The organism is Leucobacter albus (assembly GCF_039528015.1).
Lineage (GTDB): Bacteria > Actinomycetota > Actinomycetes > Actinomycetales > Microbacteriaceae > Leucobacter > Leucobacter albus.
Genome location: NZ_BAAAKZ010000010.1, coordinates 199,471 through 313,640, shown reverse-complemented (window position 1 = coordinate 313,640; position 114,170 = coordinate 199,471). Strand labels below are relative to the sequence as shown.

106 protein-coding genes and 1 tRNA gene (1 of these 107 running past the window's edge) are annotated in these 114,170 nt (G+C 67.3%); 73 read left to right on the top strand and 34 right to left on the bottom strand.

The genetic code is table 11. The features are described from left to right. Nucleotides 1-289 carry the 5' end (the start) of a TetR/AcrR family transcriptional regulator gene (locus ABD115_RS12520; protein ID WP_343961315.1) on the bottom strand. Its footprint begins 326 nt before the window's first position, so only the first 289 of its 615 coding nucleotides appear in the window; it begins with the start codon at nt 287-289; the stop codon falls past the left edge of the window. Between the two features lie 170 nt (nt 290-459). On the opposite strand from ABD115_RS12520, the gene rraA reads away from it, so the two are divergent. Then, a complete protein-coding gene (gene rraA, locus ABD115_RS12515) occupies nt 460-930 on the top strand; it encodes a ribonuclease E activity regulator RraA (protein WP_343961312.1) in 471 nt (156 codons plus the stop codon). A 166-nt stretch (nt 931-1,096) separates the two neighbouring features. Here the strand turns inward: rraA and ABD115_RS12510 are convergent, their stop codons facing one another. The 5 genes from ABD115_RS12510 to ABD115_RS12490 form a co-directional block, all read right to left on the bottom strand. After that, on the bottom strand, nt 1,097-2,542 hold the full coding sequence (locus ABD115_RS12510; protein WP_343961310.1) for an aldehyde dehydrogenase family protein: 1,446 nt from the start codon (nt 2,540-2,542) through the stop codon (nt 1,097-1,099). Between the two features lie 46 nt (nt 2,543-2,588). After that, nucleotides 2,589-3,584 carry a hydroxyacid dehydrogenase gene (locus ABD115_RS12505; RefSeq protein WP_343961308.1) on the bottom strand — a complete coding sequence of 332 codons (996 nt, stop codon included), beginning with the start codon at nt 3,582-3,584 and terminating at the stop codon, nt 2,589-2,591. Nucleotides 3,585-3,604: 20 nt separating this feature from the next. After that, complete coding sequence (locus tag ABD115_RS12500; RefSeq protein ID WP_343961306.1) at nt 3,605-4,882, bottom strand: TRAP transporter large permease; 1,278 nt, start codon at nt 4,880-4,882, stop codon at nt 3,605-3,607. 3 nt (nt 4,883-4,885) lie between these two features. Then, nucleotides 4,886-5,488, bottom strand: coding sequence for a TRAP transporter small permease (locus ABD115_RS12495; protein WP_343961304.1), 603 nt, complete (start codon nt 5,486-5,488; stop codon nt 4,886-4,888). Nucleotides 5,489-5,610: 122 nt separating this feature from the next. Further along, on the bottom strand, nt 5,611-6,081 hold the full coding sequence (locus ABD115_RS12490; protein ID WP_343961302.1) for an Lrp/AsnC family transcriptional regulator: 471 nt from the start codon (nt 6,079-6,081) through the stop codon (nt 5,611-5,613). A gap of 108 nt (nt 6,082-6,189) precedes the next feature. Between ABD115_RS12490 and ABD115_RS12485 the strand changes: the two genes are divergently transcribed. The 5 genes from ABD115_RS12485 to ABD115_RS12465 all read left to right on the top strand — a co-directional run bounded on the left by ABD115_RS12485 (nt 6,190) and on the right by ABD115_RS12465 (nt 14,482). Beyond that, complete coding sequence (locus ABD115_RS12485) at nt 6,190-9,069, top strand: aminotransferase (RefSeq protein WP_343961300.1); 2,880 nt, start codon at nt 6,190-6,192, stop codon at nt 9,067-9,069. A 129-nt stretch (nt 9,070-9,198) separates the two neighbouring features. Further along, complete coding sequence (dctP, locus tag ABD115_RS12480) at nt 9,199-10,209, top strand: TRAP transporter substrate-binding protein DctP (RefSeq protein ID WP_343961298.1); 1,011 nt, start codon at nt 9,199-9,201, stop codon at nt 10,207-10,209. 89 nt (nt 10,210-10,298) lie between these two features. Further along, on the top strand, nt 10,299-11,696 hold the full coding sequence (locus ABD115_RS12475; RefSeq protein ID WP_343961296.1) for an NAD(P)/FAD-dependent oxidoreductase: 1,398 nt from the start codon (nt 10,299-10,301) through the stop codon (nt 11,694-11,696). Between the two features lie 18 nt (nt 11,697-11,714). Beyond that, entirely contained in the window at nt 11,715-12,752 is a 1,038-nt protein-coding gene (locus ABD115_RS12470) for a 2-hydroxyacid dehydrogenase (protein WP_343961294.1), read from the top strand. 20 nt (nt 12,753-12,772) lie between these two features. Continuing rightward, nucleotides 12,773-14,482, top strand: a complete 1,710-nt coding sequence (locus ABD115_RS12465) for a thiamine pyrophosphate-dependent enzyme (RefSeq protein ID WP_343961292.1) — start codon at nt 12,773-12,775, stop codon at nt 14,480-14,482. A gap of 321 nt (nt 14,483-14,803) precedes the next feature. On the opposite strand, the gene ABD115_RS12460 is transcribed toward ABD115_RS12465, so the two are convergent. Together ABD115_RS12460 and ABD115_RS12455 are read right to left on the bottom strand one after the other, a co-directional pair. Beyond that, the gene (locus tag ABD115_RS12460) at nt 14,804-15,700 is read right to left on the bottom strand and encodes an NUDIX domain-containing protein (protein WP_343961290.1); all 897 of its coding nucleotides are present in this window, start codon (nt 15,698-15,700) and stop codon (nt 14,804-14,806) included. 29 nt (nt 15,701-15,729) lie between these two features. Next, complete coding sequence (locus ABD115_RS12455) at nt 15,730-16,194, bottom strand: SRPBCC family protein (protein ID WP_343961288.1); 465 nt, start codon at nt 16,192-16,194, stop codon at nt 15,730-15,732. 154 nt (nt 16,195-16,348) lie between these two features. On the opposite strand from ABD115_RS12455, the gene ABD115_RS12450 reads away from it, so the two are divergent. After that, nucleotides 16,349-17,740 carry a winged helix DNA-binding domain-containing protein gene (locus tag ABD115_RS12450; protein ID WP_343961286.1) on the top strand — a complete coding sequence of 464 codons (1,392 nt, stop codon included), beginning with the start codon at nt 16,349-16,351 and terminating at the stop codon, nt 17,738-17,740. Between the two features lie 65 nt (nt 17,741-17,805). Further along, nucleotides 17,806-18,228: an alternative ribosome rescue aminoacyl-tRNA hydrolase ArfB gene (gene arfB / locus ABD115_RS12445; RefSeq protein WP_343961284.1), complete on the top strand. Its 423-nt coding sequence runs from the start codon at nt 17,806-17,808 to the stop codon at nt 18,226-18,228. A 203-nt stretch (nt 18,229-18,431) separates the two neighbouring features. On the opposite strand, the gene ABD115_RS12440 is transcribed toward arfB, so the two are convergent. Continuing rightward, on the bottom strand, nt 18,432-18,803 hold the full coding sequence (locus ABD115_RS12440; RefSeq protein ID WP_343961282.1) for a DUF2200 domain-containing protein: 372 nt from the start codon (nt 18,801-18,803) through the stop codon (nt 18,432-18,434). 152 nt (nt 18,804-18,955) lie between these two features. Here ABD115_RS12440 and ABD115_RS12435 point away from each other — a divergent pair, with 152 nt between their 5' ends. The 10 genes from ABD115_RS12435 (at nt 18,956) to ABD115_RS12390 (ending at nt 27,901) form a co-directional block, all read left to right on the top strand. After that, on the top strand, nt 18,956-20,563 hold the full coding sequence (locus ABD115_RS12435) for an AMP-binding protein (protein ID WP_343961280.1): 1,608 nt from the start codon (nt 18,956-18,958) through the stop codon (nt 20,561-20,563). Between the two features lie 83 nt (nt 20,564-20,646). Further along, nucleotides 20,647-21,870, top strand: coding sequence for a beta-ketoacyl-[acyl-carrier-protein] synthase family protein (locus tag ABD115_RS12430; RefSeq protein WP_382388976.1), 1,224 nt, complete (start codon nt 20,647-20,649; stop codon nt 21,868-21,870). A 421-nt stretch (nt 21,871-22,291) separates the two neighbouring features. Beyond that, nucleotides 22,292-22,747 carry a hypothetical protein gene (locus ABD115_RS12425; protein ID WP_343961276.1) on the top strand — a complete coding sequence of 152 codons (456 nt, stop codon included), beginning with the start codon at nt 22,292-22,294 and terminating at the stop codon, nt 22,745-22,747. Continuing rightward, complete coding sequence (locus tag ABD115_RS12420) at nt 22,729-23,046, top strand: hypothetical protein (protein WP_343961274.1); 318 nt, start codon at nt 22,729-22,731, stop codon at nt 23,044-23,046. The genes ABD115_RS12425 and ABD115_RS12420 overlap by 19 nt, the downstream gene beginning before the upstream one ends. A gap of 4 nt (nt 23,047-23,050) precedes the next feature. Then, the gene (locus ABD115_RS12415; protein WP_343961271.1) at nt 23,051-24,166 is read left to right on the top strand and encodes a hypothetical protein; all 1,116 of its coding nucleotides are present in this window, start codon (nt 23,051-23,053) and stop codon (nt 24,164-24,166) included. Then, complete coding sequence (locus ABD115_RS12410) at nt 24,156-24,548, top strand: DUF7674 family protein (RefSeq protein WP_343961269.1); 393 nt, start codon at nt 24,156-24,158, stop codon at nt 24,546-24,548. The genes ABD115_RS12415 and ABD115_RS12410 overlap by 11 nt, the downstream gene beginning before the upstream one ends. A gap of 215 nt (nt 24,549-24,763) precedes the next feature. After that, nucleotides 24,764-25,966, top strand: coding sequence for an acyl-CoA dehydrogenase family protein (locus ABD115_RS12405; RefSeq protein WP_343961267.1), 1,203 nt, complete (start codon nt 24,764-24,766; stop codon nt 25,964-25,966). 235 nt (nt 25,967-26,201) lie between these two features. Continuing rightward, nucleotides 26,202-26,278 (top strand) — tRNA-Pro (locus ABD115_RS12400). Between the two features lie 179 nt (nt 26,279-26,457). Beyond that, complete coding sequence (locus ABD115_RS12395; protein WP_343961265.1) at nt 26,458-26,733, top strand: helix-turn-helix transcriptional regulator; 276 nt, start codon at nt 26,458-26,460, stop codon at nt 26,731-26,733. Continuing rightward, a protein-coding gene (locus ABD115_RS12390; RefSeq protein WP_343961263.1) for an IS3 family transposase occupies nt 26,730-27,901 on the top strand; the annotation gives its coding sequence in 2 pieces (ribosomal slippage) (nt 26,730-27,006 and nt 27,006-27,901; 1,173 coding nt in all). The genes ABD115_RS12395 and ABD115_RS12390 overlap by 4 nt, the downstream gene beginning before the upstream one ends. 680 nt (nt 27,902-28,581) lie before the next feature. Here the strand turns inward: ABD115_RS12390 and ABD115_RS12385 are convergent. Then, the gene (locus ABD115_RS12385; RefSeq protein ID WP_343961261.1) at nt 28,582-29,211 is read right to left on the bottom strand and encodes an ATP-binding protein; all 630 of its coding nucleotides are present in this window, start codon (nt 29,209-29,211) and stop codon (nt 28,582-28,584) included. A 601-nt stretch (nt 29,212-29,812) separates the two neighbouring features. On the opposite strand from ABD115_RS12385, the gene ABD115_RS12380 reads away from it, so the two are divergent. Continuing rightward, a complete protein-coding gene (locus tag ABD115_RS12380; protein ID WP_343961259.1) occupies nt 29,813-31,465 on the top strand; it encodes a hypothetical protein in 1,653 nt (550 codons plus the stop codon). 804 nt (nt 31,466-32,269) lie between these two features. Here ABD115_RS12380 and ABD115_RS12375 read toward each other — a convergent pair. Further along, a complete protein-coding gene (locus ABD115_RS12375) occupies nt 32,270-32,545 on the bottom strand; it encodes a DUF3892 domain-containing protein (protein ID WP_343961257.1) in 276 nt (91 codons plus the stop codon). A 337-nt stretch (nt 32,546-32,882) separates the two neighbouring features. Here ABD115_RS12375 and ABD115_RS12370 point away from each other — a divergent pair, with 337 nt between their 5' ends. Beyond that, nucleotides 32,883-36,554 carry a phosphodiester glycosidase family protein gene (locus ABD115_RS12370; RefSeq protein ID WP_343961255.1) on the top strand — a complete coding sequence of 1,224 codons (3,672 nt, stop codon included), beginning with the start codon at nt 32,883-32,885 and terminating at the stop codon, nt 36,552-36,554. A 126-nt stretch (nt 36,555-36,680) separates the two neighbouring features. Here the strand turns inward: ABD115_RS12370 and ABD115_RS12365 are convergent, their stop codons facing one another. Continuing rightward, nucleotides 36,681-36,803, bottom strand: coding sequence for a hypothetical protein (locus tag ABD115_RS12365; RefSeq protein WP_343961253.1), 123 nt, complete (start codon nt 36,801-36,803; stop codon nt 36,681-36,683). Nucleotides 36,804-37,125: 322 nt separating this feature from the next. Here ABD115_RS12365 and ABD115_RS12360 point away from each other — a divergent pair, with 322 nt between their 5' ends. After that, nucleotides 37,126-37,602 (top strand): hypothetical protein, encoded by a 477-nt coding sequence (locus tag ABD115_RS12360; RefSeq protein ID WP_343961251.1) that lies wholly within the window; start codon nt 37,126-37,128, stop codon nt 37,600-37,602. On the opposite strand, the gene ABD115_RS12355 is transcribed toward ABD115_RS12360, so the two are convergent. The 8 genes from ABD115_RS12355 to ehuB all read right to left on the bottom strand — a co-directional run bounded on the left by ABD115_RS12355 (nt 37,599) and on the right by ehuB (nt 43,059). Continuing rightward, entirely contained in the window at nt 37,599-37,841 is a 243-nt protein-coding gene (locus tag ABD115_RS12355; protein ID WP_343961249.1) for a hypothetical protein, read from the bottom strand. The genes ABD115_RS12360 and ABD115_RS12355 overlap by 4 nt on opposite strands. A gap of 148 nt (nt 37,842-37,989) precedes the next feature. Beyond that, nucleotides 37,990-38,490, bottom strand: coding sequence for a WYL domain-containing protein (locus ABD115_RS12350; RefSeq protein ID WP_343961247.1), 501 nt, complete (start codon nt 38,488-38,490; stop codon nt 37,990-37,992). Nucleotides 38,491-38,835: 345 nt separating this feature from the next. After that, nucleotides 38,836-39,318: a PIN domain-containing protein gene (locus ABD115_RS12345; RefSeq protein ID WP_343961245.1), complete on the bottom strand. Its 483-nt coding sequence runs from the start codon at nt 39,316-39,318 to the stop codon at nt 38,836-38,838. Further along, the gene (locus ABD115_RS12340; protein WP_343961242.1) at nt 39,318-39,569 is read right to left on the bottom strand and encodes a ribbon-helix-helix domain-containing protein; all 252 of its coding nucleotides are present in this window, start codon (nt 39,567-39,569) and stop codon (nt 39,318-39,320) included. Before ABD115_RS12340 ends, ABD115_RS12345 begins: the two co-directional genes overlap by 1 nt. A gap of 154 nt (nt 39,570-39,723) precedes the next feature. After that, entirely contained in the window at nt 39,724-40,506 is a 783-nt protein-coding gene (ehuA, locus tag ABD115_RS12335) for an ectoine/hydroxyectoine ABC transporter ATP-binding protein EhuA (RefSeq protein ID WP_343961399.1), read from the bottom strand. A gap of 142 nt (nt 40,507-40,648) precedes the next feature. Continuing rightward, entirely contained in the window at nt 40,649-41,305 is a 657-nt protein-coding gene (gene ehuD, locus ABD115_RS12330) for an ectoine/hydroxyectoine ABC transporter permease subunit EhuD (RefSeq protein ID WP_343961240.1), read from the bottom strand. Next, the gene (gene ehuC / locus ABD115_RS12325) at nt 41,302-42,117 is read right to left on the bottom strand and encodes an ectoine/hydroxyectoine ABC transporter permease subunit EhuC (RefSeq protein ID WP_343961238.1); all 816 of its coding nucleotides are present in this window, start codon (nt 42,115-42,117) and stop codon (nt 41,302-41,304) included. The genes ehuD and ehuC overlap by 4 nt, the downstream gene beginning before the upstream one ends. Before the next feature lie 15 nt (nt 42,118-42,132). Further along, complete coding sequence (gene ehuB / locus ABD115_RS12320) at nt 42,133-43,059, bottom strand: ectoine/hydroxyectoine ABC transporter substrate-binding protein EhuB (protein ID WP_343961236.1); 927 nt, start codon at nt 43,057-43,059, stop codon at nt 42,133-42,135. Between the two features lie 206 nt (nt 43,060-43,265). Here ehuB and ABD115_RS12315 point away from each other — a divergent pair, with 206 nt between their 5' ends. Beyond that, the gene (locus tag ABD115_RS12315; protein ID WP_343961234.1) at nt 43,266-43,982 is read left to right on the top strand and encodes a GntR family transcriptional regulator; all 717 of its coding nucleotides are present in this window, start codon (nt 43,266-43,268) and stop codon (nt 43,980-43,982) included. Nucleotides 43,983-44,002: 20 nt separating this feature from the next. Here ABD115_RS12315 and ABD115_RS12310 read toward each other — a convergent pair whose 3' ends face one another. Continuing rightward, nucleotides 44,003-45,241, bottom strand: coding sequence for an aminotransferase class III-fold pyridoxal phosphate-dependent enzyme (locus ABD115_RS12310; RefSeq protein WP_343961232.1), 1,239 nt, complete (start codon nt 45,239-45,241; stop codon nt 44,003-44,005). 60 nt (nt 45,242-45,301) lie between these two features. Further along, on the bottom strand, nt 45,302-46,207 hold the full coding sequence (locus ABD115_RS12305; RefSeq protein WP_343961230.1) for a LysR family transcriptional regulator: 906 nt from the start codon (nt 46,205-46,207) through the stop codon (nt 45,302-45,304). 174 nt (nt 46,208-46,381) lie between these two features. Here ABD115_RS12305 and ABD115_RS12300 point away from each other — a divergent pair, with 174 nt between their 5' ends. Beyond that, on the top strand, nt 46,382-47,338 hold the full coding sequence (locus ABD115_RS12300; RefSeq protein WP_343961229.1) for a DUF6206 family protein: 957 nt from the start codon (nt 46,382-46,384) through the stop codon (nt 47,336-47,338). On the opposite strand, the gene ABD115_RS12295 is transcribed toward ABD115_RS12300, so the two are convergent. After that, on the bottom strand, nt 47,335-48,291 hold the full coding sequence (locus ABD115_RS12295) for an NAD(P)/FAD-dependent oxidoreductase (RefSeq protein ID WP_343961227.1): 957 nt from the start codon (nt 48,289-48,291) through the stop codon (nt 47,335-47,337). The two genes, ABD115_RS12300 and ABD115_RS12295, sit on opposite strands and share 4 nt — an antisense overlap. 414 nt (nt 48,292-48,705) lie before the next feature. Between ABD115_RS12295 and ABD115_RS12290 the strand changes: the two genes are divergently transcribed. From ABD115_RS12290 to ABD115_RS12275, 4 genes are read left to right on the top strand one after another with little or no spacing between them, the layout of a single operon-like run. Further along, nucleotides 48,706-49,434: a GNAT family N-acetyltransferase gene (locus tag ABD115_RS12290; RefSeq protein WP_343961225.1), complete on the top strand. Its 729-nt coding sequence runs from the start codon at nt 48,706-48,708 to the stop codon at nt 49,432-49,434. Continuing rightward, complete coding sequence (locus tag ABD115_RS12285; protein WP_343961224.1) at nt 49,434-50,000, top strand: GNAT family N-acetyltransferase; 567 nt, start codon at nt 49,434-49,436, stop codon at nt 49,998-50,000. Before ABD115_RS12290 ends, ABD115_RS12285 begins: the two co-directional genes overlap by 1 nt. Nucleotides 50,001-50,037: 37 nt before the next feature. Next, nucleotides 50,038-50,556 (top strand): GNAT family N-acetyltransferase, encoded by a 519-nt coding sequence (locus ABD115_RS12280; RefSeq protein ID WP_343961222.1) that lies wholly within the window; start codon nt 50,038-50,040, stop codon nt 50,554-50,556. A 7-nt stretch (nt 50,557-50,563) separates the two neighbouring features. Further along, the gene (locus ABD115_RS12275; RefSeq protein ID WP_343961220.1) at nt 50,564-52,255 is read left to right on the top strand and encodes a serine hydrolase domain-containing protein; all 1,692 of its coding nucleotides are present in this window, start codon (nt 50,564-50,566) and stop codon (nt 52,253-52,255) included. Between the two features lie 32 nt (nt 52,256-52,287). Here the strand turns inward: ABD115_RS12275 and ABD115_RS12270 are convergent, their stop codons facing one another. Beyond that, entirely contained in the window at nt 52,288-52,443 is a 156-nt protein-coding gene (locus tag ABD115_RS12270) for a hypothetical protein (protein WP_343961217.1), read from the bottom strand. After that, complete coding sequence (locus tag ABD115_RS12265) at nt 52,428-52,625, bottom strand: type 1 glutamine amidotransferase family protein (RefSeq protein WP_343961215.1); 198 nt, start codon at nt 52,623-52,625, stop codon at nt 52,428-52,430. Before ABD115_RS12265 ends, ABD115_RS12270 begins: the two co-directional genes overlap by 16 nt. Before the next feature lie 328 nt (nt 52,626-52,953). On the opposite strand from ABD115_RS12265, the gene ABD115_RS12260 reads away from it, so the two are divergent. The 7 genes from ABD115_RS12260 to ABD115_RS12230 all read left to right on the top strand — a co-directional run bounded on the left by ABD115_RS12260 (nt 52,954) and on the right by ABD115_RS12230 (nt 62,283). Next, on the top strand, nt 52,954-53,757 hold the full coding sequence (locus tag ABD115_RS12260) for a DUF2690 domain-containing protein (RefSeq protein ID WP_343961213.1): 804 nt from the start codon (nt 52,954-52,956) through the stop codon (nt 53,755-53,757). Beyond that, the gene (locus ABD115_RS12255) at nt 53,757-54,602 is read left to right on the top strand and encodes a hypothetical protein (RefSeq protein ID WP_343961210.1); all 846 of its coding nucleotides are present in this window, start codon (nt 53,757-53,759) and stop codon (nt 54,600-54,602) included. Before ABD115_RS12260 ends, ABD115_RS12255 begins: the two co-directional genes overlap by 1 nt. Nucleotides 54,603-54,752: 150 nt before the next feature. Then, entirely contained in the window at nt 54,753-57,011 is a 2,259-nt protein-coding gene (locus ABD115_RS12250; RefSeq protein ID WP_343961208.1) for a hypothetical protein, read from the top strand. Between the two features lie 17 nt (nt 57,012-57,028). Further along, nucleotides 57,029-58,159, top strand: a complete 1,131-nt coding sequence (locus ABD115_RS12245) for a variant leucine-rich repeat-containing protein (protein ID WP_343961206.1) — start codon at nt 57,029-57,031, stop codon at nt 58,157-58,159. A gap of 251 nt (nt 58,160-58,410) precedes the next feature. After that, a complete protein-coding gene (locus ABD115_RS12240) occupies nt 58,411-59,787 on the top strand; it encodes an NAD-dependent succinate-semialdehyde dehydrogenase (RefSeq protein WP_343961204.1) in 1,377 nt (458 codons plus the stop codon). Nucleotides 59,788-60,289: 502 nt separating this feature from the next. Continuing rightward, the gene (locus tag ABD115_RS12235; RefSeq protein ID WP_343961202.1) at nt 60,290-61,537 is read left to right on the top strand and encodes an MFS transporter; all 1,248 of its coding nucleotides are present in this window, start codon (nt 60,290-60,292) and stop codon (nt 61,535-61,537) included. A gap of 8 nt (nt 61,538-61,545) precedes the next feature. Continuing rightward, nucleotides 61,546-62,283 (top strand): TetR/AcrR family transcriptional regulator, encoded by a 738-nt coding sequence (locus ABD115_RS12230; protein ID WP_343961200.1) that lies wholly within the window; start codon nt 61,546-61,548, stop codon nt 62,281-62,283. Nucleotides 62,284-62,364: 81 nt separating this feature from the next. On the opposite strand, the gene ABD115_RS12225 is transcribed toward ABD115_RS12230, so the two are convergent. The 3 genes from ABD115_RS12225 to ABD115_RS12215 form a co-directional block, all read right to left on the bottom strand. Then, the gene (locus ABD115_RS12225) at nt 62,365-62,859 is read right to left on the bottom strand and encodes a VanZ family protein (protein WP_343961198.1); all 495 of its coding nucleotides are present in this window, start codon (nt 62,857-62,859) and stop codon (nt 62,365-62,367) included. 89 nt (nt 62,860-62,948) lie between these two features. Further along, entirely contained in the window at nt 62,949-64,241 is a 1,293-nt protein-coding gene (locus ABD115_RS12220) for an MFS transporter (RefSeq protein ID WP_343961195.1), read from the bottom strand. Between the two features lie 37 nt (nt 64,242-64,278). Beyond that, nucleotides 64,279-65,259 (bottom strand): AraC family transcriptional regulator ligand-binding domain-containing protein, encoded by a 981-nt coding sequence (locus tag ABD115_RS12215; protein ID WP_343961193.1) that lies wholly within the window; start codon nt 65,257-65,259, stop codon nt 64,279-64,281. Between the two features lie 121 nt (nt 65,260-65,380). Between ABD115_RS12215 and ABD115_RS12210 the strand changes: the two genes are divergently transcribed. From ABD115_RS12210 to ABD115_RS12180, 7 genes are all read left to right on the top strand, one after another. After that, complete coding sequence (locus ABD115_RS12210) at nt 65,381-67,678, top strand: SDR family NAD(P)-dependent oxidoreductase (RefSeq protein WP_343961191.1); 2,298 nt, start codon at nt 65,381-65,383, stop codon at nt 67,676-67,678. 187 nt (nt 67,679-67,865) lie between these two features. Beyond that, the gene (locus ABD115_RS12205) at nt 67,866-69,224 is read left to right on the top strand and encodes an LCP family protein (RefSeq protein WP_343961189.1); all 1,359 of its coding nucleotides are present in this window, start codon (nt 67,866-67,868) and stop codon (nt 69,222-69,224) included. A 67-nt stretch (nt 69,225-69,291) separates the two neighbouring features. Beyond that, nucleotides 69,292-70,500, top strand: coding sequence for an FtsW/RodA/SpoVE family cell cycle protein (locus tag ABD115_RS12200; protein WP_343961187.1), 1,209 nt, complete (start codon nt 69,292-69,294; stop codon nt 70,498-70,500). A 17-nt stretch (nt 70,501-70,517) separates the two neighbouring features. Beyond that, nucleotides 70,518-71,621 (top strand): sensor histidine kinase, encoded by a 1,104-nt coding sequence (locus ABD115_RS12195; protein ID WP_343961185.1) that lies wholly within the window; start codon nt 70,518-70,520, stop codon nt 71,619-71,621. Next, nucleotides 71,621-72,277 carry a response regulator transcription factor gene (locus ABD115_RS12190; RefSeq protein WP_343961184.1) on the top strand — a complete coding sequence of 219 codons (657 nt, stop codon included), beginning with the start codon at nt 71,621-71,623 and terminating at the stop codon, nt 72,275-72,277. Before ABD115_RS12195 ends, ABD115_RS12190 begins: the two co-directional genes overlap by 1 nt. 102 nt (nt 72,278-72,379) lie before the next feature. Next, nucleotides 72,380-73,111 (top strand): hypothetical protein, encoded by a 732-nt coding sequence (locus tag ABD115_RS12185; RefSeq protein WP_343961183.1) that lies wholly within the window; start codon nt 72,380-72,382, stop codon nt 73,109-73,111. Next, nucleotides 73,108-73,743 carry an RES family NAD+ phosphorylase gene (locus tag ABD115_RS12180; RefSeq protein ID WP_343961181.1) on the top strand — a complete coding sequence of 212 codons (636 nt, stop codon included), beginning with the start codon at nt 73,108-73,110 and terminating at the stop codon, nt 73,741-73,743. Before ABD115_RS12185 ends, ABD115_RS12180 begins: the two co-directional genes overlap by 4 nt. 158 nt (nt 73,744-73,901) lie before the next feature. Here ABD115_RS12180 and ABD115_RS12175 read toward each other — a convergent pair whose 3' ends face one another. Both ABD115_RS12175 and ABD115_RS12170 read right to left on the bottom strand, forming a co-directional pair. Beyond that, complete coding sequence (locus ABD115_RS12175) at nt 73,902-75,374, bottom strand: peptide MFS transporter (protein WP_343961179.1); 1,473 nt, start codon at nt 75,372-75,374, stop codon at nt 73,902-73,904. Next, nucleotides 75,374-76,414 carry an aminopeptidase gene (locus ABD115_RS12170; RefSeq protein ID WP_343961177.1) on the bottom strand — a complete coding sequence of 347 codons (1,041 nt, stop codon included), beginning with the start codon at nt 76,412-76,414 and terminating at the stop codon, nt 75,374-75,376. Before ABD115_RS12170 ends, ABD115_RS12175 begins: the two co-directional genes overlap by 1 nt. Before the next feature lie 208 nt (nt 76,415-76,622). Between ABD115_RS12170 and ABD115_RS12165 the strand changes: the two genes are divergently transcribed. Together ABD115_RS12165 and ABD115_RS12160 are read left to right on the top strand one after the other, a co-directional pair. Next, nucleotides 76,623-77,231: a helix-turn-helix domain-containing protein gene (locus ABD115_RS12165; RefSeq protein WP_343961176.1), complete on the top strand. Its 609-nt coding sequence runs from the start codon at nt 76,623-76,625 to the stop codon at nt 77,229-77,231. A gap of 75 nt (nt 77,232-77,306) precedes the next feature. Further along, complete coding sequence (locus ABD115_RS12160) at nt 77,307-78,038, top strand: SDR family NAD(P)-dependent oxidoreductase (protein ID WP_343961174.1); 732 nt, start codon at nt 77,307-77,309, stop codon at nt 78,036-78,038. A 42-nt stretch (nt 78,039-78,080) separates the two neighbouring features. Here ABD115_RS12160 and ABD115_RS12155 read toward each other — a convergent pair whose 3' ends face one another. Both ABD115_RS12155 and ABD115_RS12150 read right to left on the bottom strand, forming a co-directional pair. Beyond that, nucleotides 78,081-79,046 (bottom strand): carbon-nitrogen hydrolase family protein, encoded by a 966-nt coding sequence (locus ABD115_RS12155; protein ID WP_343961172.1) that lies wholly within the window; start codon nt 79,044-79,046, stop codon nt 78,081-78,083. A gap of 105 nt (nt 79,047-79,151) precedes the next feature. Next, the gene (locus tag ABD115_RS12150; RefSeq protein ID WP_343961168.1) at nt 79,152-80,576 is read right to left on the bottom strand and encodes a purine-cytosine permease family protein; all 1,425 of its coding nucleotides are present in this window, start codon (nt 80,574-80,576) and stop codon (nt 79,152-79,154) included. Nucleotides 80,577-80,666: 90 nt separating this feature from the next. On the opposite strand from ABD115_RS12150, the gene ABD115_RS12145 reads away from it, so the two are divergent. The 17 genes from ABD115_RS12145 to ABD115_RS12065 all read left to right on the top strand — a co-directional run bounded on the left by ABD115_RS12145 (nt 80,667) and on the right by ABD115_RS12065 (nt 97,224). Continuing rightward, the gene (locus ABD115_RS12145; protein ID WP_343961166.1) at nt 80,667-81,251 is read left to right on the top strand and encodes a TetR/AcrR family transcriptional regulator; all 585 of its coding nucleotides are present in this window, start codon (nt 80,667-80,669) and stop codon (nt 81,249-81,251) included. Nucleotides 81,252-81,363: 112 nt separating this feature from the next. Continuing rightward, nucleotides 81,364-81,867 carry a hypothetical protein gene (locus ABD115_RS12140; RefSeq protein ID WP_343961164.1) on the top strand — a complete coding sequence of 168 codons (504 nt, stop codon included), beginning with the start codon at nt 81,364-81,366 and terminating at the stop codon, nt 81,865-81,867. Nucleotides 81,868-81,919: 52 nt separating this feature from the next. Continuing rightward, nucleotides 81,920-82,909 (top strand): pseudouridine synthase, encoded by a 990-nt coding sequence (locus ABD115_RS12135; RefSeq protein ID WP_343961162.1) that lies wholly within the window; start codon nt 81,920-81,922, stop codon nt 82,907-82,909. Between the two features lie 159 nt (nt 82,910-83,068). Next, nucleotides 83,069-83,584 (top strand): Asp23/Gls24 family envelope stress response protein, encoded by a 516-nt coding sequence (locus ABD115_RS12130; protein WP_343961160.1) that lies wholly within the window; start codon nt 83,069-83,071, stop codon nt 83,582-83,584. Then, nucleotides 83,581-83,772 carry a DUF2273 domain-containing protein gene (locus ABD115_RS12125; RefSeq protein WP_343961158.1) on the top strand — a complete coding sequence of 64 codons (192 nt, stop codon included), beginning with the start codon at nt 83,581-83,583 and terminating at the stop codon, nt 83,770-83,772. Before ABD115_RS12130 ends, ABD115_RS12125 begins: the two co-directional genes overlap by 4 nt. Next, the gene (locus tag ABD115_RS12120; RefSeq protein ID WP_343961156.1) at nt 83,769-84,155 is read left to right on the top strand and encodes an NTP pyrophosphohydrolase; all 387 of its coding nucleotides are present in this window, start codon (nt 83,769-83,771) and stop codon (nt 84,153-84,155) included. The genes ABD115_RS12125 and ABD115_RS12120 overlap by 4 nt, the downstream gene beginning before the upstream one ends. After that, nucleotides 84,156-84,740 (top strand): DNA/RNA endonuclease G, encoded by a 585-nt coding sequence (locus tag ABD115_RS12115; RefSeq protein ID WP_343961154.1) that lies wholly within the window; start codon nt 84,156-84,158, stop codon nt 84,738-84,740. It abuts the gene before it with no gap. Beyond that, nucleotides 84,737-85,354: a hypothetical protein gene (locus ABD115_RS12110; protein WP_343961152.1), complete on the top strand. Its 618-nt coding sequence runs from the start codon at nt 84,737-84,739 to the stop codon at nt 85,352-85,354. Before ABD115_RS12115 ends, ABD115_RS12110 begins: the two co-directional genes overlap by 4 nt. Before the next feature lie 174 nt (nt 85,355-85,528). Further along, complete coding sequence (locus ABD115_RS12105; protein WP_343961149.1) at nt 85,529-86,095, top strand: RNA polymerase sigma factor; 567 nt, start codon at nt 85,529-85,531, stop codon at nt 86,093-86,095. Beyond that, complete coding sequence (locus ABD115_RS12100; RefSeq protein WP_343961146.1) at nt 86,092-86,706, top strand: hypothetical protein; 615 nt, start codon at nt 86,092-86,094, stop codon at nt 86,704-86,706. The genes ABD115_RS12105 and ABD115_RS12100 overlap by 4 nt, the downstream gene beginning before the upstream one ends. Next, nucleotides 86,703-87,044, top strand: a complete 342-nt coding sequence (locus tag ABD115_RS12095) for a hypothetical protein (RefSeq protein ID WP_343961144.1) — start codon at nt 86,703-86,705, stop codon at nt 87,042-87,044. The genes ABD115_RS12100 and ABD115_RS12095 overlap by 4 nt, the downstream gene beginning before the upstream one ends. Before the next feature lie 77 nt (nt 87,045-87,121). Further along, nucleotides 87,122-88,651 carry an SDR family NAD(P)-dependent oxidoreductase gene (locus ABD115_RS12090; protein ID WP_343961142.1) on the top strand — a complete coding sequence of 510 codons (1,530 nt, stop codon included), beginning with the start codon at nt 87,122-87,124 and terminating at the stop codon, nt 88,649-88,651. Nucleotides 88,652-88,902: 251 nt separating this feature from the next. Continuing rightward, entirely contained in the window at nt 88,903-92,199 is a 3,297-nt protein-coding gene (locus ABD115_RS12085) for a M20/M25/M40 family metallo-hydrolase (RefSeq protein ID WP_343961140.1), read from the top strand. Nucleotides 92,200-92,400: 201 nt separating this feature from the next. Then, on the top strand, nt 92,401-93,051 hold the full coding sequence (locus tag ABD115_RS12080; RefSeq protein ID WP_343961138.1) for a hypothetical protein: 651 nt from the start codon (nt 92,401-92,403) through the stop codon (nt 93,049-93,051). Nucleotides 93,052-93,173: 122 nt separating this feature from the next. Continuing rightward, nucleotides 93,174-93,797 (top strand): copper chaperone PCu(A)C, encoded by a 624-nt coding sequence (locus tag ABD115_RS12075; protein WP_343961136.1) that lies wholly within the window; start codon nt 93,174-93,176, stop codon nt 93,795-93,797. A 101-nt stretch (nt 93,798-93,898) separates the two neighbouring features. Further along, on the top strand, nt 93,899-95,275 hold the full coding sequence (locus tag ABD115_RS12070; protein WP_382388973.1) for a PepSY-associated TM helix domain-containing protein: 1,377 nt from the start codon (nt 93,899-93,901) through the stop codon (nt 95,273-95,275). 170 nt (nt 95,276-95,445) lie between these two features. Beyond that, complete coding sequence (locus tag ABD115_RS12065) at nt 95,446-97,224, top strand: hypothetical protein (RefSeq protein WP_343961132.1); 1,779 nt, start codon at nt 95,446-95,448, stop codon at nt 97,222-97,224. Between the two features lie 124 nt (nt 97,225-97,348). Here the strand turns inward: ABD115_RS12065 and ABD115_RS12060 are convergent, their stop codons facing one another. Beyond that, on the bottom strand, nt 97,349-97,822 hold the full coding sequence (locus tag ABD115_RS12060; RefSeq protein WP_343961130.1) for a small multi-drug export protein: 474 nt from the start codon (nt 97,820-97,822) through the stop codon (nt 97,349-97,351). 226 nt (nt 97,823-98,048) lie between these two features. Here ABD115_RS12060 and ABD115_RS12055 point away from each other — a divergent pair, with 226 nt between their 5' ends. The 8 genes from ABD115_RS12055 (at nt 98,049) to aceE (ending at nt 107,029) form a co-directional block, all read left to right on the top strand. Beyond that, a complete protein-coding gene (locus tag ABD115_RS12055) occupies nt 98,049-99,347 on the top strand; it encodes a sensor histidine kinase (RefSeq protein WP_343961129.1) in 1,299 nt (432 codons plus the stop codon). Continuing rightward, the gene (locus ABD115_RS12050) at nt 99,344-99,994 is read left to right on the top strand and encodes a response regulator (RefSeq protein WP_343961127.1); all 651 of its coding nucleotides are present in this window, start codon (nt 99,344-99,346) and stop codon (nt 99,992-99,994) included. Before ABD115_RS12055 ends, ABD115_RS12050 begins: the two co-directional genes overlap by 4 nt. A 136-nt stretch (nt 99,995-100,130) precedes the next feature. Beyond that, nucleotides 100,131-100,607, top strand: a complete 477-nt coding sequence (locus ABD115_RS12045) for a peroxiredoxin (protein WP_343961125.1) — start codon at nt 100,131-100,133, stop codon at nt 100,605-100,607. A 185-nt stretch (nt 100,608-100,792) separates the two neighbouring features. Continuing rightward, a complete protein-coding gene (gene uraD / locus ABD115_RS12040) occupies nt 100,793-101,287 on the top strand; it encodes a 2-oxo-4-hydroxy-4-carboxy-5-ureidoimidazoline decarboxylase (protein WP_343961123.1) in 495 nt (164 codons plus the stop codon). Further along, entirely contained in the window at nt 101,284-101,610 is a 327-nt protein-coding gene (gene uraH / locus ABD115_RS12035; RefSeq protein WP_343961122.1) for a hydroxyisourate hydrolase, read from the top strand. Before uraD ends, uraH begins: the two co-directional genes overlap by 4 nt. A 6-nt stretch (nt 101,611-101,616) precedes the next feature. Beyond that, a complete protein-coding gene (gene pucL / locus ABD115_RS12030; RefSeq protein WP_343961120.1) occupies nt 101,617-102,522 on the top strand; it encodes a factor-independent urate hydroxylase in 906 nt (301 codons plus the stop codon). Between the two features lie 88 nt (nt 102,523-102,610). Further along, complete coding sequence (locus tag ABD115_RS12025; RefSeq protein ID WP_343961118.1) at nt 102,611-104,179, top strand: nucleobase:cation symporter-2 family protein; 1,569 nt, start codon at nt 102,611-102,613, stop codon at nt 104,177-104,179. A 120-nt stretch (nt 104,180-104,299) separates the two neighbouring features. Next, nucleotides 104,300-107,029: a pyruvate dehydrogenase (acetyl-transferring), homodimeric type gene (aceE, locus tag ABD115_RS12020; RefSeq protein WP_343961397.1), complete on the top strand. Its 2,730-nt coding sequence runs from the start codon at nt 104,300-104,302 to the stop codon at nt 107,027-107,029. A 95-nt stretch (nt 107,030-107,124) separates the two neighbouring features. Here the strand turns inward: aceE and ABD115_RS12015 are convergent, their stop codons facing one another. Continuing rightward, nucleotides 107,125-107,877, bottom strand: a complete 753-nt coding sequence (locus tag ABD115_RS12015) for an IclR family transcriptional regulator (RefSeq protein ID WP_343961116.1) — start codon at nt 107,875-107,877, stop codon at nt 107,125-107,127. Nucleotides 107,878-108,119: 242 nt separating this feature from the next. On the opposite strand from ABD115_RS12015, the gene ABD115_RS12010 reads away from it, so the two are divergent. The 5 genes from ABD115_RS12010 to ABD115_RS11990 form a co-directional block, all read left to right on the top strand. Next, nucleotides 108,120-109,526, top strand: a complete 1,407-nt coding sequence (locus tag ABD115_RS12010; RefSeq protein WP_343961114.1) for an NAD-dependent malic enzyme — start codon at nt 108,120-108,122, stop codon at nt 109,524-109,526. A 14-nt stretch (nt 109,527-109,540) separates the two neighbouring features. Beyond that, a complete protein-coding gene (gene aceB / locus ABD115_RS12005; RefSeq protein WP_343961112.1) occupies nt 109,541-111,151 on the top strand; it encodes a malate synthase A in 1,611 nt (536 codons plus the stop codon). Then, complete coding sequence (locus ABD115_RS12000) at nt 111,144-112,463, top strand: DUF6986 family protein (protein ID WP_343961110.1); 1,320 nt, start codon at nt 111,144-111,146, stop codon at nt 112,461-112,463. The genes aceB and ABD115_RS12000 overlap by 8 nt, the downstream gene beginning before the upstream one ends. After that, complete coding sequence (locus tag ABD115_RS11995) at nt 112,460-113,275, top strand: bifunctional allantoicase/(S)-ureidoglycine aminohydrolase (protein ID WP_343961109.1); 816 nt, start codon at nt 112,460-112,462, stop codon at nt 113,273-113,275. The genes ABD115_RS12000 and ABD115_RS11995 overlap by 4 nt, the downstream gene beginning before the upstream one ends. Before the next feature lie 264 nt (nt 113,276-113,539). Continuing rightward, nucleotides 113,540-114,170 (top strand): hydroxypyruvate isomerase family protein (locus ABD115_RS11990; protein WP_343961107.1); only part of this gene is annotated, 631 nt, incomplete at its 3' end.

The following is a 114,170-nucleotide window of genomic DNA, read 5'->3' as shown; positions in this document are numbered from 1 at the left end:
CGATCACGCCAGCCGGGTCGGCGAGCATGGTGGGCAGGTGCGGCGCGAACGAGGCGAGCGAGGCGTCGACCTCTTCTGCCAGCACCACGAAGGCGGCCTCGCGGAGTTCGTCGATCGACGCGAAATACTGCGTGGTGGATCCGAGGGCTACCCCAGCCTGGCTCGCCACGGCGCGGTGGGTGAGTGCGCCCGGCCCGCGGGTCACGATGATCTCTGCCGCGGCGCGCAAGATCGCCAGGCGGCGCGCCTCTGGGTCGCGTTTGCCGGGGGCGAGGGGCTCGGTGGTCATCGCGGCCTCCGTTTCTGTACTTATGTACATGTACATTTGTACATTACATTGCCGTAGCGACGCAACTCCGCGTCGCGGTAGCGTGGGGGTCGGCGGCGATGTCGCCGCAACCGGCTGTGCGCGTCTCTTCGGGCGGCCGGGCTCACTACCGAGGAATGAGGCCAGGCCAGATGGATACCATCAGCACCGCAGATCTCTACGACGAGCGGGGCTCCGAGCTCCAGTCGGTTTCGCTGCAGTTCAAAGACTGCGGCGGCGACACCAGCTTCAGCGGCACCGTGCGCACGGTGAAGTGCTTCCAAGACAACGCGCTGCTGAAAAGCATGCTGTCGACACCGGGCGAAGGCGCCGTGCTCGTCATCGACGGCGGCGGCTCGCTCGAGACCGCGCTCGTCGGCGACATCATCGCCGGCCTCGGGGCCGACAACGGCTGGGCCGGGCTCATCGTGCACGGCGCGATTCGCGACCGCGTTGCGATCGGCACGCTGCCGCTCGGGGTGAAGGCGCTCGGGTCGAACCCCGCGAAGTCTACGAAAACCGGGGCCGGCGAGGCCGACGTGCCCGTGACCTTCGGCGGGGTCACGTTTACCCCGGGCGCGACCGTGTGGTGCGACGCCGACGGGATCCTCGTCGAGCGGTAGGGTGGGCCCCGGCCGGCAGGGGCCGCTCGGCCGAGCAGGTTGCGCCCCTGGCCGATCTGCAGAACCGAGGGTGATCTGCACAAGACCGCAAGGATTTTGGGGTTGCTGACCTATCTCGTGCAGTTTGCCGGGTGGGGGCAGGGCCTCCGGCGCGCGCCGTGTCTACTTACTCGCCGAATGACACGAAGTGCGTGCTCGTCGTGGTGTAGAAATCGAACGCGCGGGTGCCCTGCTCGCGCGGCCCGTAACTCGACGCGCCGACACCGCCGAACGGGGCGTGCAGCTCAGACACCGCGGGCGATGCGTTGACCGAGACGAGCCCGGCGCGCACCCCGGCCTGAAACCGCTCGCTCACGGCCAGCGAGCGCGTGACGATGCCGGCGGAGAGCCCGTAGGGTACGTCGTTCGCGACCGCGATCGCCTCGTCGAGGTCGCCGGCCTCGATGACGCAGGCGACCGGGCCAAAGATCTCGTCTTGGTTCAGGCGCATCGCGCTCGTGCCGCCGGCGAACAGCGTCGGTTCGAGGTAGTACCCGCGGGTGTCGCGCTCGAGCTGCGCGCCGCCGGTGACGAGCGTCGCCCCCTCGGTGAGCCCGAGCTCGATCGCGGCGAGATCGGTGTCGAGCTGCGCTCGGGTCGCGACGGGCCCCATCTGCGTCTCGGGGGCGAGGGCGTGCCCCACCCGCAGCGCGGCGGTGGCGGCCGCCATGCTGGCCACGAACTCGTCGTGTACCGCGCGGTCGACGATGATGCGGCTGCTGGCGGTGCAGCGCTGCCCGGTTGCGCCGAAGCACGAATCGACGGCGACCCGCACCGCGAGCTCGATGTCGGCGTCGGCCGCGACGATGAGAGGGTTCTTGCCGCCCATCTCGGCCTGAATGCGCTTGGAGCCCGCCGCGTGAGCCGTGGCAAGCAGGTGCCTGCCAACCTTTGTTGACCCGGTGAAGCTCACCGCCGCGACGTCGGGGTGAGTCGCGAAGCGCTCGCCGACAACGCTGCCGCGCCCGGTCACGAGGTTGAAGACGCCGGCCGGTGCCCCCGCGTTCGCGATGATCTCGGCGAGCGACCAGGCCGAGGCCGGCACGGCTTCGGCCGGTTTGAAGACAACCGTGTTGCCAGCGGCGAGGGCGGGGGCGATCTTCCAGCTCGGCACGGCGAGCGGAAAATTCCAGGGCGCGATCACGCCGACGACGCCGACGGGCTTCAGCCGGGTGTGAATCGCGGTGTCTGCCCGTCGCGACGCGAGCACCTCGCCCTGCGGGGTGAACAGGTGGTTCGCGTAGTAACGGAAGGTCTGCGCTGCGCGGGTGACCTCGCCGATGCCCTCGGCGCGGGTCTTGCCCTCTTCGCTCGCGAGCTGCGCGCCGAGTTCTTCGCGCCTGGCGAGCAGCTCAGACGCGACCGCCTCGAGCACGTCGGCCCGCGCGGCAGGGCTCGTGCGGGCCCAGCCCGGCGCCGCCGCCGCTGCCGCGTGAACTGCCGCGTCGGTCTGCTCGAGCGAGGCCATCGCGTACTCTCCGAGCGGGGAGTCGAGGTCGCTGGGGTTTTCGTTGAGCGTGACGTCGGCGCCTGAAACCCAGGCGCCGTCGATGAGCAGGGGGCGAGCTGACACGGTGCGGTCTCCTCTAGTTCGTAGCTGGTCGGTGGGGTACGGCGGGCTAGGAGCCAGCGGCGGCGGCGCCAGCGGCCGCGGGGCCAGCGGCGGGGCCCGCGCTAAGCGCCTCGAGCGTGAACCGCGCGACGTCGACGGCCATGCGCTCGAGCGCCTCGGCGGTCATCGCCGCCATGTGCGGGGTGAGCATGAGGTTGGGGGCTGAGAACAGCGGGGCCTCGGGGTCGGGCGGCTCGGGCGAGAACACGTCGACGGCGGCGCCTGCGAGCCTGCCCTCGGTGAGCGCGCTGGCGAGGGCCGCTTCGTCGACGAGCCCGCCGCGCGCCGCGTTCACGAGCACCGCGTCGGGGCGCAGCAGCGCGAACTCGCGCTCACCGATGAGCGGCCCGCGCTCCGGGTCGCCCGGTACGTGCAGGCTGAGGGCATCGACCGTTGGCAGCAGCGTCTCGAGGTCGGCAACCGGGGTGATGCCGAGGGAGCGCAGTGCCTCGGGATCCGCCCACGGATCCACCGCCGACACCCGCATGCCGAGCGCGAGCGCCCGCCGCGCGACCGATTGACCGATCGCGCCGGCGCCAACTAGCCCGAGGTGCGCGCCAGCGAGCTCGCGGCCGATCAGCCCGAGCCTGTCGACCTGGCCGGGCAGCGACCCGCCGGCGGCGGTGAAGCTGCCGCCGCGTAGGGCCCGCTCGACCTCGGCGAAGCGCTTGAACAGCTGCATGATCGCCGCGATCGTGTATTCGCCGACCGACTCGGTGTTGCTGCGCGGGGTGTTGACGATGCGAATGCCGCGCGCCTCGGCCAGCTGCCTGTCGATGTTGTCGGTGCCGGCGCCGTGGCGGCCGATGACGCGAAGACCGGGGCCGTGGTCGAGAATTGCGGCGCCGATCTGGGTGCTGCGCACGATGATCGCGTCGGAATCTGCGAGCGCGGCGGCGAGCCCCGGGTCGTCGGGGCCGGTGAGCTGACGAAGCTCGCAGGCCTCGCTGAGCGCAGCGACACCGGCGGGGTGAATGGACTCGAGCAGGGTGATGATAGGCACGGAATCTCCGGGTTGCGTGGTTACAGAATGCTGGGAAGGAACGTCGTCACGGCCGGCACGTAGCTCACGAGCAGCAGCACGATGATGAGCGCGAGGAAGAACGGCATGAAGGCGCGCGTGATTTCGCCGATCTTCGCTCCGGTGATCGCGCTCACCGTGAAGAGCGTGCTGCCGACCGGGGGAGTGATCGAGCCGATCGTGACGTTGAGCACGACCATCACGCCGAACTGCACGGGGTCGATGCCGAGGCCGGCTGCCAGCGGGGCGAGCATTGGCGTCATGATGATCATCAGGCTCATCGCGTCGATGACCGCGCCGAGCAGCAGCAGAATGACGTTCACGAGCAGCAGGAAGAGGATCGGGTTGTCGCCGACAACACCGAGCAACTCGCTCAGCTGCTGCGGCACGCGCTCGTAGGCGACGACAATGCTGAACACGGCGGCCGCCGCGATGATGAGCATGAGCATCGCGCTGGTGAGCGCGGCGTCTTTGAGCACCTTCGGAATGTCGCGCCAGGTCATCTGCTTGTACACGAAGATCGACACGAGCAGCGCGTAGATCACGGCGATCGCGCTGAGCTCGGTCGGGGTGAAGACGCCGATGCGGAGCCCAACGAGCAGCAACACGGGCATGAGCAGCGCCGAGAACGAGGCGCGGAAACCGCGCATGATCTCGCGGAACGACGCGCGGGTGTCGCGGGCGCGCGGGTGGTTCAGGCGCTCGGCGAGAATGCGCACGGCAACGCTGAGCACGACCGCGATGAGGAGCGCCGGGAGCACGCCGCCCATGAACAGGGCCCCGACCGAGACATCGGCGAGCACGCCGTAGAGAATCAGGCCGATCGACGGAGGCAGAATGGGTGAGATCGAGCTCGAGGCCGCGGTGAGCGCCGAGGCGTAGGCGTTGCTGTAGCCCTCGCGGCGCATGATAGGCACGAGCACCTTCGAATCGATCGCCGCGTCTGCCTGCGCCGAGCCGCTCATGCCGCCGATCATCAGGCTGTTGAGCACGTTGACCTGCGCGAGCCCGCCCTTGAAGTGGCCGACGAGGGTGCCGGCGAAGCTCATGAGCCGCTCGGCGAGCCCGCCGCCGGCCATGATGCTGCCGGCGAGCACGAAAAGGGGCACGGCGACGAGCGGGAACGACTCGAGCCCGCTCGTGAGGCGCTGCACCACGAGCGACATCGCGCGCCCATCGACGAAGACGTAGATGAGCGAGACGCTGAGTAGCGACAGGTAGACGGGAACGCGCAGCGCAAGCAGCGCGAGTAACACGACGAAGAGAATGAGAAGCAGCATTGACTAGCCCTGCTTTCCGGTGAGCTCGTCGCTGACGACGTTGACGAAGCGGGTGTCGAAGTCGTCGAGTTCGACCTCTTCGACCGGAATATTGACCCGCTCGTAGGCGGGGTTGCGCAGGCCGGCGACTGCGCGGGTTGCGTGCACGGCGGAGTGGATCACCATGAGGCCGAGCCCGACGAGGGCCGCGACGGTGATGTACTTCTTTGAGACGCCGATGCCCGGCATGATGAGGAAGCGCGCCTTCTCGAGGTAGATGACCGTCGCGACGCAGATGGTGCCGAGCACGAAGAGCGTCACGGCCTCGACGAAGAGGTCGATGAGGGCGCGGCCGCGGTGACCGAGCTTGCCAGAGAGAAAGTCGAGGCAGATGTGCGCGCCGCGGCGGCTGATCGCGGCCGAACCGAGGTAGACCATCCACACCATGCAGAACATCGAGAGCGGGCCGGCCCACGCGAGCGGGTGGTTGAAGACGTATCGCATGATGACGTCGGCGGTGATGGCGACTGCCATGACGCCCATGAGGGCGGCCGGAACCCACTCTTCAACGGTGGTGAGGGTGCCCCTGAGCCAGCGGGGCGCCGGTCTTGCGGCTACTGTTTGCACGGATGCTCCTTTGCACTCGGCAGGTCGCACTGATGCGACACCGATACGTCAGGCACCCATCTTAGTCACAATTCATCACTCTGCGGGCGATGTTCTGTAACGAATAAGCATTTTGCCCCGTCTTAGAGGGCGCCCCAGCCGAAGCGGTGCGTGCGAATCGAGTAGTACGGGAAGGTTTCGAGCCTGAGCACCCCGGGAACCTTGCGCACCTGGTGGTTGATCGCCTCAAACATCGCGGCCTGATCTTCTGCGATCACCTCGACGAGCAGGTCGTACTGACCGGCGGCGATGACCACGTAGACGACGTTTTGCAGGTCGTTGAGCGCGGCGGCGATCTCCTCGACATCGCCCTGGGCGACGATGCCAACCATTGCCATGCTGCGGTAGCCGAGCTTCAGCGGGTCGGTGACGCCAACGATCTGAATGATGCCGCGCTCCTCGAGCCGCATGACCCGGCGGCGCGCACCCCCGGCGGTGAGGCCGACGAGCTCGCCGAGCTCGGCGTAGCCGCAGCGGCCATCGCGCTGCAGCGCGGAGAGCAGCTTCCGGTCAATGTCATCGATGTCGTTGGGCTCGGGGTTTACGTCGATCACGCTCTATCGCCTTGCTGTGATGAAAAATGACTATTTTGGATAATTTTGTGATGTAGGGTGATTTCTCAGAGGCTTTGAGTGTTCCACGCGACATCGAATGGGGTTGTAATGACTGAGAGTATCAGCCGAGCTTGGCTTTTGGCGCGCCCGGGAGTGACCGAGGGGGCCGCCGGCGAAATCGCCGAGCGCTGCTTCGGTGTTCGCGGCCACGCGATCGAGGTCGGGAGCCAGCAGGACCGCAATTTCGCGGTGCGCGGCGAGACCGGCGACGGCATTCTGCTGAAAATCGACAACGCCGCAACCGACGACGCGACGCGTGAGTTTCAGGCGCTCGTCGGTGGGGCCATCGCCGCGGCGGGGGTCGCGACGCCCGCCGCTGTCGCCTCGCTCGATGGGGCAGACACCCGCGTGGTGACCGCCGCCGAGACCGTCGTCGCGCGCGCCTTTCAGTGGATCGAGGGGCGCCCGCTCGCCGACGAGATGCGCCTCAGCGGCTTCCGCGCCGAGCAGCTCGGAACGCTCGCCGGCCGGGCCGCGACGGGGCTGCGCGGCATCGAACACCCCGCGGCCGATCGCGATATTCAGTGGGAGCTTGGCCGGGCCAACGCGGTGATCGAGGAGCTGGCTGGCGCGCTTCCCGAGGAACGCCGGGCCGAGTGCCTCGCCGCAGCGCGCCGCGCCGACGCCGCGGTGAGCGCGCTGTCGCACAAGCTCCTGCGGCAGGTTATTCACGGCGACATCACCGCCGACAACGTGCTGTGCGACGCCGCCGGAACGCTGTGGGTCGTCGATCTCGGCGACGCGGCGATGTCGTGGCGCGTCGCCGAGCTTGCCGTCACCGCCGCCGACGTGCTCGGCCGCACCGGCAGCATCGCGCAGGTGGGTCGCGTGGTGCGCGGGTTCTGCGCCGAGGCCGAGCTGAGCGAGCCAGAGCTCGCCGCGCTCTGGCCCCTCATCGTGCTGCGCGGCGCCGTGCTCGCGGTGAGTGGCTGGAGCCAGCTCGACATCGACCCGGGCAACGACTACGCCAGGGAGCGGCTCGAACACGAGTGGGAGGTGTTCGCCAGGGCTGCGGCAATCGACCCGGCAGAGGCCGAGGCGCAGCTGCGGCTCGCCGCGGGCCTGCCGCACCGCTCAGGCACCCAGTACGCGCCGCTCGCGGGCGCGTCACCGCAGCCACTCGACCTCGGCGTTGCGAGCGAGCTGCTCGATCGCGGAGCCTGGCTCGAGCCGGGCATCGAGCAGCGCCTCGCGGAACAGGCGCTCGCGGCCGCGCCGGTCGTCGCCGCGCCCTTCGGGCAGGCGCGGCTCAGCCGGGTGTCGCCACGGGCAGATGCACCGGCCGCGGCCCGCTCCCGCGCGATCGAGCTGTGGGCCGCGCCCGGCACCGAGCTCGTCGCCCCCTTCGCCGGCGAGCTCGGCGGCGACGACGAAGCGCTCGAACTCGCCGATCTCGGCGTCGTGCTGCGCCTGAGCGGCGCAGCCAGGCTCGCCGCCAACGGCCGGGTGCGCGCGGGTCAGGTGATCGCGCGGGTGCCAGCCGGTCTGCCGGTGCTGGTCTCGCGGCGCTGGCGCGATGCGGCCCCCGACCCGACGTTTGCGGCATTCGATGGGGAGTACGAGACTGACGGTGCGCTCGACCCCTCGCTGATCGTTGGGGTCTGCGCAGTCGCGGATCCTGAACTCGAACTGCGCGGCGAGCGCACCAGGCGCGACGCCGCGATGGGCGGCGCGAGCGAGCGTTACTACGCCGAGCCCCCGCGCATCGAGCGCGGCTGGGGCGCGCTGCTCATCGAGACTCGCGGCCGGGCCTACCTCGACATGGTGAACAATGTCACCGCGATTGGCCACTCGCACCCGCGGCTCGCAGACAGCGTTGCCAGGCAGCTCAACCTGCTGAACACGAACTCGCGCTTTCTGTACGGGCTCTACGCCGACTTCACGTCGCGGCTGCTCGAACACTCACCCGACCCGGCACTCGACGTCGTCATTCCCGTGAGCTCTGGCTCCGAGGCGAACGACCTCGCGCTGCGGCTCGCGCAGGTGGCGACCGGGCGCAAGATGATCGTCGCCGCACGCGAGGGGTATCACGGCTGGACGATGGCCTCAGACGCCGTGAGCACCTCGGCGTTTGACAACCCGCACGCCGCCGACTCCCGGCCCGACTGGGTCGACATCGTGAGCGCACCGAACGAGTATCGCGGGCGGTTTCGGGGTGAGGGTGCCGCCGAGCGCTACGTCGCCGAGCTGCGTGAGCGCCTCGCCGAGCTGGCGGCGGCCGGCCGCGCGCCAGCCGCGTTTATCTCGGAGCCCGTGCTCGGCAACGCCGGCGGAGTGATTCCGCCGGCGGGCTACCTCGCCGGGGCGTACGCTGCCATTCGCGAGGCCGGCGGCGTTGCGATCGCCGACGAGGTGCAGGTGGGCTATGGCAGGCTCGGGAGCCACTTCTGGGGCTCTGAGCTCGCGGGCGCTGTGCCCGACATCATCACCGTCGCGAAGGCGGCAGGCAACGCCTTCCCGCTCGGGGCCGTGATTACGAAGCGTGAGATCGTCGACGCGCTGCGCGAGGAGGGAATGTTCTTCTCGTCGTCGGGCGGGGCGCCCGCGAGCATGGCAGCAGGCCTCGCGGTGCTCGACGTGATTCGCGACGAGGGGCTGCAAGAGAACGCCCGCGTGGTGGGGGAGCACCTCATCGAGAAGCTGCGGCGGCTCGGCGAGCGCCACCCGATGCTCGGTGAGGTGCACGGCTCAGGGCTCTACCTCGGCGTCGAGCTCGTGCGCGACCGCGCGACGCTCGAGCCAGCAACCGAGGCGACGCGCGAGGTGTGCGAGCGGCTGCTCGCCCACGGCGTCATCATGCAGGCGACCTCCGAGCGGCAGAACGTGCTGAAGGTGAAGCCGCCCATGACGCTGACGATCGCGCAGGCCGACGTGTTCGTGGCGGCGCTCGACCGTGTGATGAGCGAAGTGGAATCGCTGAACTTGTGACGAATTGTGATAAATCATCACCAAAAAGTGTTGTATGGTGATTGTGCGCCAGTTCGAAAAGGTATTTCGATGATGAAAATGAATTTCCCACGGCGCCAATTCTGTGGAGACAGACCGGAGGTATCAAAGGTGATCAAACGTAAAATTGCCGCGGCGGGCATTGCCGCCGTTGTGGGGCTCGCGCTCGCTGGCTGCTCGACGAATGCGGGCGGCGACGCGGGTGACTCGGGGGCGGTGACCACCATCTCGGTGTCGCACGTCGAGGCCTCGTCGAGCATCACGCACAAGACGCTCGAGGCAGTTGCCGAGCGCATCAAGGAGCGCTCGGGCGGCTCGCTCGAGCTCGAAATCTACCCCGACGGCCAGCTGGGCACCTCGGCAGACACGCTGCAGCAGTCGGCGTCGGGCGAGCCGCTCATCGGCTACACCGACGCGGCAGAGCTCTCAGCGCTCGCACCCAACAGCAACCTCGATATTCTCGCGGGCCCGTTCCTGTTCGAAAACACCGACCAGGCGCAGACCTTCCACGAGTCTGACGAGTTCGCCAAGATGAACGACGCGCTCGCCGAAGAGGGCGGCGTGCGCGTGCTCGCGCTGAACTACTTCCTCGGCACCCGAAACATTCTCGGCAAGGCGGCCTACCCCGAGCCGGCAGACCTCGGGGGAGTGAAGCTGCGCGTGCCGCCCATCGACTCGTTCACCCGCACGACCGAGCTGCTCGGCGCTGTGCCGACAACGGTCGACTACACCGAGGTCTACAGCGCCCTGCAGCAGGGCGTCGTCGACGCGGCCGAGAACGACATCAACTCGATGCTCGACCAGAAGTGGGGCGAGGCAGCGAACCAGCTGACCATGACCCACCACTTCCAGCTGTTCCTCGGCTTCGCTATGGGCACCGCGGCGTTTGACGCACTCACCGAAGAGCAGCAGCAGATTCTCGTTGAGGAGTTCGCCCAGGGCGGCATCGACTCGACCGCCGAGAACGCCTCGATCGAGAGCGACACGCTCCAGGCCCTCGAAGACGCCGGGGTGACCATCACCGAGGCGAACCTCAAGGCCTACCGCGAGCAGACCAAGTCGTACTACGACAGCTACCCAGCGGGTCTCCTCGACAGCGTGCGCAGCGCAGCAGGCATGTAAACCGGCTGGGGCGGCGGGCGAGCGCCCGCCGCACCCGGCACCCCGGTGCCTGGCCCACGGGCCAGCGCCGAACAGAAAGCAGGAATTTGATGAGTGTCACCGCCGCAGTCAATGGTGAGGTGTCGTACTGGTTCTCGCAGGTTCCACCGCGGGCGCCGCGGGAGCGGCTCGAGCGCGATCTCACCGTCGACGTCGCACTCGTCGGGGCTGGCTACACGAACCTCTGGGTCGCCTACTACCTCAAGCAGGCGAGGCCCGACCTCGACATCGCGATCATCGAGCGCGAGGTCGCCGGGTTCGGTGCCTCGAGCCGCAACGGCGGGTGGATCTCGTACGGCCTGCCAGGCCAGCACAGCCGCTACGCCAAAGCGCACGGTGTGCAAGCGGTGCGCGAGTTTCAGCGCGAGCTCTTCGACACCATCGGCGAGATCGTCGACGTCGCAGCGCGCGAGGGCATTGACGCCGATATCGCCCACGAGGGCGAGGTCGCGATCGCACGCAACCCCGCCCAGCTCGCCAGGCTTCGCGAGGAGTTCGAGGGGGGCGCGAAGTGGGGCTTCGGCCCCGACGACCTCGTGATGCTCGACCGCGACGGCGCGAACGAACACGCGAAGCTGTCGAACGCCGTCGGCGGGCTGTTCTCGCCGCACTGCGCCAGGGTGCAGCCGGCGAAACTCGCGGCGGGGCTCGCCGAAACCGTCGAGCGCATGGGCGTGCGCATCTTTGAGCACACGTCGGTGGCAGAGATTCTGCCGCACACGGCCGTCACCGAGCGCGGCCACAGGGTCACCGCTGAGTTCGTGGTGCGCGGCACCGAGGGCTACACAAACTCGGTGAAGGGGCACGCGCGCGACTGGCTGCCGAAGCTGTCGAGCATGCTCGTCACCGCGCCGCTCACTCCCGAGCAGCACGCCGCGATCGGGTGGGACACGAACGTCATGGTGCGCGACGCCGGCCACTTCTTCAGCTACATTCACCGCACCGCAGACGACCGAATCGCCCTCGGCGGGCCAGGCGTACCGTACCTGTGGGGGTCTGGCTGGGACGACCGCGGTGCCACGCTGGCCGCCTCCGAGCGCGCGCTCGTCGAGGCGCTGCACAAACTCTTCCCGATGCTCGCAGAGCACCCCATCGACCACACCTGGACGGGCATTCTCGGTATTCCGCGCAACTGGTCGGCGACCGTGACGCTCGACCGGGCCAGCGGCCTCGCCGTCGCCGGTGGCTACGTCGGCGACGGGGTGACGAGCACGAACCTCGCGGGCCGCACGATGCGCGACCTCATTCTCGGCGAAGACACGGCGCTCACTCGCATGCCCTGGGTCGGGGGCCAGATTCGCAAGTGGGAGCCAGAACCGCTCCGGTGGGTGGCGCTCCGCGGCATGTACAGCGTCTACAACCTCGCCGACAGGCTCGAAGATCGCTCCGGCAGCGCGAAGACCTCGATTCTCGCGCGGGCGGCGAACGTCATCGCCGGGCGCAGCTAGTCGGGCTAGGTTCGCAGTATGACTTCGACAACTGACGCCGCTTCGCAGGGCCAGGCCAATGGGTTGCGGACTGAGGGCACCGTGTCGCTGGCGCACGCCGCCGCCCGCCCCGCCGGCGACCTGCTCATCGTGATTCCCGACGCAGAGAGCGAGGCAGACGCCGCGGCGTTTCGCCGCTGCTTCGCCGACCAGGCGCCCGCCGGTATCGCGTTGCGCGTGCACGTCGGCGAGCCGGGCACGCCCGCGGCCTGGGCCGAGCTCGTCGCCGACGCCGACGCGATTATCTTGAACTGGAAGCTACCTGACCACGCGCTCGACGCGGCGGGTCGGCTGCGCGTCGTGTCGTTTCTCGGCACCGGCGCCGCCGACCACCTCGATCTTGCCCTCGCCGAGGAGCGCGGCATCGACGTGCGCACGGTCTCTGGCTACTCCAACGACGCCGTCGCCGAGCACACGCTCGGGCTGCTGCTCGCCCTCGCTCGCGGCACCGTCGCGCGCAACCGCGAGCTGCGAGCCGGCAATTGGCAGCCCGAAACGGGCATGCAGCTGGCAGGAAAGCGACTTGGCCTCATCGGGTACGGCGGCATTGGCCAGCGCGTCGCCGAGCTCGGCACCGCGTTCGGCATGGAGGTGCTCGCGTGGACCCGCAGCGGCCGGGTTTCGGGCCCAGCGCGCAGCGCCGAGCTCGTAGAGGTGCTCGAAACGAGCGACGTCGTGAGCCTGCACCTCGCGCTCACCCCCGAAACGACAGGGTTCATCGACGCGGCCGCGCTCGCGAAGCTGCGCCCCGGCGCGCTGCTCGTGAACACCGCCAGGGGCGCCCTCGTCGACGAGGCCGCGGTACTCGCTGCGCTCGAGAGCGGAGCGCTCGGCGGCTATGCGACCGATGTGTTCGCGGTTGAGCCGGTCGCCCCAGAACACGCCATCGTTGCCCACCCGCGCGTCGTCGCAACCCCGCACATCGGCTACGCCACTGCCGACGCCGAGGCCGAGTTGCTGCGGCGCGGAGTCGCGAACGCCATCGCCGGGCTCGACGCATCACCCACCACGCCATGAGCTCCAACGAAGGGACCACCATGACATCGCAGACCCCCCGCAGCGGCGGCGAACTCCTCGTCGACACCCTCGCAGAGCAGGGTGTCACCCGCGTGAGCTGCGTGCCGGGAGAGAGCTACCTGCCCGTGCTCGACGCGCTGCGCGAGGCTCCGATTGAGGTCGACGTCTGCCGGCACGAGGCCGGGGCAGGCAACATGGCCGTCGCCGTCGGCAAGCTCACCGGCCGCGCCGGCGTTGCGATGGTGACCCGCGGGCCGGGCGCGATGCACGCGGCGATTGCGGTGCACACCGCCGAGCAAGACGCAGTGCCGATGCTGCTGCTCATCGGACAGGTCGCGCTGCGCGACCGCGAGCGCGGTGGGTTTCAAGAGATGAATTACCACGAGGTGTTCGGTTCGGTCGCGAAGTGGGTGGTGTCGCTCGACACCGTCGAGCGCATCCCCGAGACCATGGCGCGCGCGTTCCGCATCGCCGAGGGCGGGCGCCCGGGCCCCGTTGTGATCGAGATGCCCGAAGATGTGCTCGCCGAGGTCGCCAGCGTGCCTGACGTGCCGCGCATCGAGCAGCTCAGTGCCGCGCCGACGCCCGCCGCTGTCGCCGCGATTCGCGACAGGCTGGCCGCCGCCGAGCGCCCGCTCGTGCTGCTCGGGCGCAGCACCTGGTCGCAGGAGACCGCCGACGCGGCCCGTGCCTTCGCGGAGCAGTACGAACTGCCGACCCTCGCGGCCTTCCGCTGCCAGGATTACATCGACAACACCGCCGCCGTGTACTGCGGCCACGTCGGGCTCGGCACCGACGCGACGCTCGCCGCCAGGCTCGAGCAGGCCGACGTGATTCTCGCCGTCGGCGGGCACATCGGCGATGCCGAAACGAAGGGATACGAGATTCTCGGGCCGCGCCCGGGCCGCACGCTGCTGCACGTCGCCGCGAGCGAGATGGATGTGGATCGCTACCTGCAGGCGAGCGTTGCCGTGCAGGCGACCCCCATCGAGTTTTTCCGGGCGATGCTGGGGGCTGGCTCCGCTCCCGAGGGCGATCCCGCCGTACCCGCAGCCGGCGCTGCGGCTGGCGACACCGCTGCCTCAGACCCGGCCGCGCGCCGCGCCTGGCTCACCGCGCTGCGCGCCGAGGAGGTTGCCCGTGCGACCCCGCCGCAGCAGGCCGACGACGTGCTCTCGGCCATCATGACCGAGCTCGCAGACGAGCTGCCGGCCGACACGATCGTGGCCAACGGCGCGGGCAACTACGCGGTGTGGGTGCACCAGTTCGTGAAGTACCGCCGCTACGGCACGCAGCTCGCGCCGGCGAGCGGCGCGATGGGATTCGGCCTGCCGGCTGGCATCGCGGGCGGCCTCGTGCACCCCGAGCGCCCCGTCGTCGTGTTCGCTGGCGACGGCTGCTTCAGCATGGCCATGACTGAGATGGGCGTGCTCAAGAGCTCGGGGGTGCCCGCGATCGTCGTGATCGTGAACAACGGCATCTACGGCACCATCAGGCTGCACCAGGAGCGGCGCTACCCCGGCCGGGTGAGCGCAACGTCGTTCGAGAACCCCGATTTCGTGCTGCTCGCGCAGGCCTTCGGGTTCACCGCCGAGCGCGTGACCGATGCCGAGGAGTTCATGCGGGTGTACCGCGAGGCGAGCGCGCGCGGTGAGGCTGCGGTGATCGAGGTCATGGTGGATCCGCAGCGCTCGACGCCCTCCGTGCGCCTCGACGAGCTCCAGGGTTAGGGGGCTAGCGGCTCGGGGGTGGGGGCCCAGCCCGCCCTGCCCTCCCTGCGATCTGCAGAAGCCTGGGTGATCTGCACGAGACCGCAAGGAATTTGGGGTTTCTGCCCTATCTTGTGCTGTTTGCCTGTCTTGTGCAGGCCGCTGGCGGGCAGGGGCTGCTTGGCCCGGCGGGCTGCGCCCCGGCGCAATCTGCAGAAGCCGGGGTGATCTGCACAAGATCGCAAGGAATTTGGGGTTTCTGCCCTATCTTGTGCTGTTTGCCGAGCGGGTGCAGGCCCCAGCAACCACAGCCCCAAACCCCAAGGCCCAGGGGCCCAACCCCTACTGCTCCCCGCGCTCCAGCAGCTCGAGCAGCTTCTTCGACCCGCGCGCGGCGTCGACGCCAACAGCGGCGCAGCGCACCCGCAGCTCGGCATCGCTCGTGACGACGACGCAGAGCCCACCGCTGGCGGCTAGGGCCTGCGCCTCGGCAACGATCGCATCGTCGCCGGAGTGCTCCGCATCGACGACCCGCACATTGCCCGTCGGGCTGATGCCGCGGGCGGTGCTCTCGGTGATGAACACCCAGTCTGGGAACACGAGCCCGCCGTGCAGCTCAGCGGGCATGCGCATGAACGCCGGCCGCACCCCGATGCCAGACAGCGCGTGCGCCTCGATGCGGTCGCGCAGCCTCTCGGTCGAGCCCTTGCGGTCTTTCCACCACCCGTCTGGCACGGTGCCAACGACATTCGCGGCGTCGACGATGATCGTCGGCCTGCGCCGCACGATCGAGCGCAGCAGCTCCCACGAGGTTGCAAAGGCCGGGTGCAGGGGCTTCTCGGTCACGGCGTCGACGGGCACCCACTCGAGCGCGTGGCTCTCGGGGTCGGTGATTTCGGGCGTAAACGGGGCCTGGACCTCGGCTATGACGGTGGTGTAGGTCCAGCCGCCGCGATCCAACACGTGCGTGTAGCGCGGAATTACCGCGTCGTCGGGCACCCCGGCCTCCTCTTGCGACTCGCGAATCGCCCCCGCGATCGCCGCCTCGCCCTGGTTCAGCGCCCCGCCGGGAATGCCCCACGTGTTGCCGTGGTCGCTCCAGCTGACGCGGTGCTGCATGAGAATCGCGTCGAGCCCGCGGTCGTAGGCGAGCAACCCGGCCGCGCCGAACCTGCCCCAGTAGCGGTTGCCGTCGGCGGCCGTCACCCATGCGTCACCGGGGTCTCGAAGGTCGCTCATATCTCCCAGACTATCGCGCCGGGCACGCGCTACCGCGTGAGGTTTCGCTCGAGGCCCGCGAGGGTGCGCTCGATGCCCGTCGCGTTGCGGCTGGGGTAGCGCAGCAGCTTGATGAGCGCCGGGATGCGCGCGCCGCGGTAATCGAAGGTCTCGGTGACGCGGGTCGCGTCGGAGCCCACGGGTGCGAGCTCCCACCGCCACCTTTGCCCCATCGGGAGCCGCCACTCGAGCACGCGGCCCGGCTGCACCTCGGTGACGGTGCTCGTCATGCTGTAGCGAACCGGCCCGAGGTGCATGCGCACGGTGAACCTGTCGCCGAGCTGCAGCTGCGTCGGCCCGACGACTGTCGCCGAGACAGTGCCCGAGCCGTCGAGTTCGTGGTGACGGTGCGGGTCTGAGAGCACCTCGTACAGCGCCTCGGGTGCCACGCGCACGACTCGGCGGCGGGCGACGCGGCCCTGCCCAAGATCGACAGTTTCGGTCTCGTGCTGCATGGGCGCGCTCGCTTTCTCTGTGGTTCGCGTGGGGCACGCGCCCCATCACCCCATCGTAGGCAGGGCAGCCTGTGCTGCGCCGGGGAGCTCGGGCGCGGTGCGGGGCGCGGTGCGAGGCGCGCGGCAGGCGGCGCGGCCGGGCTATGATTCGGGCATGCGCGAGCAACCCACGAGACAGCAGCTGATCGGGTTTCGGCTGCGCGGCCACGGGCTCCAAGGGCCGCGGCTGGCCGGCATTGCTGGCGGATCCGCGACCGCGGTCAACCCCAGCCAAGCGCGCGAGCACGCGGCTGCTGCCGGGCCAGCCGCGGTGGGCGAGCACGCCGCCAGCCAAGCGAGCGAGCACGCGGCTGCTGCCGGGCCGACCGCGGCGGGCGAGCACGCCGCCCTGATCGCGGCAGCGGCCCGCTGCGGGGTTCAGAACAGCCCGCCGGGCTCAGCGATTCTCGCGCTGCACGCGCGCGCCGGCGGCGTCACCCGCGAGGCCTTCACGGCAGCGATCACAGACGAGCACACCCTGCTGCAAACCTGGAGCCTGCGCGGGGCGCCCTACATCTTTCCGACGGCAGACGCGGCGCTCTACACCGCGGGCGTGCTGCCGCCGACCGAGGCCGCGGGTCGTCGATTCTTGCCCGGGGTGGTGCCGGCGCTCGACGCGCTCGGGCTGACCCTCGAGGCGGCGAGCGACCTCGTGCAGGCCGAGATCGCCGATGTGCTGGCCGGGCGCGCGCTCGACATCCACGAGCTCGGGCACGAGATTGCGCCGCTCATCGCCGCGCGCCTCACCGACACTCAGCGCGCGCACTGGAACAGCGAGGGCCCGCACGCCCCAGGCCAATCGATTGGCGAGGCGGTCGTGCACTTCTGCATGCGCATCGTGACGCTGCGCGGCGTCGCGTGCATCGCGCCCCGCGAGGAGCGGCGGGCGCGCTTCGTGCTCGTGAGCGAGTTTCTTGGGGATGCGCTGCCCGGTTGGCCCGCCGGGCCCGCCGGGCCCGCCGAGGCTGCGCGCGCCGAGCTGCTGCGCCGCTACCTGCGGTGCTACGGCCCGGCCACCCGCGCAAGCTTCGCGGCGTGGCTTGGCGTCGGGGCCGGCGACGCCTCGGCCTGGTGGGATCTGCTCGAAGACGAACTTGCGCCCGTTGAGCTCCCGGCGGGAGGCAACGCGGGCGAGGCCTGGCTACTCGCGGCCGATCTGCCCGCGCTCGCCGCAGCGGATCTGCCCCAGCGCAGCGCAGCACAGCCCGACATGCGGCTGCTGCCGCCAGGCGACCCCTACCTGCGGGCGTGGGATCGCGACACGATCGTCGCCCCTGCCGAGCAGGGCGCGCTGTGGCGCAACGTCGGTGGCCCCGGGGCGCTGCTCATCGACGGCGAGGTGCGCGGCACCTGGCGCCCGAGCAAGCGCGGCAGCACGCTCACCGTGAAGGTCACGCCGTTCGCCGCGCTCTCGGTCGCGCAGCGCGAGGCGGTGGCGGCCGAGGTCGAGCTGATCGCGCCGCTTCGCGGGGCTACCCGCAGCGACACGGTGTTTCAACCGGCGTAGTCGCGGGCGGCGGCCCCGCGCCCGGCCCCGCGCCTGGCCCCAGCAGCCTGTGGCATTCTTGTGGGGTGGATATCGAGGTGACGCGCAAGCTCACCATCCCGGCAGCGGAGCTGGGGTGGCGCTTCTCGCGATCCTCGGGCCCGGGCGGGCAGCACGTGAACACCTCTGATAGCAGGGTCGAGCTCAGCTGGGACGTCGCGGCGTCGAGGGTGCTTAGCGACGAGCAGCGCTCGCGGATCCTGAACAAACTCGCGCACCGCATCGTCGCCGGCACGCTCACCCTCGCCGTGTCGGAGCAGCGCTCGCAGCTGCGCAACCGCGAAACCGCCCGCGAGAAGCTCGGCGATCTCGTGGCGGGCGCGCTCGCCCCCGACGGGCCCAAGCGTCGCGCGACGAAGCCGACCCGGGGCTCGCAGCAGCGCCGCCTGCAGACGAAGGGCAAACGCTCAGAGGTGAAGCGCAACCGGCAGCGGCCGGGCCTCGACTAGCGGCGTGCTCGCGCTGGGCCGCAGTTGCCGGCCGCCCCACCGGAGCACACGAAGTTCATCAAAGCACACGATAATGGTGCGAAATAACGTGTGCTCCGGTGAACTTCGTGTGCTTTCGTGAGTCTGGCCCGGGCCAGTGCCAGCGCCCGTGCCAGCGCCAGCGCCCGCACCCCGCGCCGCACGCAAGCAGCGAGACAGGCGCGCTACACCGAGGCGGGCAGGGTGCGCAGAATCTTCTCCATCGCCTTGCCCTTTGCGAGCTCATCGACGAGCTTGTCGAGGTAGCGAATCTCGAGCATCAGCGGGTCTTCAATCTCAGCGAGCTTCACGCCGCACACCGACCCGGTGATCGCCGAGCGCGCGATGTTCATCTTCGGGGCATCGCGGAAGAACTCCTCGAGGTTCACCGGGTTGCCGGGCTCGATGAGCTCGTCAAGCTGCGCCTGCGAGTAACCGGTGAGCCAGCAGATAACCTCGTCGAGCTCTGCCTTCGTGCGCTCTTTGCGCTCGACCTTGTGAATGTAGTTCGGGTACAGATCTGAGAACGCGAGCTTGTAGATGCGGTGTCCGGCCATGGGAACAGGATACGTCGGTTTTGCTGAGATGCGGCTCTCCGTTCGCAGGGCGCATGCTAGCTGTTCCCTGGCTGCGAACCACCCGGGTCCGGGTGAGCGCAGGAGCGTATGCTGGACGGAGTCCATCTAAGTCGAGCGCGAGGAGTCGCCGGATGCCGATCACGCAGACGATACTCGAGGTCGCGGGGAGCGACCCCGATCGGCTCGCGATCGCCGGTGAGGCCGAGGGCGACCGGCTCAGCTACGCCGAGCTCGTCGAAGACTCGCGCCGCGTGTTCGCCGTCGTCGACGCACTGCACCGCGCGCAGGTCGCCCCGCCCGCACCAGCTCCCGAGACGCGCGGCATTCCGATCACCGCGGTGAGCCTCGACTCGGCATTTCACACCTCGCGCATCGTCGCGGGCCTCGCCGGGTACCGGGCGGTGTCGGCGACGATCGACCCGCGCTGGCCGCTCGAGCACCGCACAAACGTGATTCTCGCGACCGGCATCGGGGTCGTCGTGAGCGACGCGGCAGACCTCGCCCCGGCGCTCGCGGAGCGCGGCTGGGGCGGCACGATCGTCTCGCTCGCAGATTTTCGCGCTGCGGAGCTTCGCGCGGGTGAGCGGGGCGGGGTGAGTGGCGTGGCGGATCCGCAACGCACCACACCCCAGCCACCCGCGCCGACCGTGCGCGACGGCGACGAGCCGTTCCTGCTGCTGTTTTCGTCTGGCACGACGAGCGCACCGAAGGGCTTTCTGAAGACCCGCGCCCAGTACCGGGCGAACGTTGCCGTGTCGAGCGCGCACCTCGAACCGCTGCCCGGTGTGCACACGCTCGCGCCGGGGCCGGTGTCGTACAGCCTCACCCTCTACGCGCTTATCGAGTGCCTCGCGACCGGGGGAGCGGCGCACATGGCCGATGCGTTCGATGCGATCGAAATGGCTCGCCGCGTGGACGGGGAGCGGATCACCCGGGTTGTCGCCGTGCCCGCGCTCGTGCAGTCGCTCAGCGACGCCGCCCGCCGCGAGGCTGCCCGCGGCGAGACCGGGCGGTTCGCGTCGCTCGAGCTTGTCGTGACCGGGGGAGCGAACCTCTCGGCGTCGCTTCGCGAGGGGCTTGGCGCGGTGCTGCCTGGGGTGCGGCTCATCAGCTACTACGGGGCCGCCGAGATCGGGTTCATCGGCGACAGCCGTGGCGGCGACGGCACGCTCATTGAGGTGTACGAGGGGATCGGGTTCGAGACCCGCTCCGAATTGGGCGAGCGGGTGCCCGACGGCGAGTTCGGCACGCTCTGGATCGATGCCGCAGCCTGCTCCGACGGCTACCTCGCGGGCACCACCGACGCCGTGCTGCGCGGGGCCGACGGCTGGGCGACCGTGCACGACCAGGGGCGCATCGTCGGCGGCAAACTGCAGCTCGCCGGGCGTGCCGGAGACATCGTCGTGACGGGTGGGCACAAGGTGGCGCTGCCCGAGGTCGAACGGGCCTTCGACGGGATGCCTGGGCTCGGGGCCGTGTGCGCGATCGCGCTGCCGCACCCGCGGCTCGGGAGCGTTGTTGGGCTCGTTGTTGAAGGCGTGGCAGAGGGTGGGGCTGGCGGGGCCGTTCCCCTTCCCGGCAAGGACGAGCTGCGTGACTGGGCGCGCGAGCGCCTCGCCCCGCAGTTCGTGCCGCGCCAGTGGTACCGCGTCGATGCGCTGCCGCGCACCGTCGGTGGGAAGATTCGCCGGGCCGAGACGGTTGCACTCATCGAATCAGGCGGAGGGGAGCGACTGTGAGCGAAGCAACCAGCAGCGGGGGCGCACGGGGCGGCTCTCCCGCGCCGCGGGGAGTTAGCACCCCGGGCGGGCGACGCGTCGTCATCACCGGGCTCGGCGCCGTCACCCCGAGCGGCATCGGCGTGCCCGAGCTGTGGAACGCGGTCGCTATGGGGCGGAGCGCGATCACGCGGCTCGAGGGCCCCGAGTTCGACGGCCTCGCCGTGCGCATCGGCGGGCAGGTGCGCGGCTTCGACGTGTCGACCGTGCTCGAGCGGAGCCTCGCAAAGCGGCTGAGCCCCGTGCAGCACTGGGCGATCGCGGCGGCCGACGAGGCGCTCGCGCAGGCCGGGGTGCGCGATGCCGAACTGCCGTGGGGCGCGGAGCGGGTCGCCGTGATCGCGGCGACCGGGTCCGGGCCGATCGACGCGATGCAGTCGGCAACCCGGGTGCTCGACGAGCGCGGCCCGCGCGCGGTGCCGCTCACGCTGTCGATCCACGGCGCCCCCGACTCAGCGGCGGCGCTCCTCAGCCAGCGGTACGGGCTCCGCGGGCCCGCCCAGGGCGTCTCCGCGACGTGCGCGAGCGGCGCGGTCGGGCTGGGTGATGGGCTCAGGCGGATCCGCCACGGCTACGCCGACGCGGTGCTCGTCGTCGGCATGGAGGACTGCCTGAACGGCGTCAACCTCTCCTCGAACGCGAACATGCGGGCGCTCGCCGCAGGCTACGAAGATGCGCCGGAGACCGCGTCGCGGCCGTTCGACCGGGCCCGCTCGGGGTTTGTGATGTCGCAGGGGGCTGCGGCGATCCTCATCGAATCGGAGGAGCACGCGCTCGCGCGCGGTGCCGACGTGCTCGCGGTGCTCGCCGGGTTCGGCTCGGCGAGCGACGCCCACCACGCGACGGCGCCGCACCCCGAGGGCCGCGGCGCAGCACAGGCCGTGCGCGAGTGCCTCGCCGACGCGGGCGTCGGGCCCGAGGCAGTCGACCACATTAACGCGCACGGCACCGGCACCCCCGCGGGCGACGCCGCCGAGCTCCTCGCCCTCGAAGCGGCGCTCGGCGAGCACGCGCGCCGCACCCCGATCACCGCGACGAAGTCGAGCACCGGGCACCTGCTCGGCGCGGGAGGCGTCGTCGAGGCGATCATCTCGGTGATGGCGCTGCGCCAACGACGCTTGCCACCGACACTGAACCTCGACGACCCGGAGTTCGACGGCTGGGACTTCGTCGCCGGGGAGGCCCGCGCGGCCGAGGTTTCGAGCCTGCTGTCGACCTCGTTCGGGTTTGGTGGGCACAACGGGGCCGTGCTCATCGAGCGGGCGTAGGGCCTCCGGGGAGCGCTTTGAGCCCGCTAGCACGGAGGCCGAAGGTGGCGACCGAGCTGTCGCCACCAGTGATTGCTCCTCCAACGGAGCATCCAGGTTGTTGGTCATCATGCTGAGAAGCGGTCGGTCAGTGATCCCCAAAGGGGTTCGGCCGCGCACGTCAGACATTGGTTCGTTCGTTCGCTTGCAATGCACAGTTCGGGCAGCCTGGCTCAATTTAGCCTTCACGAATGAGCTTGGACCTGGAATCGGCCTGACTAGAAACGCGATTGCTCTTCCAATCAGCGACGCAGTGACGCTGTGAGTAGTCGCAAGATAATGTACTTAGATATCACTGTATGTGCACGCAACCGGGAGCCATGGATGCACGGACCGGAATGGGCTCGAGCTAGCTCATTCCACGAAGGGTTACAGTGCCCGAATGGGATCATCGGAAGAAGCTGAAGAGGTGTTGGAGCGAATCCATGCCGATATTCGGCTAGCGAAACAACGTGCGCAGGCGTTGGGCGAGCTTGCCGAGACTCAAGCCACAGTGCAAGGAAAAGCCATGTCTGAGCTGCACGACGTGGTGGTGACAGTGGATGCAGCAGGTCAGATGATTGATCTGCAGATTGCAGCCAAGGCCTTGCAACGCGGAGGCCTCCGTCTATCAGCGGAGATTGTGACTCTCGTTGCCAAAGCCAAACTAGATGCCCAAGCACAGACGCACCGAGCCGCTCTGAAAGTGCTAGGCGCAGACGATCCTATTCTTTGGGGCTATTCGGCAACGTTGTTAGACGCGGACAGTCCCGCCATAGACCCTACGCGGCGGCGGATGGGCTATGTGCCTCTCACTGACACACCAGCGGGTGAAGCGACATGGAATGGCTCGCGCTAGATCTCGAGATGCTCGAAGACCAGGCGAGAAGACTGGGTCAACTCGCAACGGAAGTCTTGTCGGCCGCTGAAATGGCTACAGATGCCGAATCGATTGGTCTGGCGTTTGGGAACATGGGGCGTTTCGTCATTGCTGATATCTCGGTGGTCGCTGCAACTGTCTCCACTGCTGCGTACTCTGCTCAAGAAGCGCTAACAGGGACGGCGCAGCAACTACGAAGCGTCGTGCGGGAGACTCAAGCAATCGAAGAAGAAATAGCTCACACGTTGCGCTCCCTGGAGCTCGAGATCGAAGACTAGACCGATGACCTTAGCAGCCTTCACGGAAACCTTGACGATAGCTGCACGGGTGAAGTCGGGTGAATGGATACAGGGCGGCTCGGAAGCATTCCCAGTTCCTTCGGGGATCGGAACGCACATTTCAGGTCTACTCGGGAGCCTCGCGGATACAGGTTTAGGATGGGCAGTCGGGCTAATGGGCCCACTCATCGGGTGGAGTGATGACCTAAGGAATGATGCTGAGAGCGCATTCGAATTCGCGGACTCCTGGAAACAGTCGGCATCAGTGTTGCAGAGCGTGGCGGTGCAATACCGGCGTCGAGTGTTCGACCTCTCAGAAATGTCTGGGCAAACGATCAGCGCGTACAGAAATAATGCGGCTCAGCTCGTGCACGGGTTTCGAATACAGGGCGAAGCCGTGTCGGCCGTCAGCTTTGCTATCAGGGCGGCGGCCACTCTAGTAAAAAACGTTCACGGGACAGTGCAGGACGCGATAGCTGAGGTTGCTAGTAGTGCGGTACGTTCTCATGCGAGGTCTTTGACGTCTGGTGCCAGTATCGGCGGAGTGGCTTCTCCAGCTGTCATTTCTCAGATATCCATGGATGTGGCAGCGGCCACCGCGCGAGTTGGTCCGATGGTGGCGGGCGCGGTGGCTACGTTGGCGTTTCTTGGCGCGTTGCTCCGGGCTTTGATTGAAGGAATAAAGGCTCTCGGCAAATGGATGAGTAGGCAGGGGACGAAAGCACCGACGAGAGGTGCTGGGAAACCCCAGAAGCGCACGAAGCCGGACACGAACAACGGTGTAAGAGGGAGGAAACGCCCGCTGCAGTCGGGTAGCCGAACCCCAATTGCCAAACCTCCAAGAGTCGCCAACCCTAAGCTTCAAAATATCCTTAATAGCGCCTATCTGCGGACCGGTGACATACCCCTTGTTGGTGGGAATGGATCGTTGGTCAGCGCCATCAAGTTCGAGCTGCGAACCGGTATCAAGGTGGGCGGGAAGGATCACGTCTTGAAGGGAAGAAACACAAGGAATGCTCTGCGCAATTGGCTGAGGTTGAATAAGGCAGCTGATCCGACTGATATCCAAACTGCGCAGAAACTGTTGAACGAAATTGAGGTTGCACTGAATGGACTCTGAGTACGCGGACATCGATCGAGCCGACGAGGCATATTGTCGGGACCTTGTTAAGAGAGTTCCCGCTCTCAGGCCACTTTTGGAAGAGCATTTGGTTGATCAGGGCGGAGAACTTCTGGGCTACATCTTTCTCAGCGATGTCGCCAGGTGGGCGGAAGCAAACGTTGTCGCTGAGAAAGCTGCCGTGGTGGTGCTCATCAATGAGCTCAACCGGGGTCTTGCTGAAGGGCCATTGGAAGTCCCTAATCTGATAGCCGTTGGATTTGGCGAATCACTCTCTCGCGAGACCTCGTTGCTGCCAATTTTGCAGGGAGACCTCAGAGCATGGTACGAATTTGACGTTGGAGATTCTGATCACCAGCCTCACTTGAGGAGCGGAGAATAGCTGCGGGACCGGTTCGCATAGCCATTCGGTAGAACTGTTTGGGCAGAGCAGGGTGGTACTGAGACCGGCCGGAATGGTTGGCGGGAGCCCTATGACCCTGCGCGCTCCCAACCAATGGCACTTTCCCCGCGTGCGCGTCCGGTCGCTCGGCAACTGCAACAGGTAGCCTGAAGGCAGTTGGCTGGTGTAACACCAAGGTGAGGAATCGAGAGAGAATGAGCGACCGAGAGACGCGGCATCAGGAGCTTGCCGAGCGCTACCTGCCCGAGGAACTGCTTGAGCGGTTCCGCGAGCGGGCCGCGGTGTACGACCGCGAGAACAGCTTCTTTCACGAGGACCTCGCAGAGCTTCGCGAGCAGGGTTACCTGACGCTCTTCGTGCCGGCGGAATTCGGCGGGCCCGGCCTCACCCTCAACGAGGTCTCGCGGCTGCAGCAGCGGCTCGCGACCGCGGCCCCCGGCACGGCGCTCGCGATCAACATGCACCTTATGTGCACGGGCGTCATCAGGGCGATGTTCGAGCGTGGCGACCGCTCCCTCGGGTACGTGTTCGAGGAAGCGATGGCCGGCGAGATCTTCGCGTTCGGCATCAGCGAGCCCGCGAACGACTGGGTGCTTCAGGGCTCGAAGTCGAAGGCTGAGCCGCAGGAAGACGGCGGCTACTTGCTCTCGGGCGTGAAGATTTTCACGTCGCTGTCGCCCGTGTGGACGCGGCTCATCGTGCACGGTCTCGACACCGCGACAGCGGGCACCGACGCCGAGACCCTCGTCTACGGGTTCCTCGAGCGCACCGCCGAGGAGGCCGCGGCGTGGGGCGGCGAAGGCATCACCGTGTCGGATCAGTGGGACGTGCTCGGCATGCGCGCCTCGCACAGCCGCGCAACCATCCTCGACGGCGCGCGCATCAGGCCTGAGCGGGTTGCCCGCAAGATCCCGGCGGGCCGCCACCCCGATCTGCTCACGTTCGCAATCACCGCGAACTTCCAGCTGCTCATCGGCTCCGTGTACGCGGGTGTCGCGCGCCGGGCTCTCGACCTCGCTGCCGCTGGCATGAAGAAGCGGCGCTCGGCAAAGGCGGGCACGTCGCACGCCGAGGTGCCAGAGGCGCGCGTGCGGCTCGCCGACGCCCACATGGAGTTCATGGCGGTGCCCGCTCAGCTCGATGCGTACACCCGCGACTTCGACGAGCTCGTCGACTACGGTGCTGAGTGGCCGCTGCGCCTCGTCTCGGCCCGCCTGAACGCCTCGACGGCCGCGCGCCGCAACGCCGAGACTGCGCTCATCTGCGCGGGCGGATCGGGCTTCGACAACGGTAGCGAGCTTAGTCGCGTCTACCGCGACGCGACCGCGGGCCTCTTCCACCCGCCGAGCGCCGACGCGGCGCGCCCGATGTACGCGGCGGCGCTGCTCGACGAGTAGGGGCGGGGGGAGTGGGCTGGGCGGTGCCTCTTCCGGTTAGGCGTCGGGTTTGGCGTCCCTTCTGGCCGCTCCCCACGGGCCGACCTGCTGCCGACGGGGAGGTATTTCGGTCAGAGACAACTGTCGAATCTTCGGCAAACACCTCGCCGCGTTTTTCGCCCCGCAAAAGTATGGATAAGATAGAGAGGTTGCTTCGGCGGCGAACCGGCTCTGGCCGAATCGCTTGAAGAAACAACGGGCTGTGGCGCAGCTTGGTAGCGCACTTGACTGGGGGTCAAGGGGTCGCAGGTTCAAATCCTGTCAGCCCGACCAAAAAGTCCCGGAAACTCAAGGGTTTCCGGGACTTTTCTCGTTTGGGGATTATGACCCCGTCATCGAAAACCTACCCAATACCATCACTTTCGGGCGATTTTCGGGCCGCCGATCCGGCTGGCCCGAGTGCGTGCCGGACGCCTCCTGGTAGTTCGGGAACACCGGCGCACCTTTCCGGTATGAATCCTTCAACTCATACCCCCGCCCATCTCTGGAATCTCGAACCGCTGCTCAGTGCCGGCGAGGTCTCCGACTATCTCGGCATCCCCGTCTCGACGCTGTACGACTGGCGCACCCGCGACCTCGGACCCCGCGCACACCGCATCGGCAAACACCTGAAGTACGCCGTCTCCGACGTGTGCGATTGGGTTACCGAAGCGGGTCTGCTGAGGGTTTGGTTGACTCTTGTCCACTCGCGTGAGCGGGTGAGGATGAGTGAGAATGATCAGCAATGAAGTACTCAGAAGAATTCAAACGAGACGCGGTCGCGTTGGTCCGGCAAGGGGCTACGCAACGCGAGGTCGGTCGTGATCTGGGCATCTCGAAGTCAGCACTCTCGAAATGGGTCGCGGATGCCGAACGGCGTGACGCTGGCCTGCCGTCTGCTAAGGATGTCACTCCTGCCGAGGATGCGCAGATTCGTGAGCTCATGCGACGGAACCGTCTCCTTGAACAAGAGAACGAGGTGCTCAGGCGTGCGGCAGCGTATTTGTCGCAGATTCATATCACGCCCCCAAAATGATCTTCCCGCTCGTCCAAGAAATGGCTGCCGCGGCTGCCCCGGTCAGGGTGCCCGTAGCGGTGGCGTGTCGGGTACTCGGGTTCTCGAAACAGGCGTACTACCAGTGGCAGAAGCAACCCGTCTCGGCACGTGAGGCAGACGCGGAACGGTTCATCACGCTCTTGCGAGGTCTCCACGAGGACGACCCCGAGGGCGGATATCGGGTGCTGGCTGATGATCTCCATGATCTTGGCTACGAGATCTCGGAGCGCAGGGTGTGGCGACTGTGCAAAATCGCTGGCCTGCAGTCAGTCTTCTCAAAGCGTAAACGCCGGTATGTGAAAGCGGGTGCGCCGGTGGGTGATGATCTCGTGGAGCGTGACTTCACTGCCGATGGGTTGGACGAGAAATGGCTTGTGGACATTACTGAGCACTGGACGGGTGAGGGGAAGCTGTACCTGTGCGCGTTCAAGGATGTGTGTTCGAACCGGATTGTGGGGTACTCGATCGATTCCCGTATGAAAGCATCGCTTGCCGTTCGGGCGCTAGAGAACGCGCTGACGCTACGGGGTGCGCCTGTGGGAGTGATTGTGCATTCTGACCGGGGTAGCCAATTTCGGAGCCGGAAGTTTCAGCGTGCGTTGAAACAGCATCGGCTTCGTGGGTCGATGGGGCGTGTGGGTGCGTGTGGGGATAACGCGGCTATGGAATCGTTCTTCTCGTTGTTGCAGAAGACTGTGCTCGATCGGAGGTCTTGGGCGACGCGTGAGGAACTCAGGCTCGCGATTGTGTCTTGGATCGAGGGGAGGTATCACCGGAAACGGAAGCAGCGGGGGTTGGGGAAGCTGACTCCGGTGGAGTTCGAGACTATATTGAGAAGCGCGGTCGACTTGGCTGCCTAGAAAAGGAAACCCGAGTCAACCAAACCCTCAGCAGACCCTCTCGATTGCCATCAGAAACGAAGATTAACCCAAAATCTTTCCTGACTGCCTTTACATTTACGCGCGATCCGACTCGCGATCGCGTCCAATATCTACCAAACTTCGACTTGATTACTGATCCCGTGGACATGAAGAGCCTTCTAGAAGCGGCAAGTGATTATCGTTCTATTCCATCGGACTCGGCTGGCATTGAACGTCTCTTCCGGCAGTTCATCAGCTTTGCTGTCAAGGAACTCGAGACGGACGTTGGAGGCACTTCGTAAGTGGTGTCATTGCGCAGCGTGGAGTCGTGATCGTGCACCGGTCGGTGTGCGCGGGAAAATAACACAACGCTGCTCCGATGTGCGACCGCTCTTGGCTCACGCTCCCTTGGCTGAAAGAATCGTGAGTCAATCATCATCGAGCTTTCACCGTGGGGTGTTGAGCCGAGGCTTCGGGAAGCGCTGATGTAATGATCGGAAAGTGCGAGCGCGCGTACCTGGAAGCGGCCGCGCGCTCGCACTCCTCGCTCATTCCGCTTCTGTAGCTGCGAGGTGGCGGTGCATGTTCGGCCCGTCGAGCTGCACGAGCTCCGCGTTCGACACGATCCGGTTCAGAATCGATTCAGCGATCACCGCATCATGCAACGACTTGTACCAGTGCTACGGGTCGAACTGTGACGTCACGACCGTCGACCCCCGGCCCTCACGCGCAGCGAGGATATTGAGAAGGTCTGCCGTGGCCTCACCAGTGATCGGCGTCGTCAAGAAATCGTCCAGTATCAACACGTCACACGAGTGCAGATACTCAAGGAACCTGAGCCTTGACGGGTCGGCGTGCTGGTAAACGGCGAGCTGGTTCGCGAGATCGTCAAGCCGATAGTACGCGGCCGTGCAATCACGTCGACAGGCTGCGTTCACGAGTGCTTGCGCGAGATATGACTTCCCCACGCTCGACGATCCGAGAATGAGGAGGTTCGTGGTCCGTTCTACCCATTTACATGCCGCGAGCCTCGCAACCACTTCACGATTCAACGAGCGGCCATCGCGGTAGTGAATATCCTCGACACAGGCGGCAGGGTTCGGGGTGCGCGACGCTTTCAACAGTTTCAACATGCGGCGCTCGCCCCGAGCCTCGGTCTCCTGATCGAGGGCGTGCCTGATCTTCTGCGAGAACGACCACTCATCAAACGAGGGATCATTCGCGATACCGATGACCGTTACCCCGAACGCGGTCAGCCGGAGCTTCGTTAATAAGGGCATGTCGTCCTCGGTGAGGTGCTGATCAAGCATCGGCCCCCTCCGATCCTGTCGGGGTGTCTGTGAGGGCTTCGAGGCTGAATACCTGGGGGCCTGCCAAATGCGCGCCACTCGTGTCGCGCACAGCGGGCCGACGCGGGTGAGTGGGTTCAAGTCTGGTTGTTCTTGCTGCTGTACTTATGGCCTGCGGCCGTTGGTCTTGTTCGGCCCGAACCACAGCCAGCACGTGCTTCACAGCGGTGTATCTGATCTGCCGATGCGCATTACTGTCGGTGAGCTGCCGACACGCTTGCTCTAATAGTTGCCGACTGCTCCGCTTCCCCAGATCAAGGATGTTCATGCATGACCGGAAGCCTTGCGCTTCGATCTTCTTCCCATCGAGCAGCCTCGTGAGCGCGGCAACGGTTCCTGGCCCCACTTTCGTGGCCTGCCTGCGGTAAGCGCGGAGACGTTCGGGGCGCTCGTCGCGGAGCTCCGACGTGCAGAGGCCAGCGGGCACCCGGTCGATACGCTCATGCCGAGGCTTGTGCGGGCGCGTGGCTTCACGGACGCCGACGACATCGCCTCTGTGCTGCACTTCGAACTAGATTCCGGGTGATGAGCCACCGTCAGCGGAAGATGCGAGGATGTGTAGGTGGCTGCTCAACTCGACGACCTGACCGTGCTCGCGCGTTTCGTGATCCGCGCACGTCGGGTAGAAGCTCATTCTCTCGTGCAAGACGAAAAGACCTTGTTGGGCTATGCAAAGGGCACGTTCAAAGTCACGCTTGGCTTTGATGGAGCGGCGATTATCAGGCGACCACTCCCAGAGAACGAGGAAGAGTTCGAATCCTTGGTCGCGAGGATCAGACCGCTGACGCTGAAATCTGAACCAATTTATTACGCCAAGGTGCTTGGAGCTCTGGAACGAGTGTTGGAGCAGTGCGCCCCAAGTGCAGAGGTTTTGTCTGAGTACCAAGCGTTGAAAGTTTCTTGGGAGGCCACCGATCTTCAGGGAACCCAAGTACAGGGATACTCAGTGCAGCGCTCACGTCTTGATGGTTCGGAAGCAACCAAGCATGTCTCCGATACGCAATTCGCTGCCGCGTGGGTATACGCAGACCTTGTTCATGCCGATGCTCAAGGCCCCAAAGCCGAGGCGCTTGCTTTCGATCTTGTCGAACGGTACGCAGCCGCAGTGCTCGTCTTCTGCGGTGCGGCCGTGCGGGTGGTAAGGACACTTCGCCTGATCGAGCATCTGAGAGCCGCAAACTTACTCGACCTTGCTGATGAACTCTGGTCTCAAAAGGTTACGGTCGACGCTACCGAGATCGTCGAGGAAGCGGAGGTGTTCATGGCTCCTGTAGGCGCACCGATGCCAAATCTCATGTCCTCGGTCGAAATGGGAGAAGACTGGAAATCAATCTCGGTGACTGAGATGCTCAGGCTTGAGACAGCAAACCGAGTAACAGTCCTCCTGCGTGACGACGATCGCGACATTGAGACCAGCGACGCGGCGGTCATAAGACGAGAAGAAGGCGAGGAGTCGATGACCTGGGAAGCCCTCATTGCTGAGAGCGCCCTCTGTCGTTTGGTCTTTGAAGCCGAGTCAGGCGAGATTCGGTCGATTCGGTCGATGGAACTTCAGTTCCTAGATCACACTCATTCACTCAGACTCTCCGCCTATGAATTCAAGCTGAAGATGTTCCAAGCGAAGACGCTAACGCTCCAGGTTGGAGACCAAAACTGGGTGACTCTGCGAATTCCAGAGGCCTCAGAGGAAGAGCTACTCCAGCAGCAAGTTCTCTTTGAAATGACAAGAGACATTGTTCTGATCGAGCAGATCGCGAACAGAAGGTTCACAACAAGTAGCGAGCCCTTCACGAATGACGATCGCATGGCGTTGAGAGTCGCGCGGTTGACCTGGGAGGGCAAGATCACCCGTTGGATTCAAGGGCCGATACAGGTCACTACCGAAAACGGGCTGCCACCCTCTCAAATTCAAATACCCGCTCAGACCCTCTCAATCGGTGGCGTGGAGATCCCCACCCCTGAAATACGCTTGCGTCACCCAGGCATGGACATTACCGAACTGCAGCCTGAGTCGCCGCTCAAACCAGGAGTGAAACTGTATGAGCTCCGGCCCCCTGGGCAAGCATTCTTCCGGGTTTGGGCACCAGGGCAGGTGCAGGTTTCAAGTGACGCTGATCTCGCTTCGCCTGTTCCCTGGGGCCTGCCGGGGATACAGGAGGCCGAGCCTCTGGAAACGGATGCTGCGTTGGTCGAGCCAGACCAGCAGAAGCAATGAACTGCGCGCAAAACGAGGTTACCCAGTTCGTTGATCCTGGGAGGGCTGTCGAGTTCGAGAGGCCCTGAAACGCCTTGCTTCGCGGAATCTCGCTTTGGCGAGGTAAGGAGGCTGATCGGTCCCCATACGTGTTTAGCAGAGTCATTTAAGAGCACTTGTGGGTCGATGGTCAGGCGCAAGATTAAGCTACGCAGCGCTACCAGGCACACCCGCCCGCGCTTCGGTTCGACCCACACGCTCTACCGAAAGCGACTGCTAAACAAACACGGCACTCGCTCAAAACGTTTTTGGGTAGTGGGAGGTGGGCCTCTCTCAGACAGGTTGAAGGCAAGCAGTTTACCCACCCAATTCACCCGTGACAGCCCGCAGTTGCCGGGCTACACTCGGAATCAGTAAACCACCCTGTTTCCTGCCACTTCCAGGGAACTCGCGAGTGTCTGGGATAACTGGTGATTTTGGGAAAAATCCCTGATCAGCCAAGGGGTCGCAGGTTCAAATCCTGTCAGCCCGACCAAAAAGTCCCGGAAGCTCAACGGCTTCCGGGACATTTCCCGTTTGGGGAATTATTACCTTGTCATCGAATACTTTTCCAGCGCCAGAACTTTCACGCGGTTATGGGGCCTCCGATCCGGCTGGCCCGAGTGCGTGCCGGACACCTCGGATCTACTGAGAAGTCAGTCGAGTGCGGGGTTTCTGCTGCCAGACCAACAGCATTCATCATCATGGCCTCGAAGGCGACCCATGCTTGCGGCAGCGATGCGATCCCTAAATCTAGGCTTGGGCTTCCGTTCTCGGCATCGAGGGCTAGAAGGTCGGAAGATTCAGCAAGTTGTTAGTCCACTTGCCATCCGCATAGGTTCGCAGATACGGTCGACCGGACTGCGGATGGACAACGCCGACAGTCACGCGGCTGGAGCCGCTGCCAACGTAGGCAATCCCGTTCTTGTTGTCGATCCAGTCCACTAACGTCGCCTTGTCATGATCGCCGGTGCCTGTGTCGCTCTTCCACTTGTACTGGACGATCTGATCCTCGGTCCTAACCGTGCTCCCGAAACGAACGTGTGTGATCTCAATAGCCATGGTGCTCGGCCTTCCCGCGACACCACCGTGGTGTCGTCAGGTCAATGGTTGCAGCAACCACCGACGTTGGTGACGTTCTTGGCGCCGCAGCGCTGGTATTGGAGTGGTTCTTTGCAGTTCCAGAGCTCCCGTTCGGGTAACTGCGAAAAGCATGCTCCGGGCGCTTGCCCGGCCCGTCGGGCATTTCGCGGTCGGTTGCGTGAGCCTCGCCGCCACCAGCCCGTAACCTTGACGCCACCTTATTTCCCTACGCTGACCTGAGCGTCCGGCGGTCATTCAATTATCTCTGAGCTGCCGCACGCGCATTCCAAAACTCAAGAAAGGTCTGCGGCAACTCGTGGCTTGGTTTAGACGAACTCCCCTGAAAACAACGCTCGCAGCCGGGCTTTGCCTCGGCATCGCCGTGAGCGGCATCGCCCTCGCGCCCCAGTCCACGCTGACCGCAAGCTTTGCGGTGCCCGACACAGGCGGCCTCGACCTCGGCGGCCGCGATTCGAGCCTGCTCCGGGCCGACACCCGGCAGCTCGCCCCCGGCCTGAAGGCCACGAGCTTTGACAGGCTGCAGGGTGAGGGTTGGGTCACCGGCGACGTGCTCGTCGCAGATCTCTCCACCCCGACGCTGTCGATGGACGTGCGCGATTCGGGCAGCCTCACGCGGCCCGCCCCCGTCACTGAGCACACCCTCGGCGACCACGCCGTGGCCGCGGTCAACGGCTCATTCTTCGACATCAACAACTCGGGCGTCGCCCAGGGCACGAACGTGTCGTCGAGCGAGGGTGTGAAGACCACGAGCGGGTCGCCCGTCGAGAGCTTCACCGTCAGCGAAGGCCTCGCGGCGATCCAGGCGCTCGCTTCCGCCGCGACCCTCGACGTCGCGGGCAACACCCACCATGTCAGCACCGTCAACAACATTGGCATCCCAGCCGACGGCATCGGCTACTTCACCCCCATGTGGGGCGAGTACCCCATCGCACGCGCGATCGGCGGCCCGTCGAACATCGACCCGAAGTTCCTGCGCGTTGAGATCGCCAACGGGGTCGTGACCCGCACATCTGCCGATCTCGCCGAGATCACGGGGCCGACCGCAATCGCTGCGGGAACGGGCGTCGTGCTCGCGCGCGGAGCGGCCGTCGATCTCTTCGACGGCGTCAAGCCGGGCGACCCGATTCCGGTCACGGTCGCGGCAAGCTCCGACGTCGATCTCGCCATCTCCGGTAACCAGCGGTTGGTCGCTGACGGTGCCGTCGTTGGCGCTCCAGACAAGGGCGAACCGCGCACAGCGGTCGGCGTGAGCGAAGACGGCAGCGAAGTCATCGTGGTCTCCCTCGACGGCCGCCAGAGCCACTCCCGAGGCATGGCGCTCGATGAGCTTGGCGAGTTCATGGTCGAGCTCGGCGCACACAACGCGGTCAATCTCGATGGTGGTGGGTCAAGTACGCTCCTCATGCGCGAACCCGGCACGAGCGAGCTGAGCGTCGGCAACGCCCCGTCAGACGGTCACCTGCGTAGCGTGCCGAACAGCCTCGTGTTCTCGTCGACCGCGCCAGATACCGGGCTCGCTGACGTGATGGTGGCTCCCGAATCCAAGCTTGGCGACGCAGACGCGATCTTCCCAGGCTTCTCGCGCACAGTCTCGGGCATTGGGCTCGACGCGAATCGCGGCGCGCTCACGACCGCGGGTGAATTCGCAGTGGCCGGCGAGAACGCGACGCTCACCCCAGTTGATGCCGACACCGCGAAGGTCACTGGGGTCGCCCCGGGCACGGTGCCCGTCACGTTCACCGCGGAGGGAAAGTCTGCGACGAGCGAACTGCGCGTGCTTGGCGGTCTCGACAGGCTTCGCGCGAGCCAGAGCGTCATCGCTCTGGTCGACGAGAGCGGCAGCGAGACGGTGACCATCACCGGCCTTGATAAAGACGGCTTCGCCGCACCCATCGAAGCCGCAGATCTCACGGTCTCCGCCGGCGCAGATGTTGCCGTCGAATCGCTCGACGGCAACACGTTCACGATCACCCCGCGCGCGGCTTCGGGCGCAGCAACGGTGTCGTTCTCGGCGGGCGACCGCCGTGTCGACGTCGCAGTGACGATCGGCCTTGAAGAGGAGCCTGTCTCAGACCTCGCGAACGCGAAGGACTGGACGTTCCGCTCAGACCGTGCAACCGGTGCTCTCGAGCAAGCGACCGGGCCGAACGGCGAGACCGGGCTGAAGCTCACCTACGACTTCGCCTCGTCCACGGGCACGCGCGGCGCCTACGCCGTCGCGCCCGAGCCCATCGAGATCGCTGGGCAGCCGAAGGCGATCAAGATGTGGGTGCACGGCGACGGCAACAGCACCTGGCCCCGGCTCCAGATGAAGACCGGCGCCGGCACGACGATGAACATCGACGGCCCGCACACAAGCTGGAAGGGCTGGCAGGAGCTCACGTTCAACGTGCCCGTCGGAACCGCATACCCGCTCAAGCTCGAGCGGGTGCGCATGATGGAAACCTCGGCCGCGAAGCAGTACCAGGGCGAGACCATGTTCGCTGGCATCCGCGCAGTCGTCGCCCCCGAGGTCGCACAGCCGCAGGCGCCTGTCGTGCACGACTCGCTCGTTGTGACGAACGGCACCGTCGATCAGCGCGCGCAGCGCATCGCGGTGATGAGCGACGCCCAGTTCGTCGCCCGCAACCCCGAGGGCCCCAACGTGCACGGTGCCCGCCAAACTCTGCGCGAGATCCTCGCCGCGAAGCCAGAGATGTTTGTCATCACCGGCGACTTCGTCGACGAGGCCGCGCCAGAGGATTTTGCCCTCGCGCGCAAGATTCTCGACGAGGAGATCGGAGACAAGCTGCCCTGGGTTTACGTGCCTGGCAACCACGAGGTGATGGGCGGCCCGATCGAGAACTTCGTCGCCGAGTTCGGCCCGACGAAGACCAAGCAGCAGGTTGGCAGCACGCTTGTCATCACGCTGAACACCGCGAACGGCTCGTTCAACGGTTCTGACAAGCAGCAGATGCGCTTCCTGGAAGACGCGCTTGCCGAGGCTGAAAAAGACTCGACAATCACGGGCGTGCTCGTGTTCGCGCACCACCCGGTCGACGACCCGAAGAGCAGCAAAGACAGCCAGATCTCTGATCGCATCGAGGCGAAGCGGTACCAAGATCGCCTCGCGGAGTTCCGCGCAGATACGGGGAAGTCGATCGCCTCGATCAACGGCCACGCCGGCGTCTTCCACGCGACGAGCCACGAGGGCGTCTCAACGTTCCTCAGCGGCAACAGCGGCAAGGGGCCGTCGAGCTCGCCCGACAAGGGCGGGTTCACGGGGTGGGCGATGCTCGGAATCAACCCGAACTCGGGCGTTGTAGGTCATGACCCTGCCCCCGTCACGAGCCGCACGAACTGGCTCCGGGCCGAGGTGAAGCCGCGCGTAGACGAGGTCACGCTCGGCGCGACGGCGGCAATTCCCGCTGCAATGACCGTCGGCGACTCGGTGACCGTTGACGCGACCATCTCCCAAGACGGCGGGCGCATCGTGCCCGTGCAGTGGCCGATGAGCGCGGTCTGGGGCGGCGACGCGGTCGTCGTCGATGATGGATCCGTGGAGACCAACAAGCGCGGCGCCGCAGTGAGCGCGAGCGCGAGCGAGGCTGCGGCCGAAAGCGTCGTCAGGTTTAACCCCTCGACGGGTGCGCTGACCGCGACCGCCGCGGGGGAGGCGACCCTGAGGGTGACAGTGAACGGCGTAACCACCGCGCACACGGTCACGGTCTCCGACGCGACAACGGGCCCGGGGGAGCCCGGAACCGGCGGTGACAACGGTTCCGGAAACGGTACCGACGGCAAGCCCGGTTCAGTGACCGGCGGTGGAGATTCGGCGGCCAGTGCCGGCGGGGATAGGGGGCTCGCCGCCACTGGCGGGTCAGCGTTCCAGTGGCCGTGGGCGCTCACGCTCACGGGTGCGCTCGTCGCCGCAGGCGGCTTGCTCGTGTTCTGGCGCCGCCGTTCAGCCGAGCGCCCCACGCTGTAGCGTCGTTCGGTGCAGCCTCCGCAGCAAGGAGGCATGACGGGCGCTGGCCCGGTTCGTTTCGCCGTGTGGATCGCGGTGAGCTCGAACCGGGCCAGACAATCGCTACGCCACAGGGACTGGCCGCTCCTACGCGGCGCGGACTGCGCCGAGCGCGGCCTCGAAGGTAGCACCGCTCTGGCCCTGCACGGTTGCGACGAACTGCGTAGCGGCCGCGGTGAGGTCGGCGCTCAGTGCCTGGCCTTCACGCACGCGGGTGCCGCTCGCCCGGCTGAGCTCGATGAGGCCGTCAGCCTCGAGCGCGGCGTAGGCGCGCCCGACTGTGCCGGGCGCGATGGAGATGTTTCCGTTCCCGGTGAGTGGAGATTCGAGGGCTGTACGAAAGGCGCGATATTCGAGCTTTCAAACGCTTTGGGTGAGGGCGTTGCACTGGACGCCGAGAAAGGCTCCGTGTACGTTGACAAAGGCCAAAATGTTCTCGACACGTCAATTGCCTTATCTGAGGCTTTCTGATTCGTGCCGGGGCCTACGAAACCCTGGGAGCAGCAAGCCGAGAATTTCAAGAAGGTGATCGTTGAACACGGTAGATAGCCGAGACAAACGCCCATCGTTGATGAACCCCGCGTTTATTCTGCTCTATGGGGTCTTCATCACCGCCGCACCCGTGGTCGGGCAATTCGCCATCATGGCGGCCCAGTCAAACGGTCGATTCTTTTGGGGAATGGGGTCTGGGATGCTGATTTGGGGCTGCATCTTGCTCGGCTTCGTGCTCAGCCTGGTGTGTCTCGGGTTTTGGATGGCCGGGCGGTCTGCTGCGAATTCTGGCGGGGCCTACGCAAGAGCATCTATCGTAGGTGCGGTTGTTGGAGTGCTCGGAGCATATCCGGTCGGCTTTCTGACATTCTCAACTACGTTGGTGAACAACCTGGGGCTGGGGAGACCAGTGGGTGTTCTCCTGACTGGCATCTATCTGGCCTTGATGTTTGGCGGTTACATGTTGTTGTGGGAGCGACATGAGGCCCGGCGTCGCAGAGGGAACGAGCGCAGCTAGACCTCCGGGCTGGCCTCACGCCGCTCCCACCACAGCACGAACGCCCCGAATACCAGGCAAGGGCCGAGAATGAAGAAGAAGCCCCACCCGAACGCGGCCAAAACCCCGTAACGGTTCGTGGAACCCAAGTAGATGAGCTGTAGCGCCGCGGGCAGCCCCGCAGCGATTGCCCCGAAGAGCGCGAGCCAGAGCCCGGGTGCACCAAAGGAGCGTCGCGTCTGGTGGTTTCTCGCGTTCATTGACGGCCTCGGTTCAAATACGGGTGCGAATGACGGGTGACGGGCAACCGATCCACGCGCGGCGTCGTCTAATCGAGACGGGCGCCGTGCTCAATCACCTTTAGCGTAGCTAAAGTTGATTTGGCGATCCGAGCGCTGACGCTAGGGCTCACCCAGCGCCAGCCGAATACCGCGCCGTCAGCGCAGCGCCGATGCGAGCCAGGTGGTCGCGCACGCTCTTCGGGCTGATGATTTCGAGCCATTCGACGAGCCCCGCGAGGTGACCGGCGATGCCGTACTCGCTCGGCGCGTGGATCACGACGGGGATGCGGCCGTCGCCATGCGCCGGCCCGATCTCAAGGTTGTCGCCCATCGCGGTCTGCAAGAAGCCGAGCCCTTCGGGGGCGCAGATCGCGTGCACCTCGATGGTGGTGCGGCCCCGCCCAGCTTCGGCGGTGAGCTCCCGCCAGCTTGCGGCGAGATCGAAGTTTTCGGCCCGGCGAACGGGCTCGTCGCTCGGGGTGACCGCCGTCACGCGGTCGAGGCGAAAGGTGCGTTGGCCGGTTTCGGTGTGGGTGACGAGGTACCACTGTGGCCCCTTCGGCACGAGGCCGAGCGGGTCGACAACGCGCTCTGACTCACGGCCTGCGAGGCTGCGCTCGCGCCCCACGGTTGCGGATCCACAATCAGCGAAGAAGCCGCGGCCTCTGCACGGGTGCGAAACGTCTCTGGGAGAGCTCGCACGAGCTTGCGAAGGGCAGCTTTCAATGCAGGGTCAGCGGCTGCCGCGGTTGCCGCCGGCCCGGCGACAAGGAACGTCGCGATGGCCTGAGGGCCTCGCCGCGCCGACGGCGGCGCTGCTCCTCGTGGCAGTGCTGCTCACCGAAGCTCTTCCCAAGGAGGTTGCGTTTCGCGGCCGCCTCGTGCCCGGGGTCACCGGCTCGGTGTGGTCGGCGGTAGGTGAGCGAGCCCGGCTACCGCTGACGGGCGGCAGGGGGCCAGTAGGATGGTCTCGCTACATGGCCTGATGCACGAAGTCGCGCGGTGGCAGTATGAGGCGCCCGTGCCACGCGGGGCCGAGCCGCAGTAGATCGGCGTCGCGAGACACGATGACGTCGGCATTCACCGCGGCATCGCGGGCGAGGGCAATGATGTGGGAATCCTCGAAATCGCCAATGCCAGCGTCGGTGACAGTCGGGTCGACGACCGCGCCGCCCGAGAACTCGCACATGTCGACGATGAGGCGAACGAATTCGTCTGCAACCCTGCGCCCGTTACCGGCAGCGAGCATCTTCTCGTGAACGTTGCGGAGAATATGTGGCGAGGCAAACAGGCGAAACCGGTCTGCGAACGCGAGGGCAATCGCGTCGGCAGACGCGTTTCCCGTCGTCGGAGGCGGTGGGGTGGGCACCGAAGGCCACCCGCCGTCGTCACCGAGAATGTAGTCGAGGTAGACGTTGATGTCGAACACGACCGCAGTGCCGGGGCGAATTGCCATCACTCACTCGCGGTTGGCGCGTTGATGAGCTCCATAACCTCTGGCGCCGAAAGCACCTTCCCACCTCGTTCGGCGCGGGCCTCGGCGCGGAGCCCGTGGAGGCGTTCGACTCGAAGCCTCGCCTGGTACTCTCGCACGGCAACGCGAAGAAACTCGCTCCGGTTTCCGTGACCGAAGTGTTCGACGACCTCGTCGAGGGCGGGCCGCATCTCCGGGCCCACCGCGAAGCCCACGGTCTGCGATGTTCTCATGGCGCACCTCCGTTGCATTCCCGTATGCAACCAGAATAGCTTGGAACCTACCGAGACGCCAGACGCAGCGCCCCGCTGCCCAGCAACTCGGCAACTCGGCAACCCGCGCAACTCTCACCCCACGACATGCCCTTGGGGCCAGCCCCCGCCACCACTACAGCACCGCCGACAGAAACTCCTTCGTGCGCTCCTCCTGCGGGCTCGCGAACAGCTCCTCGGGCGGGCCCTCCTCGACGATCGCCCCGCCGTCGAACATGAGCACCCGGTTCGACACCTCGCGGGCGAACTGCAGCTCGTGCGTCACGATAAGCATCGTCACGTCGGTGTCGCGGGCGATGTCGGTGAGAATGCCGAGCACCTCGCCGACAACCTCGGGGTCGAGCGCGCTCGTCACCTCGTCGAGCAGCAGAATCTCCGGGTCCATCGCGAGCGCCCGCGCGATTGCGACGCGTTGCTGCTGCCCGCCAGAGAGCTGCGACGGGTGGGCGTCGGCCTTGTCTGGCAGCCCCACCTTGGCGAGCAACTCGTGGGCCTTCGCGCGGGCCGCGGCCTTGGGCACGCCGAGCACGTGCACGGGCGCCTCGATGATGTTTTCGAGCACCGTCATGTTGGGAAACAGGTTGAACTGCTGAAACACCATGCCGATGCGCTTGCGCATCTCGCCGCGGTGCTTCTCTTTCAGCGCGACCCGCTTGCCGCCGACCTCGTGGTGGGTGAGCGGCTTGCCGTCAATATAGATGTAGCCGCCGTTCGCCTCTTCGAGCGTCATCACGAGCCGCAGAATGGTGGTCTTGCCCGAGCCCGACGGCCCGATGAGGGTCACCCGGTCGCCCTTGCGCACCGAGAAGTCGAGGCCGCGCAGCACGGTCGTGTCGCCGAAGCGCTTGTCGACGCCGGCGAAGTGGATCGCGGGAGTTTCGTCGCGCAAGATCTCGATCGCGCCGGTGTGCGTTGCCGCAGAGAGCTCGAAGGCCGAAGGCGCGTCGGAGGCCGCCGGCTCGCTGCACGCGGCGGCAGGTGAGCCGGAGGCGGCCGGCTCGCTGCGCGCTGCAGCGGGGGAGCCGGGGGCGGCGTGGGGGTTAAACACTGTAGACAAGTCGTTTCTCCAGTCGTCGAATGAGCAGCGAGGTCGGGTAGCTCGCGAGCAAGAAGATGACGCCCGCGATGGTGATCGCCTCGATGTAGCGGAAGTGCTGGCCGCCGAACAGCTGCGCCGCGCGCACGAGCTCGGTGACGGTGATTGCCATGAGAAAGGGGGTGTCTTTGAACATCGCGACCACGTAGTTGCCGAGCGATGGCAGGGTGCTGCGCAGCGCCTGCGGAATGATCACCGCCCACCAGGTGCGCCCGCGCGACATGCTCAGCGCGGTCGTCGCCTCCCACTGCCCGGCCGGCACGCCCTCGATGCCCGCCCGGTAGCTTTCTGCCATGTAGGTCGCGTAGTGCACGCCGAACACGATCACCCCGATGGTGATGGGCGAGACGCTCGAGAACGCGTAGTACACGAACAGCAGCTGCACGACGATCGGCGTCATGCGCACGAAGTTCACGAAGAAGCCGAGCACGAGCGCTACGGGCCGGGGCGCGCTGCGCCTGGCGACCGCGATGACGAGGCCGAGCACGGCGGCGATCGCGCTGCCGAGCACGGTGACGAGCAGCGTCACCCGCACGAAGGCCCCGAGCAGCACGGGCAGGGCGTCGAGGGCGTAGCCCCAGTTCCAAAGGTCGCCGGTCACGAGCGCCTCACCCCGCTTTCGGTCGCGGGCGCCGCGCTCGCGGGCGGTGCATTCGCGGCCCGTGCGCTCGCGGGTGCGGCCGGTGCGGTGGCGGATCCCTGGGCCGAGTCGACCTTCGCCGTCGAATGGCGCAGCAGCTCGGCGAACGGGGTGCTCCGCCCGAGCCTGCGATTCGCGCGCGCCTCGAGCCAGAGCATCGCGAGGCTGAGCAGCCACGCGAGCGCGAAGTAGAGCAGCAGGCCGACCGTGTACGCGAAGAACACGTTCGTGTCGATGCGCAGCTTGTTGATCGACGCGGTGAGGTCGAACATCGTGATGAAGCTCACGATCGCGGTGCCCTTGAGTAGCAGCACGAGCAGGTTGCTCAGTGAGGGCAGCATAATGGCCCACGCCTGCGGCAGAATGACGCGGCGCAGCCGCCCCGCGCGCGACATGCTCAGCGCCGTCGTGGCCTCCCACTGCCCGGTCGGCACGGCATTGATGGAGCCGCGCACGACCTCGGCGCCGTAGGCGCCGTAGTTCAGCCCGAGCCCGAGCACGCCGACGAAGATCGGCGACAGCTCGACGCCAAACAGCGGCAGCACGAAGAAGAGGAAGAAGAGCTGCACGACGAGCGACGTGCCGCGAAAGAACTCGATGATCACGCGGGCGGTGCCGCGCACGAGTGCCCGATCCGCCCCCGCCATGAGCCCGAGCGCCCCCGCGACAACGAACGCGAGTAGCGCGCCCCCAACCGTGAGCGTGACTGTGATGCCGAGGCCCTCCATGATGCGCGGCCACGACCGCGCGAGCGCGTCGAAGTGTTCACCCACTGGTGCGTCGCCCCGCTACTGCGAGTCGCCCGAGCAGAGCTGCTCGGTGGTGAGGCTCGCCGGCGGCAGGTTCTCTGCCGTGAACCCGAACTCTTCGACGAGCGACAGGTAGGTCGCCTCGTCGCCGGTGATCTTCGCGAGCTGCTCGTTGTAGGCCTCGAGCAGGTCGGTGTCGGCCTTGCGGAACACGGTGCCGCCGGCGCCCACCTGCTCGACGCCGTCGAGGCGCTGCACGAAGGCCTGCGTGGTTTCGATGTCGCTCTGGTTCTCGGCCATCCAATTGAGCGAGACCGAGGTGAGGGTGAACGCGTCGGCGCGCCCGTTCTGCACCGCCTCGATGCCGGCCTGGGCGTTGTCGACCTGCAGCGTGTTCGCGATGCCGAGCTGGGTCGCGTAGTCTGCCTCGACCGCGCCGCCGAGCACCGCGAGGGTGACGTCGCCGCCGCGCTCGGCGACGGAGTCGAGGTCGCTGAGCTTCTCGGGGTTGCCCTTGGGCACCGCGAGCGCGGTGGTGTACATGATCTCGGGGTCGCTGAACGCCGCCTGCGCGCAGCGGTCGGGGAGAATCGACATGCCGGCGCTGATCGCATCGAACCGCCCGGCGTTGAGCCCGGGAATGAGCGAGTTCCAGTCGACCTCGACGACCTCAACGTTGTCGATGCCGAGCCCCTTGAAAATCTCGCGGTGCATGGCAATGGTTGCGCCCGTCGCCTCGCCGCTCTCGTCGACCCACGAGTAGGGGCGTTCGTCGGCGATGGCGAGGGTGATGGTGCCGGCTTCTTGCAGCCGCTCGAGGGTGTTGCCCTCGGCCTCGGGGGTCGTGCCGCCGCTGCAGGCGGCGAGTAGTAGCGCCGCGCCTGCCGCTCCGACTGCGGCCAGCGTGCCGCGTGCTGTGCTGCGTGCTGTGCCGCGCGTCTTCGAGCCGGTGGTGATTCTCGTCATTGTTCCTCGTTTCGCTTCGAAAGGCCCCGCCGGGCCCGGATCAGTGATCGATCCCTGCGATCCTATGAATTTTCCCGACACGAAGATATTTATTCAGTAGGATTGTCTACAATGTGAGGGAATCGTTGCGGGGTCCGTGCCCGCTCCGGGAGTCGAGATTGGAGCCCCTCGTGCAAGGCCACCAGCACCGCGGTTCGCCGCGTCAAATGTCACCGCTCACCCGCAGCTCGACGGTCGACCTCATCGCCCTCGAGCTGCGCCAGGCGATCTTCACAGGCGGCCTGCCCGTCGGCTCGCCCGTGCGCGAGGTCGAGATCTCGACCCAGCTCGGCGTGAGCCGCGCTCCGTTTCGCGAGGCCGCCCAGCGGCTCGTGCAAGAGGGGCTGCTCACGGCATTTCCCGGGCGCGGGCTGCGCGTCACCCGCATCACGGGCGACGCGATCGACGACGTCTACGACGCCAGGCTCGCGGTCGAGGCGCGCGCCGTGCAGGCAATCGCCGAGCTGCGCAACAGCGAGGTGACGGGAGCGCTGCGCGGCTCCTACGAGGCATTTGCGCAGGTCACCGAGCGCGGCGACGACGCCTTCGCCATCGGCGACGCCGACCTCGCCTTTCACCAGTTGCTCGTCGACTTCTCGGGCAGCTACCGGCTCTCACGCATGATGTCGACGCTCGTGATCGAGACGCGCATCGCGAGCCTGAGCGCCGACGAGGGCTTTGCGGTGCGGCTCTCGGTGTCGCCGACCTACGAGGCGCTGCTCACGGGGCTCGAACTCGGCAACACGCAGACCGCGATCAGCGCGCTCGAGGTGCAATTTCGCGACGCGATCGCGCGGCTGCGCGGCGAAAACGACTTCCCGACGATGGAGACCGAGCTCGACGCCTCGCAGCACGAGTTCAGCCCCATCGACCCCGTGTCGTAGCGGCGGCTACAGCGCGGCGTCTACAGCGCGGCGTCGAGTTCGGCGCACGCGAGCGCCATGCGAGCGAGCACCTCGTCTGCGTCTTGCAGGCTCAGCAGCAGACCGGGCTTGAACTGCAGCATGGAGCTGTCGAAGCCCGCAAAGATCGCCCAGATGCCGTGGCGGTAGAGGGTGCTCATCGCGCGAATAGCGCCATCGAGGCCCGCAAATCGCAGCCCGATCACGAGCCCGCGCTGGTGCACCTGGTCGAGGCTCGGGTGCGCCAGCTGGAGCGCGGCAAGGCCGGCCGCGAAGTGCTCGCTCAGCACGCGAACGTGCGCGAGCGTTTCCGGTGCGGTCGATCGCTGCAGCGCGGCGAGCCCGACAACCGCCCCGAGCTCTGAGCCGCCCGTCGTCGATACGTGACCCCAGCCGTTCTCTGCGAGCCAGCCGCCGGCTCGCTCGCTCAGCACCACCGCGCTCACCGGGTAGAGCCCACCGCCGAGCCCCTTGCCGGTGACGAGCATGTCGGGCACGACCCCGAAACTATCGACCGCCCAAATCTCGCCCGTTCTACCGAGCCCCGTCTGTACCTCGTCGGCGATGAAGAGCGCGCCGTGGGTGTCGCACAGCTGCCGAACGGCGTCGTGGTAGCCCTGCGGAACGGTGGGAAACCCCATGGTCGCGGGAATGGTCTCGAGGAGCACGGCCGCGATCGCGTCGCTCGCGAACGCCGCCTCGAGAGCGGCGACGTCGCCCCACGGAACCTGAAGAAAGTCATCGGGCAACGCGCTGTGAAAGTAGTCGGCATTGTTGCGGTCGCCAGCCGCACCCGAGAGCCCGGTGCGGCCGTGAAACCCCGAGTCGATGGTGACGATGCGTCTGCGGCCCGTGGCCCATCTGGCCGAGCGGATGGCCACATCGACGGCCTCGCCGCCGCCCGACGTGAACACCGTGAAGGGCAGCGACTGCTGCGGCGACACCTCGAAGAGTTTTTCGGCGAAGGTCGCTCGGGCGGGGGAGGGGAAATGATGGTTGCCCATGTCGAACTCGTCGAGCGCGCCCCGCAGCGTCGCGACGAGCTCGGGGGCGCGGTGGCCGAGGTTGTAGGTGCCACCGTTGAGGTGCAGGTCGAAGAACTCGCGGCCGTCTAGATCCCAGATCTTGTACATCTCGCGGCGGCCAATGACCAGGTCGATGCCCGCTCTGCCGAAGGTGTGAATGCGGCCGGGAATGAGGTGACGCTGCGAGAGTTCGAGGGTCTGAGCCTTGGAGATCATTTCATCATTCTCCAAAGCCCGGGCTGCGCGTGGAAACAGGCGTTCCGCTGCCCGTAACAACTAGCCGTTGTGAACGCGGGCGGCACCGCTCACGTGCCTGGCCGCGGCGACAAACTCCCCGATAGCGCCGATGGCGGTGCCTCGCCGCCAGGCGATCGCTACGACGGAGGGCGCAATGTCTGTGATCGGAACAAACCGCACGCCGGGCCTGCTGGCATAGCGCTCGACCGACGCCGCGGTGATCGTCAAGAAGCCCTGCGTTGCGACGAGCAGAAGCTCTTCGTCGACCGAATCGACAATACGGGAGGTTGCTGGCGCGGTACCGCCCCTGGCATCGGCGGCGAGCCAAAAGCCGTTCCACTCCTGACAGTCGCTGCGCACGGTCAGCAGCGGCTCGTCGGCGATCTCCGAGAGCGAAATCTCAGAGCGGTCTGCGAGCCGGTGGTGTGCAGGCACGACGAGCACCCGTGGCTCCGAGAACAGCTCGGCATACTCGAATTCGGCACCGGTCAGCGGCAACCGCACGAGCCCAACATCGGAGCGCTGCTGGCCGAGCCCGGCGGTTGGGTCACGGAACGGCGCCTCGTGCAAATCGACGGCAACCTCGGGGCAGCGCGCGCCAAACTCGGCGAGAATTGCGTTGGTCATCTCGGCCGCGGCGCCGACGGTGAACCCGACGTTGAGCCGCGCGGGTGCGGCCTCTGCAGCGACGCGAATGGCGCGCTCGGCTTGGTCGATCGTGTCGATGATGTGCTGGGCAGCCGGCACAAGGGCGTGCCCCGCAGCGGTGAGCTTCACCGAGTGCGTCGTGCGAGCAAACAGCGTTGCTCCGGTGGCCCGCTCGAGGCGGCGAATCTGCGCGCTGAGCGCCTGCTGGCTCAGAAACAACCGCTCGGCGGCACGCGTGAAATTCAGCTCCTCCGCCACCGAAAGAAACGATCGCAATACCCGCGTCTCTACGTCCATAGTTGCGTCAGCCTAACATCGCCGAGGCCACCACATTCCGCGCACTGGCGGTAACAACCGACGGTTGTGAACCTCGTGGCGTTCGGTGTTTCCGCTTCGAACATGCGCGCTCCAAGCTTGCTATTGCGACGGCATTGCCTGTGCAGTTGCTCTCTTCGACGAGGAAGTTGGACAGTGATTCAGAACACCGAGGCATTGGTGACCAGTGCACACCGCAGCATCGAGCGCGCCATGCTCAGCGGCACGCTCGACGGGCTGCGCATCTTGGGGTTTGGTGAGATCACCGTCGCTGTCGCCTGGCCGGCCGAGGCGCCCGCCATTGTCGTGAAGCGATTGCCGCCCTTCCCCTCTGCGTCAGCCGTGAGCGAGTACCGCGCGGTGCTCGACGCCTGGAGTGCAGAACTCGAGCACCGCGGTGTCGCGCTTGTGCCGACGGCGCTCCACACACGCGTGAGCGACACCTGGGGCACCGTTGGGTACATCGTGCAACCGGTGGTGAACGCCGACGACCTGCTCCATACGCGCTGTCGCGACGCGGGCGAGGCCGAGCGGCAGCGGCTTTTGGAGCAGGTCGTGGCCGCGCTCGCAACCGCCGTCACCGCCGACATCGCCGTAGACGCGCAGCTACCGAACTGGGTGGTGCGCGACGACGGCACGATCGCGCTGCTCGACGTTTCAACCCCGCTCATTCGTGACTCTTTCGGCAGAGATCGCCTCCCCGCCTGGCTCTTCGTGCAGGGGTACCCGGCGGCGCTTCGGGCGCCGCTGAGCCGCTGGGCCGTTCCGAAAATCATCGCCGAGTACCACGACCCTCAGACCGCGCTACTCGACGTCGCCGCAAACATGCGGCGAGTGGGGTTGGGGGCGTATATCGATGACCTGCTCCTCGCCGCGAACGCGAGCCTACGGACCAGCGTGACCCCCGCCATGGTGCGGCACCACTTCCGAGGGAACACTCGCATGTGGGCTCTCATGCAGCGACTCCGCTTGTGGGAGCAGGGCTGGCAGCGCCGGTGGCGAAAGCGGCCATACCCGATGCTCCTGCCGCCTGCCTACCGCACCCGCTCCAACTACGGCACCGCTGACGGAGAGCCGGCCGCCACGGCATCTGGCGGCCGGCCAGTCGGTTAGCGAACGTACCAGGAGGCGGGCTCGCCGTTCACCGCTCGACCGAGATCGTGCTCGAGCAGGTAACCCGCCATATCGATCGCAGCCGCCGACCCTTCGCCAGCCGCGGTGATGACCTGGGCGCGCGGGTTCGCGAGATTGCCTGCGACCCAGACACCGCCGACCGAGGTGCGCCCGGTTGGCCCGGCCTCGATCCACGGGCTCTCGCCTACGCGCGCAAGCCCCAGGCCCTCGAACGCCTCGCTTCGCGGGCTGAACAGCGGCGCGACGAAGGCGCAGTCGTGCTCCGAGGAGTCGCTGCCGCCGTGCGCGATGGCGAGCGCGCCCGCATCGGTGCGCGCGACCGCCGAGACCTGCCCGTCGACGATCGCGACGCCGATCGCGTCGAGCTGCGCGCGCTCGTGGTCGGCGAGCTCGATGCCGTTGAGATAGAACGTGATCGCGTCGGAGTACCGGCGCATGAGGCCAGCCTGGTGCACCGACATCGGCCGGTTCGCGCCGCCGATCACGGCGATGCGCTGGCCGGCAACCTCGCGGCCGTGGCAGTGCGGGCAGTGGTGCACGAGGCCGCCCCAGAGCTCGCTCACGCCGGGAATACCCGGGAGCTCGTCGCGCAGGCCCGTGGCGAGCAGGATCGCCGGGGCAGAAAGCTCGCTGCCCTCTTCGAGCGCGACAACGAACTTGCCGTCTGCCGGCTGCGTCACCGAGGTCGCACGCGCAGCGAGGAGCTTGCCGCCAAACCCGGCCATCTCCTCGCGACCGGTCTGCAGCAACGCCGCCGGGCTCATGCCATCGCGCGAGAGAAAGCCGTGCATGTGCGCCGCCGGGGCGTTGCGGGGAGTGCGGTCTTCCACGAGCACGACCCTGGCACCCGTGCGCGCCAGCACCACTCCGGCGCTCAGCCCGGCAGCGCCGCCGCCGAGCACAATCGCGTCCCACTCAGTTGTATGCGTCATGACACCATCTCCTTAGTCCGGTTCCCGTCGGTGAGCGCCTGGCTTCGCCGACGCCCTCGCTGGTTATCGTTGCCCGGCAGCGCTGCGGGCGCGACTTTTCTTGCCGAAGCGGCATATTCGGGGCCTCGGTGCGGGTGGGGCGGGGGCTCGGGCGCGGGCCTTGCAGCGGGCGCAGACGGGACCACCGGGGGAACGGCAGCGGGAGCGACAGTGGGAACGGCAGCGGGCACCGCAGCGGGAACATCGCAAGCAATATGCAGAAACGGCAAAAAGCTTGGAATTCTCAGGCCGAAAATGACAGCATTCACCTAACAGCGCGTGCAGGGCCAGCACTCGGGGGCTCTGGCGCGGGGCGGCCGAGCGACCCGGGCCTGCCGGCGCACGACGACCCCACGACGAAATGAGCACCACGCCATGCGCGACATGAACCCCGAAATCTACAGGCAATGGATCGCCCCGTTCGAGGGCGGCGATCCCGTGCGCGAGACCGCCACCTACCGCCTCGCCGTGAGCGACGAGCTCGACGAAGACGAGCGGGTGCAGATTCTCGTGCGGCCCGACCGCACCTACGTGCTGGTGTCGCCGGCCGTGCGCGACCTGCCGGGTGTGAGCGAGGCCACGACAGAGGAGCAGCTGCGAGAGGCGCTGACCGCCGCCGGCACCACGCTCAACGGCCCAGACCACCTGTTCTTTCTCGACGACGCGACGAAGCAGCAGCTTCGCACGACCGATAACCCGAGCCACGTGCGCGCCCTCACCGAGGCAGACAGCGCCGCATTCGAGGCATTCGAAGCAGGGGTGTCGGAGGAGGATCTCGACGGCGCCTCGGTCGAGCTCGACCACTGGATGGTCTTTGGGGCTTTCGACGGCGACACGCTCGTCGCAGTCGGCAGCTCGTACCCGTTTGAAGACGACGTGATGCTCGCCGACATGGGCGTCGTCACCCACCCCGATCACCGCGGGCACGGGCACGCCCGCAGCGTCATCTACGCGCTGGCGCGCGCGGCGCTCGAGGTGGAGCACGAACCCCAGTATCGCTGCCAGATCGACAACACGGCCTCGGTGACGCTCGCCAGCCGCTCGGGCTTCGCCTCGATCGGCACGTGGGATCTGCCGCTGCCAGACGACTCCGAGGAATCATAGTGACCGCCAACGAATCAAGCGAACAGCTAATCGAGCCGCCAGCCGAGCAGCACATCGAGCAGCACATCGAGCAGCAACCGCAGCGCCTCACCGAGCGACCCCTCGCCGAGCGGGTGAGCGCCCCGGCCTCGTTGCCGCTGCCCACGGTCGGCGCCGACCTCACCTGGCGGCGGCTGCGGCGCGACGACCTGCCGGCGCTGCTCGAGCTCGACACCCTGTGCGGCGTCGAAGATCACCCCCGCCTCGTGAACACGCTCGACATGTTCGAGGAGGGCTTCGACGCGCCCTCGTTTGACCCGGAGCTCGATAGCGCTGTTGCGCTCGACGGCGCCGGCACGCTGGTCGCCTACGGCGAGGCGGTGAAAGACAGCGAGGCCGCCACGATCGTCAAGGTGCACCTGAACGGGCAGGTGCGGCCCGACCGGCGGCGCGAGGGCATTGGTACGGCGCTGCTTGCCTGGCAAGAGGGCAGGGGGCTGCAGCACCTCGCTGCCTCCGACCTACACCTCCCGCTGGCTCACGGCCGGCTCGGAGTCTGGCGAGCCCCAGCAGCGCGCGCTGCTTGAGCGCGCGGGGTTCGCGCCAACGCGCTGGTGGTTCAACATGATTCGCGATCTGTCGGCACCCATCCCAGACATCGAGCTCGCACCGCACCTGCGCATCGAGCCCTACCGCAACGAGCTGTCGGAGCCCGCGCGCCTCGTCGTCAACGACGCGTTCAGAGACCACTGGGGGAGCCAGCCGCTCAACCGCGAAGACTGGGAGTCGATTGCCCGGCTCAAAAGCTTCACCCCCGAGCTTGGGGCTGTCGTGTTCGGCACGCTCGAAGACGGGAGCGAGCAGCTCGCTGGGGTGCTGCGCGTGATGGTCACGGAAGAGGAGTGGGAGCCCAATGGCTTCAGCTTCGGCTATATTGAGGTGCTCGGCGTTGCACGCGCGTGGCGCGGGCAGCGCATCGCGCAGGCGCTCCTCGCGCACACCCTCACGAAGCTGCGCGAGCGCGGCCTCGAGCGGGCGATGCTCGACGTCGACAGCGAGAGCCCCACGGGCGCCGTCGGCCTCTACAGCAGGCTCGGCTTCACGGAGCACGACCGGTCGCTGACACTGAACAAGGAATACTGAGCACACCATGTCACAACCGACACCCGCACCCGCCGCCGCGTCAGCACCCTCGCCCGCGCCGCCCCAGCTTGCGCCAGCGGCGCTCGGCGACAGACTGCAGCGCGAGCTACTCGACGGGCAGATTGGCGCAGGCGAACCCGGCGCCGTCGTCGCCGTCTACCGCGACGGGGTGCTCCTCGCGAGCGCGTGCGCGGGCGTGGCCGAGCTGGGTTCGGGAGCCGATGCAGGGGGCGTGTTCGAGGGCGTGTCCGAGGGCGAGTCCGGGGCCAGCCTCGCCAGCACCTCCTCAGCCGGCAAGCCCCTCACCCCAGACACCCTGATGAACACCGCGTCGGTGAGCAAGCAGCTCACGGCGACCGCGGTGCTGCTGGCGGCCCGTGCGGGCGCGCTCGACCTCGACGCCGACGTTCGCGGCCTGGTGCCCGAGCTGCCCGTGCCCGGGGTGACGCTGCGCAGCTGCCTGAACCACACCGCGGGCCTGCCCGACTACCTCGGGGTGGCGTACACGGTCGGCATCCCTGAGATCGAAATCGCTGCGCTCTCGGCGTTTCTCGGCTGGCTCGAAACGCTCGACGCGCTCGAGTTCACGCCTGGCGACACCCAGTCATACTCGAACACCGGGTATGTGATCGCGGCGCTGGCGCTCGAGCGCGCGGCGGGCGCGCCCTTCCCCGAGGTGCTCGCGGAGTCGGTGCTGCGCCCGCTCGGCATGGCGCAGACGTTCAGCACGACGGTGCTCGGCGAGTTCACCGACGGCATGGCGTTCAGCTTCGCGGCAGGGGCACCCGGCGAGTTCGTGAAAGAGACGATGGGTGTCGGCGAGGTCGAACCGGTGCGGGGTGTCAACGGCGACGGCGAGGTCATTACGTCGCTCAACGACTTCGGCGCGTGGCAGGCGTTTCTCATCGACGGGCGTGTGCTCGGCGACGATATTCGCCAGCAGCTGCTCGCCCGCACCGTGCTGAACAGCGGCCACGAGACGAGCTACGGCTTCGGCATCGAGCACGAGACGAAGGCGCACACCACGGGCTATGTGCACAGCGGTGGCATGTGGAGCTTCACCGCCTATTCGATCGTCGACGAGGCCACTGGGCTGAGCGCGGCCTGCTTCTCGAACCGCGGCGGCTTCGACGCCGCGGCAACAGCGTGGCGGGCGATGCACATCGCCACGGGCTTCGCCGACGTCGCCGGCAGCTGGTACGCGACCGGCTCGTTCTCGGGCGTGCGGGTCGAGGTGCGCGACGACGGCGGGCTCTCGGCGAGCGGCGCGCTCAGTGACGAGGCCGAGACGGTGCGGTGGAGCGGCGGGCGCGTGTGGGCTGGCGGCGACGAGTTTGCGCGCATCGAGGCCCGCGGGGCTGAGCTCGACATCGTGTCGTGGGCCGGCATCTCCGAGACCTACGGCCGGCTCGATGGCGCGGCCGGGTACCCCGACGGGCTGCGCGGTGCGTATGTCGATCGCCCGTTCGGCAAAACCTTCGTGTTCGAAGAGCGCGACGGCGAGCTCTGGCTGGTGCCTCCGGGGCGTGCGGCCGAGCCGGTGCGCCCGTTCGGGCGTCGCAGCGGTGAGTGGATCGGCGAGACCTCACTCGGGTGGATCGTCACCGACGGCGAGGCGTGCGACAGCGTGCGCGTCGGGCTCGGCACGTTTTCGATGGAGCTCGCGCGGCGGGCGGATCGCGAGGGCCCTCATCGTTGACCGGCCTCGGCCTTAACTCGCCGCGCGCACGCTCAGGTGGCGGGAGAGCTAGGTCTGGTCGCGTGGGCGTCGGCGTGAAAGGCGAACGGGTCGAGCGCGGCATCGGTGTGAAGCTCGTACTCGAGCTCGGCAGCAACTGAGCCGGCGACGCTGGCCCCCAGCACCTCGCTGATTATCGCACCGGCCATGTCCATTCCGGCCGCCGGAGCGACGAGATTGCCTGCGTCGCGATGACTTGCGCGCCCTGCGAGCTCGTGACAGGGCCGGCCGCGGCGGCGACGTAGGTGATGTCGAAGCTGTCGGGGAGGCTACCAAAGAACTCGACGGGGCCAAACACGTCGAGCAGTTCGAACCCGTCGAACAACACCACATCGATTGCGTAGTTCACCCGCAATGGCGCACCGGGTGGCTCGCGCTTGCGGCTTCGGCAAGGCACTCGTGGGGTTCGCGGTTGGTGCGGCGTGTGACCCGCACCAGCCGCGCGGCCGGTGCGCCCGAAGCCGGGTTCGGGCGCCGAACGAAATATTCAAACCCACGTCTTCTCAACGATTTTGCGCGATTTCGCCAGTGCCGCGGTTGCAAGGCTGCCGGAGCCGGGCCAGCACAGCCTATGGTTAACCTCACAGCTAGAACATTGGGTTCGGGCGTTCGAACGCCGCGTTCGAGCCTTCGAACGCTCACACTGGAGGGAAGAGATGGTGGAGACTGCCGTGCCCGAGGCTGGCGCTGCGCGCGCCGAATCACAGGACTCGGTCGAGTCGTTTGCCGAGGGGCTCAGAGACCTGCGCATCAACGCGGGCAACCCGACGCTCGCGGCCATCAGCGCGCAAACGGGCATCTCGAAGAGCGTGCTCTCGGTCGCTTTCGCCGGCAAGGGGCTGCCGACAGAGAACACCGTGCTCAAACTCGTCACGCTGCTGCACGGCAACCCGCGCGAGTGGCGGGCGAGGCGCAACGCGCTCGACCCCCGCAATACCGGCAGCGAACCCGTTGCGGAGCAGGCAGAAGCCGGTCGGCGCTTTTCGCTGCTGCAAACCGCGCTCATCGCCGCGGGGGCGGCGCTCGTCGCCGCGCTCATCACCGGCGTCGCGATGAGCAGCCTCGGCGCGGGGCCGACGGCGGAGGCGCGACACCTCACGAAGGCGGCAAACGGCGTGGATCCGATGCTCACGAGCTGCCGCGACGACGCGGTGATCGCGGCCTCCGAGGCCCGGCTCGACAACCTCGTGCACGTGCAGCTCATGTACTCGAACGACTGCATGGCGGTGTGGGGCAGGGTGACCCGCTACGACGACAAGACCGACGGCAACACCATGACGATGAAGGTCTGGCCGCTCGACGACCCGCAGAGCGAGCGCGCGCAGTCGCGCACCGATGTCGGGCTGCAGTCGCTGTACACCCCGATGATCATTGAGCCAGACACCGCGGCGCGCATCTGCGGCCAGGCCACGATCATGGTCGACGGAAAAACGGAAGACCTCGGGCCGAAGCTATGCATCTAATGACGCCGCTGAGCCGCGCCGGGCGCGCCACCGCCGGCGCGCGCCGACGCATCGCCGTGACCGCGATTGCCGCCGTGTTCGTGCTCGCCGGGTGCACGCCGGCCGGTGATCGGCCGGAGACCGACGGCGGGGCCTGGGTGGGGTTCGGGCCCTTCGAGGTGCGCGGGGGCGGGGCTGCGCCGCGGATCCTGAACGGCACGAGCGAACTGCGCCTGCCCGGCGGCGACCTCGCGACCATCGACGCCGAGAAGCTGCTCGGCAGCGGGCCCGACCTCCCGCCGCTGCCCGACCGCGAAAATTACACGATCACCGACGAGCAGTACTCGTACACCCTCGACGGCGAAGCGCCGCGGCTCGTCGGCGTGGTGCAGGCTCGCCACACGATGCACTTTCGGGGGTACACGGAAGACGAATTCGTGACGTTCGTGCTCGCGATCAGCGCCGAGCATGAGCCGCGGGAGCTGACGCGCACCCGCGTGCTGCGCGGCGGTGAGCACACCGCGACGATCACCGGGCGCTCAGACCAGGGCGTGATCGCCGTGCAGCTCGAGGGCGCGCTGAACACGAACGTGCCGCACGACAGCAGGGTGATCGGTGTCGACGCGATTCGCGCCACCGAGGTGTGGGGCAAGGAGCACGGCTACTCGGGCTTCGGCGACGGCACCGCGTCGTTCTACCTCGCGCCCGCCCGCGACGCCTGCGCGACCGAGGTGCAGCGCTACAGCGTGGCGAACGGTCGCGCCGAGCACACCGAGTCGTTCGCGAACACCGACGTCGCGACCGGTGGCACGTGTGTGACCGCCCCGGCCGCGGCTGCGGCTGCGGGGGCGGCCGCGGGCACCTAGGCCCCGATTTCGGGAGCAAATTCGTCGGAACCGGAAAACCCGAACGCCCCCGGGGCGCGGAGCGCTTGTGAGTGGCAGCGCCCATTGGCCAAGGTTGGGGGTAGCCGGCCGGCGCACTCGTGTCGGGCCCTTACCAGTAAGGAACGTTCTATGAGTCGACCCCCACATCAGCTGACGCGGAGGGCCACCGTAATATCGGTGACCGCGTTCGCCGTGGTGGTGGCTTTGGCCGGCACCGCGACCGCGCTCGCGGTCACGCGAACCTGGCCGTTCGACGCCGCGGGTGCACCCGCGGGTGGCGTCGCATCGACCAGCCAAGCGGGTGGGCCCGAGCAAGACCGGCCGGCGAGTTTTGCCGATGGGGTAGAGGCAAAATGGACGCTGCGCGGCACTGACCTGGGGGCAGAGGCCGCGCTGCTCGGGCACCTGCCGAGAATGCTTGGGCCCATCAATGAAATGCGGCGGGCCGATCAGCCGCTGCAGCTCGAGTCGGGGGTGCTCGTGCACTACCGGCCGACGGCGGGGCAAGCAGGGAGCAGCGCGAGCTGGGCGCTGATCGACGCCGAAACGGGGCAAGCTCGCTGGGCGGAGGAGGGGTGGGGGTACCCGATCTCGTGCGCGAGCTCGCCAGACGCCTCGGAGGCGGTGTGCTCCGTCACCGCCGGTGACGGCTCCAAGCTCATCGGCTTCGATAGCGGCGGCGTCAGCTTCATGGAGGATGCGCAGGCCGGCAGCGTTCGCTATTCCGAAGCCGGGGTGCGCGTGTTCAGTGAGAACGCCATCGACACCTATGCGCTCAACGGCGAGCACCGCGAGAGCGAACGTGTCGCCGGCATATTCGGTGGCACCGTGGGCAACGCGCGCATGCCAGACTGCGTGTGGCTGCACGGCACCACGCAGACCTCGTACGTTGGCACCGGCTGCGACGCGCCAGCTGCCGAGGTGCTCGCCACCGTCGATTCGTTGAGCTGGAGCGTAGTCGGCGAGACCGACCCGGTGCTGTTGCTGAGCAGCGGCTCCTCGGTGAGCGCCTTCGACGCTGAGACGCGCGAGCTGCTGTGGGAGATCTCTGGGGCGATCCCCGGGGCACTCGGCGCCCCGGAACTGGTGGGGAGCGGCGCCGAGACCGGTGTGCTGGTGGTGCACTCGGCCGCAGGGGAGTCGGGGCACGCGATCGTGAACCTGCGCACGGGCGCGGTAACCCCCATCGATGCCACGGGCTCGACCGCCGTGGTTGTTGCGAACGAGGTGCTCGTGTTCGACACGGCCAGGGTGGGTGGCAAACCCTGGTTTTCGGTGTCGAGCGTCGAAGTGTTTGACGGCGTGACGGGAACGAAACGGGCGACCGTCAGCTTCCCTGCGATCGAGAACGTCGCAGAGATTACGGGAGGCCCGCTCGGCGTGCTCATCGGGCACCCGATGTGCTCAGATTGCTCGGTCGCCGAGGGCTCGAACATTCTTGACAGCTACACCTTCCTCGCGCCCGCCGAGGGCGCCGGTGGCGCCGCCGTGCAGCGGGTCGGCAACGTGTCGATTCCGAAGTCGATCCCTGCGCAGTGCCCGGCGGGCACGCTGCTGCTCGCCTGGGCCGAGCTCGCAGACGGCTGGGTGCTCGTGTGCGGCATCACGCTCGATCGCCCGAGCTACCTCGCCTACCAGCCGGCGGCAGGCGGGTCGCGAATGTACTCCTCGGGTGCCACCACGCCCACGGGCGACACGGCTCAGGCAGCACTCCGCTTCGACGAGCGACTCAACCGCTATGTCGCGCAGCTGGCGAACGGGGGAGTGCTGACGCTCGACTACGACATCGGCACCGTCACCGTGCGCGCCGAGGCCGGTGCCCGAACCACCGAGCAGCAACGGCTCGTGCGATACATCTTTGTGGTGCTTGGCGAGGCCGTTCGCACCGTCGAAGACGCCGCGAATCACGACGGCGCCTTCGAAGTGCAGGCCCCGGCCGACACCGCCGAAGACCAGATTCGCTACATGATCGAGGTGCTCGAGAAGGCGTACGCTGGCCGGGCCCTGGTCAAAGATGCGCTGCCCAAGCTGCAGCAGTGCACCGCAGCCGCTGGGGGATACGGAGACAGCGTCGCGACGATGCAGGCGGTGCGAGACAATCGCGCGGAGCTGCTAGACGCGCTCGGGGCGATGCCCGTCGACCGGATACCGCGTGGCCAGGAGCTACTCGACCACCTCAGCGCGGCCATCAGCAACTCGCACGCGGCCAACGTTGAGTACGTGGCCTGGGCAGAGGCCGCCCAGGCCACCGGCTGCGCCACGCTGTCGGCCGCTGGCGCGTCGGCGGCAGCGGCCTCCGACGGGCCGAAAGAGGCCTTCGCTGCGCTCTGGAACTCGGCGGTAGCCGCGAAATACGGCGTGCGCACGTTCGACGCCAGGTTCATCTGACCCGTGAAAGGCTCACCATGACTATCGAAGACCTTCGGCACGCGACGGCGCTCGCGAGTGACCCGGCGACGCCGCCCGAGACGCTCGCCCACATCGCTGGCGCGCACCGCGAGCTGTGGCCCGCGGTGTCGGAGCACCCGAACGCCTACCCCGAGCTGATCGCTTGGATGCAGCAGCAGGCCGGTGGCGCTGCGGGTGATGGCGCCCAGCCCAGCCCCGATGCTCGGCCCCGCACCCGCACCCGCACCCGCGCCCGCAAGACCTGGGTGATCATCGGGGCGGCCGCGGCGGCCCTCGTGCTCGGCGGAGCAGCGGTTGCAATCTCGTTCTTTGTGCGGGGCGATGACAGCGGGGTTGCGGGCACGTTGGCGCTTGTCGAGGGCGTCGCGCCGGGTGAAGAGTTCTGCTTTAGCTTTGTCGACTCGCAGCAGCGGCTCGAGTCGGGCTCGGGCATCTTGGATTTGGGAACGGGCGACGTCGACATGACGCTCGCTCCGTTCTATGCCGATTGCGGCGACCCGTTTTATGGGGCGAAGAAGCTGCGCTGGCTTGAGCCAGACGTGCGGGGAACAGCGACGCTGCAGCACGGCATGACCGGCACCGTCGCGATTGTCGGTGACGTCTCGGCGGGGCAGCTGACCGCGCAGCTGGGCGAACCGGCAGCCGGGGTGTGGCGCGACGCCGACAGGGGGCTCGCGTACTCCGTGACCGGCGACCAGGTTCTCGTTGCCATGGACGGGGAAGACCCGCCAGCGTCACCGCCCGCGCAGAGTGACAGCCTCGCGAGCCACGCGACGGCGGCCCAGCTGGTGGCCGCGCTTGGCCAGGGCGAGCCGCTGCTCCTCACGCTCGGTACGAGCGAGTCGCTCGCGCGGCAGCCGCTGCTGCAGAGCGCCCCGGTGACGGGGTACGCGACCGCAGTGACAGAAGAAGGTGCGGTGCTCACCATGAGCATCGCCTTTGCGCACAAGAGCGCTGCCGACGCGAGCGCGAACCTCGAGCATATTCGCAAGGTCGTCGGGAGTGCCCCCGAAACATTCGGCCAACTGAGCGTGAGCGCTGCGAGCGACCCGAGCGTTGCGGTGGTGTCGTACCCCGTGAAGAGCGAAGGTGACACGCGGGTGTTTTGGGAGCTGCTCAGCAAGTAGCGACGTCGTGGCGCTGGGCCGCGGCGCGTGGGGCCCCGGGCTTCGGGCTTCGGGCCCCGGGCCCCGGGCACGTGCGGCGTGTGGCTCGCGGCTCGCAGCATGTTTGAGAGTGCCCGCGAGTAGAGTGGAAGCGCTTGACCGCCGCAGTCGCCGGGCAACCGCGCCGGGTGGTGAGGCAATCACACATGAGAACGGCATATCCATTGGGTGCCGCGCAATTGCACGCAGGTGCAGACAGGAAATTGATATCCATGGCGAAGTATCGAGTACAAAACCCCGCAACGGGTGAGATCATCGAGAGCTTCGAATCCGCGACCGACGCGCAGGTCGAGGAACACCTCGCCGCATCGGATGCGGTCTACCGCGAATGGCGAGAGCGCAGCGTGCAGGAGCGCGCGGCAGTCGTTAAGCGCGTTGCCGAGATCTTTGCGGAGCGCCGCGAGGAACTCGCTGAGATCATCGCCCTCGAAATGGGCAAATCGATCGCTGAAAGCCTCGACGAGGTGGACTTCGCGACCGACATCATCGAGTACTACGCGGTCTACGGGCCGGGGCTCATCACCGACTACGAGATTCCGAGCACTATCCCGGGCAAGGCCGTCATGGAGCAGCTGCCGGTCGGCGTGCTGCTCGGCGTGATGCCGTGGAACTTCCCGTACTACCAGGTCGCCCGCTTCGCGGCACCAAACCTTGTGCTCGGCAACACGATTCTGCTCAAGCACGCAGACATCTGCGCGAAGTCGAACCTCGCGATCCAGTCGATCATGGAAGAGGCCGGCGTGCCGGTGGGCGGCTACCAGGCCGTGTTCACTTCGCACGATCAGATCGCGACGATGATCGCAGACCCCCGCGTGCAGGGCGTCTCGCTCACCGGCTCCGAGCGCGCGGGCGCAATCATCGGCGCACAGGCCGGAACGCACCTGAAGAAGGCCGTGCTTGAGCTTGGCGGCATCGACCCGATGGTCGTGCTCGACAGCGACAACGTCGCCGAGATCGCGAAGACCGCGTGGGAGTTCCGCACCTACAATGGCGGCCAGGTCTGCAACTCGAACAAGCGGATGATCGTCATGGCAGACATCTACGACGAGTTCGTCGCCGAACTGAAGAAGCTCGCGGCGGGCCTCACGCCTGGCGACCAGCTGAACCTCGCCGAGGGCGAGTTCGCTCCGCTGTCGACGCGCGCCGCGGCCGAGACCGTGAACGCACAGGTGCAGAAGGCCATCGCAGAGGGTGCGACCCTCGAAGCTGGCGGCGTGCTCTCCGACGGCCCCGGTGCCTACTACTCGCCGGCCGTGCTCACGGGGGTGCCCCGCGACTCGGAGTCGTACCAGCAGGAGATCTTCGGCCCCGTCGCGACCGTGTACAAGGTGCACAGCGACGAGGAGGCGCTCGAGCTCGCGAACGATTGCGCCCTCGGCCTCGGCGGATCGGTGTTCTCGACAGACGAGGCTCGTGCGGCGCGCGTCGCCTCGAAGCTCGAGGTCGGCATGGCGCACGTGAACATCATTGCGGCCGAGGCCGCGGAGATTCCGTTCGGCGGCGTGAAGCGCTCGGGCTTCGGCCGCGAAATGGGTCCCGTCGGCATCGGGGAGTTCGCGAACAAGCGACTCTACTTCGTGTCGGCGTAACCGCTCTCGCGTAGTGCACTGTGGGGGTGCGGGCTTCGGCCCGCGCCCCCACTCGCGCGTGTGGGGCCTGACGGCCCTGCCTGCGCTGCCGGCCCTGACGGCCCTGACGGCGCTGCCGGCCCTGCCGGCCCTGACGGCCCTGCCGGGCCTGACGGCGCTGACGGCGCTGCCGGCCCTGCCGGCCCTGACGGCCCTGACGGCGCTGCCGGCCCTGCCGGCCCTGCACATGTCTCCGAAGCCCCCTAGTTATCTCGCGCAAGAAAGGAGTGGACTCGGAGGCAAGTGCAGGGTTGGCTCGGGGCCGCCGCGGGCACGCCCGGGGCAAGGGCAGGGCCAGCCCGGGGCCAGCCCGCGGCAAGCCCGGGGCAAGGGCAGGCAGGCCAGCCGAGGGCAAGCCCTCGAGCGGCCCGAAAGCAGCGCGCCATAATTACGGGAGCTAACCTTCATAATTGTGTTACGGTGAGTTCGCCCCGATACCGGGCGCCCGCTCACCTGGAGACTCATGGCTCGCACAGACACCGCACAACGCCCGCAAATTCCGCTGCTGCTCTCGGCGGTGTTTCTTGCATACCTCGCGCAGATGACGCTCAACCCGATCATCGCGCCCCTCGCCCGCGAGGTGGGCCTCGCCGAGTGGCAGATCGGCATCACCATCAGCGCGGCCGCGGTGATGGTCGTTGCGACGAGCCAGCTCTGGGGCCGCCGCTCGCAGTCGTGGGGCCGCAAGCCCGTGCTCGTCGCGGCGCTCGCGCTCGCCGCAGTCACGATGGCGGCCTTCGCGGCCGTAGCCGCCGCCGGCATGCGCGGCCTGCTCACCGGCACGGCGCTGTTTGCGCTGTTCGTGCTGCTGCGCGGCATCGGGTTCGGTACAGCGATCGCCGCCGTTGCCCCGACGGCGCAGGCCTACATCGCAGACGTCACGCCAGACGAGGCGACGCGCGTGAAGGGCATGGCGGGCATCGGCGCGGTTCAGGGCATCGCGATGATGGCGGGAGCGGTTCTTGGTGGGTCGCTCGCCGGGTTCGGGCTGCTCACGCCGCTGGTCACGGTGCCCGCGTTGCTGCTGCTCGGGCTGGTGGTGGTAGCGCTGGGGCTGCGCCGGGAGCCGCGGCACGAGCTCGTCGCCGATCCGCCCCGCGTGCGCGCCACTGACGCGCGCGTCTGGCCCTTTTTGCTCGCGGGCTTCGGCATGCTCACCGCGCTCGGTTTCATTCAGGTCATCGCGGGCTTCATCGTGCAAGATCGTTTGGCGCTCGACGCGGCCGCTACGGGCCTCGTCACGGGCGGCGTATTGCTCGCTGCGGGCCTCGGCATGGTGCTTGCGCAGACGGTCATCGTGCCGCGCACAGGCTGGGCACCGCCGCGACTGCTGCGCGCCGGATCCGCGACCGCGGTCGCAGGCTTCGCCCTGCTCGTGCCCGACCTTGGGGCGGCCCCGCTGATCGGGGCGATGCTGCTCATTGGCCTCGGCCTTGGGGTCGCGATGCCCGGCTACGCGGCCGGCCCGTCGCTGCTCATGACCCGCGAGGAGCAGGGCGGGCTTGCCGGGCTCATCGGGGCAACCAACGGGTTGACCTTTGTGGTGGCGCCGACGCTGAGTACCGCGCTGTACGGCGTGTGGCACACGCTGCCGATCATCTTCGGGGCGATGGTCATGGCAACCGTGTGTGTGTTCGTCATTGCACACCCCCGCTTTCGCCACGTGGCACCATTGCATGGGGAGGGTGACCACCCTGAATTGCACGAGTGAGGAGCGCCATGGCTGAAGCACCGCGGCGCGGGCGACCCCCGCGCCTTACCCGTGACGATATCGCCTCCGCGGTGCTCGAAGTGGGGTTCGCAGGGCTCACCTTCGGGGCGGTGCGGGAGCGACTCGGGGTCAGCGAGAGCACTCTATATCGCCACGCGCCCGATCGCGACGAGCTCGTGCGCATCGGTCTCGAGCGCGCGCTCACCGGTGTGACCTGGCCGGGGCTCGAAGGGCCGTGGCGAGACATGCTGCGCGCCTACGGGCATGCAGCCTGGCACGCGCTCGCCGCATACCCCGGGTCGGCGACCGAGGTGGCCCGAGGCGTCGTGCCTGCGGCGATGGCCGGGCTGTTCGACGGCGTCGGTGGCGCGCTCATGGCTGCCGGGTTTAGCGCGGAACACGCTGTGCTCGCAGGCGACCTGGTCTTTGATCTTGCGACCGACAATCGTCGAGGCGTCGAGCACCTTGACGCGCTCGTACCGACGGCGGGGCCGGGGCGCGGAGTCGTCGGCGAGCACTGGCAGGCGGGCACCGCCGAGCAGAGGGCTGCGAACCGCAATGGGGATGCACCCGGCGCTGCGAGCAGCGCTGCTCACAGCGCCGCCAGCCGGGCCACCAGCAGCGCCGCCCTGAACGACGGTGTGCAGGCCGCCATCGTCGCCGACCCCGTCGAGTGGTTCAGCGCGAAACTCGATGTGGTGCTCGCGGGCATCGAGGCAACGCTTGCGCCGCGGCGCTCAGCGTAAGCGCGGCGCTCAGCGTAACCGCAGGGCAGCGAGCGGCGCGAAACGCACCGCCTCGCTGCCGGCCGGGGCGCGGCGGCGTGGCTAGGCGCGGGCCTGCTCGGGCGCGCGCCCGCGGTGCAGCGCGAGCCCGATGGCGCCGAGCGCCGCTCCGATAATCGCCCCGAGCGCGTTGGCGAACAGGTCGTTCGTCGTGCAGCTGCGGCCGAGTGCCGGCAGGAGTGCCTGGGTCGCCTCGATGCAGGCCGACGCACCAATGGCCGCGATCGCTGCAACGACCGGCCTGCGGGTGAGGAGCGCCGTGAGGTAGCCGAGGGGAACGAACAGCACGACGTTCGCGAACGGCTCGGGCCGGGTGGGCAGCGGTAGCATCCAACTGAGCGTGCACTCCACGGCCATCGTGCGCCCGGTCGGAAAGAACACGATCGCGCACACGAGCGCGACCGTTGCAACGAGCAGACCGAGCGTGAGCGAGCGCCGGGGCGCCAGCCACCGGCCGAGCGCGGGCCCGGCCGCGAGCAGCGCGATGAACGCGAGCGGCGCGAGCCACGGGTAACCAACGAGCAGCGTTGCGAGCAAAAATACGCCTCCTGGGCCGTCTCATAGGGCGGGTGGATCGGCCCGACGCTTGAAAACGCGAGCCGTCCAGGGAGCGTAACAGGGGCTTCCTATGAATGCTCCTGAGTCTGCCCCCGGCGGGGCCGCAGCACGACGATGCCGAGCACGATCGCGCCGAGCGTGAGCACCGTGCCCCCAAAGAGCACCGAGCCGCGCAGCCCGAACAGCGAGCCGAGCACCGCAACGGTCAGGCCGCTGAAGGTCATCATGCCTGGCCCGAACATCGTGTAGGCGCCGATGACTCGGCCGCGCTCATCGTCTGGCGCGCGCAGCTGCACGATGCTCATCGCCGTCGAATCTGACGTGATACGGGCGATACCGCCGATGAATAGCGCGACCACCGCGAGTGGGTAGATCGAGCTCGAGGCGAAGACGATCGTCGTGATGCCGAGCACCGTTGTCGCGATGATCGCGGTGCGCGGGGAGATAGGCACCTTGCCGGTTGCCTCAAGCAGAAACCCGCCGATGACCCCGCCCGCGCCGTTCGCGAAGAGCAGCACGCCGTAGGCGAGCCCGGCCGAGCCGGCTCCCAAGCTCTCGGCGAACTCCGGCATCGCGTTTTGAATCACCGACCCGATCGTCGCGGCGCTGAGCGCAGAGAGTATGATCATGCCGAGCAACTGGCGATCCTTACGAATCGTGCCGAGCACGCTGAACGCAGAGATCAGGGTCATCGGCTTCGCCTTCGCCCCGGCGGGCGTGCCGGCCGGCGGCCGCGGATCCGCACCCGACGTCTTGTCGAATCGCACGAACCACAGGAACACCGTGAGCGGCAGATAGAACAGTATGTTCACGAACATGCCGACCGCGGGGCCCAGCCCGAGCAACAGCGCGGAGCCCACCACCGGCCCCGCGAGAAACGCGAGCGAGCGGAACGTCGCGTTCATGCGAATCGCCCCCGGCAGCTCCCGCGGCCCAGCAAACTTGTAGAGCAAGAGCTGCTCAGCAGGCATCCACAGGCACCCGGCGAGGCCGTGCAGCACGAGCAGCACACACGCGTGCCAGAGCTGCAGCGAACCCGTGATGAACAAGACGCCCCACGCGGCAGAGACCGCCATGAAGAGCGCCTGGCCGATCTGAATGACGCGCCGCGGGTCGAAGCGCTCGGCGAGAGCGCCGGCCGCGACCGAGAACAAGAGGTATGGGAGCCAGTGGCTCACGATCTGAAACCCGACGAGCCACGGCGAGTGGAACGTTTGCCAGAGCACCCAGTACGCGAGCACGTGCTCGACGTTGTCGGCCATCATCGAGAGCGCGCCGCCCGCAATGTACGGGCCGGTGCGCCGGTCTCGGAGCGCTCCGAACTTGCGCGGCGTATTCTCGGGCACCTCGACGCTATTCATCAGACCTTACCTTAGCAAGGAGGCGCAGCTGAGAGAATCAGTGCTCGCGCGACAGCGACCCGTGTGACCATCGCGCGAGGGCACGCCGAAGGCTTCGGGCGTCGCTGTAACCGCAGCGCTCCGAGATCTGATCGAACGTGAAAACGCCCGCGGTGCCAAGCTCTGCCACCCGGTGGCGGCGCGCATCGTCGAGGAGCCGGTGGTAGCTCGTACCATACTCGGCCAGACGCCGCCGCAGGGTGCGTTCGCTTATATGGAAGGCGCTGGCCGCCGCGATAATCGTCGGGGATGCCGAGAGCCGGTCGTCGATCCATTTCACCAACTCGTTCACCCACCCGGTGGCGGCCGGGCAGGCGGCGAGCTCTGTGTTGAGCAGTTCGAGCATTTGGTGGTGACAATGCTCGTCTGCTCCAGGGAGCGTGAGTCTCAGGGTCGACCGCGGAATGACGATTTCGGCGGGGCCGTCGACAAGTTCGAACCCTGGCCCGAAGGCGCTGCGCAGCCGCTCGCTGTGCTCCCGCATCGAGAACGGGAGTCGAACGGACACGTCGGGGTTGCGCTCGGTAATGATTCGCAACGCTCCCACCGCGCTCGCCAGCAGCTCGGTGACTACGAATGTGCCAAGTGGTTGCCGATGGCTCGGCTGCCGCACCTCGATACGAAGCGATTCTGGGCTCCGCACCGAGGTGAGCTCGGTATCGGCGCCCGCCAGTTCCTGGAAGCGCAGCCCTACCGCTGCCGCCGCTTCCACCGTTGGCGCCGACATCATTGCCACACCGAGCGGCCCCCAGTGGGTGATGCGCTGCCGAAATCCAATGAGCAGGCCGATCAGTGGGTAAGCCGCCTCAAGCGAACTGAGAAACTGCGATGCTTGGGCTGGAGCGACGCGCGGAGACGGCCCGCGAAGCGCGGCCGCTCCGATTCCCGCATCGGCCAGTGCGCCCGTGGCATCGATGCCCGCCCGTTCGGCAATGCGCAGCGTGAGCCGAGTGAACAGCGGATCGATTGTGACGCGCATAACGGTGCTCTCCCGTGTGCTCAGTTGGGCCTGGGCGGCCCTACATCTGGCCTCCAGCGTCCTATACCCACCCGCGAAGTTCAAGCACACTGGGCGGCAACCCAGACAAAGGAGCGTTGCCATGGACCGAAAACAAGAACCCGCAGCGGCAGTTGGGGCGGCTGCGCCCGACGCAGATCCCACGTCGCGCGTCTGTGTGATCGGCGCGGGGCCCGCCGGGCTGGCTGCCGCGCGGGCGTTGCGCGAGAGTGGTGTCGCCTACGAACAACTTGAGCGGCATGATCGAGTTGGCGGAATCTGGGACATTGAGCGTGAGGGTGGGCCGATGTACGACTCAGCGACGTTCATTTCGTCACGGACGATCTCAGCTTTCCACAGGTTTCCGATGCCCGCAAGCTACCCTGATTACCCCGGGCACCAACAAATACTTGAGTACTGCGAGCGATTCGCAGCGGAGTTTGGCCTCCTCAAGCACATCGCTTTCGGCGTGGAGGTGCAACGCATCGTGCCAGAGGAGGGCGGCAGCTGGCTGGTGACCGTCGCGCCTGCTGGGTCGAAGCAGGGGCCCAGCGAGGTGCGTCGGTACGCCGCCGTGGTGTGCGCGAGCGGCGCGCAGTGGACACCGCGTGTGCCGGAGAAGCTTGGTTTGTTCGCCGGCGACTTGCTGCCAGCACGCGACTATCGATCGCCAGCGAGCTTCGCGGGACAGCGAGTGCTTGTTGTCGGCGCAGGTAACTCGGGCTGCGACATTGCTGCAGACCTGGGCGGCGTGGCCGCACGCTGCGTGCTCAGCCTGCGGCGCGGCTACTGGTTCGTGCCGAAGTACCTCTTCGGTAGACCAGCAGACACGCTCGGCACGGGCGGCGCGAAGCTGCCGCGGCAGTTGCGGGTCGCGGCAGCCGAAGCGCTGCTTCGGCTCGTTGTTGGCCGCCCACAACGGCACGGACTGCCACGGCCAGACCACCGACTCTTCGAGTCACACCCGAACGTTGGTACCCGGGTGCTCGCATCGATTGCCAGCGGAGTCGTGACCCCGCAGGGCGATATCGCAGCGGTGAGCGGCAGGCTGGTAACGTTCGCGAGCGGTGATTGCGAAGAGTTCGATACCATCATCGCGGCGACCGGATATGAGCCAACACTGCCATACGCGCCAGCCCTCATTTCGGGCGTGGATGACTCTGAACTTTACCTCGCGGCCTTTGCAAGGCGGCATCGGAACCTGTTCGTCCTCGGGCTGGGAGAGTCGAACGGCGGCGGGTTTCCGAACTTCGATCTTGCGGCGTTCATGGTCGCGCAATACCTCGCAGACACCCGCCACAACCCCGGGCGTGCTACACGTTTCGCGCAGCGCATTCACGCGCACTACCCCGACCTCACGGGCGGTGCTCGGTTCACGGAGTCACCCCGGCACCAAGGTTACGTTGACGCCGCAGCCTATGCCGCAGCCGCGGCGGCCACGTTTGCCGAGATGGGGTGGTCGTCGCCGCGCGTCGGCCCCGTTCCGAGCCTTGCCGGGGTGAGCCCTGCCGCCTCCACCAAAGTCGCGCAGCGGCGGGCCCCGGCCCGATACCGAGCCGGCCGGTTCGATTTCTCAACGGCGGTAGTGGTGGTCACGGGAGCTGCCGGCGGCCTCGGAACGCACATCTGCCACCAACTGGCGCGGCGGGGCGCGACGGTCGTCGCTCTCGACTCCACCGAGCGCGAACTCGTAGATCTCGTGGCAGCCCTCCCCGCTCGATGGGGTCAATGCCACCGATCGATCGGCGGTATTGACCTCGCTGACGCGACAGCTGCCGGGCGGATCGCGGCCGAGCTTCGCGACCTGCCACGACTCGACGCGCTCATTAGCAATGCAGGCATGGCCGTAGGCGGCGCGCTCACGGAGCGTTCGGATGACGAGCTTGAGCGCGAGATTCACGTCAACCTGGTAGCGCCGCTGCAGCTGCTGCGACGCACAATTCCGCTGTTGAAACTCTCGCCGCACCCGCGAATCGTGCTCACGGGCTCGTTGGGCGGGGTGGTCGCAATGGGAACCGACCCGGTCTATGCGGCGAGCAAGTTTGGCCTGCGCGGAGCCGCGCTGTCGCTGCACATTGCGCTCCGTGCAGAGGGCATTCCGGTGACCGTGGTGCAGCCCTCCGCTATCGATACGCCGATGCTTGAGCGTGAGGCGCGGGTTGGCGCAGAGCCGTCACAGTTTCTCACGGCCCCACAGCGCCCAGAGGTCGTCGCCGCCGAGGTTGTGCGCTCCCTCGTGCGCCCACGCCCTGAGGCCTATCCGCAGGCCCTCGACGGGCTGCTCGCCCGTCTCGTGATGCTGGCGCCCGGCGCGCTGCCGAGGGTGTCGGCACTGGCCGATCGGTTGGGTAAGCCTGGAATGCGGCGCTACATCGCAACTCTCGAAAGGAGGCGCAGCTGAGGGCGGGCTCGCGACCGGCGGTGAGCGTTCCTTGGAGATTTCTTGGTGCGGGGGCGCGAGGCTTGAACGGTGGCGACGCGAATGGGTCACCGACCCCGGAAGCGGCGCCGAAGTGGACCGGCAGCGGCCCGGCAGCGGCCCCGAAGCAACCCCGAGCATCGACAAACGACCCCGAATGGAACACCCTATGCGCAACACCCCGCTCCTCGAGACTCCGGAGCCCGCCGGCCGGCCTCGCATGAGTAGGCGGCGGCGCAAGCGCCTCGCGATCGTCATCTCGCTCAGCCTCGTCACCGCGTTGCTGCTCGGCGTCGCCGCTGTGGCGTTCGCCCTCAACCGCGTCGACCGCAGCATCGTGCGGTCAGAGATCGTACTGCCGCAGGTCGAAGAGATCGTGCCAGAGGCAGGGGAGCAGAACCTGCTCATTATGGGGATGGACAGTAGGCTCGACCAAAACGGTGACCCGCTCCCCGAGGGCGTCTACGAGGCGCTCCAGGCGGGCAATGCCGACGACGGCGGTTACAACGCGAATGTGCTGATGTTCTTGCACATTCCCGAGGATCGGTCGAAGACCGTCGGCTTCTCGATTCCGCGCGACAACTACGTTGAGATTCCCGGGGCACCGCTGGGCGTGACCCACACGAAGATCAAAGAGGCGTACGGGCTCGCGATGCAGGAGAAAATGAACGAGCTCTCGTGGGGCGAGGAGGAGCTCTCGGAGAGCGAGATCTACCAGCAGGCGCGCGCGGCCGGCCGGCAGGCCCAGATCGAAACAGTGTCGCACTTTCTCGGTGATGTGCGCATCGATCACTTCGTCGAGATGACGATGGGCGGCTTCTTTCACGTCGCCGAGGCGGTCGCGCCGGTGTCGGTGTGCCTGAACCAGGCGACCGAAGATTACTATTCGGGCGCGCGGTTCGAGGCCGGGCTGCAGGAGATCGACGCGCAGCAGGCAATCAGCTTCGTGCGCCAGCGCCGCGACACGGGGTTCGACGGGCCCTACCTCACCGACCTCGACCGGTCTCGTCGGCAGCAGGCGTTTATGATCGCGCTCGCCGACAAGCTGCGCCAGAAGAGCACACTGATGAACCCGAAGACCGTGTGGTCGCTCGTGAACACCACGCAGAAACACGTCGCCCTCGATTCGGAGTTCGACGTGCTGGGCTTCGTCGGCGTCGCCCACGATGTGGCGCAGAGCGGCGTCGAATTTATCACGCTGCCCATCGTTGGCTTCGAAAATGTCAACGGCGCCGACGTGAACATCGTCGACGTTGCCGAGGTGCAGGCGATCGTGGCCTCGGTGCTCGACGGCAGTTATTTCGATGCGCCGCCGGCGTCGGGTGGTGACGACGCGGTCGATGGCGGATCCGACGGCATCGACGGCGCTGACGAGGCCGATACATTCGACGAGAACGGCGAGCCGATCGCAGCCGACCCCGCAGCCGACCCCGCAGCCGGTCGTGCCCCTGAGGCTGCGCCGGGAACCGCGCACTACGACTCGTGGGAGGAGCCCATTCGCGCGGGCTCGATTCCCTGCGTGAACTGAGCGTGAGCGCGCAGTGCGGCAGCACACTGTCGTCTTAGAACCCACACGAGGAGCGCGAGCCACCATCGTGCCGGCCGAGCCCGGCAGGCTGCGCACCCTCACGATCGCGCTCTTGAGTATCGTGCTCGGCCTCACCGCTGTCGGGGTGATCATGGTGCAGTCGGCGAGCCAGGTTGTTGCGATCTCGGCGGGCAGACACCCGCTCGACGGGCTGCTGAAGCAGGGGGCGTACGCCGTGCTCGGCATCGGGCTGATGTTCGCCATCAGCCGGGTGCCGACCGTCGCGCTGCGCAGGCTGTCGTGGCTCCTGCTTGTCGTCGGCTTCACGCTGCAGGCCCTCGTCTACACCCCGCTCGGCTACGAGGCGGGCGGCAACCGCAACTGGCTGCGCCTCGGCCCGATCTCGATGCAGCCGGCCGAGTTCATGAAGGTCGTGTTGCTCGTGTGGGTGTCTGCGGTGCTCGCGAACAAGCAGCGCCTGCTCGACCGATGGGTGCACGTTGTCGTGCCGATACTGCCCGTCGTCGCCGCGTCGATGTTCGTGAACGTGTTGGGTGGCGACCTCGGCACGCTCATGGTGCTCGCCGCCCTCGTGTTTGGCTGCCTGTATTTCTCGCGGGTGAGGGGGCGCGTGCTCGCCGGGGTCGCCGCCATCGCGCTGCTCGGCATCGGCGCGATGACGATCATCAAACCCAACCGGGTCGTGCGCATTCTGCACTTCTTCGAAGTCGACTGCCTCACCGCGGCCGAGCACGCCTACGCGGGGTGCTGGCAGACCCTCAACGGCTTCTGGGCGCTCGCCAACGGGGGAGTGCTCGGCGTGGGCGTCGGCAACTCGACCGCGAAGTGGCACTGGCTGCCCGAGGCCCAAAACGACTTCGTGTTCGCGGTTGTGGGTGAGGAGCTCGGCTTCGTCGGCGCGATGGCGGTGATCTTCGCGTTCGTCGCGCTCGCCGCAGTGCTCATCGGGCTGATGACCTGCTGCGATTCACCCTTCGCGCGCTCGATTATCGGGGGTGTGACCGTGTGGATCGCGGTGCAGATGATGATCAACATTTCAGTCGTGCTCGGCTTCGTTCCGGTTCTCGGGGTGCCGCTGCCGTTCATCTCAGCTGGTGGCACTTCGCTGCTGTCGCTGCTCACCGCGACCGGCGTCGTGCTCGCCTGCGTGCGCGAAGCGGCGGCTGCGCCCGAGACCGCCGATGGCAGCCTGAGCGCCGCGCGATCCGCCACGGCAGGCGCGAGCCCCGACACCGCCGCGCCCAGCGGCGGCTAGCGCAACGTGGGAGAATCGTGCGCAGACACACTCAGCACTGGTACGCGGGGCCCATTCCCGGGCTCGACACGGGGAGGTCAGAGATGGCGCGAGCACACCGCAACCCGTTGCCCGACGAGCAGGCGTACCGCCGCTCGGCGTCGAAGATCGGCTGGCAGGTCATGGCGGTATGCGCCGCCCTCGTGGTGATCGGCGGCGGCGTGATTCTCGCCTTCGTGTTCTGGCAGACCACGCCGGGAGAAGCGAACAAGCCGCCGCAGCCCGGGGAGATCGAGGTGCGGCTCGATCCCGGTGAGCTCGCCCTCGCGACCGCGCTGCTCGCGACCGGCGCGATCATCTGTGCTGGGCTCGCAGCGCGGCTCATCGCCAGGCGCGCGGTGCACCCGCTCGACGAGGCCTTTCGGCTACAGCGCAGGTTCGTCGCCGACGTGAGCCACGAACTGCGCACCCCGCTCGCGGTCATCGACGCTCGCGCGCAGCAGCTCGCGGCGCTCACCCCACCGGGAGACACCAGGCAGCGGGTGCTCGACGAGCTGCGACAAGACGCCCGCATCATGGCCGAGACGATCGACTCGATGCTCGCCGCTGCTGGTGGCGCGGAGCCCGTGTCGGGAGCAGCCGACGTCGACGAGATCGCGGCGGAGGTCGCGGCAGACCTCGGGAAGGTCGCCGCCCCATTCGGTGTGACCGTGGGGTGGGTCGGCGAGACCGCCACGGTGGCCATGCCGGCCCAGGCGCTGCGGCGCTGCCTCGTCGCGCTCGTCGACAACGCGATCGATCACTCCCCGCACGGCGGGGCGGTGACTATCTCTGCTGCGCGGAGCGACACGGGGCTCGAGGCGGGCGCGGCCGCCGTGGTAACCGTGCGCGACGAGGGCGACGGCATTCAGGGAATCGCACCCGAGCGGGTGTTCGACAGGTTCGCCCAGGGAACGCCCCCGCGCACCCAGCGCGGCGCCGCGCGCACGAGCCGCGGAATTGGGCTCGCGCTCGTGCGGGAAATCTGCGCAGCGCACGGCGCTCGTGTGCGACTCGCGGAGTCGGGGCCTGGCGGCACCGCCTTCGAGCTGATCTTGGCCATCTCCGACAGCCCCACCGGCCGGGGCGGCGAGGCGAGCTGATGTTGCGCGTGCTGGTGGTCGAAGATGATGCGAGGCTCGGGCCGATCATGCGCGACGTGCTCGCGCTCGATTGGCAGGTCGAGCTCGTCGGGAGCGCCGAGGCGGCAGACGCCGTAGCCCTCACCGGCCACTTCGACGCGATGATCGTCGACCGGGGCCTGCCTGGCGCGAGCGGCGAGGAATGGGTGCGAGCGCTGAGGCGGCGGCGCGTGCAGACCCCCATTCTCATGCTCACCGCGCTCGGGGAGCTGCACGATAGGGTCGAGGGGCTCGACGCCGGGGCAAACGACTACCTGGTGAAACCGTTCGAGTTTGCCGAGTTGAACGCGCGGCTGCGCGCGCTCACCAGACGCTACGACGGCACCGGGCCGCGCTACGACATCGGCGGGTGGGAGTTCTCACCCGAAGACCAGCGCATCGAGTCGCCCTACGACGGGCCTGTGCAGCTCACGGGCACAGAGGCAGCGTTGCTTGGTGTGCTCGCGGCCGAACCGGGGCGGGTGTTCTCGCGCGAGGAGCTGCTTGCGCTCGTGTTCACGCAGGGGGAGCGCGAGACGACCGTCGAAACCTACGTGCACTACCTACGCCGCAAGACCGACAAAGACCTCATCGAGACGGTGCGCGGGCGCGGGTATCGGCTGGGGCGGCTCGCGTAGGCGCCTCACAGACAGGCGCGCGTGCGTAACTATTCGTTGCGAACACGCAGATTCTTATTTATGATTTGGAGTGTATTTGCCACCTGAGGTGCGGAGGCACTGATGTCAACTGCGTACGACGAGGAGCCGTCAGGCATCGACCGACATGTTGACGCCGCGAGCGCGCCGGCAACGTGGAAGACGGAGGTTCGTGCGAACGCAAACGCTGAGCTCAGCGAACGACAACTCGCCGAAATGTGGCAGGCCGTTCGGAGTCTCACAGCGCGCGGTCGATTCTCATTCGATGTCACGCTCGCGATGCTTGACGTTTCGGTGGAGCTGTTGGAAGAGCGGCACGCGACCGGTGGCGCACTCTCTGCAGACCAGGCTCGCTTTCTCGTGGAGTCGGGGGCATTCGAAGCAGACGAACTTAATGCTACCGAGGCGCGAGTCGCCGCTGGCGAGCTCGCGTCGTTGGAACGCCGAACGCGTCTCGGCGAGATCTCGGCTTCGTTGAGCGCGGCAGAAGTTGCGGAGCGACTCGGTATTGATGCGTCGAGCGTGCGCCACCGTCAAGCGAAGGGGCTGCTCTACAGCTTTCTCGTTGGGGGCAAGCGACGCTACCCTAGCTGGCAGTTCACCGGAGAAGCTGCGATGCCCGTGGTGCCTGGGCTTGCCTCGGTCATCAAAGTGTTTCCCGGCGACATGCGGCCCGCGACCGTGCGCGGTTTTATGGAAACGCCGCAGCCAACGCTGCGCGTCGAGGGCGAACCCACTGCCCCCACCGGGTGGCTGCTCAGTAGCGGCGACCCAGCTGCGGTCGTTGAAGCTCTCGCCGGGTTTCTCGAGCAATGAATGAACGACCGAAAGTGCCGCTGCGGCCACCCGAGACATTTGTGACAGAAGCTGCGCACCTTCGCGGGTTCGACTCGGTGCTGTGGCGCGTGTTCGCAACGACTTCCCCGCACGCACTGCGGTGGAACGAACTTCGCCGGTTCGGCCCGATTGCCGGAATGCGGTTCGACCCGCACAAGCTTCCGCAGGGTATGGACTCGCAGGCGGGGGTTATGTACGCGGCGACTACTCCTCACACCGCGCTCGCAGAGACATTTCAGGCCACCCGAGTCATCGATCGCTCGCTATTTGGGCGAGAGATTGTTGCGTGGCGGCCCACCCGGGCGCTGACGCTGCTCGACCTCACCACGAACTGGCCCGTGCTGAACGGGGCGGCGGCGTCGATGATGATGGACGACAAGGTAGCAACGGCCGCGTGGGCGCGTGCCATACACAGCGCGATGGGTGGAGAGATCGACGGGCTCTTTCATCACTCATCAATCACCGCCGAACCCGTGGTGACGCTGTTTGGCGGCGGCAGGCGCGAACCGGGGCTGCCGAAACGACCAGAGTTCAGTGCCCCGCTCGGAGCCGCCCTTGCTGACGAAATCGTGAGCCAGGCCTCGCGACGGCTCGGGTATCGAGTCGTGTGAGCGCGTGCGGTTGCCGATGTAGGTGATGTGCGCGGGCGCGGGTATCGGCTGGGGCGGCTCGGGTAGCTCCCGCTGTATTCGGCACTCTCATGAGCAAAACACAGCGGGAGCTGCGCGCCCGATAACGTGCGCCTGCCCGTCGAGCCTGAGCCGGTGGGCTACGCCTCTGGCATGCCGAGCATCGCCTCGATCGGTCGCCTGACGAGTCGCAGCAGGAGCGCGCTCACGATGCCGATGGCTCCGACCATGCAGAAGAACCCGATCGAGCTCATGCTCGTGTAGAGCGTGCCGAGAACAGCTGAGATCGTCGAGCCAACCCCGAGGGTGAGAATCTTCAGGGCAACGGCCTGCGACCGGAATTTCTCGGGTGCAATGCTCGTGATGAGTGACATGCCGATGGGGCTCACGAACAGCTCGGAGGCGCCGGCGATCGCGAGACAGAGCGCGATGAACCACGGCGACACCGTGCGACCCGGGGTGAGCTCCGTGAGCACCATCAGCAGATACGCGAAACCGATCATTGCGAGCCCGAACGAGAACTTGTTCGTTGGGGTCAGGCGCCCGACCCTGCTGTTCTTCCAGATCGACCCCATGAACCAGAGCGTCACGACGAGGGCGATGGTGCCGACGAACGAGAACCAGGCCTCGGGAATCTCCCAGTTGCCAACCGTCAGGTCGACGCGTGCGGTGACGAGGAGCGGGATTGTCGTAAAGATCTGCAGCAGCAGCCCCATGTAGACCGCCTCTGCCACCCACATCGGCAGATAGCCGCGGATGCGCCGCTTCTCGCTCGCGGTCACGGATCGCGTACCGAGGATGCGGCCGAAGCCGTACACCGCGACGGCGATGATGACCCCGCCGACGACGAGATTGAGGTTGTCGGAGTGAATGATGCCTGCGCCGAACAGCGCAGCGCACACGCCGATTGCCACCGCGGCGCCAGCGACGACCGCGGCGAATGCCGATGGGCGAATCGGGTTGAAGACCACTCGACTGGCCTCGGGGAGGTCTCGGTAGCGCAGTAGAAACTGCACGAGGCCAAAGAACATGCCGATCGCGGCGAGCCCGAAGGCGAGGTGGAAGCCCCATGTCACCTGCGCGAAGCCGGTGAGTAGTGGCCCGAGCACCGCGCCCGTGTTGACCCCCATATAGAAATACGAGAACCCGGCGTCGCGGTCGACTCGGCTGCGGCCCCCATACAGCGTGCCAACGAGCGCAGAGACGTTCGTCTTGAGTAGGCCCGTGCCGATGGCAATTGCCGCGAGCCCAATAAAGAGCCCGGTCGTGCCTGGCACGAGCGCCAAACTGATGTGGCCGACCATGATGATCGAGCCGCCGACGAGAATGGTGGTGCGTTGCGCGAGTAGCCGGTCGGCGATCCACGCGCCCATCACCTGTGACAGGTAGACGGCTCCACCGTAGGCGCCGACGATGCTGATCGCCGTCGTGGGGCTCAGCTCGAGCCCGCCGTCGGCGAGGGAATACAGCAGGTAGTAGGTGAGAATGCCCTGCAGGCCGTAGTAGCTGAAGCGCTCCCAGAACTCAGTGAGGGTCACGCTCCAAAAACCTCGGGGCGCACGGCCCTCGGCGGCATCAGCCGGGAGGGGTGACAGCGACGATTGCTGTGCCATCAGCTTGCTCCCCCGTGTTGCTCACCGCGAACCTGCTCGTCGAACTCGACCGGGGCTCCGTCGCGGATAACGGTGACCCCATCGGCCACGATCGTGACACCGCGTATCGTGGCATCAAAATGTACCTCACTCCGGTTCAACCCGCCCGGGTAGACATGGTTGTCGCCGAAGCCAATATGTATCGTGCCGAGCAGCGCTTTTTCCGTTTCTCGCCCAAACTGAGCGCGCGGGTTGCCTCCGACGCCGAGCTCACCGACGACGTTCGAACCTTCGTCGAGCGCGAACAGCCTGCGGAAGTCGTCGGCATCGCTTTCGCCGTGCACAGCGGTCACACGGCCGCCCGACACGGTGACCGTCACCGGCGCTGCAACGGTTCCCATTTCTGCCCTTGCCTCGGTGAGCCCGTCAAACACGATGGTGCCCGTTGCCGAGTTCTCGATCGGCGCCCAGTTGTATTCTCCCCACAGCGGCACAGAGAGCCCGTAGGCCTCTCCGCGCTCGGGCACGGGCATGATTGGCAGGCAGGTGCGGCCGGCGAGCGAGAGTCGCAGGTCTGTGCCGCCCGGCGCGGTGATGTGCACCTCGTGCGCGCCGTTCAGCGCCGACTGAATGTGCCCGCCGAGCTCGTTCACGTATGCGATGTCGCTGCCGCTGAGGTTCCACGTGCCGAGGCCCTCGTCGACCTTGAAGATCGAGCAGTCAGGGCCTGTGCGGAAGAGTCGAGAGACCTTGTGATCGAGCCGAAAACCGTAGGTTTCGTCGACAACGAAGATGTTCACGTTCGTTGCTTGAATGAGCGCGCGCAGGTGCGCCGGCGGGTCAATCCAGAACTCTTCGCTGGCGCGCAGCGCCGCGACCTGCTGGGCAACGTCGACGCCGACGACCTCATTGCCGAGTGCGCGCACCGCTGCGAGCACCGCTGCTGCTTCGGCGCGGTGGGAGTCGTCGCCGAACACCGCAACTGTCTCCCCGGGTTTGAGGCGAACGAAGTCGTTTACGATCATTTCGGCCTCGGCGGCCAGGCGTGCTTCTCGATCCACTGATCAATCCTTTGCTCATGTCGATGTGGGTGGGGCAGTTGCCCCGCAGCGGCTGAAGGCCCGGCGGCGTGAGTGCCAGTGAGAAGTCGGCGATGCGTGGTACTCGCTGACTCCCTTGTCTCCGTGTGAAAAGTGCCACTAAGCAGAGATAGTAGGCTAACTTCACAAGATCGCGCAACCGACAGTCTTGCTTCACGTATCATGAAGTATGTCTGCGAATCCGGAGAAGAAGAGCCCCAAGGGTGACACCGTCGATGCCGAGGCCGCCAAGCGGCTCGTTGGGAAGCAGGTGAAGTTTTTTCGGCAAACGCGCGGGTTCTCAACGCGCGAGCTTGCGGCAATGACGAGCGTGACCGGGTCGCTGATCTCCCAGATCGAGCGCGGCATGGTCGCGCCGTCGCTGAGCACGCTGCTGAGCCTGGCCGGGGCGTTGAGCGTTGAGGTGGGGGAGCTGTTCGGGAGCGCAGCCGCCGTCGGGAAGGTCGTGCGGCGGGCCGAGCGCCGGGAGATTGAATACCCCGATCAGGGGTTTCGTGACGAGTGGCTGTCGGCCGACGCGAGTGGAAGGTTGCTCGTGCTGCGCTCGGTCATTGACCCGGGTGCGGAAAGCGGCCCCGAGCGTCTGCTCCACGGCTCCGAGGTCGAGTTTGTGTTCGTGCTTGCCGGTGAGATCGAAATACTGCTGGGTGAGCAGGAGGTCGTGCGGCTCGCCGAGGGTGACTCGCTCACCTTCCCCGGGACCCTGCCGCACGGGTTTAGAAACCTCGGGGGGCGGCGCGCGGAGCTGCTCTGGGTGGTGACGCCGGCGAACTACTAGCGTCGGGGAATTGCGCGGCTGGCAAAAGTGCCACTACTCTCGCTGTTAAGTAAAACTTATCAAGGGAGGGTCGGGATGACCTCAGCCGAATTGGATCAACGGGTAGTGATTGTGACGGGCGCTGCGCGCGGCCTCGGTGCGGTGATCGCTGAGTGCCTCGAGCAGGCGAGCGCGAGCGTTGTTCGGGTGGACATCGCAGGGGGTGACTTCGCCGCCGACATCAGCACGGCCGCTGGCAACGAGGCGATGGTCGCCCACGCACTGCAGCTACACGGTCGACTCGACGGGATCGTGCTGAACGCCGGGGTGCAACACGTGCGACCGCTGACAGAGTTTCCCGAGGAGCAGTGGGATCGCCTGCACGGCGTCATGCTCAAGGGGCCATTTCTTGGGTTGCAGGCGGCCTGGCCAGCCCTCGCGGCCTCCGGCACCGGCCGGGCAGTGATCGTGTCGTCGACCTCTGCCATTGCGGCCGAGCCCGACAAGAGCGCCTATGTCTCTGCCAAAGCTGGCGTGATGGGGCTCGTGCGCGCGACCGCGGTCGAGGGTGGGCGCGACGGAGTCGCGGTGAACGCGGTGCTCCCGGGCTGGATGCGCACGGAGATGGCCGAGGCGCAGCTGCGAACGGCCGTCGACGGCGGGCTCGACCGGGCGGAGGCCGAGGCGCGGATGTTCGCCCGGCAGCCGGTGAAGCGATTCGTCGAGACCGGCGAGGTCGCGGCAGCGGTGCGTTTTCTCCTGAGCCCCGCGGCGTCGGGCATCACCGGTGTCGGCCTGCCGGTCGACCTCGGGCTGCTCGCGCAGTAGCGACGCGAGCGCGCGAGCAGCCGGGCCCGGCCCGTTGCGCCGCTAGTGCTCGCGCACCACCACGCCGTCGCGACGGCGCGCGTCGACACGCAGCTCGAACACATCGTTGCGGGCCGAATGCCCGACGACGTCGAGGTCGTGGTGGGCCCGCTCGATCGCGGTCAGGTCGATCTCTCCATAGACGATCCCCGCCGTGCCCCGCACTGGCTCAACGACCCAGTTGCCGTCGGGCCCGATGATCGACGACCCGCCGTCGAACAGGAGCCCGGTCGTGGGTGCGCTCGGCCCAACACCGACCCTGAAGGGCTCGCGCAGCGGCTCGGGCAGGTCTTCCACTGCGAGGAAGAGCCCTGCCGAGAGCACGAAGCAGCGGCCCTCAAACGCGTAGCTGCGCGCGGCGATGAGGTGAATCTCGCTCGTCTCTGGCCACGCGGCGACGTGAATCTGCTCGCCGCTCGCGTGGAGTGTTTGCCTGGCGAGGGGCATCCAATGCTCCCAGCACACGAGCCCGCCGAGCCGGCCGACGGGGGTGTCGACCGCGCGCAGCCCGGCGGCGTCGCCAGCGCCCCAGATGATGCGCTCCGAGTGTGTCGGTACGAGCTTGCGGTGCAGGTTGAGGGTCGAGCCGTCTGGCCCGATCGTCACGAGGCTGTTGTAGAGCGTGCCGCCGCGCGGCGCCCGCTCGTTCAGGCCCATCATTACGGTGACCTGTCGGCTCGCAGCGACCGCGCGCAGCTCGGCGAGGGCGTCGTCGCCCGCGGGCGACGGGTCGAGCACCGGGCTTTCGGCGAGCAGTCGGGCGTGCCAGCGCCTCGCCTCGGCGTCATCCCACCCCGCCATGCCAAATGCCCACGCCGGGTAGCAGGTGAGCCAGGTTTCAGGGAAGACGATGAGCTGTGCGCCGTGATCGGCCGCTTCGGTGATGTGCGCAACGGCGCGTTCGATCGATGCGGCGAGGTCGAGCACCGCGGGCGGGTGCTGAATGATTGCGACGGTCTGGTGCGTCACGTGATCTCCTTCTGAAGTGGTCGTGTGGCGTTGTTGGAGTGTGGCGTGGTCGGAGTGTGGCAGAGCGAGACGCCGGGGCCGGCGCGGTGGGAGGCCGCCTGTGGGCTAGCGCCCGCCCTCGAGCTCGCGCTCGCTGCGCTCGATCGCGGCGGCCTCTGCCGTGCGGTCTTGGTTGCGGGTGAGCAGGTAGTACAGCCCGCCCGAGACAATGATCGCCGGCACGAACGAGAGGTCTGCGCCTCCGAGCGCGTGGGCGACCGGGCCCGTGTAAATCGGGAGCGCGAAGAACGGGATGGCGACGATAAACCCAGCGGCGTATGAGAGCAGCCCGCGCCAGGCCCAGCGGCCGTAGATGCCGTTGGGGTTGAAGATCTCGGTGATCGCGTAGCGCCCGTGGCGCACGAAGTAGAAGTCGACGAGGTTGACCGCTGTCCACGGCACCAAGAAGTACAGCATGAGCGTGACGAACGAGTTGAAGCTGTCGAGGTAGTTGTCGGGAATTGCGAGCGCGACGACGAGTGCGAGGAGCCCGACGAGGGTGAGGCTCACCACTCGGAGCGCCACCGTCGGCCGCATGCGCTTGAACCCGTCGACCGCGCTGATGCCGGTGAGCATCGCACCGTAGGCGTTGACGCCCATGATGGTGATGAGCGCGACCGAGCCGACGAGCACGACGACGGTGCCGAAACCGGGGAACAGCAGATCGCCCGTCTGCATGAGCGCCGGAATGCCGTCGATGTTCGGAATCTTGCTGCTGAGCACGGCGCCGAGTGACATGAGCCAGACCGCCGACCCAGCTGCTCCGGCATACGTCCACCCAATGAGCTTGCCCGCCGGGGCGTTCTCTGGCAGGTAGCGCGAGTAGTCAGAGACGTATACCGAGTAGCTGAGGTTGAACCCTGCGGCGAGCGAGAGCTGCACGAAGAACGCCGCGGTGTTCCACCCGGCGCTCAGGCCGGGCGCGCCGGCTGCGGTTGGCAGCACGAAGATCGCGAGCACCGTGACGATGCCGAAGACGACGATGAGCACATAGGTGAGCCAGCGCTGCACGACGTGCAGCAGGTCGTGGCCAACGATGGCAATGACGATCGACACGACGATGAGCACCGGGTACCAGAAGAACTCGCCGCCGGGGGCGACGGTCTGAATGCCCTGGGTGCCGATGATCGTGTCGAACACCATGAAGCCCACGTACACAAACACGGTTGCGATGAACGGAATGATGGCGCCGCGCGAGCCGAACTGGGCGCGCGACTGGATCATCTGGGGCAGGCCCATGCGCGGGCCCTGGTTCGCGTGGAACGCCATGAAGAACGTGCCCGAGCCTGCGCCGAGCACGATCGCGAGCACCGTCCATGGCACGCTGAGCCCCATGCTCGGGCCGGTGAACCCGACGAGCATCGTGAGAATCACGAAGTTGCCGGTGAACCAGAAGGGGCCCTGGTGCCACACTTTGCCGCGGCGCTCGGCGCGCGGCACGTAGTCGATCGACCTCGTCTCGATGGTCGGGGGAGTCGGGGATGCTGACATCGTTGTCCTCTCAGCTCTGCGGGTGCCCAAATTAATAGTCGCACAAGTGTGCGAATTGAGATAGTAGCACATTTGTGCGAGAATGATGCCATGGCAAGACAGCTCGATCACGAGGCCCGCGATCGAGCGGTTGTTGAGGCCGCCTGGCGGGTGATCTCGCGCGAGGGGATGACCGCGCTCACGGTGCGCAGCGTGGCAAAAGAGGCCGGGCTGGCGCCGAGCTCGCTGCGCTATTCGTTTCCGACCCAGAGCACCGTTCGCGAGCGAGCGATCTCGGCGGTGCTCGAGCGGCTCCAGGAGCGCGTGACGGCGCTGCCGAGAGACGGAGCATGGGGTGAGAGCGCGCTGCTCGAACTCATTCCGGTCGACGATGAGAAGCACACCGAGGCGGTGGTGTGGCTGGCGCTCGAAATGGCGGCGGTTGCTGACGTCGAGCTGCAGCCGGTGCGGGCGCGCGCCAACGCGTATATTCGCGCCGTCTGCCACGACGTCGCGGCATGGCTCGGGTCTGATTCAGACGACTTCGTTGACCAGTTGCACGCCTTCGTCGACGGCCTCACGCTGCACGTCGTTGTGCGCGACGAGTGCACGCCTGCATGGGCGCGCCGAGCGCTCTCGATCTACCTGAACGAGGCGAGGCAACGGCTCGAGGCCCCAGGGGCCTCTCGCGGGTAGCGCAGTGATCGCGGGGCGACCAAAGTGCGAGATACTGGTGGGTGGCACATTTTCGCCCGCACGCACCTGGGAGGGCAGCATTATGGATCTGTTGGCATCGAACGAATCACCTTTGAATCGATACGGGTCGCTCGATGAGGCGCTGGTGCACCGTAGGGCCCCCGTCGAAAACCGCGTGTTTCTCAAGACCCTGCTGAATCGCATGCCGATCGACCGGCTGTTGCGCACTGACGGCGGCATCACGGTCGTGCGCTCCGACGGTGCCCCCGACATTCAGGTGCGCAAGGGCTACAGCGTCGGCTTTCAGACCGAGGAAGAGATCGTCGCGGTCGTCGGAAGCGAGGCGCCGCGCTGGGAGAGCCGCCGCCGCCCGGGCACCTGGGCGGTAGACCACCCGCTCCACGGCCGAGGCGCGATCATCGAGGCCGAGGAGCTCGCTGCCGAGCGCGGCCCCGTGAAGCCGGCGCGCGGCGCCAAGCGAGGCACCGCGCGCGTCGCAAAGCCGAAGGCTGAGCCCAAGGTCAAGCCCGCTGCGCAGCAGGAGCGCGTGCAGCCGGTGTGCCCGAACTGCTTCATGCTGATGGCGCTGTCTGGCGTCTGCGGAAACTGCTCGTAGCGGCAACGGTGCCCGCGCGGCCGAAGGGCTGAGCGGGCGGTAGGCTCGTCTGGTGCCCCCGCGTTCGCCCCTGCCCCAGCGTCTCGGGCTCGACGCCGCCTGGCTGAGCACGGCCGCCCGCCCCGGGGAGTCGCCAGACGAGTGGCCGCTCATGCGCGACTGGCTGCACCATCGCGTCGGCGCGCACGTTGACGTCGACGCCTTTATTGCCGACGAGCGTTTCGTCGTGGCATCGGGGGAGCCGGTGCGGGCGACAGATCGCTACCGCTCGAACATCTTCGTGTGGTTCTATCGCGACCTGCCAGAGGAGACGCCCGTGCCCGGGCAGATTCGCGTGCTGTTTCGCGACGACCGCATCATTGTCGTCGACAAGCCGGCGTTCCTCTCGACGATTCCGCGTGGCAGGCACGTGCGCGAAAGCGTTGTCGTGCGGCTGCGGCACGAGCTTGGCCTGCCCGAGCTCACCCCCATGCACAGGCTCGACCGGGTGACGTCTGGGGTGCTGTTGCTGTCAACCGAGCGGCGGTGGCGCGGCGCGTACCAATCGCTGTTTCAGTACGGCGAGGTGACGAAGACCTACCGCGCCGTTGCGGGCATTCGCGATGACCTCGCGCTCCCGGTGACGGTGCGCAATCACCTCGCGAAAGAGCCCGGCATCATGCAGGCCGAGGTGATCGACGGGGCCGAACCGAACTCCGAGTCGCTCGTCGAGTTCGAGCGCGAACTCACCGCGGCCGAGGAGATGGCGCTTGGCGGTGACGGCGGTGGTGACGGCGGCGGTGGTGCATCTCGCCGGGGCGTGTACCGGCTCACCCCGCGAACGGGCAAGACGCATCAGTTGCGGATCCACCTCTGCGGGCTAGGAATTCCCATCACGGGTGACCCGCTCTACCCGACCGCCCGCCAGGTCGCCGTCGATGACTTCACGACGCCCCTGCAACTGCTGGCGAGCGAGCTGCAGTTCGTCGACCCGGTCGACGGCAGCGAGCGGCGGTTCGCGAGCGAGCTGCACCTTCCGCTCCAGCCAGCGCCGCAGCGCTAGGCGCGCGACGCCGGGCGCGCCACCCAGCAGCCTCCCAGCGTTCTGCCACGAATTTGTGACGAATTCCGCTCGCGACACGACCCACCTGTAGAGCGACGTTCTTCGCTCGTAACGACGGCATGGCCGCGTGGCCGTGCCACCACAGTGGAGGTACTTCTGATGGCTACCGAAGACAAGAACACAACCGTTGCAGCTGACGCGACCGAGTCTCCAGCGCGCCGGGTTGCCCAGGCGACCGTGGGCTCCGCGCGAGTCGACCGCGTGCAGCCTAGCGGTGGCTCCAACGACGACCAGCACTCAGCTGGCCGCACCACGGTGGCCGAGGGCGTCGTCGCCAAAATCGCCGGCATCGCCGCGCGAGAGGTCGCAGGGGTGTATGCGCTCGGCGGCGGCGGGGCTCGCGCGCTCGGCGCGCTGCGAGACGCGGTGAACGCGACAGACCTCACCCAGGGGGTAAAGGTCGAGGTCGGCGAGACCCAGGCCGCGGCCGACATTACAATCGTCGTCGACTACCCGGCGCCCATGCAAGACGTCGCCGAGAATGTGCGCAACGCGGTCGCAGGCGCCATCAGCCGCATGGTCGGGCTCGAGGTCGTCGAGGTGAACATCGACGTCAACGACGTGCACCTGCCGAGCGACGACTCCGACGACGACTCCGAGTCGCGCGTCTCATGAGCGCCACAGTGACCGGGGCGCTGGCCGGCGCAGTGCTGGCCTTCGCCGGGCTCATCTTCGGGTTCTGGGGCTTTCTGCTCGTCGCGTTGCTCATGGGCGCAGGCGCGCTCGTTGGCCGCATGCTGTCGGGCGAGCTTGACGTTCGCGCCCTCGCCGGAGTGTTCAGCGGCAGGCGAACCTCGTCATGAGCAGCGCGACCGGTGGGGCGCCCAGCCACGCGACGGTCGCCCCTGTAGCCCCGGTCGGGGGCACCGTGCGCGTGCGCCCGCGGGCGCTCGAGAAGGCGGTCAGGGCGGCCTCCGCAGACCTGGCGGGCGCTCCTCGAGACGGGGTGAGCGTTGACATTGCGGAGTGGGGCGGCGGCCTGACTATTCGCGTTGCGACGAAGTTACCGATACCCGGGCTTGAGCAGAGCGAAGAGATTCGACACGAGACGCCGATCTTCGAGCGGGTGCGCGCGATGCAGATTGCCCTCGCGGAAGAGTTGGCCCGGCTGACGGGGCGAGACATTCGCCGCGTCTCGGTCACCGTGACCGGAGCCATCGTACCGGAGAGAAAGCGGGTGAGATAGATGGGCAACGCAGTGCTCACGCGCGTCGTGCGCAGGGAGATGCACTCGCCACGCACGGCCATTGCCGTCATCGTGTTGACGCTTGTCGCCATCGCTGCAGTGTACGCGGGCACCGAACTCGTGCTGCACCTGCTCGGCGCGAAGCCGCTGCTTGTCTCCCCGGGGGAGGCAACCACCTGGCTCGTTAACCTGCCAGGCGATGAGGGCTCGACGATGATCGCGGCGGGAGCCGCCGTCGCCGCGGCCATCGGCCTCGTGCTCATCGGGCTCGCGGTTGCGCCGGGAATGCGCTCCAGGCATCAGCTCGGCGCCGCGGCCCACGCGGTCGTCGTCGACAACGGCGTGGTCGCCTCTGCGGTGGCCGAGCGAGTGCGACGCGAGCTCGACCTCGCGCGCGATGGGGCGGTCGTTGGCATCGGCCATCGCAGCGCTGACGTCACGGTGCGGCCCGAACCTGGGCACACGGTCAACAGCTCGCAGGTGCGGGCCGTCGCCGAAGCGGCGCTTGCCGACTACGGGCTGCGGCCCGCGGTGCGCGTGCGGGCGAGGGTGCAGTCGCGCACACATCAGGGAGGTGCAGAGTGAACGCCACGAACCGCGGGGTCAACCGTGCCGTATTGCTGATCATCGGGCTGGCGCTGCTCGGAGCAGGAGGGGCCGCGCTCGCCGCCGCCGTGTGGCCGGCTGCCGCGACCCGCTGGGAGACCGCCATGGCGGGGGCGCAGGCCTGGCTGACAGCGGCCGAGGCGAGCACGCGGCTGCACGAGTCGACCACCGTGAGCTGGCTTGTCGTCGGTGCGCTCGCACTGCTGCTCGCCATCGTCGTGGTCGCGGTCGTGATCGTCGCGCGGCTCGGCGGGGGTCGAAGCACGACGGTGACCAGAGAAGACGCTGGCGAGGGCCCCCTCGGCGCAGTTACTATCGCCCACGGCTTCGCCGCAGACGCCCTCGCAGATTCGCTTGCGCGGCACGACGAGATTCTTGCCTCGCGCGTGAGTGCGGGGCGCGTTCGGGGGGAGAACGTGTTGCACGTGAGCGTGACCCCGCGGCAGAACGTCTCGCCCGTTGAGGTTGCGGCGCTCGTGGGAACCCTGATCGACAATCTCGAGCTGCTGACGGGCAAGCAGACACCCGCGTTCGTCTCGATTCACTCGAGCGTGCGGTCAAAGCTGGCGGCTGAGCAGCCGCGGGTGCGGTAGCGCGGTTGGCATGGTACCCGTCAACGACAGAGTTTCTGGCTGAATAACAGCGCGTGAACGAACGGTGAAAAAGCTCGCGGGAGTCGCAATGCGAAACGAGGATGAAAGCGGGGCGGCACCGCTGCTGCCCGAGCCCCTCCGACCGGTGGGACCCTTCGAGCGAGGGAGCAACGGATGAACGACGACCAAGACAGAAGCGCCCTAGAGCACGCCGACGATCGCATTCTGGCTGGGCGCGCCGCCGACGGAGACGCAGCGGCGTTCGCGGTGCTTGTGCGCAGGTACGCGCCCATGATGCGCGCCTACGCTCGGCGCATTCTTCCAGGAACAGCAGAGCTCGACGACGTGGTGCAGGAGGCCTGCATCGCCGCGTGGGAGCAGCTCGACACGATCGAACACCCCGACCGCGTGAAGAGCTGGCTCATGCGAATTACGAGCCGCAAGGCGATCGACCGCATTCGCTCGATTCGGCCGTGCTCCGATATTGAAACGCTCGAGATCTCGGTCTCGGCCAGCTCCGACCCTCCCCGCAGGGCCGAAGCGAACGCGGGTCTTGCCGCGCTCGCTGAAGCGCTGAACCAACTCCCCGAGAGCCAGCGGCAGTGCTGGGTGTTGCGAGAGATCGGGGAGTATAGCTACGACGAGATTGCCGAGGAGCTCGGCCTCTCGACTGCGACGGTGCGCGGGCAGCTCGCACGCGCACGCAAACACATCATTGTTCGAATGGAGGAGTGGCGGTGAACGCAAACGAACATCGCAGGCTCCTCGGGTTTGACCCCGAAGATCTTGATGGGCACACCATTGAGGAGCTCTCCGATTACCTCGAAGCGGGCCGTGTGCCCCCAGACCCGTTGATCGACGAATCTGCCAGCTGCCAGATCGCCCTCGAGGCGCTCGAGCGGCTCGGCCCACTCACGCAGCAGCTCTTCGCTGCAGACACGGCCGCCGAGGCGGGGGCCGATCAGGGCTGGGTGCAGCGCATCCTGTCGAGCATCTCTTTCGACGCGCGGGCCGGGCGCCGCATTCCCATCGCTCCGGCTGAGGCGGGCGCTGACCTTGGCATTACGGAGGGCGCGGTGCGCGGGCTTATTCGCGGCGCCGAGCGGGCTGCGCCAGGGGCGCTGCTCGGCAAGTGCACGCTCCACGGAGACATCACCGAGCCGGCCGCGCCGGTGAGCGTCAGCGTCGAGATGAGCGCACCGTACGGCGCGGCGGTCGTCGAGCTTGGCGAACTCGTTCGGGCCGAGATCGGCGCCTACCTCGCAGCACACACCACGCTGAACATCGTGTCGGTCGACGTCGTCGTTCGAGACATACACCGGGCACCCGCACAGACAGAGAATGGAACATGACCGAGGCAACTGCACCCCTGCTCGCTACCGAGATTGAGCGCTCGATTCTTGAGGTCGCAGGCGTGACCGGGCTCTTTCGCTCGGGGTCGGCCGTGTCGAAGCTGCTCGAGGCCGGGGAAGAACTCGTCGGAGGGCAACGGCGTGCCGATCCGCTCGTGCGCGTTGAGCGCACCGACGAGGGTGTGCGCGTTTCGGCATCGATCGGGGTGCGGCAGACGTCGAGCAGCGTCGACGTGCTGCGGCTCGCGCACCGCGAGGTCGCGACGCTGCTCGCCTCTTTCGAACTCCCCGTGGCGTCGATCGAGCTCACGGTCGTTCACGTGAACGGCGCACGCTAACCGCCGCGCGCTAACCGCCGCGCGCTAACCGCCGCGCGCGAAAGCGCTGCCCAGCAAGCTAGCGTAAAATCAGCGCAATGACCGAAACACCCGTTGGGGCCGTGCCCGAGCCGAGCGCAATCGACCCCGCGGAGCTGAACACCGCGCTGCGCGTGATTGCCGCGGCCGCGGCGCTGCCGAGCGAGCATCCCGATGTGGTTGCGATTCGCCGTGCAACGTCGGCGATGTACAAAGCGGCGAAGAGCGAGCGGCGCCGGGCGCAGCGCAACGAGATCGCCGAGGCGAACCGTCTGGTGATCGAGGCGACGGCGACCGGTGCCCGAGATCGCATCGACGACGAGACGCGCGGGCTCACGCTCACCGCGACCTCGGAGGCGAAGTTTGTTGGGGAGCTGCGACGCGCGCAGGCCTGCTACATCTGCAAACAGCCATACACCAAGGTCGAATCGTTCTACCACCAGCTCTGCCCGAGCTGCGCCGAGTTCAGCCACGGCAAGCGCAACGCCCGCACCGACCTCAGCGGCAAGCGCGCGCTGCTCACCGGCGGGCGGGCGAAGATCGGCATGCATATCGCGCTGCGGCTGCTGCGCGACGGGGCGCACACCACCATCACCACCCGCTTCCCGCGCGACGCAGCGCGCCGGTTCGCCTCGCTGCCAGACTCGGCCGAGTGGATCGACAGGCTGCGCATCGTCGGCATCGACCTGCGCGACCCGTCTCAGGTCGTCGCGCTCGCCGACTCGGTCGCGGCGCGCGGCCCCCTCGATATTCTCATCAACAACGCGGCGCAAACGGTGCGGCGTTCGCCGGGCTCATACTCGCTGCTCGCCGACGCGGAGTCGCAGCCGCTGCCGGCTGGCGTGTTCCCCGAGACAGAGTCGCTCGGGCACCCGGCAGAGCTGCACCCGCGCGCGCTGCAGTCGTCGGTTGGCGCAGACGGCACCGTGTCGCTCGATGCGTTCTCGAGCGCAGCCCTGGCCGGCACGGTCGCGGCTGGCCTCACGACGCACCGCAGCGCCGAAGACCTCACGGCGCTCGCGATGTCTGCCGGCTCATCGTCGCTTGAGAAGCACGCCGACGGCTCGGCGATCGATGCGGGCGGGCTCGTGCCAGACGTCGCCCACGTGAACAGCTGGGTGCAGCACGTGCACGAGGTCGACCCCATCGAGATGCTCGAGGTGCAGCTGTGCAACTCGACGGCCCCGTTTATTCTCATCAGCCGGTTGCGGGCCGCGATGGCGGCGTCGCCCGCGCGGCGCACCTACGTGGTCAACGTGTCGGCGATGGAGGGGCAGTTCGCGCGCAAGTACAAGGGCCCGGGCCACCCGCACACGAACATGGCGAAGGCCGCGCTGAACATGCTCACCCGCACGAGCGCGGAGGAGATGTTCGAAACCGACGGCATCTTGATGACGGCGGTCGATACGGGGTGGATCACCGACGAGCGCCCGCACTTCACGAAGCTCCGCATGGCCGAGGAGGGGTTTCACGCCCCGCTCGATCTCGTCGACGGCGCCGCCCGCGTCTACGACCCGATCGTGCGCGGCGAGGCGGGCGAAGACCTCTACGGCTGCTTCGTGAAAGACTACGAGCCGAGCCCCTGGTAGCGCTCCAGCGCCGGGCCCGAAGCGGCTGAACGGGCGTACAAAGTGCGATTTATACCCGAGCTGACTCGGCCCACACAAGCCTCTTGAGCGGGCCTTGAGGTTACTCACAAATAGTCGGCCCGACACGCTGGGAATGTTTGACTTGAGTCATCTATTTCGAGAGTCTCGAAGGTGGCCTGAGTTGCGCTCAGCCTCGCGAAGTCGCGAATGTTCACGGCGGTCATTGGGGACCGATGAAGGAGATTAATGCAATGAGGCATAAGCCTATTGCGGTGGCGCTGGGAGCGTCATTGGTACTGTCGCTTGGGGTCGGGGTGAGTCTGCCGACGGCGAGTGCTGCCGAGGAGCAGTTCCAGCCGAGCACCACCTACGACCTGTCGCTCACGGAGGCCGATCGCGCAGCGATTCACGCCGAGGTCGAGGCGCTCACCGGGCGCGTCGCCAAGGCGCGCGCCGGCGACGGCTCGTACGACCCGCTCAGCCTCGTCGGAGCAATGCTCGACGGCTCGAGCTACGATTCGATCTCGCGCGGCAAGGGGAGCGAAGCGGTGCCGACCGCCTACCCGTTCGCCGTCGGCAACAACGAGCAGAACCAGTACGAGTACGACCGCAAGGTCGCGAAGCTCGCCTGGGTCGTGAAGCTCGGCCAAGACCTCGGCTTCCCCGTCGTCGTGCAGCGGCAGGAAGACAAGTACGTCTACGTCGAAATCGGTGACCCCGAGGCCCCCGAGATGATCTCGGCGCTCAGCCACCTCGACTCTCCGACATCGTCGGTGTCGGCGGCGCAGCTCGAGCGCTGGCGCGACGCCGACGGCAACCTCGGCACCGAGGGCGCCTACCACTCGCCGTACATTCAAGACGGCTGGATTTACGGCGCCGGTATTCAAGACGACAGCGGCCCGACGCTCGCGACGATGTTCGCGGCGAAGGCGCTGCTCGAGGCCGGCCTGCCGCTCGACCGCCGCATTCGCATCACGATGGGCGTCTACGAAGACGGCGGCCCCGGCACCCCGACCGCTGCCGACACGGCAACGTTCCAGTCGATCCCGTACAACGCGAACCCGAGCTTCTACGACAACTGGGCCTACAAGAACCTCAACCGCGAAGAGACGCCGATCGCGGCGTACACCTCTGACTCGCGCTTCCCGGTGATCATCGGCAACACAAGCGCGGTGACCCCGAATGTGTCGATGGATCTGTCGGCCGACGCAGGGAAGGCGTTTAGTCTGACGGGCGCGACGGCCGGTGTGACGCTCCGCGAGGGCGACCCGACGCTGAAAGACATCGCGTACGGCAGCACGACACAGGTGGCCTCGCGCGCGATCTTTACGCTCAGCCTCGCGGGCGTCGAAGACACCGATCGCGAGCGCTTTGTCGCGGCCGTGACCGACGCGGCGACCGCGAAGAGCTGGCTGCCCGCGGCCGAGCACACGACGCCGAAGGTGCAGACGAGCATCGCCGACGACGCGCTCACGCTCGAGATCAACACCGGCCTGACGATGGAGATGCCGACACCGCAGTACGGCAAGAACGCCGTCGTGTGGGGCATGTCGCTCATCAACAGCGCGCTCGACGCCATGGGGGTCACCCCAGACGAGCTGCGCCTCAAGCAGGCGGCAGCCGGCCTCTCCGACCTGTTCTTCCGCGGTGAGGTCGAGGGCGAGGCCTACCTCGGCAAGTACCTGGGCATTCCCGAGAACCTGCTGCGCAACCCGGCCAACGGCGCCCCGAACCTCACGTTCGCGCTAATGGGCGGCATCAAAGACGAGAAGCCAGCGCCGTTCTACACGGCCGCCACCGGCGCCCTCGACATTCCGCTCTTTATTCGCAGCATGCACGTCACCGAGGCCGACTCGGCCCAGGCGATGACCGCGGTCAGGGCCGCGTTCGAGGGGCAGGGCTTTGCGATCGGCGATCTGAAGGCGCCGATCGGTCAGGGCCTCTACGTCACGCACGACAACCCGCTCACTGCGCTGCAGTTCGCGAGCTACGAGGCGTCGATCAACCACGACCCCGCGTCGTTCGACGGCCCGGCACAGCTCAGCGACATCGTCTACCCGCTCGGCACCACCGGCGGCACGCTCGCGAGCAACTTCCGCAACAAGATGACCGCGTTCGGCGCGGTGATTCCGGGCAACGAGCGCTGGTGGCACACCGCCAACGAGCGCATGGGCGTCGAGTCTGCCGTGCAGATGACGAAGATGATGGCTGACGCGATGCTCGAGATGGCCCGCTACAGCGGCCCGGCCGGCGCGCAGTTCATGTGGGCCGACATGCCTGGCCTGAACGCGAACCGCTCAGATCTCGATCTGCTCGACGTGACGATCGGCACGTTCGCAGACGCCTCGGCTGCGGTCACCCCTGAGCACCTCGACTCGCAGGCACTCCTCGGCGCGACCTCGTTCAACATTCCGATGTGGGACGGCCGTGGCAACACCACTAAGTCGGCCGCGTCGTACGACCTCGGGCACGAAAAGGGCGGCGTCTACCTGCCCCTCGATGACCCCGAGTACCTCGACAGCACCTACGTCGCGCCGATGCGGCTCGAGTTCAAGGTGGAGCGCCCGGCGCACATGAGCGACGAGGTCTGGGCCAAGTTCGTCGACGGCGGCTACGGCGACTTCGCGTTCAACATCATCGTTGACGGCCAACCCGTGGAGCTCGCGGTGCCCGAGGGGCAAGACGCCTCGCAGTTCTTCTCGTCGCGCTCTGCCGAGACCGACCCGAACGCAATTTACCTCTCGGTCAACCTCGCGATCACCGACTCCGACTACAGCGGTGTCGAGGCGATCGTCGCCGACTCGAAGACCGACATGTACACGGTGAACCCCGAGTTCTTGAAGACGAACGAAGACCCGTTCCCCGAGCGCGGCAAGATCGAGAAGCGCGGCTTCTTCACGTTCGGCGACGGCGCGAAGAACGCGGAGTTCTCGTCGCCAGAGGCGGTCTACGTCTCGATCGACAACGCCGTCATCGACACGAAGGTGTCGACCGAGGTTGTGAAGGAGGGCGCGCAGAGTCGCCTCACCATCACGCTCACGAACACCCACATTGACGGCACCGAGTCGACCGAGTCTGAGTCGTTCCTCATCGACGGCGATAACGTCGCTGGCAGCTACACCGTCGGCGACACTGTGGTGCACGTCGATTCGAAGGGCAATGTGCTCGACGGCGCTCCCGACACGGTTGTCATCGTGCGCGACTCGAAGGGTAACGTCTTCGAGGGTGCGACCGTCGACGCGAACGGCAAGTGGGTCATCACCGGTGAGGTGCCGTGTGGCGAAACGCTCACCGCGGTGAAGCGCGCAGGTGACGGGCCTGAGACCGAGGCCGCCGAGCCCTACAAGGCCGAGGCCTGTGGCACCGACGGTGGCGGCACCGGGCCAGGCAGCGGCAACGGCGACGGCAAGGGTGGCGGCAACGGCAAGGGTAGCGATGTTGCGGCGACCGGTGGGCTCCCGCTCGCCGGCCTCGCTGGCGGCGCGGCCCTGATCCTGCTTCTCGGCGGCACGCTCGTGGTGCTGTCGCGTCGCAAGCTGCGCCAGTAGCAGGGCACGCGCGTCGCTGAGGGCGCGCGGCCCCTTGCACGGGCCGGGGTGGTGAGATCTGCGGATCCGCCACCCCGGCCCTGCCCGTTCTCGGCCCGAGGCGCGCGGCCACATTCCCCGCCCGGCCCCGCTGCGCCACCCGCGAGAGCGCGCTCCGCTGGCTCCCACCTTGGCGGCCAGCCAGTAGTGAATAATGTGGGTATGCAGTCAGCCTCACGCCTGCCGCACCTCGTGCGGGGAACGAGCGCTGCTGCCATCGCAACCTTCGCGGCGCTGTTCTCGCACGTGCTTGCGGGCGGGGCGATGCCCGAGCCGCTCGGCATCTGCGTGCCCTTCGTGCTCTCCCTGCTCGTGAGTGTGCTGCTCGCGGGGAGGCGGCTGTCGCTCGCGCGGCTCTCGCTGTCGGTCGTCGCGAGCCAGACGCTGTTTCACACGCTGTTCGTGCTCGGTGCGCCGAGTTCGAGCGGCGGGCCGGCGGCGGCGCTGGCGAACGCGCACCAGCACCACGGCGCGGCCGCGATGCCGATGCCGCTGGTGACCGACCAGCAGGCGGCGCTTATTCAGGGCGACGCCGTGATGTGGTTCTCGCACATTGTCGGCGCGGTCATTACGATTCTCTTCCTCTACCGCGGCGAGCAGGCTATTCACGCCCTGCGGGCGCTCGGCGAGCGCCTCGTCGCGTGGGCCCAGCACGGCCTCACCGAACCGCTCAGTGTTCCCGCGGTGTTTCGGCGAACTGCTGCCCCAACGATCGGCGCGGGCGAGACCGCGGGCTGGGCGGTGCTGGCCCAGCTCACGGCGTCGGCTCGCTCCCTTCGCGGCCCGCCCCGGCCCCGCGGGGCCGCCAGCTAACACCCGCCGCGGCCCCACGCAGCATCTCCATTTTCTGCACCGCGCAGGGCCATGCCCCGGCGCGGTGCCCGGCCGACGCCACACGCGTGCGGCCGGAGATTTGCATGCTTGAAAGGCACACAATGTTGAAGAATTACACTCGCGCGACCCGTTTTGGTGTTGTGCTCGCCGCGGCACTCATCGCCCTCACCGGCTGCTCCGGCGGCGCGGGCGGTGACACGAAGAGCGCCCAGCAGACGGGCGCTCAGGCCGCAGACTCGGTGACCATCGAAGAGGCCTGGGTGAAGTCGGCCGGGCCAGGCGACATGACCGCTGGCTTCGGCGTGCTCGAGAACTCGAGCGACACCGATGTGAACGTCGTCTCGGTCTCGTCGGCGGCGTCTCCCATGATGGAGCTGCACGAGACCGTCGCGAACGAGTCGGGCCAGATGGTGATGCGCGAGGTCGAGGGCGGCTTCGTGATTCCCGCCGGAGGCAAGCTCGTGCTCGAGCCCGCAGGCAACCACATCATGCTCATGGACCTGCCCGAGGCTGTGACGGCGGGCGACGACGTCACGTTCACGCTCACCTTCGCCGACGGCTCGACCCTCGACTTCACCGCGATCGTGAAAGACTACGCTGGCGCGAACGAGAACTACGAGGGCGGCCACGGCGAGATGAGTCACGGCGCCGAGCACGGCGCCGAGCAAGGCGCCGCCTCCGGTGAGGCAGCCGACTCTGCGCACGACGCCCACAGCGGTCACTGAGCACCGCGGTGACGACAACGGTTACGGCGCCCGCGGCGGGCTCACCAGCCCCGCCGCGGGCGCCCCGCGCCAAGCCGCAGCGGGGCTGGTTCGCCCAGCTCATGCTGCGGCTACACTTCTACGCCGGCGTGCTCGTCGGCCCGTTCATTCTCGTCGCGGCTGTCTCGGGCGGCCTCTACGCACTTGCCCCGACGGCCGAGCAGATCGTGTATTCGCACGAGCTGCGCGCCCCGGCGAGTGACACGCAGCTGCCGCTCGCCGAGCAGATTCGCGCCGCGCAATCGCACATCGGCGACGGCGGCGCGCTCAGCGCGGTGCGACCGGCACCCGAGCCGGGGCAGACGACCCGCGTGATGTTCGCCACCCCCGGCCTCGGCCCGAGCGAATCGACGGCGGTGTTTGTCGACCCGGCGACGGCCGAGATTCGCGGCGAGCTCGTTGCCTATGGCTCGAGCGGTGCCCTGCCGCTGCGCACCTGGGTGTCGAGCCTGCACCGCAACCTGAACCTCGGCGAGCCGGGCCGCGTCTACAGCGAGCTCGCCGCGTCGTGGCTCGGCATCATCGCGCTGGCGGGGTTGGGGCTCTGGGTCGTGCGCGTGCGCAAGTCGCGCACGAAGAAGGATTTCGTGCGCCCGAACCGCAGATACCGCGGCTACCGCAAATCACTGAGCTGGCACACCTCGCTCGGCATCTGGGTGCTGCTCGGTGCGCTGTTTCTCTCGGCGACCGGCATCACCTGGTCGCAGTACGGGGGAGGCAACGTCGGAACGGTGCGACACGCGCTCGGCGGCGCGACGCCCGCGGTGAACACGAACCTCGACGGTGCCCCTGCTGGCGGTGACGAGCATGCGCACCACCACGGCCCCGTCGCTGCCCCGACCGGGGAGGCAAACCCCGACACGTTCGACGCGATGCTCGCGATCGCGCAGCGCATCAATGTGAACACGGGGCAGGTCGAGATCTCGCCGCCGGCGGCACCGGGGCAGGCCTGGGTCGTGAAAGAGATTCAGGCGAAGTACCCGACAGAGGTCGACGCGGTTGCGATCAACGGCAGCACGATGGAGGTGGTGGATCGGGTCGACTTCGCCGGCTTCTCGCCGCTCGCCAAGCTCAGCCGCTGGGGCATCGACCTGCACATGGGGGTGATGTTCGGTCTGGTGAACCAGATCGTGCTGTTCTTCATCGCCGCGGGGATCGCGACCCTCGTTGTGCTCGGGTACCTCATGTGGTGGCGCAGGCGCCCGACGCGCAGCTCCCCGCTCGAGTTCGCGAGCCCGCCGCGGCGCGGCGTGATTCGCGGCGCGCCGTGGTGGGGAGTAGGGCTCGTGTTGCTCGCGGCCGCCGGCGTCGGCGTGCTGCTCCCGTTCGTGGGGTGGACGCTCGTCGGGTTCGTGGTTGTTGACACGCTCGTCGGGGTGGTGCGCCAGCGGCGGGCGTTGGCGCACGCCGGCCCGGGTGCCGAGCGGAAGCCGGGCTAGCCGCTGCGCGCTGAACGAGCAAAGCGGCGCGGCCGGCGGTGGGAGGGGAGACCTGAATCTCCCGAACTCCGCCGGCCGCGTCGTGCAAATTGCGCACGGCGCTCGTCAAATCGCGCACACTTCGGCCCGCTCTGGCAGGTGGGGTTGCGCGCGATTCTAGGCTTGCTGGCATGTCTTCTCGTCTGCCCTCTCCAAGGCGCACCACTGCTGGCGCGCCCACACCTGTTCGAACTGGCCGCGCCCGTGCGCGCAAAGCCGTTGCCGCCGTCGCGCTTGCCGCGCTGAGCCTGGGCGGAGCCGGGCTCGCCGGCGCGTCACCCGCGCTTGCGGCGCAGGATGCCCCCGGCGCCCTTGCCGCGCCTGAGGCCCCCGCAGCCTCGCCACAGCAGAACACGGCTACGGTGTCAACGGCATCGTTCGTGGAGCTGAGCAACGGCCCACTCGTTTACGGTCTGCCCGGAATCTTCACGTTTCGGGTCGAGATGAGCGCGCATGCATTTGTCGGTGTTGTGCCAGTTGCGCTGATCGTCGACGGTGTCGAGGTCGGCGCAGGCGCAGTCATCAGCTTTGATGGGATGAAGTATTTCGGCATGCTGCCGGCCGTCTACAGCCTCAGCGCCGGCGAGCACACGATCTCTGCCCGGTTCGACGGTGCAGAGTCGATTGCGCCGGGTCGCCCGGCGGCACTCCCGTCGGTGAGCGAGCCCTTCACCGTGACCGTCGCGCAGGCGTCAACATCGACCGAAATTGTCAGTGCGCCAGCTGCGGCTCACGCATTCGAACGCATCACGGTGAACGCCAAAGTCACGCCGGCGCCCCTGGTGCTGCCCGAAAAGCCGGGGGCTCCCGGCATCGCCGGCACCGCGCAACTGCTCGCCGACGGGGTAAGCATCGCAGAGGCTCCGGTGCCGGCGAACGGCGATGTCACGTTTGCGGGCGTTGAGGTGCCGGGTGCGACGACAGTGCTTTCTGTCTCATACCTTGGCAGCGCGAGCGGCAACTACGCGCCCTCGAGCTCGGCTCCATCCCAGATCACGGTAAGCGAGGTCGAGACCACAACCAGCCTGCGTGCCGCGCGGGCCGACGTGCGCTCGGGCGTTGTCGCGAAGCTGACGGCCGAGGTGCGCAGCGTCGGCGCTGACGTGACGGCAGACCCGCGCGGCGGCATCGAGATTCTCGTCGACGGCAACGCTGTCTTCACCGTGCCGACCGCGACCGACAGCGACGGCGTCGAGGGTGACGGCGCCGCTAGGTTCGAGCTCGACTTCGATACCTTCGACCTGCCGCTGGGGGAGCACCAGCTCGCCGCGCGCTTCGTGCCGGTGCCGGGGTTTGTGGGTTCGACGAGCGCGCCGACACAGCTCAAGGTGAACGGTGTCGAGACGCAGCTCGCTGTCGAGTCGGAGCGGGCGACGGGCACCCCTGAGCGGCCCGCGACGGTGCGGGTGGTGGCCTCGATTGTGCCTGAGCTGGAACCTGAGGGGCCTGGCGGGCCGGGCGAGTCAGAGGGCCCAGTGCTCACCCGTGCGGCAGCTGAGCCGCTGAGCGACGCCAACCCCGAGGCCGCGCTCGTCGGCGGAGTGGTGCAGGCATTCAGCGGTGACGCTCCTGTCGGTCAGCCCGTCACCCTCACCGAGGGCCGCGGCGAGGTGGTGCTCGCGGGCCTTGGGGTTGGCACGCACAGTGTCGAACTGCGCTTCACCCCGAGCGATGCGCGACAGCTCGCGAGCTCGGCCACAGTCGCAGTCACCATTGCTTCGACCCCGGCCCCCGGCGGCGGTACGAAGACCCCCGGTGCGGGCACAGCCTCGAAGACCGACGCGCTGAGCAAGACCGGTGGCTCCGCGAGCTCGAGCGTCGCGGTCGGCGCGGGCGTGCTCCTACTGGGTGCGGCAGCGGTCATCGCTGGCGCAGTGCGTCGCCGAGCCCAAACCGCTCACGCGGAGTAGCGGAGTAGACGGGAATGGGTGTGGGCGGCATGCAACGCATACCACCCACACCCATTCCGCGCGGCGACCGATCCACACCGCGCGGTTGGCCACGCCAACCACACCGGGCTTGTCGGTGAGCGGGTCAGCGAATGACTGAGACGCCGAGCGTCGCGAGCACGGCGAAGATCACGCCCCACATGATGATCGAAATGATTTGCCAGAGAATCACCTGGTTTTTCGGGGCGCCGAACGAGATCATCGCGGCCGAGGTGATCTGGCTGGGGAGCAGGGTCTGCCCGAGCAGGCTCACGCCCGGCACGCCGTACCTGTCGAATCGCTCCTTGAGCTTCGCGCGGCGGGGGCTGAGCTCAGCCGTCGCCTTGCCAGCGACGACCTTGGAGCGCACGCTGTGGGCGACAAACACGAATGCGAGCATCGAGATCACGTTGCCCACGACGGCCGCGGCGACGACGATCACGGGGTTGAGCCCGGCGATAATGCCAACGGCCGAGCCGATATACGATTCGAGGAATGGCACAGCGCCGATGAGCAAGATGCCGAACCACTGCAGAAACTCGGGGAGCGAAGCGGTGAATTCTTGGAGCGAGTCGAGCATGGCGACCTTTCGGGAAGCGGCGTGATTCGAACGAAACGCGCCGAGGCGATTGCGGCGGTTGCCGCGGTACCTCAATGCTCTCGTGGCTCGAGCGGCGCGCCCAGTGCCGCGGTGTCACGCCTTCGCGTGGCAGAACGCACGCTCCACCCGTGACATCTGTCACATCTCTTGCCAGGGTAGCCCCTGGGCGCCCGGCTGCCGTTGCGCAGCCTCTAAGCTGAATTTGATGGCTACCAACTCTCACCCACCCGCCCCGTTCGCAGGGGTGAACGCGACCTGGGTCTACACGCTTGGGTCGATGGTGTTCTTCTTGGTGATGCTCGACCTGCTCGTCATTACCGATGTGCTCGGGGGCCTCGCCGAGACCCAATCGCCTGCGCTGTTTGCGCTCGCGGTTGTGTGCGTGCTGGCGTCGGCGCTGCGCATTCGCTACTGCTGGTTCTTGCGTGATGGCTCGGGCAGTGGCCAGCCGCCCGTGGCATGGACTGTTGCGATGTTTGCGCCGGCGGTGGTGGCGTGGGGCATCGCCTTCGTGGCGCCGCAGGTGCCGGCCTTTGCCGCCGCGCAGCTCTGGCTGTCTGCCGTGATGTTCAGCCTCGTGCTGCGCCGCTCGGTGCGGTGGCCAGTCTTAGTTGTGTCGCTCGCTGTCGCGCTCATTCCCGTGATCGCCCAGGCGAGTCGGGGCGTCACGCTCGCCGAGCAGTTTGGCCGGCCGGTCGGCATGATGGTCGCGGTCTACGGGCTGCTGCTCCCGTTCGCGCTGCTGTCGAGCCTCTGGTTCTGGCGCATCGTGCGCAGGCTCGACGAGGCCCGTTCGCTCGCCGGAGAGCTCGCGGTGACGCGGGAGCGGCTGCGTTTCGCGGCAGATCTCCACGATATCCAGGGGCATCACCTGCAGGTGATCGCATTGAAGGCCGAGCTCGTCGAACGCACGCTCGCGACGAAACCCGAGTACGCCGCGGAGCAGGCCGGCGCGATCAGGCTCATCGCGAAAGAAGCGATGGAGGAGACGCGCTCGCTCGTCGCGGGGCTGCGCGATGTCAGACTGAGCGATGAGCTCGAGAACGCTCGCGAGGTGCTGTCGCTCGCCGGAGCTGCGTGCACGCTCGAGGTCGCTGCAACCCCCGAGGCAGGTGGGCCCGAGCGCGTACTCGCGTTTGCAGTGCGCGAGGCGACGACAAATATCTTGCGACACAGCGACGCGAGCCGAGCAAGAATCTCGCTCGCTCCAGTCGGGGGAGGCTTCGAGCTGGTCGTCTCGAATAACGGCATTGGCGAGACCGATGGCCTTGGAAACGCCTCGGAGGTCGCCGAGGGCACACACGGGGGCGGGGGCTCGGGCCTCGCCGGGCTGCGCGAGCGGGTCGCCGCGATCGGTGGATCGCTCACGGCCGCAGTGACGCGGGCCCGGGCAGCCCCGGTGGGCGCTGCAGACACACCCGGTGCCCGACAGCCCGGAGGGTCGGGGTTGGAAGGGCCGCAGTTTGAGCTGCGGGTATGGGTTCCTCAGGAGGGGGCAGCGTGACTGTGCACACGGAAGAAGGCGGCGCTTCGGCGAGCGCGCGGCAGATTCGACTGCTCATCGCTGACGACGAAGAGCTCATTCGCAGTGCCCTCGAGGCGCTGCTCGCTCTCGAGCCCGACATCGACGTCGTCGCGGGCGCCGACAATGGCGTGGCCGCCGCTGAGCTCGCGCTCGAGCTGCGCCCAGACGTGTGCCTGTTAGATCTCGAGATGCCCCGGGCAGACGGCATCGCCGCGGCGGAGCGGATCGCCGAGCACGCCCCCGCCACCCGGGTCATCATCGTCACCCGCCACGCCAGGCCCGGGGTGCTGCGCCGCGCCCTCACTGCTCAGATCGCTGGATTCGTGCCGAAGTCAACGCCAGCCGGCGAACTCGCCAGAGTGATTCGCGACGTGGCGGCAGGCAAGCGCTATATCGACCCGGAGATCGCCGCCGCGGCGCTGACGGCGGAGCGGTGCCCGCTCACCGACCGCGAGCTCGACGTGCTGCGCGCGACCCGCACGACATCGAGCGTGCAAGAGATCGCCGACACGCTCTTTCTCTCGGGCGGCACGGTGCGCAACTATCTGTCGGCCGCGATGACGAAGCTCGGCGTGAGCAATCGGCACGACGCGGCCGAGCAGGCATGGCAGCAGGGGTGGATCTAGGCGGGGAATATCTCGGATATTGCTTGAACGGCAGCAGCACAGCTGGTACCGTAAAGTCGTATTTTGGAATCTAGTTTCCGTATAGTGAAATTATTGCTGAATTGCATCGCGTGCGATGCGCGAAAGGTGGGCAACGATGGCCGCTACTTCACCCCGGCTGGTTCCGGGCGACGTTCCGGGGAATGTTGAGTTCGTCGGGCTCGATGGCGGGGCGGTGACGCTCGAAAGCCTGCGTGGTCGCGCGACGGTGCTGTATTTCTACCCGGCGGCGTTTACCCCCGGCTGCACGACCGAGGCGTGCGACTTTCGCGACAATCTCGCGAGCCTCAGTGCGGCCGGCTATGAGGTGGTGGGCGTCTCGGGCGATGATGTCGCGACACTCAAGCGATTCTCCGAGGAGGAGTCTCTCGGCTTTGCGCTGCTCAGCGACCCCGGTCACGAGGCCGCTCGGGCCCTGGGCGCATGGGGGGAGAAGGTGATCGCAGGCGAGACGAAGATTGGAGCGCTTCGCTCGACCTTTGTGCTCGATGCTGACGGGCGAGTGCTCTCGGCAGAGTACAACGTTGACCCCAACGGGCACGTCGCCCGGCTGCGGGAGTCGCTCGGGGCCTAGCCGCAGGCGCCGCAGGTTCTGCCCCCGCAGCGGCGGTGGCGGGCGTTTGTCGCGCCTTCCGCACCCCGGCTCCCGAGTGTCTGTGAAATATCTTTCGGGGCTTGTTTCGGCGCACCGGGGTGTGCTTAGCTACCCATATCAGAACATGGAAATTGTTTTCCACAATACGAAATTTAAGGTAGGCAATGTCGCTTGCAGCGTTTAATGCCCTGGAACCCCAGGCCGCAGCCGAACTGATTCGCCCGTGCGTCGACAGCGACGGGTGGGTCACCGCCGTTGTCGCGGGGCGCCCCTACTCCTCCGTCGACGACGCTCTTGCCGCTGCCGAGACAGCGGCTGCCGGCTGGGTTGAGGCCGACCTCGACCAGGCGCTCGCCCACCACCCGCGCATTGGCGACCGGGCGGCAGGCACGAACTCCGAGGCGACGATGTCGCGAAGCGAGCAGGCGGGTGTCGGCCTCAACAGCGTGACCAGTTCGCAGATGCTCGCGGGCAACCGCGAGTACGAGCAACGATTCGGGCGGGTGTTCCTCATTCGTGCCGCGGGCCGCAGCGCGGCTGAAATTCTCGCCGAGCTCGACCGCAGGCTCGGCAATTCCCCAGACCAAGAAACCGGGGAGGCGATCGAGCAGCTCAGGCAGATCGCGCTCCTCCGACTGAGAGGAGTGATTGAGCAATGAGCCTCATCACCACCCACGTGCTCGACGCCGCGCTCGGTGGCCCGGCCTCCGACATTGCCGTTCGCCTGCTCGACGCCGCGGGCTCCGAGCTCGCGACTGGGGTCACAGACGCAGACGGCCGCGTCAGCGAGCTCGGCCCCGAGTCGCTCGAGCCCGGCGACTACAGCCTCGTCTTCGCTGTCGCGCCGTACTTCGCGCGCACCGGCACGCCGACCTTCTACCCGGTCGTCACCATCCACTTCACCGTCAGGCAGGGAGACGTGCACTACCACGTACCGCTGCTGCTCAGCCCATTCGCATATTCCACCTACCGAGGGAGTTAAGTAGATATGTCCACAGAGAAGATCGTCCTTGGCGACAATCAGTTTGGCAAGGCCGAGAATCATCTTGTGCGCGTCACCAAAGACGGTGACCTGCACACGATTGAAGATCTCACCGTAGTGTCGCAGCTGCACGGCGACTTTGCGTCGGCCTACTACGACGGCAACAACGAGCACGTCGTGCCAACCGACACCCAGAAGAACACGGTGTTTGCCTTCGCCAAAGACGGCGTCGGTTCGCCCGAGGAGTTCTTGCTGCGTCTCGGCCAGCACTACGTCGATGACTTCGAGTGGGTGACCGGCGGGCGCTGGGGTGCGCGCCAGGTGAGCTGGGATCGCATTCCCGTCGCTGGCGCGGGGCACGATCACTCGTTCTATCGTGGCGGCTCCGGCGGCGAGACTCGCACCGCCATCGTGAAGATCGACGGCGACGCGAAGTACGTGATTTCTGGTCTGCAGGAGCTCTCCGTGCTGAAGACAACGCAGTCGGGGTTCGAGGGCTTTCCGGTCGACAAGTACACGACCCTGCCAGAGACAACCGACCGCATTCTCGCGACGAGCGTGACAGCGAGGTGGCTGTTCAACACGACCGACGTCGACTTCAACGCGAGCTATGACTCCGTGAAGCAGATCTTGCTCGAGACGTTCACGAATCACTACTCGCGCGCGCTGCAGGAGACGCAGTACCTCATGGGCAAAGCCGTGCTCGAGGCGCACCCCGAGATCGACGAGATCAAGTTCTCGATGCCAAACCTGCACCACTTCGCGCTCGACCTCTCGCCCTACGGCCTTGAGAACGACAACGAGGTGTTCTGGGCCGCGCACAGCCCCTACGGCCTGATCGAAGGGACGCTGCGCCGCGAGTCCCTCGGCGATACTGACAAGATCTGGAAGGGCGTTCCGGCCTTCGTCTAGCCCGTCATCACGGGGCGGCCTGTAGGGTGGCTGCCCCGCGCTTGGCCAACAATTCCTACACACCATCATGCCGACGAGGAGGTCAGCAATGAGGAAAAATGCGACGGGGGAGCTCCCCGGCTACATCAACGTTGAAGGCGAACCAGAGAACGAGCGACTGCCGATCGGTCGCACCATCGCCTACGGCCTGCAGCACGTGCTCACCATGTACGGCGGTATCATCGCGCCGCCGCTCATCATCGGAAGCGCCATCGGCGCCACCCCAGACCAGATCGGCATGCTCATCGCCTGCTGTCTGTTTATCGGCGGTCTGGCCACCATTCTGCAGAGCGTCGGCATTCCGTTCTTCGGCTCGAAGCTGCCGCTCGTGCAGGGCGTGTCGTTCGCCTCGGTGTCGACCATGTCGGCGATTGTGGCGGGCGGGGGCACGATCAACGAGATCTTCGGCGCCGTGCTGCTCGCCTCGGTGTTCGGCTTCATCATTACGCCGTTCTTTGCGCAGATCATTCGCTTCTTCCCGCCCGTCGTCACGGGGGTGGTGATCACCGCCATCGGGCTCACACTCATGCCCGTTGCCGGTAACTGGATTATGGGCGGCAACGCGAAGGCCGACGACTACGGCTCGGTGAAGGGCATCGGCCTGGCGGCGCTCACGCTGCTCATTGTCATCGTGTGCAGCAAGCTCGGGCAGGGCATGCTCGCTCGCCTCGCCGTGCTCGTCGGCCTCGTCGTCGGCACACTCATCGCCGTGCCGATGGGCATCGCCGATTTCTCCGGCGTGCTCGAGGGCGACATCTTCGCGCTGCCGACACCGTTCGCGTTTGGCTGGCCCGAGTTTCACGTCGCCTCGACGGTCTCCATGTTCATCGTGGTGCTCGTGATCCTCACCGAGACCGCCGCCGACATTCTCGCCGTTGGCGAGATCACCGGCTCGAAGGTCAACTCGAAGCGCATCGCCAACGGCCTGCGCGCCGACATGATCTCGAGCATCCTGTCGCCGATCTTCAACTCCTTCACCCAGTCGGCGTTCGCCCAGAACGTCGGCCTCGTGGCGATCACCGGCGTGCGTAGCCGTTTCGTGGTCACCGCGGGCGGCGCCATTCTCGTGGTGCTCGGCCTGCTGCCCATCATGGGCAGGGTCGCCGGGGCGATTCCCATGCAGGTACTCGGCGGCGCGGGTATCGTGCTGTTTGGTTCGGTCGCGGCGTCTGGCATTCGCACGCTGTCGAAGGTGTCGTACAAAGACAACATGAACCTCATCATCGTCGCGACGAGCCTCGCATTCGGCATGCTGCCCATCGTGAAGCCCGACATCTACAGCCAGTTTCCCAACTGGTTCGAGGTGATCTTCCACTCCGGCATCTCGTCTGCCGCGATCATGGCGATTCTGCTGAACATCATCTTTAACGAGCTACAGTTCGGCAAGTCGCGAAACAAGAACGCCTTCGCGGCAAGCCCGCCGCGCATGGTGCGCGAAGACGAGATTCGCGCGCTCGAAGACGGCGACACGTTCGTCGGCGGCAAGCTGTACTCGAAAGACGGTGTCGAGGTTCCGGTGGAGCGCATCGACGAAACCGGCGACGTCACCTCGTCGCTGCACATTCCCACGGTCGACAGAGTGCGCCCCGACACGGGCAACGTCAAGACCCCGAAGTAAATCTACACTCACGCGCAGCGGAGGGCGGGGCCACTGCCCGCTCTCCGCTGCGCGTCTTGAATGAAACGAGTAGTCGTGTACACCTCAGCCGACACCCCACCGCAGCGCTTTCGCCGCCACGTGCTGCAGCAGCACAGCGCGCCAGAACGGGCCGCAGCACACCCGGTTGACCCCGATGGCGAAGAAACCGCAGAGTGGATCGAATCGATCGACGGCCTCCTTGCCGCGCGCGGCTCCGAGCGAGCCGCAGCCATCGTCGCCCAATTGAGCGAGCGCATCGGCGCGACCCGGCAGGCTCCAGCTGGAGCCCTCACGACCGACTACGTCAACACCATCCCGGCGAGCGCAGACGCGCACTACCCGGGCGACGAGGCCGCCGAGCGGCGCTACCGCGCCTGGATTCGCTGGAACGCCGCTGTCATGGTGCACCGCGCGCAGCGCCCCGAGATCGGGGTGGGCGGCCACATCGCCACCTACGCGGGTGCGGCCACGATCTACGAGACCGGCTTCAACCACTTCTTCCGCGGCAAAGACCACCCCTCGGGTGGCGACCAGGTCTTTTTCCAGGGGCATGCCTCTCCCGGCATGTACGCACGCTCGTTCGTCGAGGGGCGGCTCACAGAGGCGCACATGGACGGCTTCAGGCAGGAGCGCTCGCGCGAGGGGTTCGGCCTGCCGAGCTACCCGCACCCGCGGCTGCTGCCCGACTATTGGGAGTACCCGACGGTGTCGATGGGCCTTGGCCCGATGAACGCGATCTACCAGGCGCAGTCGAACCGCTACCTCGCCGCGCGCGGCATCAAGGAGACCTCGGAGCAGCAGGTGTGGGCCTTTCTCGGCGACGGCGAGATGGACGAACCCGAGTCTCGCGGCATGCTGCAGCTCGCGGCGAACGACGGGCTCGACAACCTGAACTTTGTGATCAATTGCAACCTGCAGCGGCTCGATGGGCCGGTGCGCGGCAACGGCAAGATCGTGCAAGAGCTCGAGGGCTTCTTCCGCGGTGCTGGCTGGAACGTCATCAAAGTGCTCTGGGGTCGCGAGTGGGACGAGCTGCTCGCTGTCGACCACGACCGCGCGCTCGTCGACCTCATGAACGCGACCCCCGACGGAGACTTTCAGACCTACAAGGCCGAGTCTGGCGGCTTCGTGCGCGATCACTTCTTCGGGCGCGACCCCCGCACGGCGAAGCTCGTTGCTGGCCACACCGACGAACAAATCTGGAACCTCAAGCGCGGCGGCCACGACTACCGCAAGCTGTACTCTGCGTTCAAGGCAGCGAGCGAGCACCGCGGCCAGCCCACGGTTATTCTCGTGAAGACGGTCAAGGGCTACAAGCTTGGCCCGAGCTTCGAGGGCCGCATGGCGTCGCACCAGATGAAGAAGCTCACGGCGAAAGACCTCATGGACTTCCGCGATCTGCTGCGCATCCCGATCTCAGACGCCGCGCTCGAGCGCGACGTCTACCAGCCGCCCTACTACCGGCCCGAGCCCGGTTCGCCCGAGCTCGAGTACATGCTCGAGCGTCGCCGCGCGCTGGGCGGCCCGGTGCCGCAGCGCCGCTCGAAGTACACCCAGATCCCGCTGCCAGACGACGGCGCGTACGCGCTCGCGCGCAAGGGCTCGGGCAAGCAGCAGGCGGCGACGACGATGGCGTTCGCGCGTATCTTGCGCGAGCTGCTGCGCGACACCGGCATGGGGCACCGCATCGTGCCGATCATTCCCGACGAGGCACGCACCTTCGGCATGGACGCCTACTTCCCGACGGCGAAGATCTATAACCCGAAGGGCCACACCTACATGTCGGTTGACCGCGAGCTGCTGCTCGCGTACAAGGAGTCGACCTCTGGCCAGATCTTGCACGTCGGCATCAACGAGGCCGGCGCCGTCGCGGCGTTTACCGCGGCCGGCACCGCGTATGCGACGCACGGCGAGCCGCTGATTCCGGTGTACGTGTTCTACTCGATGTTCGGCTTTCAGCGCACCGGCGACTCGTTCTGGGCCGCCGGCGACCAGATGGCGCGCGGCTTCGTCATCGGCGCGACGGCCGGGCGCACGACGCTGCAGGGCGAGGGCCTGCAGCACGGCGATGGCCACTCGCCGCTGCTCGCCGCGACGAACCCCGCGGTGATCAGCTACGACGCCGCGTACGGCTACGAGCTCGCGCACATTGTGCGCGACGGCTTCGAGCGCATGTATGGCGGGGAGCACCCCGACCCGAACGTCATGTACTACCTGACGGTGTACAACGAGCCGATCGCACAGCCAGCCGAGCCCGAGGGCGTCGACGCCGAGGGAATCTTGCGCGGCATGCACCGCGTCGCCCGGGCCGAGGGCGAGGGGCACCCGGCGCAGTTGCTCGCGTCGGGGGTCGCGGTGCCGTGGGCGATCGAGGCGCAGCGCCTTCTCGCGGCCGACTGGGGCGTCGCGGCCGACGTGTGGTCGGTGACGTCGTGGAGCGAGCTCAGGCGCGACGCGCTGCTCGCCGACGAGGCGGTGCTCTCGGGCGCGGAGGCGCGCGAACCGTTCGTGACGCAGCGATTGCGCGAGGGGAGCGGTGGCCCGGTGATCGCTGTGAGTGATTACATGCGCCAGGTGCAGGATCAGATTGCGCAGTACAGCCCAACTCGATTCCTGTCGCTCGGCACCGACGGGTTTGGGTTCTCAGACACCAGGGCCGCGGCCCGGCGCTTCTTCAGGGTCGACGTCGAGTCGATCGTCGTGCGCGCGCTCGAGGGGCTCGAGCTTGATGGCGTGCTGCCGCAGGGCACCGCGCGCGAGGCCGCCGAGCGCTACCGTCTCGCAGACGTCACGGCAGGCACGACAGGCAGCGCAGGCGGCGACGCCTGAGTGCGAAAAACCGGGGCGTGCCCGCACCTCACGGTGTTGGGTAAGCCCCGGTTTTCGCCGCCGCGCGCCCGCCGCGCGGCGGATCGAGCAGTCGACTACTGCGGAAAGGAGGCGGCGATCACGCTCGCCGCGCGCTGTAGCAGTGGCACGGCGCGCAGCCCGAAGGCCTCGTCGACGCGCGACGTTGGGCCCGACACCGAGATCGCCATCGGCGTCGGCGAGCCCGGGATGGCGACGGCGAAGCAGCGCACGCCAATCTCTTGCTCGTTGTCGTCGATGGCGTAGCCGCGCTCACGAATGCGCGCGAGCTCAGCGAGCAATTCGTCGACCGTCGCGATGCTCTTCTCGGTCGCACGCGCCATGCCCGCCTGCTCGACGATGCTGCGCACCGTGCGCTCGTCGAGCTGGGCGAGGATGGCTTTGCCGACGCCGGTGTTGTGCATCGGGGCGCGTTTACCAACCTCGGTAAACATGCGCATGGTGTGCGGCGACGGCACCTGCGCGATATAGAGCACCTGGTCGGCCTCACGCACGGCCATGTTCGCCGACTCCTCGAGCTCTGCCACGAGTGCGGCCAGCTGCGGGCGCGCGAAAATGCCGAGCTGAGTGCTTGCGGCGTCGCCGAACCGCATGAGGCGGGTGCCGAGCGCGTAGCGGCGGTCACCGAGCTGCCTGATGTAGCCGCGCGCCGTGAGTGTGCGCGCGAGCCGGTGAATCGTGGGGAGTGGCAGCGCGCACCGCTCGGCGAGCTCGCTCAGGGGGAGCGCACCGCCCGCGTCGGTGAGCACCTCGAGAATGTCGAATGCGCGCTCGACTGATTGGACCCCACCCTGGGTTTGAGCTGCCATTGCGATGTTCCTTATGTGTTGACGTTTCGTTCACAGTACCGGGCCGCGGTCGCGTTTGACCAGGGGCGCTGCGTGGGCGACCGCTCGCGTGCTCGGCCGCTGCGGCCGAGCCGGAATGGCGCTTGCCAGACCGGGCGAGCAGTCGTACTATTATTTCACACACCAGAAACATTTATCCGTATCGTGGAAATAGTGTGTTGGGCGCTCGCCCAAGATTGTTTTGCAGATCGAGGAGGATCACCATGGCAACTCCCAGTCCCGGCTATTCCGTGACAATCAGGCTCAAGACCCCGTCGGGGTACACGGTGACGAGCGAGCTCGTCGCCGCCGCGGGGGCCACCGGTGCCCAGATCACCGCGGTCGATGTCGTGGAATCGCACCCCGAGTCGATGGTTGTCGACGTCACAGCAAACACCTCCTCTCCCGCGCACGTTGAGGAGCTCACTGCGGCGCTCGGCGCCGTCAGTGGTGTCGAGGTCGAGCACGTGAGCGACCGCACCTTTCTCATTCACCTCGGCGGCAAGCTCGAAGTTGTGCCCAAGCTCGAGCTGCGCAACCGCGACGACCTGTCGCGCGCCTACACACCCGGCGTCGCCCGCGTTTCGAAGGCGATTGCCGAAGACAAGGCGCTCGCTCGCAACCTGACGATCAAGCGCAACACCATCGCGGTTGTCACCGACGGCACCGCCGTGCTCGGCCTCGGCGACATCGGCCCAGAGGCCGCGCTGCCGGTCATGGAGGGCAAGGCCGCGCTGTTCAAGCAGTTCGCAGACGTCGACGCCTGGCCCGTGTGCCTCGACACCAAAGACACCGACGAGATCGTGATGATTGTGAAGGCGCTCGCGCCCGCCTACGGCGGCGTGAACCTCGAAGACATCTCGGCGCCGCGCTGTTTCGAGATCGAGGCGAGGCTTCGAGAAGAGCTCGACATTCCGGTGTTCCACGACGACCAGCACGGCACCGCGATCGTCGTTCTCGCCGCGCTGAACAACGCGCTGCGGGTCGTTGGCAAGCGCATCGAAGACATCCGCGTTGCGGTGTCAGGCGTCGGCGCCGCCGGCAACGCGATCATTCAGTTGCTCCAGGCATCGGGCGTCACCCACATCGTCGCCGCGGGCCGCGCTGGAATCGTCGCGCGCGATCACGAGCACACGGATCCGCACCGCAAATCGATCGCTGAGACGACGAACCCAGATAACCTCACCGGCACGCTCTCCGACGCCGTGCGCGGCGCTGACGTGTTCATCGGCGTCTCGGCGCCCGATGTGCTGACCGCCGAAGACGTGCAGAGCATGGCGAGCGACGCGATTGTGTTCGCGCTCGCGAACCCCGACCCCGAGATTGACCCCGCGATCGCCGGTCAGTACGCGGCCGTCGTCGCAACCGGCCGCAGCGACTACCCGAACCAAATCAACAATGTGCTCGCGTTCCCCGGCATCTTCCGCGGCCTGCTCGACGCCGGCGCCTCCGAGATCACGAGCGACATGCTCGTCGCGGCGGCCGCGGCGATCAGCAAGAACGTCTCTGACGACGAGCTCAACCCGAGCTTCATCATTCCGAGCGTGTTCGACCGCGCGGTGACCCGCGACGTTGCCGAGGCGATCGTCGAAACCGCGCGCGCGGCCGAAGCCGTGCCGGTCGGGAACTAACGGTGGCCGCACCGATGGCGCTGACCCTTACCGATTCACACCCCACGCCCCGCGCCCCCGAGATCCTCACACCCGAGGCGCTCGAGTTTGTCGGCGAGCTCCACGAGCGCTTCGCCGGGCGCGTGCCCGAGCTGCTCGAGCGGCGCGAGGCCAGGCGGGCGGCGCTCGCGGCGCGCCCGAAACTCGACTTCGACCCAGAGACCGCGGCGATCCGCTCGGCAGACTGGCGCGTGCCGCCCCCGCCGCCCGGGCTCGTCGACCGGCGCGTCGAGATTACGGGCCCTGCCACCCCGGCCAAGATGGCGGTGAACGCCCTGAACTCGGGCGCGAAGGTGTGGCTCGCCGACCTCGAAGACGCCTCGACCCCCACCTGGGCGAACGTCATTGACGCGCTGACGAACCTCACCGACGCGGCTCACGGCCGCCTGCGGGCCGTCTCGCACGGCGGTAAGGAATACCGGCTGCGCACCGACGGCCAGACCGCCGTTGTGGTCGTGCGCCCGCGCGGCTGGCACCTGCCAGAGGCGCACGTGCTGATCGGCTCGCAGCCAGCGGTCGGTGCGCTCGTCGACTTCGGGCTGCACTTCTTTCACAACGCTCGCACGCTCGCTGAGCAGGGGCTCGGCCCGTTCTACTATCTGCCGAAGATGGAGAACCGGTTTGAGGCCCGGCTCTGGAACGAGATCTTTACGTTCGCGGAGGAGTCGTTCGGGCTGCCAGAGAGCACCATTCGGGCGACGATGCTCATCGAGACAATCACCGCGGCGTTTGAGATGGACGAGATGCTCTACGAGCTGCGGCCGCACGCCGCTGGCCTCAACGCCGGCCGGTGGGATTACCTCTTCAGCATCATCAAAAACTTCCGCGATGCCGGCCCGGCGTTCGAGCTCCCCGACCGCGCGCAGGTCGTCATGACCGCGCCGTTCATGCGCGCCTACACCGAGCTGCTCGTGCAGACCTGCCACAAGCGCGGGGCGTTTGCGATGGGCGGCATGGCGGCGGTGATTCCGAACCGCCGCGAGCCCGAGGTGACTGAGCAGGCATTTGCCAAGGTGCGCGCAGACAAACAGCGCGAGGCCGGCGATGGCTTCGACGGCTCCTGGGTCGCCCACCCCGACCTCGTGCCGGTCTGCGAAGCGGTGTTCGACGAGGCCCTCGGCGAACGACCGAACCAGATCGACCGGCTGCGGCCCGAGGTCGCGGTGACGGCCGACGACCTGCTCGCGATCTCGTCGTTCGAGGGCACCGCGACGCTCGAGGGGCTGCGCAACAACCTCTATGTCGCTGTCGCATACACCGCGGTGTGGCTGAGCGGCAACGGCGCGGTCGCGATTCACAACATGATGGAAGACGCGGCGACGGCTGAGATCTCGCGCTCCCAGGTCTGGCAGCAGCTGCGCAACGGCACAGTGCTCGACTCGGGCGAGAGCGTCACGGCCGATCTTGTGGCCGACGTGCTCGCCGAGGAGTCGGATCGACTGCGCGGCGAGGTGCCCGCCGGCGCGTTCGAAGCGTTTTATGTCCCAGCGATCAAGCTCATCGGTGAGATAGTTCTCAGTGACGAGTATGTGTCGTTTCTCACGCTCCCGGCGTACCGGGAACTGGTCGGAGGTACAAATGACTGAACCCTATGCAACGACGTTCACCGAGCGCGAGTTCGCAACGGCGGCCGAGTGGCTCGCGCCGACCGATCTGCTGCTCGAAACCGCCTACCCGGGCGACGACGGCTCGCGGCAGCCGATTCACACCGTCTACATTCCCGGGCAGCACTACCGTGCCGGAATCGCGCAGGAGTGGGGGGAACGTGCGGCGGCCTACGTCGCCGCGGCCGGTGGCTACGCTGCGCTCGGCGAGGCGCTCGAGCTGCCACCTGCGGAGCGCGCGGTAGTGCTCGATCGGGTGCGCGACAAGCTCGCGAGTGAGCCGATCGAAGACCTGCGTATCGATTTCGAAGACGGCTTCGGCGATCAGGGTGACGAGGCGGAGGATGCCGCGGTGGTCGCGGCCGCGCGTGCGCTCGTGGCGGATCTCGCCGCCGGCACCGCGCCGCCGTACGTCGGCATTCGCTTCAAATGCTTCGAGGTGGCAACGCGTGAGCGCGGCATGCGCACGCTCGACCTCTTTCTCACCACGCTCGTCGGCGAGCTCGGCCCCGAGGGGCTGCCAGAGGGGTTGATTCTCACGCTGCCGAAGGTGTCGACCGTCGAGCAGGTGCACGTGATGGTGATGCTCGTCGAGCGGCTTGAGCTCGAGCTCGGGCTCGCGCCTGGCCGGCTGACGTTCGAGGTGCAGATCGAAACGCCGCAGGTGATTATCGCGGCCGACGGCACGTTTCCGATCGCGCGCTTTCTGCACCGCGGTGCGGGGCGCATCTCGGGGCTGCACTACGGCACCTATGACTACTCGGCCTCTGTCGGGGTGTCTGCGGCGCAGCAGTCGCTCGAGCACCCTGCGGCAGACTTCGCGAAAGAGGTGATGCAGGTGGCAGTCGCTGGCACCGGGGTGCGGCTTTCCGACGGCTCGACGAACGTGATCCCCGCGAGCGAGGGTGCCAGCGCGGTGCCGACGTGGCAGCTGCACGGGCGGCTCGTTACCCGCTCGCTCGAGCGGGCCTACTACCAGGGGTGGGATCTGCACCCCGCGCACCTGCCGAGCCGGTTTGCGGCGAGCTACGCCTTTTTCCGCACCGGGGTCGCCGAGGTCTCGACCCGGCTGCGCAACTACGTGCAGCAGAACACCGAGGGGTTTCTCGACGAGCCCGCGACGGCCCGCCCGCTCGCTGCATTCCTCGCGCGGGGGCTGCAGTCGGGGGCGGTGACGGCGGCCGAGCTGTCAGACAACGTCGGCATCAGCCAGGAGCAGCTGCTCGAAATCGCCTACCCACAGCGCGGCCGCGCCGCCGCGCCACACACGAACGAAGGAGCCGAAGGCCGATGACCTCCCCAACTTACGCAACCGTCGACGCGACGATGCCCCCGCAAACCGATTCGCTCGGCTCGGCCGCGATCGTCAAGAACGCCTACACGGTGATTCCCGGCTCCGTGATGCGCGATATCGTGACGAGCTTCTACCCGGAGTGGGAGGGCACTCGCTCGTGGATCTTGAACCGCCCGGTCGCGGGCGGCGCAACAACCTTCGCCCAGGCGATCCTCGAGGTCGAGCCGGGCGGCGGGTCGGATGCGCCCGAGCCGCAGGCCGAGGTCGAGGGCTTCGTGTTTGTGCTGTCGGGGGAGTTCACGCTCACGCTCGCAGGTGAGTCGCATGCGCTCACCGCCGGCGGGTACGCGTTTGTTCCGGCCGGCACCGCGTGGCAGCTGCGCAACACCGGTGCGGTCGCCGGGCAGTTCCACTGGTTCAGAAAGCGCTACGAGCCTGTCGCCGGCCTCACGCCCCAGCCGCTCGTGGGCAACGAGCAAGACATCACGCCTGGGGCTATGGCAGGCACCGACGGTCGCTGGGCGACCACGCGCTTCTTCGACCCTGAAGATCTGGCGTACGACATGCACGTCACCGTCGTCTCGTTCGAGCCGGGGGCGAAGATTCCCTTCCTCGAGACGCACGTCATGGAGCACGGCATCTTCGTGCTCGAGGGCAACGCCGTCTACCGGCTCAACGACGACTGGGTCGAGCTGCAGGCCGGCGACTACTTCTCGCTGCGCGCGTTCTGCCCGCAGGCGTGTTACGCCGGTGGGCCAGGCAAGTTCCGCTACCTGCTGTATAAGGACGTAAACCGCCAGATCACGCTCTAGCGAGGGGCGGCACAGGCGCCGGTTGCGACTTCACCCAATGGGAGCGCGGCCGGCGCCTGTGGTGTGCCTGCGCCCGGTTGCTGCGCCGCTGAGAGAGGCAGAATTCTGCCGCGTAGCCATTGACATTCGCGCCGCCGGCGGCCTACGATAATTCCATAACATAGAAGTTTTCTTCCGCATTGTGAAAGTTATCGCGCGAATAGCGCGGAGCGGGAGAGTACCCGGCGAAGGGATTCGCCCCGACAAGGAAGTCAGGTTGATCACATGACCTATACCGTGAACGCGTCGATCTTGCTCACCGAGCTGCCGCTGCTCGAGCGGCCCGCAGCCGCCAAAGCCGCAGGGTTTGACGCCGTCGAGTTCTGGTGGCCGTTTGCCGAAGCCGTGCCGGCCGACGCCGACGTCGACGCCTTCGTGCGCGCGATCGAAGACGCTGGAGTGCAGCTGACGGGGCTGAACTTCTTCGCGGGTGACATGGCCGGGGGCGACCGCGGCCTGGTCTCGTGGAAGGGGCGCTGCAGCGAGTTCAAAGACAACGTTGCCGTCGTCGCAGGCATTGGTGAGCGCCTCGGCACACGCTCGTTCAACGCCCTCTACGGCCTGCGCCAGTCGGAGCACTCGCCAGAGGCGCAAGACGAGCTCGCGCTGAAGAACCTGCAGGCGGCCGCCGAGGGCGTCGCCAGCATCGGCGGCGTGGTGCTGCTCGAGCCCGTGTCGGGTGCGCCCGATTACCCCGTGAAGTCCGCGGCGCAGGCGCTCGAGATCATCGATAAGCTCGACGCCGAAAATGTGAAGCTGCTCGCCGATTTCTACCACCTCGCGGTGAACGGTGACGACGTCGCCGCCGTCATCGAGGCGCACGCCGCAGACTTCGGCCACATTCAGATCGCCGACG

What these genes read in the sequence shown, in the direction of transcription:
- ABD115_RS12405 (WP_343961267.1), top strand. Translation starts at nt 24,764, where the DNA reads ATGAGCGACCGAGAGACGCGGCATCAGGAGCTTGCCGAGCGCTACCTG.
- uraD (WP_343961123.1), top strand. Translation starts at nt 100,793, where the DNA reads ATGTCGCTTGCAGCGTTTAATGCCCTGGAACCCCAGGCCGCAGCCGAA.
- ABD115_RS12395 (WP_343961265.1), top strand. Translation starts at nt 26,458, where the DNA reads ATGAATCCTTCAACTCATACCCCCGCCCATCTCTGGAATCTCGAACCG.
- ABD115_RS12220 (WP_343961195.1), bottom strand. Translation starts at nt 64,241, where the DNA reads ATGAATAGCGTCGAGGTGCCCGAGAATACGCCGCGCAAGTTCGGAGCG.
- ABD115_RS12340 (WP_343961242.1), bottom strand. Translation starts at nt 39,569, where the DNA reads ATGAGAACATCGCAGACCGTGGGCTTCGCGGTGGGCCCGGAGATGCGG.
- ABD115_RS12475 (WP_343961296.1), top strand. Translation starts at nt 10,299, where the DNA reads ATGAGTGTCACCGCCGCAGTCAATGGTGAGGTGTCGTACTGGTTCTCG.
- ABD115_RS12440 (WP_343961282.1), bottom strand. Translation starts at nt 18,803, where the DNA reads ATGGCCGGACACCGCATCTACAAGCTCGCGTTCTCAGATCTGTACCCG.
- ABD115_RS12045 (WP_343961125.1), top strand. Translation starts at nt 100,131, where the DNA reads ATGGCCGCTACTTCACCCCGGCTGGTTCCGGGCGACGTTCCGGGGAAT.
- ABD115_RS12275 (WP_343961220.1), top strand. Translation starts at nt 50,564, where the DNA reads ATGTCACAACCGACACCCGCACCCGCCGCCGCGTCAGCACCCTCGCCC.
- ABD115_RS12270 (WP_343961217.1), bottom strand. Translation starts at nt 52,443, where the DNA reads ATGGCCGGTGCGATAATCAGCGAGGTGCTGGGGGCCAGCGTCGCCGGC.
- ABD115_RS12180 (WP_343961181.1), top strand. Translation starts at nt 73,108, where the DNA reads ATGAATGAACGACCGAAAGTGCCGCTGCGGCCACCCGAGACATTTGTG.
- ABD115_RS12175 (WP_343961179.1), bottom strand. Translation starts at nt 75,374, where the DNA reads ATGGCACAGCAATCGTCGCTGTCACCCCTCCCGGCTGATGCCGCCGAG.
- uraH (WP_343961122.1), top strand. Translation starts at nt 101,284, where the DNA reads ATGAGCCTCATCACCACCCACGTGCTCGACGCCGCGCTCGGTGGCCCG.
- ABD115_RS12485 (WP_343961300.1), top strand. Translation starts at nt 6,190, where the DNA reads ATGACTGAGAGTATCAGCCGAGCTTGGCTTTTGGCGCGCCCGGGAGTG.
- ABD115_RS12250 (WP_343961208.1), top strand. Translation starts at nt 54,753, where the DNA reads ATGAGTCGACCCCCACATCAGCTGACGCGGAGGGCCACCGTAATATCG.
- ABD115_RS12095 (WP_343961144.1), top strand. Translation starts at nt 86,703, where the DNA reads ATGACCGAGGCAACTGCACCCCTGCTCGCTACCGAGATTGAGCGCTCG.
- aceB (WP_343961112.1), top strand. Translation starts at nt 109,541, where the DNA reads ATGGCGCTGACCCTTACCGATTCACACCCCACGCCCCGCGCCCCCGAG.
- ABD115_RS12105 (WP_343961149.1), top strand. Translation starts at nt 85,529, where the DNA reads ATGAACGACGACCAAGACAGAAGCGCCCTAGAGCACGCCGACGATCGC.
- ABD115_RS12115 (WP_343961154.1), top strand. Translation starts at nt 84,156, where the DNA reads ATGGGCAACGCAGTGCTCACGCGCGTCGTGCGCAGGGAGATGCACTCG.
- ABD115_RS12000 (WP_343961110.1), top strand. Translation starts at nt 111,144, where the DNA reads ATGACTGAACCCTATGCAACGACGTTCACCGAGCGCGAGTTCGCAACG.
- ABD115_RS12150 (WP_343961168.1), bottom strand. Translation starts at nt 80,576, where the DNA reads ATGTCAGCATCCCCGACTCCCCCGACCATCGAGACGAGGTCGATCGAC.
- ABD115_RS12450 (WP_343961286.1), top strand. Translation starts at nt 16,349, where the DNA reads ATGCGCGAGCAACCCACGAGACAGCAGCTGATCGGGTTTCGGCTGCGC.
- ABD115_RS12415 (WP_343961271.1), top strand. Translation starts at nt 23,051, where the DNA reads ATGACCTTAGCAGCCTTCACGGAAACCTTGACGATAGCTGCACGGGTG.
- ABD115_RS12010 (WP_343961114.1), top strand. Translation starts at nt 108,120, where the DNA reads ATGGCAACTCCCAGTCCCGGCTATTCCGTGACAATCAGGCTCAAGACC.
- ABD115_RS12245 (WP_343961206.1), top strand. Translation starts at nt 57,029, where the DNA reads ATGACTATCGAAGACCTTCGGCACGCGACGGCGCTCGCGAGTGACCCG.
- ABD115_RS12080 (WP_343961138.1), top strand. Translation starts at nt 92,401, where the DNA reads ATGCAGTCAGCCTCACGCCTGCCGCACCTCGTGCGGGGAACGAGCGCT.
- ABD115_RS12305 (WP_343961230.1), bottom strand. Translation starts at nt 46,207, where the DNA reads ATGGACGTAGAGACGCGGGTATTGCGATCGTTTCTTTCGGTGGCGGAG.
- ABD115_RS12345 (WP_343961245.1), bottom strand. Translation starts at nt 39,318, where the DNA reads ATGGCAATTCGCCCCGGCACTGCGGTCGTGTTCGACATCAACGTCTAC.
- ABD115_RS12075 (WP_343961136.1), top strand. Translation starts at nt 93,174, where the DNA reads ATGTTGAAGAATTACACTCGCGCGACCCGTTTTGGTGTTGTGCTCGCC.
- ABD115_RS12015 (WP_343961116.1), bottom strand. Translation starts at nt 107,877, where the DNA reads ATGGCAGCTCAAACCCAGGGTGGGGTCCAATCAGTCGAGCGCGCATTC.
- ABD115_RS12315 (WP_343961234.1), top strand. Translation starts at nt 43,266, where the DNA reads ATGTCACCGCTCACCCGCAGCTCGACGGTCGACCTCATCGCCCTCGAG.
- ABD115_RS12025 (WP_343961118.1), top strand. Translation starts at nt 102,611, where the DNA reads ATGAGGAAAAATGCGACGGGGGAGCTCCCCGGCTACATCAACGTTGAA.
- ABD115_RS12375 (WP_343961257.1), bottom strand. Translation starts at nt 32,545, where the DNA reads ATGGCTATTGAGATCACACACGTTCGTTTCGGGAGCACGGTTAGGACC.
- ABD115_RS12120 (WP_343961156.1), top strand. Translation starts at nt 83,769, where the DNA reads ATGAGCAGCGCGACCGGTGGGGCGCCCAGCCACGCGACGGTCGCCCCT.
- ABD115_RS12385 (WP_343961261.1), bottom strand. Translation starts at nt 29,211, where the DNA reads ATGCTTGATCAGCACCTCACCGAGGACGACATGCCCTTATTAACGAAG.
- ABD115_RS12240 (WP_343961204.1), top strand. Translation starts at nt 58,411, where the DNA reads ATGGCGAAGTATCGAGTACAAAACCCCGCAACGGGTGAGATCATCGAG.
- ABD115_RS11995 (WP_343961109.1), top strand. Translation starts at nt 112,460, where the DNA reads ATGACCTCCCCAACTTACGCAACCGTCGACGCGACGATGCCCCCGCAA.
- ABD115_RS12310 (WP_343961232.1), bottom strand. Translation starts at nt 45,241, where the DNA reads ATGATCTCCAAGGCTCAGACCCTCGAACTCTCGCAGCGTCACCTCATT.
- ABD115_RS12355 (WP_343961249.1), bottom strand. Translation starts at nt 37,841, where the DNA reads ATGAACGCGAGAAACCACCAGACGCGACGCTCCTTTGGTGCACCCGGG.
- ABD115_RS12090 (WP_343961142.1), top strand. Translation starts at nt 87,122, where the DNA reads ATGACCGAAACACCCGTTGGGGCCGTGCCCGAGCCGAGCGCAATCGAC.
- ABD115_RS12125 (WP_343961158.1), top strand. Translation starts at nt 83,581, where the DNA reads ATGAGCGCCACAGTGACCGGGGCGCTGGCCGGCGCAGTGCTGGCCTTC.
- ABD115_RS12455 (WP_343961288.1), bottom strand. Translation starts at nt 16,194, where the DNA reads ATGCAGCACGAGACCGAAACTGTCGATCTTGGGCAGGGCCGCGTCGCC.
- ABD115_RS12295 (WP_343961227.1), bottom strand. Translation starts at nt 48,291, where the DNA reads ATGACGCATACAACTGAGTGGGACGCGATTGTGCTCGGCGGCGGCGCT.
- ABD115_RS12290 (WP_343961225.1), top strand. Translation starts at nt 48,706, where the DNA reads ATGCGCGACATGAACCCCGAAATCTACAGGCAATGGATCGCCCCGTTC.
- ABD115_RS12470 (WP_343961294.1), top strand. Translation starts at nt 11,715, where the DNA reads ATGACTTCGACAACTGACGCCGCTTCGCAGGGCCAGGCCAATGGGTTG.
- ABD115_RS12160 (WP_343961174.1), top strand. Translation starts at nt 77,307, where the DNA reads ATGACCTCAGCCGAATTGGATCAACGGGTAGTGATTGTGACGGGCGCT.
- ABD115_RS12130 (WP_343961160.1), top strand. Translation starts at nt 83,069, where the DNA reads ATGGCTACCGAAGACAAGAACACAACCGTTGCAGCTGACGCGACCGAG.
- ABD115_RS12410 (WP_343961269.1), top strand. Translation starts at nt 24,156, where the DNA reads ATGGACTCTGAGTACGCGGACATCGATCGAGCCGACGAGGCATATTGT.
- ABD115_RS12500 (WP_343961306.1), bottom strand. Translation starts at nt 4,882, where the DNA reads ATGCTGCTTCTCATTCTCTTCGTCGTGTTACTCGCGCTGCTTGCGCTG.
- ABD115_RS12230 (WP_343961200.1), top strand. Translation starts at nt 61,546, where the DNA reads ATGGCTGAAGCACCGCGGCGCGGGCGACCCCCGCGCCTTACCCGTGAC.
- ABD115_RS12065 (WP_343961132.1), top strand. Translation starts at nt 95,446, where the DNA reads ATGTCTTCTCGTCTGCCCTCTCCAAGGCGCACCACTGCTGGCGCGCCC.
- ABD115_RS12210 (WP_343961191.1), top strand. Translation starts at nt 65,381, where the DNA reads ATGGACCGAAAACAAGAACCCGCAGCGGCAGTTGGGGCGGCTGCGCCC.
- ABD115_RS12190 (WP_343961184.1), top strand. Translation starts at nt 71,621, where the DNA reads ATGTTGCGCGTGCTGGTGGTCGAAGATGATGCGAGGCTCGGGCCGATC.
- ABD115_RS12165 (WP_343961176.1), top strand. Translation starts at nt 76,623, where the DNA reads ATGTCTGCGAATCCGGAGAAGAAGAGCCCCAAGGGTGACACCGTCGAT.
- ABD115_RS12055 (WP_343961129.1), top strand. Translation starts at nt 98,049, where the DNA reads ATGGCTACCAACTCTCACCCACCCGCCCCGTTCGCAGGGGTGAACGCG.
- ABD115_RS12185 (WP_343961183.1), top strand. Translation starts at nt 72,380, where the DNA reads ATGTCAACTGCGTACGACGAGGAGCCGTCAGGCATCGACCGACATGTT.
- ABD115_RS12085 (WP_343961140.1), top strand. Translation starts at nt 88,903, where the DNA reads ATGAGGCATAAGCCTATTGCGGTGGCGCTGGGAGCGTCATTGGTACTG.
- ABD115_RS12205 (WP_343961189.1), top strand. Translation starts at nt 67,866, where the DNA reads ATGCGCAACACCCCGCTCCTCGAGACTCCGGAGCCCGCCGGCCGGCCT.
- ABD115_RS12215 (WP_343961193.1), bottom strand. Translation starts at nt 65,259, where the DNA reads ATGCGCGTCACAATCGATCCGCTGTTCACTCGGCTCACGCTGCGCATT.
- ABD115_RS12425 (WP_343961276.1), top strand. Translation starts at nt 22,292, where the DNA reads ATGGGATCATCGGAAGAAGCTGAAGAGGTGTTGGAGCGAATCCATGCC.
- ABD115_RS12280 (WP_343961222.1), top strand. Translation starts at nt 50,038, where the DNA reads ATGATTCGCGATCTGTCGGCACCCATCCCAGACATCGAGCTCGCACCG.
- ABD115_RS12255 (WP_343961210.1), top strand. Translation starts at nt 53,757, where the DNA reads ATGACGCCGCTGAGCCGCGCCGGGCGCGCCACCGCCGGCGCGCGCCGA.
- ABD115_RS12070 (WP_382388973.1), top strand. Translation starts at nt 93,899, where the DNA reads ATGCTGCGGCTACACTTCTACGCCGGCGTGCTCGTCGGCCCGTTCATT.
- ABD115_RS12465 (WP_343961292.1), top strand. Translation starts at nt 12,773, where the DNA reads ATGACATCGCAGACCCCCCGCAGCGGCGGCGAACTCCTCGTCGACACC.
- ABD115_RS12060 (WP_343961130.1), bottom strand. Translation starts at nt 97,822, where the DNA reads ATGCTCGACTCGCTCCAAGAATTCACCGCTTCGCTCCCCGAGTTTCTG.
- ABD115_RS12435 (WP_343961280.1), top strand. Translation starts at nt 18,956, where the DNA reads ATGCCGATCACGCAGACGATACTCGAGGTCGCGGGGAGCGACCCCGAT.
- ABD115_RS12420 (WP_343961274.1), top strand. Translation starts at nt 22,729, where the DNA reads ATGGAATGGCTCGCGCTAGATCTCGAGATGCTCGAAGACCAGGCGAGA.
- ehuB (WP_343961236.1), bottom strand. Translation starts at nt 43,059, where the DNA reads ATGACGAGAATCACCACCGGCTCGAAGACGCGCGGCACAGCACGCAGC.
- pucL (WP_343961120.1), top strand. Translation starts at nt 101,617, where the DNA reads ATGTCCACAGAGAAGATCGTCCTTGGCGACAATCAGTTTGGCAAGGCC.
- rraA (WP_343961312.1), top strand. Translation starts at nt 460, where the DNA reads ATGGATACCATCAGCACCGCAGATCTCTACGACGAGCGGGGCTCCGAG.
- ABD115_RS12145 (WP_343961166.1), top strand. Translation starts at nt 80,667, where the DNA reads ATGGCAAGACAGCTCGATCACGAGGCCCGCGATCGAGCGGTTGTTGAG.
- ABD115_RS12460 (WP_343961290.1), bottom strand. Translation starts at nt 15,700, where the DNA reads ATGAGCGACCTTCGAGACCCCGGTGACGCATGGGTGACGGCCGCCGAC.
- ABD115_RS12235 (WP_343961202.1), top strand. Translation starts at nt 60,290, where the DNA reads ATGGCTCGCACAGACACCGCACAACGCCCGCAAATTCCGCTGCTGCTC.